Origin of the sequence: Gryllotalpicola protaetiae, assembly GCF_003627055.1 — a bacterium.
Classification (GTDB): Bacteria; Actinomycetota; Actinomycetes; order Actinomycetales; family Microbacteriaceae; genus Gryllotalpicola; species Gryllotalpicola protaetiae.
The window spans coordinates 1635089-1746289 of the sequence record NZ_CP032624.1 but is presented as its reverse complement, the minus strand read 5'-3'; the positions used below and the strand labels follow the sequence as shown (position 1 = coordinate 1746289).

Genomic DNA, 111201 nt, shown 5'->3' with positions numbered 1-111201 from the left:
TCGACCCAGGCGAACGGCCCGTCGCCGAGGTCGGGGTCGCTGCGACGCAGCGCGAGCGCCGCACGGTAGAGGTTGAGTGTCGAGTCCGGGTCCGCTTCCTGCGCCTCGACCGTCAACCCCGCCCAGGCGGCCGGCTGCGGCAGCCACGGCTCTGCGGCGCCCGCCGGACCGAAGCCGAACGGCGCGACCGCGCCCGCCCAGGGCAGCGGCACGCGGCATCCGTCGCGCCCGGGATCCACCCCGCCCGAGCGGAAGTGCATCGGGTCCTCGAGGCGGTCGAGGGGCAGGTCCTCGACCTCGGGCAGGCCGAGCTCGTCACCCTGGTAGACGTACAGCGATCCGGGCAGCGCGGCGGTCAAGAGAGCGGCGGCGCGAGCGCGGCGGCGTCCGAGCTCGACGTCGACGGGGGTGCCGAAGCGCTTCTTCGCGAACGCGAACGAGCTGTCCTCGCGGCCGTACCGCGTCACCGGGCGGGTCACGTCGTGATTCGAGAGCACCCAGGTCGACGGGGCGCCGACCGGCGCATGCGCAGTGAGGGTCTGCTCGATCGAGGCGCGTAGCTCGCCGGCATCCCACGGCCTCGCCATGAAATCGAAGTTGAACGCCGTGTGCAGCTCGTCGGGCCGCAGGTAGGCGGTGAACCGGTCGATGTCGGGCAGCCACAGCTCGCCGACGAGCACGCGCGTGCCGGGGTACGAGTCGGCGAGCGCGCGCCACGAGCGGTAGACGTCGTGCAGCTCGTCGCGGTCGGTGTTGGGGTGCTCGCCGGGGCCCGGGTTCTCCGGCACCTCGGGCAGCGCCGGGTCCTTGACGAGCAGCGCGGCCGAGTCGATGCGGATGCCCCCGACCCCGCGGTCGAACCAGAAGCTCAGCACGTCGAGGAACTCCTGCGGCACGTCGGGGTTCGACCAGTTCACGTCGGGCTGCTCGGGCGTGAACAGGTGCAGGTACCACTCTCCGGGCGTTCCGTCGGGGTTCGTCGTGCGGGTCCAGGTGTCGCCGGCGAAGTTGTTCGGCCAGTGCGTCGGCGGCTCGTCGCCGTTCTCGCCCTTGCCGGGGTGGAACCAGAACCTGGCGCGCTCCGGGCTGCCCGGCGCCGCAGCGAGCGCGGCCTGGAACCATGCGTGCTGGTCCGAGATGTGGTTGGGGACCACGTCGATGATGGTGCGGATGCCGTGTTCGAGCGCCTCTTCGATCAGCTTCTCGGCCTCCTCGAGCGTGCCGAAGGCGGGGTGGATGCGCCGGTAGTCGGCCACGTCGTAGCCGCCGTCGGCCAGCGGCGACGCGTACCAGGGTGTGAACCAGATCGCGTCGACCCCGAGCTGCTGCAGGTAGTCGAGGTGGGCGCGCACACCCGCGAGGTCGCCGATGCCGTCGCCGTTGCCGTCCGCGAAGCTGCGCGGATAGATCTGGTAGATGACTGCGCTGCGCCACCAGTCGGGGTCGTCCAGCAACAGGGGCGCCGGCGCAAGGGTCTGCGCGAGCGGGCTGCTCTGCTCGTTCACGGTCATCAACGTAGATAACTTGACAAGATGACGCAAGAACGTAACTTTTCAGCGCAGGCTTGCGCTGATATTGCGTGACTTACCGAGCGGCGGATGCCTGTCGCAAGGTCTTCGGCGCGGGTCCGGTCGACGACCGCACCACGAGCTCCGGCTCGAACAGGAACTCGTCGACATCGCCGGCGACACCTGTCATCTGCCCGAGCAGCAGCTCGAGCGCCATCCGCCCCATCAGGTCGATCGGCTGCCGCACGGTCGTGAGCGGCGGCTCGATGCTGCCCATCAGCGCGGAGTCGTCGTAGCCGATCACCGAAAGGTCGCCCGGCACCGAGAGCCCCGCCTTGCGGGCAGCGCGGATCACGCCGAGCGCGATGGGGTCGCTCGCGCACACGATCGCCGTCACGCCCGCCTTGATCAGGCGAGCGCCGGAGGCCTGCCCCGCCTCGACCGAGTACAGCGAGCGGATCATGTGCTCTGCGGGCAGCTCGAGCCCGGCATCCGCCATCGCCTTCTGCGCCGCCTCGGCCTTGCGCCGTGACGGCATGTGGTCGCTCGGGCCGAATGCGAAGCCGATGCGCGTGTGCCCCAGCTGCACCAGGTGGTTCACGGCCATGTCGGTCGCCGCCCAGTCGTCGCACGAGACGGTCGGGAACCCCATCCCTTCCACCGGCGCCGAGACGAGCACGGTCGGCAGCGCGACCTCGCGCAGCTTGTCGTAGTGCGCATGATTCGCGGCAGCCTGCGTGTACAGCCCGCCGGCGAACACCACGCCCGAGACCTGCTGCTGCAGCAGCAGGTCGACGTAGTCTGCCTCGCTCACGCCGCCCGCGGTCTGCGTGCAGAGCACCGGCGTGTACCCGTTCTGCGCCAGCGCGCCGCCCATGATGTCGGCGAAGGCGGGGAAGATCGGATTCTGCAGCTCGGGCAGCACGAGCCCGACGAGCCGGGCGCGCTGGCCGCGCAACTTGGTGGGCCGCTCGTAGCCGAGCACGTCGAGGGCGGTGAGCACCTGCTGGCGCGTCGCCTCGCCGACCCCGGGCTTCCCGTTCAGCACACGACTGACGGTCGCCTCGGACACGCCGACCTTCTTCGCGACCTCCGCGAGCCTCTTCGACATGCAAGAACTGTGCAAGTTCTTGCGCGTGTACGCAAGTCTGCGACCGTGACCCGTCACGACAACTCGATGACAGATGTCACAGGGGGCGCGTGACGGCCGCCAGAGGCATCCGGCCGCCCGCTGTCTCACCATCGACGCATGAGACCTTTTGCCCGCGCACTCACCCTCGCCGCTCTGTCCGGCGTCACGGCCGAGTTCCTGCTCGGCGACCAGTGGCTCTCTGGGGCCGCCCCGATCAGCACGCAGCTGCCGGAGCTCATCCTGTTCATCGTCTACTACGGCAGCGCCGCCGTGCTGATCCGTGAGTTCACGCGACGCACCGGTCGCGGCTGGCCCACGATCCTGCTGCTCGCGTTCGCGTTCGGACTGATCGAAGAGGGGCTGCTCGACCTCAGCCTCTTCAACCCCCACTTCGCTGAGCGCAGCCTGATCGCCTTCGGGTTCATCCCGGGCCTCGGCATCGGCGGTCCGTGGACGATCTTCGTCCTCACCCTGCACGTCGTCTGGAGCATCGGCGCCCCCGTCGCGATCGCCGAGGCGCTGTTCCCCAGCCCGGTGAGGCGGCGGATTCCGGTGGCGGCCGTCACCCCGCAGACGCAGGCCCCCTGGCTGCGGGTGCCCGGCCTGTGCGTCGCGGGCGGAGGTTATCTCGTCGGCGCCGCCGCGATCGGAGTGGTCAGTCAGGGCAGCTTCGTCGCTCAGTGGTGGCAGTACGCCTCGGCGGCGGTCGTCGCGGCCGCCGCGATCGTGATCGCCTTCCGCCTGCGGCCGACCACGCCACGCCCGGCCCGCAGCCCGCGTAACGGCATCCTCGTCGGCTTCGTCGGCGGCACCGTCTTCCAGCTTCTCGAGGGGTGGCCGCACTCGGTCTCGCCATGGCTCGCGTGCCTCGCGCTGCTCGTCGTGCTCGGGGCGGGGGCATGGGCGTCCGTCCGCTTCCGCCTCGACCCGCTGGGCCTCGCGACGGGTGCGCTGTTCACCTACTGCTGGGTCGGGCTCAGGGCCGCGTCGCAGACGGGCGGGTGGCCCGTCGTCGAACAGATCGTCATCGTCGTGCTCGTGGTCGCCGCGCTCGCCCTCGCGCTCAGGCGCGCTGCTCTGATCCGCGTGGCGCTGTCCGGATCCGAGCAGCGCTCGGCGGATCCGAGCAGCGCAACCGCCTGAGCGCGCGCCTCGCGAGCACAGCTCGCTCGGGGCTCTCGCGTGACGACCCACTGGGTCGTCACTCCACGCGAGAGCCCCAGTGGCGGTCGCGCGACGGGATCAGCGGGGCGGCCAGCAACGGCGCCACGGCCACGAGCGCGAACGCGATCGGGTAGCCCGCGGCCGCGATGAGCGCCCCGATTCCGGGGCCGACGGCCGAGGCTGCGAGGAACTGCCCCGTGTTCTGCAGGCCGAGCGCGCGGCCCGACCACTGCGGTCCGGCCGCCTCGGCGACCGAGGTGAAGGCCAGCCCGTTGTCGGCCACGCTCACGGTGGTCGCGATGATCAGCACCACGGCCGCCGCCGCCGACCACCTCACGGTCCCGGTCGCGGCGAGCGCCGCCATCACGACGACGCCCGAGACCGCGACCCACCGCAGCACCCGCACGCGCGAGCCGACCCGGTCCGACCAGGAGCCGATCACGATCCGCCCGATCGCCCCCACGAACTGCGCGACGCCGATGACGATGCCCGCCGCCGTGGCCGACCAGTGCAGCTCGGTGATGAGCCACACCAGCCCGAAGATCGACAGCGTGAACTGCGGCACGACGAGCAGGACCGAGACGAGGTGGATGCGCCACAGGAATCCGCTCGCCCGGTACGGATTGGCGGGGGCCGTGCTCGATGCCGCACGGGCTGCGGGGCGCGCCGGATTCCTGATGCCGAGCGTGCACAGCACGGCGAGCACCGCCAGCACGACCCCGGCGAGCAGCAGCGGCCCGCCGGGCCCGAAGCGGTCGGCGAGCGGCGGCACGCTGACGGCCGCAGCGGCCACCCCGAGCGGCTGCGACATCTGGCGGATGCCCATGGCGAGCCCGCGCCGCGAACGCGGGAACCATCCGACGACCACGCGGCCGCTGGCCGCGTTGGTGCTCGCCGAGGCCGCGCCGCCGAGCAGCAGCAGGAGCCCGAGAGCCACGAACCCACCGGCCGCCACCGCGGCGAGTGCGAACGCGGCGGTCAGCCCGAGGCCGCCGGCGATCACCCAGCGCTCCCCGTAACGGTCGGCGAGAGCGCCCCACGCGACGAGTGTCAGCACCATGCCGAAGGTCGGTGCGGAGGCGAGCAGGCCGGCCTGGGCCAGTGGCACGCCACGCTGGAGATGCAGCAGCGGGATGAGGTAGGCGGGCGTCGAGACGAGCAGGGTGCCGGCGGCCTGGGCGAGGACGCCGAGCGCGAGCATCCGCCAGGCCGCCGCCGGGATTCGTTCGGTGTCGCTCATTCCGCCTCCTCGAGATTCGGGATACCATTTCGGTATACCAACTCTTGCACGGCCGACACGGAAGCGCGAAATGGGCGATCAGACCGACCAGACCCGAGACGGCGGGGCGTATGCCGCGCTGCGCGCCGCGATCCTCGCGTTCGAGCTCGCCCCGGGCGAGCGCCTGAGCGAGCGCGGACTCGAGACCGTCGCGGGCGGCTCCCGCACTCCGGTGCGCGCAGCGCTCATGCGGCTCGCCGCCGACGGGCTCGTGCAGCGCGCGGGCCGCGGCTGGCAGGTCGCGCCGATCGATCTCGCCGAGGTGCGGGCCGTTATGGAGTACCGCGAGGCCCTCGAGACCGCCGCCGTGCGCCTCGCCGTCGAACGCGCGAGCATGGACGAGCTCGAGGCGCTGCGGCTGCTCGCCGACGCGCACGACGACGGGCGGGCGGATGCCGGGGGCGATTCATCTCTGCAAGAGGGGACCGACTTTCACGTCGCCCTCGCGGGTCTGTCGCGCAACCCGTTCCTCGCCGAGGGCATGAGTCAGGTGCTCACCCGGCTGCTGCGCGTGCGCTGGCTGTCGGCGAGCACGCCTCGCACCCGTGAGCTCGCCAGGTCCGAGCATCTCGAGATCGTGGCATCCGTCACCGCCCGCGATGCGGATCGCGCCGTCGCGCTCGTCACCGCGCACAGCCATGGCACACGCGACCGCCTGCTCGGCTTCCTCTCCGACGAGCGGCGCCGCCTGCGGGGCAGTGGAATCGCGGTGGTCGAGTCGGCTTAGCCGCGCCACCGTCGCCGCGAGGGCCTAGAGCGCAGCCCTGGCGTCGCGGCCGAAGGTGAAGGCGCGCACCAGCCCGAGGATGCCGAGCACGATCAGGATGATCCCAGCGACCATGAGCAGCCAGAACCCCGACCACGTCGGCACCGCGAGCACGGCGACGCCGCCGAGGATGCTGATGATGCCGTAGGCCACCGACCAGCCCTGCCGCATCGAGGCGCCCGACTCGGTGATGGCCATGATGCCCTCGACGATCCAGCCGACGCCGACCACGATCGCGATGACGAACAGTAGCGTCGCCGAGGCGATCGCGATGTCGCGCAGAGCGATGATGCCACCGACGACGAGCAGGATGCCGAGCAGCACGTTGAGCACGCGGTGGCCCGTGCCGAGCGAGTGCCCGAAGATGCCGAGCACCAGCCGCACCCCGCCCGTGATCACGAGGTAGATGCCGAACAGGAAGGCCAGCACGGGGATCGTGTGCTGCGGCCAGACCAGCAGCAGCACTCCGACGATCAGGGCGGCCGCCCCGGCGATTCCAAAGACGAGGCGCACCCCGTCGATGGCCTTCTTGGCGAGGCCACGGGCTTCGAGGCGCAACGCGTCGCGGAATTCGTCTGCAGAACCAGGGATGCTCATGAGCCACAAGCTAGCGTCACGCGAGCGCCAGCGATACCGCCGCGCGCAACTCGGGAACGAGTTCTTCGACGAACCACGGGTTGCGCGCCTGCCACCTGAAATTGAGCGGCGAGGGATGCACGAGCGGAAAGTACTCGGGCAGATACGAGCGCCACCCGTGCACGGTCTCGGTGAGGGTCTTCCCACGCCGGGCTCCGAGGTAGAACCTCTGCGCGTACGCGCCGATCAGGATCGTGAACCGCACGTCCGGCAGGTCGGCGAGCAGCCTCGGATGCCACTTCTCGGCGAATCCCGGCCGCGGCGGCAGATCGCCGGAGCCTTTCGCGCCCTTGCCCGGGTAGTAGAAGTCCATCGGCACGATCGCGAACCGGTCGGGGTCATGCAACTCGTCGTCGCTCACGCCGAGCCAGCCGCACAGCTTCGCGCCGCTCGCGTCGCGCCAGGGCACGCCCGCCTCCTGCGCCTTGCGGCCAGGCGCCTGGCCGACCACGACGATGCGGGCGTGTGGGCCTGCGGTGTAAAGCGGCTCCCACCCGGCATCCGTCATCGCTCGGTTCTCCGGGTCCGCCTTGATCGCCGCGCGCAGCTCGTCGAGCGTCATGCCTCAGCCTGGCACGCGCGGCCCGGCTCTATGGCGCCGCCGGCGAACCCGCCTTCGCCACGTATTCGGCCGCCTGATCCTCGTTCATCACGACCATGCCGCGGATGCCGTGCGCCGAGCGGGCGAGCGCGTCGAGCCAGCGCCGGTTCATCTCCGGCGGCTTCGACCCGCTGAATCGGAAGGAGAGCGGGATGTCCGGCGAGATCCACAGGCTGACGCGCCCCGACCCTTCGTCGACGGGGATCTGCCAGTTCAGCAGAAACGCCTCGCCGACCCGCAGCTTCGCCGCAATCGCGATCTTGAGGTGCGCCAGCAGGCGATCTTCGATCCGGTAGTCGAATCCCGCGTACGTCAGCGTTCCCATTTGATCCACCGTACGGATCACGGGGCTGCGCTACCTCACCCCCAGGGGTGTATCGTCACCCGCTTAGGATCGAAGATGTGGCCCTCATCCGCATCGCACTCATCAACGACTACGAGGTCGTGGTCAAGGGGCTGGCCGCGATGCTGAGCGGCTATCGGGACACGTTCGAGATCGTCGAGCTCGACGCGGGCACCGAGCCGCGGCGCCAGGCCGATATCGCCCTCTACGACACCTTCGCCGCGACGCCCGGCGACCGCGACGATGTGAAGGTGCTCGCAGGCAACCCCGGAGTGGGCAAGCTCGTCGTCTACGCCTGGGACCTCGGCGAGCGCCTCGTGGCCGACGCGCTCGCGAACGGGGCCGCGGGATACATCTCCAAAGGACTTCCAGCGCACGAGCTGGTGGCGGCGTTGCTCGCCATCCGCGACGGCGAGCGGCGCGTGCACCCGGTGCCGCCCGGCGCACCGACGGCGGTGATCGGCGACTGGCCGGGGCGGCACGAAGGCCTCACCCCGCGCGAAGCCGAGATGCTCGCGCTCATCACACAGGGGCTGAGCAACGCCGAGATCGCCGACCGGACCCGGCTGTCGATCAACTCGGTCAAGTCATACATCCGCAGCTGCTACCGCCGCATCGGCGTCACCAACCGCTCCCACGCGATCCTGTGGGGAATCGAGCACGGCTTCCGCCCCGACCACACGCGGATCCAGCGCTGACGTGGCCTACGCGATGCGCCGCCGATAGGCGAGCTGCGCGAACGCGTAGGCCACGACCAGGATCCCGACCATCCACCCGAGCGCGATCCACAGGTCGCCGCCGACCGATGAGCCCGCGAACAGCGCCCTGATCGAGTCGACGATCGACGTCACCGGCTGATACTCGGCGAACCACCGCACCGGCCCCGGCATCGACGCCGTCGGCACGAACGCCGAGCTGATGAAGGGCAGGAAGATCAGCGGATACGAGAAGGCGCTCGTGCCATCGGCCGACTTGGCGGTCAGGCCGGGGATGACGGCGACCCAGGTGAGAGCGAGCGTGAACAGCAGCAGGATGCCCGCGACCGCGAGCCACCCGCCGATGCCGGCCGCCGTCCGGAATCCGATCAGCACCCCGACCAGCACGACCACCGCGATCGACACGACGTTCGCGACAAGAGACGTGAGCACGTGCGCCCACAGCACCGACGAGCGCGTGATCGGCATCGACTGGAAGCGCTCGAAGGTACCGCCCTTGAGGTCGAGGAACAGCCGGAACGCGGTGTACGAGATGCCCGTTGCGACCGTGATGAGCAGGATGCCCGGCAGCAGGTAGTTCACGTACGAGGTGTGCGACCCGGTCTGGATCGCCCCGCCGAAGACGTAGACGAACAGCAGCAGGAACGCGATCGGCATGAGCGCCGTCGTGATGATCGTGTCGAGGCTGCGGGTGATGTGCTTGAGCGACCGGCCGGTGAGCGCGGCGGTGTCGGCGAAGAAGTGGCTCATGCTGCGTCCTTCGTTCCCACAGCGCCCGCCCCGACCAGCGCGAAGAACACGTCCTCGAGGGTCGGCTGCTTCTCGACATACTCGACCTTCGCCGACGGCAGCAGCTGCTTCAGCTCCGCGAGCGTGCCGTCGACGATGATGCGGCCCTCGTGCAGGATCGCGATCCGGTCGGCGAGCTGCTCGGCCTCGTCGAGGTACTGCGTCGTCAGCAGCACGGTCGTGCCGCCGGCCGCGAGCTGCGTGACCGCCCGCCACACCTCGACGCGCGCCTCGGGGTCGAGCCCGGTCGTCGGCTCGTCGAGGAAGATCACGGGCGGGTCGCCGATGAGGCTCATCGCGATGTCGAGGCGCCGCCGCATGCCACCGGAGTAGGTCGAGACACGCCGCGCCCCGGCATCCGCCAGCCCGAAACGGGACAGAAGGTCGTCGGCAACCGCACCCGGGTCGCCAAGGTGGCGCAGTCGCGCGATCAGCACCAGGTTCTCGCGCCCCGACAGGATCTCCTCGACCGCCGCGAACTGCCCCGTCAGGCTGACCGACTCGCGCACGCGCGCCGCCTGCGTGCGCACGTCCAAGCCGGCGACGGATGCCCGGCCGCCGTCCGCCCGCAGCAGGGTTGCCAGAATCCGCACGATCGTCGTCTTCCCCGCCCCGTTCGAACCGAGCAGCGCGAAGATGCTGCCGGTCTCGACCTCGAAGTCGACACCGCGCAGCACGTGCAGCGCGCCGAACGACTTCTCGAGCCCCGAGACCGAGATCGCGGCCGTCATGACCCCTTCTCCCCTGCGGCTCGCGCGATCGCGTCGGCGTAGCGTCGCCGCTCTTTCACGACCCACCCGTCCTTCATGTAGTTCTCTTTGAACTCCTCGATGAACGCGACGGGATCGTCGCCGACGATGTCGCGGATCGGCGTGCCGTCGACGGCGGCCCGCTCGAACAGGTCGATCAGGTCCTCGAAGATCGTCATGTCGCTCGAGATCGACCCGAAGTACATGAGGTACCGCTCGGTGGCCTCTGCCGCCTCGCGGTATCCGGACGGCAGCGCCTTCACCCGCGCCTTGTATTCGCGCCAGCGGCGCTTGCCGGCGAAGTCGCCGGTCACCTTCTCGATCAGATTGGCCATGTCACTTCCCTGCCTCGCGGAGCCCTGCCAAGCGCTCTGAGAGGAAGCCCCAGGTCCTCCAGAACTCGTCGAGGTACTCCCGACCCTGTTGATTGAGCGAATAGACCTTGCGCGGCGGCCCCTTCTCGGACGGCACCTTCTCGACGTCGACGAGCCCGCGCTGCTCGATGCGCACGAGCAGGGCGTAGATCGTGCCCTCTGCGATGTCGTCGAAGCCCTGCTCGCGCAGCCACGACGTGATCTCGTAGCCGTACGCCGGCCGGTCGGCGAGCACCGCCAGCACCATGCCCTCGAGGATCCCCTTGAGCATCTCGGTCTGCTGCTTGCCCATCGCGCCCTTCGTGCTACTCAGTGATGCTAGCTACCGGTAGATAGTAACACCAAGTACCGCTCGCGCAAGCCCGAAGTCGACGAGCGGATGCCTCGGCCGGCCCCGTCTGACGGGGAAAGGCCGCGCCATCAACGCCACGATCTCGACGGTTGTGACTCTCGATGCGCGCGTTCCGCGGGAAGGGCGCGACAGATTCCACGCCCGCGCTTCCCCGAGAAGTCCCGAAACGTCGCCAAGACATCAGCCAAAGCGCGTTTCGGCACTTCTCGACGGATGCTGGCAACGAAAAGAGCCCCTGGGAAACCCAGGGGCTCTTTCAAGCTGGTGCGCGAGGGGGGAGTTGAACCCCCACGCCCTCACGGGCACACGGACCTGAACCGTGCGCGTCTGCCTATTCCGCCACTCGCGCAATGTTGCCGCTCTTGTGGAACGCCAACCTTACGACGATAACACGAGGCCACTGGGAGTTCCTATTCGGGCGGGGCTTCGCGACCGTAGCGCCAACGCCGCCCGCTAGCATTCAACGCAAACAGGCTGATGACCGAAGAGAGACAACGTGGGCTTCCTGGACAGCATCGAGAAGGGGCTGGAGCGCGCCGTCAACGGCGCCTTCGCACGCACCTTCCGCTCTGGCCTTCAGCCCGTCGAGCTCACAAGCGCCCTTCGGCGTGAGATGGACACCAAGGCGGCGGTCGTCGCACGCGACCGCATCCTCACCCCCAACGCCTTCACCCTGCGCCTCTCGCCCGCCGACTACAAGCGCATGCGCGGCATGGGCGAGACGCTCACCGACGAGCTCACGAGCTTCGTCACGAAGCACGCCGGCTCACAGCGCTACCAGTTCGCCGGCGCCGTCTCGATCGAGCTCGAGAGCGACGACCAGCTGACCACCGGCGTGCTCGAGATCGAGTCGGGCAACGTGAAGCAGGACATCGCGTGGACCCCTGTCGTCGACGTCAACGGCGCCCGCCACCAGCTCACTCACGCCCGCACCGTGATCGGCCGCGGCAGTGAAGCCGACATCACGGTCGACGACACGGGCATCAGCCGCCGCCACCTCGAGATCGCGTGGGACGGCAACCGCGGCGAAGCCCGCGATCTCGGCTCGACCAACGGCAGCAAGCTCAACGGCGAGCCGCTCGGCCGCTCCGTGCTCGAGCCCGGCGACATCATCACCGTGGGCCGCACCCGCGTCGTCTTCAACGTGGTGCCGCGCGCCGAAGTGCACCGGCCCGGGGGCCGCGCATGAACCCCAGCTCGCTGACGCTGCTGCTGCTGCGCATCGCGTTCCTGATCATCCTGTGGGTGTTCGTCTTCGTGATCGTCTACGCGCTGCGGGGCGACCTCTTCGGCACCCGGGCGAAGAAGCTGCCGGAAGCAGCGGCCGGCGGTCAGGCATCCCGCGCGCCCTCGACCCCGCCGTCCTCAGCCGCTCTCGCACCGCCGCCTGCCGCATCGCCGGCCGCCGCCTTCCCGGCTGCACCGCAGCCACCGCCCCCGCTTGAGGACCCTGAGGAACTCGGCAGCGGCAGCGAGCATCCGCTCGCGGGCCTCGCGATCGACCGCACCGGTTCTGTCCCCGTGGTTCCGACCGCGAGCGGGAAGCGCACGCACGCGACCGTATTCAACGCGTCGAAGCTTGTGATCACGGGCGGCCCGCGCACCGGTGTCGAATACGAGCTCACCGCCGAGCCGCTCACGATCGGACGCAGCAGCGAATCGGGTCTCGTGATCCGCGACGACTACACGAGCACGCACCACGCGCGCCTGATGCTGTGGAACAACGAGTGGATGCTGCAGGATCTGGATTCCACGAACGGCACCTACCTCGACGGCGAGCGCGTGACCGCTCCGGCCCAGATACCGCTGGACACGCCGATCAAGGTCGGCATGACGACCTTCGAGCTGCGGCGGTGACCGTGGTGGCGTCCAACACGAGGGGCGCCGCGGTCAGCAATGTCGGCCGGGTGCGCAGCAACAATCAGGACTCGGGGTATGCCGGTCACGATCTGTTCCTCGTCGCCGACGGAATGGGCGGCCACGCCGGCGGCGACGTGGCGAGCGCCATCGCGACGAACCACATCAAGAAGGTCGACCACGAGTACGACGACCCCGAGGTGGCGCGGGAGGCGCTGAAGGCGGCGCTGCTCGAGGCGAACGCGGCCCTGGCGGACACGGTCTACGACCACCCCGAGCTCACCGGCATGGGCACGACCGTCAGCGCGTTCATCCGCGTCGGCGACTATGTCGCGCTCGCACACATCGGCGACAGCCGCATCTATCTGTGGCGCGAGGGCGAGCTCAGCCAGATCTCGACGGACCACACCTTCGTGCAGCGCCTCGTCGACACCGGTCGAATCACCGAGGAAGAGGCCGCGGTGCACCCCCGCCGCAGCGTGCTGATGCGCGTGCTCGGCGACGTCGACGCGAACCCCGACGTCGACTCGTGGATTCTCGAGACGCACCCGGGCGACCGGTGGATGCTGTGCAGCGACGGGCTCTCCGGCGTCGTCAAGCCCGATCTGATGGGCCGGATCCTCGCGAGCCCCGCCTCGCCGAAGACGGTGGCCGACCGACTGCTCAAGGCCGCTCTCGACGGCGGCGCCCCCGACAACGTGACAGTCATCGTCGTCGACATCGACCGCGGCGATCAGCCGCACGAGCCGATCACGGTGGGCTCGGCCGCTGCACCGATCTCGCATGTGACGGAGACGTCGCGCCCGCGCGCCGCACGCCTGCCGCTGCCCTCTCTGCTGCTGCACCCCAACCGACCCGCGCAGGTCCCTACCCATTTCGAGCCGCAGACCGAGGACTACCTCGGCGAGCTCATCGAGGAGGACGAGCGCCGCCATCGCCGCCGCCGCGCGTTCTGGATCAGCTTCGCCGTCATCGCCGCGATCGTGCTCGCCCTCATCGGCGTCGTCGGCTACCGCTGGACCCAGACGCACTACTTCGTTGGCATCGCGCCGGACGGCAACGTCGCGATCTTCCAGGGCGTTCAGCAGTCCATCGGGCCCTGGCACCTCTCGCACGTGTACCGCTCGACTGACATCTCCGCAGACGACCTCACCGATTTCGAGCAGCAGCAGCTGCGTCAGACCACCAGCCCCGCAGGCCTGCCCGTGGCCGAGCGCATCGTGAACCAGTTGAGACATGGCGGCTGAGTCGAGCGCGAGCGCGGGGGCCGCGCAGAGGACCGGCATCGTCACGGCGATGACGAGCGTGGTGCCGCGCATCCGGATGCCCAGGCGGCTGCGCAACCTCGAGTTGGGTCTTCTCGGGTTCGCCTTCGCGATCGTCGTCGCAGCCGAGGTGCTCGTGCAGCTGGGCGCCCTCGGCCACATCGACGGGTCGCTGGCGTTCTTCGGCATCGCGCTCGGCATCCTCGTCTTCGGCGTGCACCTCGCCGCGCGCCTCACCGCACCCGACGCAGACCCGTTCATCCTGCCCATCGCGACGCTGCTCAACGGCCTCGGCATCGCGATGATCTACCGCCTCGACATCCACGCGGGCACGAGCGGCTGGGCTGCGGCATCCGTCCGTCAGATCGTGTGGGCGGCCTTCGCGATCATCTGCGCGATCGCCGTGCTGGTCTTCGTGCGCAACCATCGCTCGCTGCAGCGCTACACGTACCTGAGCGGGCTGATCTCGATCGTGCTGGTGTTCGTGCCGCTGCTGCCGTTCATCGGCACGCGCAACGAGTCGGCCAAGGTGTGGATCCAGCTCGGGCCGCTCAACTTCCAGCCCGGCGAGATCGCGAAGATCACGCTGGCGGTCTTCTTCGCCGGCTATCTGGTGCAGCGGCGCGAATCGCTGGCCGCCGTCGGCACCCGGATTCTGGGTGTGACGTTCCCGCGGGTGCGCGACCTCGGCCCGATCGCCGTGCTGTGGGTGCTCACCCTGCTCGTCATCCTGTTCGAGCGCGACCTCGGCACCGGTCTGCTCTACTTCGGGCTGTTCGTCGCGATGATCTACGTCGCGACGGGGCGCACCAGCTGGGCGCTGCTCGGCATCGTCGCGCTCGTCGGCGGCGCGTGGGCCGTCGACGGGCTCTCGAGCGTCATCCCCAATCTCGGCTACGTGCACGGCCGTTTCGAGAACTGGCTGCACCCCTTCGCCAGTGCGCAGTTCGGGTCGTCCGGCGGCAGCTACCAGCTCGTGCAGGGGCTGTTCGGCCTCGCGCACGGCGGCCTCGTCGGCACAGGGCTCGGCCAGGGCCAGCCGTACATCACGCCCGTCGCCGACAGCGACTACATCTTCGCGAGCCTCGGCGAGGAGCTCGGGCTGATCGGCGTCTTCGCCCTGCTCTGCCTCTACATGCTGTTCGTCGCCCGGGCGTTCCGCATCGGCTTCGCCAGCGAGGACGACTTCGGCAAGCTGCTCGCCATCGGCCTCGGCTTCGTGGTCGCCCTGCAGACCTTCGTGGTCATCGGGGGCATCACCCGCGTCATCCCCGTCACCGGCCTCACCGCGCCGTTCCTCGCGGCCGGCGGCTCGTCGCTCGTCGCGAACTGGATCATCGTCGCACTGCTGCTGCGCCTCTCGGACACCGTCCGCAACCAGCCGAGGGTGGTGGCCTCATGAACCGCGAGCTGCGCCGCGTCAGCCTCTTCGTGCTGCTCATGTTCATCGCCCTTTTCGTCGCGTCGAGCGCGATCCAGGTCGGCTACGCCGACCAGCTCAACGCCGACAGCCGCAACACCCGCGCCGTCAACGACACCTACAACGTGCAGCGCGGCTCGATCATCGTGGGCGGCAAGCCGATCGTGCAGTCGACGCCGACTTCCGACCGCTTCAAGTGGCAGCGCACCTACAGCCAGGGTCCGCTCTACTCGGCCGTCACCGGCTACCTCGCCGTCAACGGATCCTCGACGGGCATCGAGGCCGCCATGAACCAGGAGCTCTCCGGCACCTCGAACGCCGACTTCTTCAGTCGGGTGAAGAACATCATCACGGGAAAGCACCCCCAGGGGAACTCCGTCGAGCTGACGATCGACCCCGTGGCCCAGAATGCGGCGTACGAGGCGCTCGGCAACAAGCAGGGCGCGGTCGTCGTGCAGGAGATCGACACGGGCAAGATCCTCGCGATGGTCTCGAAGCCCGACTTCGACCCGAACAAGCTCGCGGTGCACGACGACGCCACCTACCGTGCGAATTATCAGGCGCTCGAGGAGGCCCCGGGCGACCCCCTCGTCAACAAGGCGATCACCGATCTGAACCCCCCTGGGTCGACGTTCAAGCCGGTGGTCAGCTCTGCCGCCTTCGGCACAGGCGACTTCACGCCGGACACCGAGCTGCCGAACCCCTCGGCGCTGCAGCTGCCCGGCAGCTCCCTCGTGATCCACAACGACACGGGCGCGGCCTGCCAGGGCGACAACGGCGGCAACGTCTCGATCGAGAACGCCCAGGTGTGGAGCTGCAACATCCCCTTCGCCGAGCTCGGCGCGAAGCTCGGCAGCTCGACCATCAAGAGCCAGGCAGAGGCGTTCGGGTTCAACCACAAGTTCTCGATCCCGATGCCGGTTTCGGTGAGCAAATACCCGGGCTACGACGATCCGGCCGAGCTCATGCAGAGCGCATTCGGCCAGCAGAGCGATGTGGCGACGGCGCTGCAGATCTGCATGGATTCCTCAGCCATCGCCAATGGCGGGGTCGTCATGCAGCCGAACGTCGTCGAGTCCGTCATCACCCCGGATCTCGCGAGGCAGCAGGTGTTCCAGAAGGAGCAGTTCGGCCGAGCGATGAGCGCAGCGACCGCCCAGACCGTTACCCAGATGATGGTCAGGGGCGTCGACCAGGGCACGGGAACCAATGCGAAGATAAGTGGGGTCAGCGTGGCAGGAAAGACCGGAACGGCGCAGAACGGCGACAACAAGCCGTACACGCTCTGGTTCACCGGATTCGCCCCGGCTGACGATCCGAAGTTCGCTGTCTCAGTGGTCGTGGAAGACGGCGGCGGACTCGGTCAGAGCGGCAGCGGGAATTCGGTTGCGGCCCCGATCGCACGACAGGTACTTGAGGCGGTGCTGAACAAATGAGACCTTCGGCAGGGCTCACTTTCGGTGGGCGATACCAGCTGCAGTCGCGGATCGCCATCGGCGGCATGGGCGAGGTGTGGCAGGCGACCGACCAGGTCATCGGGCGCACCGTCGCGATCAAGATCCTGAAAGACGAGTACCTCGGCGACCCGGCGTTCCTCGAGCGCTTCCGCACGGAGGCGCGGCACGCGGCGCTCGTGAACCACGAGGGCATCGCGAACGTCTTCGACTACGGCGAGGAGGACGGCAGCGCCTTCCTCGTGATGGAGCTCGTGCCGGGCGAGGCGCTCTCGTCGATCCTCGAGCGCGAGGGCCACCTCTCCGCAGACCGCACGCTCGACATCGTCGCGCAGACGGCGTCTGCGCTGCAGGCCGCCCACGCGGCGGGCCTCGTGCACCGCGACATCAAGCCGGGCAACCTGCTCATCACACCGGAGGGACGGGTCAAGATCACCGACTTCGGCATCGCGCGCGTCGCCGACCAGGTGCCGCTGACCGCGACCGGCCAGGTGATGGGCACCGTGCAGTACCTGTCGCCCGAGCAGGCGAGCGGGCACCCGGCATCCCCCGCAACAGATATCTACTCGCTCGGCATCGTCGCCTACGAGTGCGTCGCGGGCCGTCGGCCGTTCACGGGCGAGTCGCAGGTCGCGATCGCGATGGCGCAGATCAACGAGGCCCCGCCCGAGCTGCCCGGTACCGTGCCCGAGCCGGTGCGGAACCTCATCATGGCGTCGATCGCCAAGAATCCGAGCGATCGCCCGGCGTCGGCCGCGCACCTCGCCCGCGCCGCGCAGTCGCTGCGCCGCGGAGACGTCGCGAGCGCGGCGGCCGCCGTGCCCGCCGTGCTGGGCGGGGCGACGTTGACGGCCGCCACGCAGCTCATGCCGTCCGGCGCCGCCGCCCCGACGTCGGCGACGACCCTCTATCCGACGGTCAGCGCGCTGGCGACGTCGGACAGCCCCGCTGCGCGCGCCGAGGCCGCGCGGCAGACCAAGAAGCGCAGTCCGTGGACGATCCCGCTCATCGTCCTCATCGTGCTGCTCGTCGGCGCGCTCGCCTGGGCGATCATCAGCCAGTTCGTCGGCGGCGGCACGCCCGAGCCGACGGCGACCGAGACCAGCCACTCGCCGGTCGCGACCCCGACCGACTCCCCGTCGCCGACAGCCGACAGCGGCCTCATCAACCCGAACGACTACGTCGGTCTGTCACAGGCCGACGCGACGGCGAAGCTGAACAGCAACGGCTGGCACAACGTCACCGCCGACACGTCGAAGCACGCGACGGATGCCGACAGCGTCGGCCAGGTCTATGACATCGACCCGACCCAGCAGGTGCCGTTCGACCTGCAGGTCACGCTCTATGTCTACGGTTCGCTGGTGCAGCCGAGCGCGCCGGCGGCGGCACCGACGGTGCAGAGCATGTCGCCGAACGGCCCGCCTGCAACGCCGGGAACTCAGATCACCTTCGCCTTCGGCAACGACTCGTGCCCCTCGAACCAGACGCTCACGGGTCGCCGCCTCTACGTGAACGGGACGCAGGTGCAGCAGGTCGACGGCTCCACGCCGACCGCGCAGTGGACCGCCTCGAGCAGCAACGCCGGCTCGACCGTCACCGTCACCTACTCGATCCAGTGTGCCAACGCCAATTGGTCGGCGCAGTCGCCTGCACTCTCCGTGCCGGTGCAGTCGGCCTCACAGCCCACTCAGACTCCGACCGCCCCGCCTGCGGGCGAGGGCGGCGGGACCGACGGCGGAACGAGCGGCACCGCCGCCACGAAGCCGTGAGGGTTCAGCCAGACCCCAACCAACGATTGCTACCCTGATCGCCAAATGAGCACTGAGGAACTTGCGGTGACGCCCGACACGAGGCGTGTGATCGCCGGGCGCTACCAGGTGGGTGAGCTGCTCGGCCGCGGCGGCATGTCCGACGTGCACAAGGGCATCGACAGCCGGCTGGGTCGCACGGTCGCGATCAAGCTCCTCAAGCCGCAGCTCGCGACGGACCCTGCGTTCCGCACCCGCTTCCGGCAGGAGGCTCAGGCCGCTGCCCGCATGGCGCACCCCACGATCGTGCGCGTGTTCGACGCGGGCGAAGACACGGTGCGCGACGCGAACGGCAACGAGGTGCAGGCGCCCTTCATCATCATGGAGTACGTCGACGGCGCCCCCCTCGACGAGCTCGTCTCGCGCGGGCAGATCGACCCCGTGCATGCGATCCGCATCACCGACGGCATTCTCACGGCCCTCGAGTATTCGCACCGCGCCGGAGTGGTGCACCGCGACATCAAGCCGGCCAACGTGATGATCACACGCCAGGGCCAGGTCAAGGTGATGGACTTCGGCATCGCCCGCGCGATCAGCGAGACCTCCGCGTCGCTGTCGCAGACGACCGCGATCCTCGGCACGGCCAACTATTTCTCCCCAGAGCAGGCCAAGGGCGAGCAGGTGGATGCCCGCACCGACCTCTACTCGACCGGCGTCGTGCTCTTCGAGATGCTCACGGGCCGTCCGCCCTTCCAGGGCGAGACGCCCGTCGCGGTCGCCTACCAGCACATCAGCGAGATCCCCGCGAAGCCGTCCAGCATCAACCACCGGGTCTCGCCGGCGCTCGACGTGGTCATGCGCAAGGCCCTGCAGAAGGACCGTTTCGAGCGATACCAGACGGCCGCCGAGTTCCGCGCAGACCTCGAGACCGCCGCGCAGGGCAAGGTGCCGCGTGCGCCCAAGCATCCTGATCACTCGGACGCCCTGTTCGGGCCGCCGCCCGCGCAGGTGTCGAAGGCCGAGTCGACGATCCGACAGCTCGCCGACGACACCCAGGTCGCACGCACGCAGAGCCGACCGCCGGCGGTGTGGCTGATCACCGGGGTCATCACGGTCATGGCCGTGCTGGCCGCCCTGCTCATCTGGGTGTTCGAGCACAACCCGAGCGAGGTCATCAGCGCCTCGTCGACCACGGTGCCCTCCGTCGAGAACGACAGCCTCGCGCAGGCGCAGAAGGCCATCACGGGCGCACACCTCAAGATCGTCGTCGAATACGAGGCCTCCGGCGCCGTTCCGAAGGGCGCCGTCACCCGCACCGACCCGGCCTCCGGCTTCGTGACGACGCGGAACACCCAGGTCACCGTGTGGGTGTCGTCCGGCGCGCCGACGGTGACCGTGCCGAACGTCGTCACCATGGCCGACAAGGATGCGCAGAAACGGCTCACCGACCTCGGCTTCAAGATCGGCTACGTCCATCAGCAGGACGACCAGTCCCAGCCCGCAGGCACGGTGCTCTCGACCGACCCGGCCGCGAACACGGCAGCGCACAAGGGCGACACCATCAACCTCACCGAGTCGAACGGTCTCGTACAGGTCCCCGACGTGACGAAGCAGCCGATGCAGCAGGCTCAGAGCACCCTCACGGGGCTGGGTCTCGAGGTGCAGCCGCCGCAGGGCGACCAGAGCTGCCCGGTGCAGCAGGGCACCCTGGTGTCGAAGCAGTCGATCGTCGGCGATCAGCCGCAGGGGGCGTCGATCACGCTGTTCTACTGCCTCGGCAACGCGAGCGGCTGAGCCCGGCGCAGCCGGCTACGACGCCTTGAGCAGCGGGTCCAGGTGGGCCGCGCGCTCGCGCGCGCCCGCCAGCCCCGCTGCCTCGAGCCAGTTCCCCAGCATGCGGTAGCCGTCTTCCGTGAGCACGGATTCCGGGTGGAACTGAACGCCCCAGATCGGCGCGCTCGCATGCTTGAGCCCCATGATCACTCCGCCTTCTGTCCGCGCGGTGACGACGAGCTCCGGCGGCACCGTGCCGTCGACGACCGCGAGCGAGTGATAGCGGGTCGCCGTGAACGGCTGCCGCACTCCGGCCCAGAACGCGTCGTCGTCATGGCTTACAAGCGACGTCTTGCCGTGCATCAGCTCTTCGGCGTTGGTGACCACCGCGCCAAAGGCCTCCGCGATCGCCTGGTGGCCGAGACACACGCCGAGCAGCGGAGTCCCCGATTCGAGCGCGGCGCGCACCATCGCGATCGACACCCCCGCGTCGGCCGGTGTTCCCGGTCCGGGCGAGACGAGGACCGCATCGAAGCCGGCCAGTTCGGCCAAGACGTCGGCTTCAGTGAGAACATCGTTGCGGAGCACCACCGTCTCGGCGCCGAGCTCCTGCAGGTACCCGTTCAACGTGTAGACGAAGCTGTCGTAGTTGTCGATCACGAGCACCCGGGTCACGTGCCCACCGTACCCTGGTCGTTCTTGTTCAGAATCCCGTCGATGAGCGGGAAGACCCACTCGAACAGCACGAAGAGCACGGCCGCGAGCAGCACCAGCAGGATGATCAGGCGGAGCCACCATGGGCCGGGCAGCACACGCCACAGTGCGGCGTACATCAGCCCACATCCGATGCGATCGCGGCGGGCGGCGTCGTCGAGAACGACTCGAGCACGGAATACGAGATCAACCGCTCGACGGTGTGGTACGGCGGGTTGCAGGTGGTCATGGTGAGAATCCGGTCGGATGCCTGCGCGCCGCCCTGGCTCGGCACCGGGTCGAGCACCGCCACGTCCGTCGGCTGCACGTACTGGTAGTTGCGGAACGCGTAGGTGTAGAAACCGTCCTTGGTCTGCACGTAGACCTTGTCGCCGAGGCGCAGGTTCTGCACGTGCAGGAAGGTGCTGCCGTAGCCGGTGTCGTGCGCCGCGACCGCGAAGTTCCCCACGGCTCCCGGCATGCCCGTCTTGGCGTAGTGCCCGACGCCTGCCCGCGGGCTGTTGAGCACATCGTCGCCGGTCCCTTCGCGGATCGTGCGCTTCCAGTCGGTGCCGAACCGCGGCACGTAGATCACGGCGATCGGCTGCGCGTTGGCCGGCTCGCTCGCCACAGGTATGGCCGCGTCAGGACCGACGGATGCCTGCCCCGAACCGCCGCTCGCACCGGGCGAGCTGCTCGGTGCGGGCGCCGAGTTCTCGAGCCACTGCTTGCCGAGCTGGCTGGCGGCGCCGTTCTGCTGGCCGTTGAGCACCCAGCTGTTGAAGACGTTCTGCCACGCGATGAACAGCAGCACCAGAACGCCTGCGGTGAGCAGCAGCTCGCCGGCGATGCCGAGGAAGGACACCCGCGCCCGCGGCTTCGCGGGCGCCGTCTCGTTCTCGGTGCGTGGTCGGCTCACGCGGGTGAGTCTAGCCAGGCATCCCGGGCAGTTGCCTTTATACGGGCCGGTCCCGGCCGGGCCCGGTACTCTGGGGCCATGGCTTCAAAGACCCGTAGCAAGCTCACGCCCGAAGAGCGCGCTGCCGCACGCGAACATGCGGGGAACCCCGTCTGGTACAAGCCGCTGATGATCGGATTCATGATCGTCGGCCTGCTGTGGATCATCGTGTTCTACCTGAGTGGTGCGAGCCTTCCGATCCCGGGCCTGAACTCGTGGAACATCCTGATCGGCTTCGCGATCGCCTTCGTCGGCTTCCTCATGACGACGAGGTGGAAGTAGCGGCTCCTTTCCACACACTCATCACACTGGGGATAATTACAGGCGTGTAATTATCCCCAGTGTTATTAAGACTGTGGATAACCCCATCGGTTCTCCACAGTTGTGGACAGTGTCTTAATAACGGAAGACCGGGTAGATGCCGGCCAGCACGGCGACGATGCCGAGCACGATGAGCAGCACGATCTGCAGCGGCAGCTGAGACCTCTTGCGCGTCTCCGTGAGGATGAGGCCGGCCAGCAGGCCGCCGACCAGGCCGCCGACGTGCGCCTGCCAGGCGATGTGCGCGCCGAAGATCGGGATGAAGCCGAACGCGAGGTTGATCACGATCAGCACGATCAACTGCCTGATCGGGCCGCCGAGCTTCCGCTGGATCACGACGAGCGCCCCGAACATGCCGAAGATCGCGCCTGAGGCGCCGACCGCGCCCTGGTTCGGCGCGAGCACCAGCATGCCGACCGACCCGAAGACGCCGCTGATCAGGAACAGCGCGAGATAGCGCCACTTCCCGATCATCGGCTCGAGGATCTGCCCGAAGATCCACAGCGTGTACATGTTCAGCGCGATGTGGATGAGGCTCGCGTGGGCGAACACGCTCGTCAGCAGACGCCACGGCTGGAAGCTGCCGCCGGCGCTGGCCGGGTACGAGAATCCGCCCGCATAGAGCAGCGCATTGGTCACGTGAGAGCCGACGCCCGGGATGTTCTGCGCGATGAACACCGCGACGCACACGGCCATGAGGGCGTAGGTCATCACGGGCTGGCCGCTGCGGCTCAGGAATCCGATTCTTCTGACGGTCTCAGGCCGGGTGCGAGGCGCGCTCGCGCGTGCCTCGCGCATGCACTCCGGGCAGATCACACCGACCGGCGCCGGCGTCTGGCATTCGCCGCAGATGGTGCGGCCGCAGCGCTGGCAGACGACGAAGCTCTGGCGGTTCGGATGCCGGTAGCAGACGTTCGAGTCCGTCTGGCCGCCGTAGCTCATGCGGACTCCTCAGCCGATCCGCGTCAGACGCCCGCGACGTCGACCGACTCGATGACGACGTCGTCGAGCGGGCGGTCGCGGCCGTCGGTCGGCACCGCGGCGATCTTCGCGACGACGGCCTGGGACGCCTCGTCGGCGACCTCGCCGAAGATGGTGTGGTTGCCCTGCAGCCACGGGGTCGGGTCGGTCGTGATGAAGAACTGGGACCCGTTGGTGCCCTTGCCGAGGCGCTTGCCCGCGTTGGCCATGGCGAGCAGGTAGGGCTTGGTGAAGGTGAGCTCCGGGTGGATCTCGTCGTCGAACTGGTAGCCGGGGCCGCCGGTGCCGGTACCGAGCGGGTCGCCGCCCTGGATCATGAAGCCGGGGATGATGCGGTGGAACACCACGCCCTTGTAGAGCGGCTCGTTCGAGCGCTCGCCGGTGGCCGGGTTCGCCCACTCCTGCTCGCCGGTGGAGAGGCCGATGAAGTTCTTCACGGTCTTCGGCGCATGGTTGCCGAACAGGTTGACGACGATGTCGCCGTAATTGGTGTGCAGGGTGGCCACGGCGGTGTGAATCGACATGTCTGCAATTCTTTCACAGGGCGTGTCAATGCCCTGGTGGTGTCCTGGGGGTCAGGTGGCAAGATGGGTTGAAGTTTCGCGCACCCCGTCACCAACCCCGTGGGAGGTAAGCCCGGTGAGTACGTCTCTTTCGAAGAAGCGCCTCAAGGAACTCGACAAGCTCAAGGCTGAGGCGCAGCTGTTGCTCGCGCACCAGCAGGAGGTGCTGGCGCACGCCGGCTCCGTCGCACAGGAGGCGGGCAAGCAGGCTCAGCACCTGACCCGCGAGCAGGTCTACCCGCGCGTGCGCGAAGGCTACGCGAGCTATGTCGCACCCGCGGCCGGCAAGGCCGGCGACCTTGTGAACCGCACCCTTGTTCCCGCGATCGGCACCGCCCTCGGCACGGCGCTCTCCGTCGCCGACATCGCGAACGACACCCGTGTCAAATCGGCTGTCAAGCGCCTGAAGGACGCCTCGGCGAAGGTCTCGGGCAAGGCGCCGGTCCCGGCCAAGAAGAAGACGGGCATCGGCACCTACATCGGCATCGCGATCGGCGTCGCCGCCCTCGCGGGCGTCGCGTACGCCGTGTGGCAGACCTTCCGCACCGACGACGAGCTCTGGGTCTCCGACGAGCCGGAGTCCTCCGCCGAGTCCTGACAGGACTACAGCGCGATACCAGCGAACTTCAGTCCGACTTCGACGAGTCCGACGCGCTTCAGCTTCGCGACCTCGGCGAGATCGAACCACGCCGCCTCGTCGGTCGAGCCGTCGAGTTCGTTGGTGAGCTCGCCGCCGACCACCCGAGCGCGGTAGACGATGCGCAGCGCCTGCAGCGGTTCGGTCGCGCCTTGGAAGCGGTGCTCGGCCGCGACGAGGTGCGAGTCGATTCCGAGGAGCTCGCCGAGCTCTGCCCGATAGCCGGTCTCTTCGAAGACCTCGCGCACCGCGGCATCCGCCGGGTCCTCGTAGGGATCGAGCCCGCCGCCCGGAAGCGTCCAGCCGTTGCTGCCGTTCTCGTTCCAATGCGACAGCAGCATCTTCCCGTCCTCGATGATGATGCAGTACGCAGCGACCCGCAGTGCCATGGCACCGAGCCTAACCGCGGCTAGGTTACGGGCATGACGGATGCTTCGACCGACCGCCCCTCGCCGGCGATGCGATTTGTCTCCGCGCTCCTTCCCGCACTGCGTTACAAGCCGATCATGTCCAGCGAGGCGCGGACGCTGCGGAACATCGCGGACAGCGAGGGCGGGCGGTTCGCGGCGCCGCCCGCCGCGTACCGGCGCGAGTTTCGGATGGGCTGGGAGAAGCTCGGCCCGCTGCACGCCCTCGTCGTCGAGCCCCGCTCAGCACCGGCATCCGCCCGCTCACTCGTGTGGCTGCATGGCGGCGGCTACATCCACCAGTTCGAGACGGCTCACTGGTGGCTCGTCGCGTCGCTCGTGCGCGAACTGGGCGTTCGGGTGATCGCACCCGACTACCTGCTGGCACCGAACGGCACCGGGACCCGGGCCGTCGCCGAGGTGGCCTCACTGCTCGAGGCGGTGGCTCAGCGCGATGGCGTCGCGCCCGTGCTCGCCGGGGATTCCGCCGGCGGCGGCCTCGCCGTCTCGACCGCGCTCGGACTGCGCGGAACCGCGGCCGCGCCCGCGCATCTGGTGCTGGCCGCACCCTGGCTCGATGTGACGCTGCGGCATCCGGAGGTGCCGGATCTGGACACCCGCGACCCCAGCCTCGCCGCACTCGGGCTGCGCATCGCCGGCCGCCTGTGGGCCGCTGAGCTCGACCCGGCGGACGCGCTCGTGAGCCCCGCCTTCGCCGCCGACTATGTCGGCTTGCCCGCGACGTCGCTCGTGCTCGGCACTCGGGACCTGCTCTATCCGGACGCGCGCGACTTCCAGGCATCCGCGCGCACTGACGGTGTCGATGTGGCGAGCTTCACCGCCATCGAGGGCTTCCATGTCTTCTTCGCCGCGAGCCGTCTGCCCGAGGCGCGCGCGGCCCGCGCATGGCTGGCGGCGCGCCTCGCCGACTACTGGGTCGTGTAGCGCTCGATCGACATGACGAGGATGACGCGATCAGGGCTGTCGGCAGGGGGCTGCTGCTCTGCATTGCCGTAGCGCTTGCCGAGGTGCACGTAGAACTCGCCGTCCGGGTCAGGCACTACCGCACTCAGCCGGCCGCGCACCTCGAGGTACTGGAACGGGTTCTCGGGGTTCAGCACCGCGAAGCTCATCGCCGCGTTGTGCTGCAGGTTCCGGTACTTCTGCCGCTTCGTCGTATGCGTGAACCGCAGCGTCTCACCGTCGAAGTCGAACCACATCGGGTTCACCTGCGGGGTGTCATCGGGGCGGATCGTTCCAAGGAAGCCGTAGTTCGGCGCCTCGAGCAGAGGGATCAGGTGGGCAGGGATGATGTCGGCTGCGCTCATGCCCTCATTCAATCAACGGATGCCTCGTAGTCGACGATCAGCACTCCGGCACTCGTCTGCGTGACGCCTGCCAGGCGCAGCGGCAGCGGCGCGTCGAGCGCAGGGAAGACCCGGCCGCCCGGGCCGAGCACGAGCGGGTGGATGAACAGCGAGTACCGGTCGATGAGGCGCGCCACGGTGAGTTGCCTGACGATCTCGCCACTGCCGAGGATGACCAGCGGGTCGTCGCCTGCGGCTTTGAGTTGCGCGACCGCGGCAATCAGCTCGCCGTCGAGTCGCGTCGCATTCCAGCTCAGCTCGGTGAGGGTGCGCGTCGCGACGAACTTCGTGGCCGCGTTGAGGCGCGCGGCCATGATGTTGGACTCGGGCTGATGAGGCCAGAAGGCGATCATCCGCTCGTAGGTCTTGCGGCCGAGCAGGTAGCTCGCTCCCGGCGCCATCGCGTCGGTTCCTGACTTCACGGAGTCGGGCGATTGGTAGGGGATGCCCCACCCGCCGTGCATGAACGAAGGGTCGTCGTCCGGCCCGTCGAACCCTTGCATGACCCCGTCGAGCGTGACGAACTCGACGGCAGTGACCGTGCGCATGCGCGTGACGTTACAACGCCCGGGGCGCGTCCGCGATCGTGATGATGAGGTTCAGCAATCGTGCCGCCGCGCTCGACTGAGGCCGGCTAGTTGTGATGCTCTCGCGCCCGATCGGTGAACGTTCCTGCGGTCAGCGCACGGAAGCTCGCGGTCACGATCTGCTCGAGCACTCCGAGGTCGTTGATCGTCAGGTCGCGCAGATAGAGGCAGCCGACCCCCGATGAGTACGGGCCGAGTCGCCCTAGCAGCTCGTGATGAGTGCCCACGCCGTCCATCAGGTAGATGCTCGTCGCGGCCTTGCGCGGCGCGAACGCCGCGGCCGGAGTGTCGCCCTCGCGACCCGTCGCGTAACGGTAGTGGTAGCCGCCATAGCCGACGATGGAACCCCACAGCTCCGGCTCGAGTCCGGTCACCCGCCCATACAGCTCGAGCAGAACCTCGGCGTCACGCTGCCGCTTCGCGGGAGTGACCCGGGCGATGAACGCGTCGACATCGTCGCTCACACGCTCGACACTAGAGGGGATCCGGAGCGGAGCCTAGGAGATTCGAACTCCTGACATCCTGCTTGCAAGGCTTCAATCGGGTTCATCCGCGAAGCCCGACAGCAGGCGGAAATCGCCGCAGCTCTCGCGATCATCGGCAACGTGCAAACCGCGCACGACATCGCGCCCTGCCTCACCTATTCAGAAGCCGAGGCGTTCGCAATCATGCTCCGAGCGCTCGGCTCTCCCGAGTCGGCCGAGCGCTGGCTCGATAAGCGTGCGATGGGCGACGAGGAAGACGAAATGCACTACGAGCGCAGCGAGCACCTGGCTGCACGGCTGTAGCCGGCGCGGCCGCCAGGCGGCGATCACCATCGGTCCTTATGTTCACCGGCGAATCACTCCCCGGCCTTATTTTTCCCGGCTCTGTTCCAGCTGAGCTGTGGTGGTCTGAAGGTCCGCGGGGACGGAGAGGAAAGCCGTTGGGTCATAACCGGGGCCGTAGGCCAGGTTGTACCCCGCCAGTCGCAATACGGTCTTCGTGAATGCGCGATCGGCGGCAGCGTCAGCGGATTCCGCAAAGACCTCGAAAAGACGGCCGTCGCTGCGCGCCCAGTCGAGGACTTCGATCACGTCGCGAGCGTTGGAGATGCGCCAGTGCTCGGCGTTGAAGGCGAGGGGAACCGTCGGATCGGATCCCCTCGCCCTTGGGGGCAGACTCCAGAACGTCACACGATACGCGGGGTGAGAAGTTACCCACGATTCGTCCTGCCGGTCGATGGGATCCGGGTGCAGCTCTGGAGTCATGGGTCGGCCCTTCCCTACTTTGTCAATGTCGCGGTGACCGTCTCGGTCGAGATGATGCCCTCGCTGTTGGCTACAATCTGCGCGGTGCTGCAGTTCACAGCCGTCGTGTTCCCATAGGCGCTCGGGGGCTGCGGGCCGGAGAATCCAGGAGGCCAGACGATGCTTGTGACTGCCGTACCGTAGAAGTTCCCCGGCGCCACCGTGCAGGACGCGGAGGCATTGCTCTGAGCCGAGGATGTTGCGGCCTTGGTCACCTTTGTTCCCCACCAAGAATTCCCGGTGGTCTTGTACAGGGCCGTCTGCTGGGTGATTGAAGCCACGGGGGCAGTGCACGAAACCGTCGATACGACGTTGACGGTACCGCTGACGTGAGTGGAACCGTGCGGGTTCTGCACGTTAATCGTGCAAGTGATCGAGGCGGCCGCGGCCGCTGGCACCGCCGTCGCTGCTTGGGCGGGCGCCGAGAATCCGACGCCCACAACAAGTGCGGCGATCAGAGCAATTCCAGGAGCGATACTACGGTGTTTCATGTGCCCTCCTAATCGAACGTATAGATATGCATCTGCTGACAGCAAACATCTCAACGGAAGGACGGAGCTATCCCCAACAAAGGGGGTGGCAGCCAAGGTGGGTATTAATCCGCGGCGGGCTCGAAGGTGGCCGTGACTGACCGGGGGAAACACCCAACGAGGCAGCGGCAGTGTCGCCCCCTCTCTAGTGCCGCCCTACTGGCAGCAGTCAGATGCCCCGCAGTCGACCAGCTCGGCCGGATCGACCCGCACCCAGAACTCCCCCAACTGCCGCACGTCATCCTGTGGGCCCAACATCGCTCGCACTCGCTTCGTTCGATGCCCCGATCGGGGCATCTGCCTTGATCGGACCCTACCCATGCGCGCAGCGAAAGGGCGGTCAAGGGCCGCCGCAGGCGGTCCCGAGGGATGCGCAGCGCCCTTGAAGCGAGGAAGAGAATCTTCGCCGTGGCGGGGTCCCCGATATACGGCTCGGGTATCACCTCGAAGTGCAACTGATCCTTGCGAAACCCTGGATCTGAAAGCGCCGGTCGATCAACGGGTGCGATGAAGGGCGGCTCGACCGGAATGCCGATCCAAGGGTTTTCCACGATGCCAGGCTTCCATAGGTGCGGCGCCTGGCCGGGAAGCGCGCATGTGGATCTCGCTAAAGTCTGTGTGAACGCCGCCACCATTGGCGGATCGCTCAGCCCTCCGCGAGCGCAAACTGAATGGCCCGTAAGGAATCGAAGGGGGTCAGGCGGACACGAAGATGTTGACACCTGGCTCGGACCGCACCCCGCGATCCCAATGTTTTCTAGTGGAGCCTAGGAGAATCGAACTCCTGACATCCTGCTTGCAAAGCAGGCGCTCTACCAACTGAGCTAAGGCCCCGTGAAGGAGAAATTTGGGTGGGGCTACCAGGACTTGAACCTGGGACCTCTTCATTATCAGTGAAGCGCTCTAACCGCCTGAGCTATAGCCCCGTGAAACGGACCTGTTAGAGATTACCGGACGATTGCGCGGCGGCGAAATCGGACCGGGAAAACCCTGGGACAGGCATCCGCTCGATGTGAAATCAGTTGTTGGTGAAGCCCACCAGCAGGCCGCCGGTGATCTTCACCGACAGGTTGTACAGCAGCGCGACGACCGCCCCGAGCGCGGTCACGACGATCAGATCGAGGATGCCGACGATGATCGCGAAGCTCATCACATTGCCGAGGCCGACGGCGTCGAGGAGGCCGCTCGAGCTCTGACCGCCGATCGACTGGAACAGGTCGGCGATCGACTTGAAGATGCCGGTCTGGGTCAGCACGGTCCACAGCAGGAACGTCGCGACGATGCCGATGATCGCGAGTGCGAGTCCCGCGAGGAACGAGACCTTCACCGCCGACCAGAAGTCGACGTAGACCAGCTTGAGGCGGACCTGCTTCGACGTGGGGCGCTTGGCCGTCTTGCGGGCGAGTCGCTCGGCGACGCTACTGCTCATCTGTCGGTTCACCCTCCGCCTGGCCCGTTTCCGCGGGCACTGTCTCTTCTGCAGGTTCAGCCGCTTCGGTACCCTCAGCAGCCTCGCCGTCAACGACCTGGCCTCCGAGCTTCCGCTCGACGTTGCGCGCCAGGGCGATGATGCGGTCGTCGTCCGCGAAGCGGGCGAAGACGACGCCCATAGTATCCCGGCCCTTTGCGGGAACCTCTGAGACGGCCGTGCGCACGACCTTGCCGCTCTGCAGCACGACGAGCACCTCGTCGTCCTCGTCGACGATGAGCGCACCGGCGAGATCGCCGCGGTCTTCGACCAGCTTGGCGACCTTGATGCCGAGGCCGCCGCGGCCCTGCAGCCGGTACTGGTCGACCGAGGTGCGCTTGGCGTAGCCGCCCTCTGTGACCACGAACACGAAGCCGGAGTCGGTGACGACGGATGCCTCGAGCAGACTGTCCCCGTCCCGGAAGCTCATGCCCTTGACGCCGCTCGTCGACCGGCCCATCGGCCGCAGCGCGTCATCGGTCGCAGTGAACCGCAGAGACATGCCCTTGCGCGACACCAGCAGCACGTCATCCGAGTTCTCGGCGAGCAGCGCGGAGATCAGCTCGTCGCCCTCGCGCAGCTTAATGGCGATGATGCCGCCGGTGCGGTTGGTGTCGTACTCCTCCAGCGCAGTCTTCTTCACGAGACCGTCGCGGGTCGCAAGAACGAGGTGCGTCGCGACTTCGTAGTCACGGATGTCGAGCACGGCCGCGATCCGCTCGTCCGGCTGCATCGCGAGCAGGTTCGCGACGTGCTGACCCTTGGCGTCACGGCCTCCCTCCGGCACCTCGTACGCCTTGGCGCGGTACACGCGGCCGAGGTTTGTGAAGAACAGCAGCCAGTGGTGCGTCGTCGTGACGAAGAAGTGGTCGACGATGTCCTCGCCGCGCAGCTGCGCGCCGCGCACACCCTTGCCGCCGCGGTGCTGCGAGCGGTAGTTGTCGCTGCGGGTGCGCTTGATGTAGCCGCCGCGCGTGACGGTGATGACCACCTCCTCTTCGGGGATCAGGTCTTCGATCGACATGTCGCCGTCGTAGCCGAACAGAATGTCGGTGCGGCGCTCGTCGCCGAACTTGTCGACGATGTCCGTGAGCTCATCGCTCACGATCGTGCGCTGGCGCTCGGGCGACGCGATGATCGCCTGGTATTCGGCGATCTCGCGCTCGAGCGCCTCGAGGTCGTCGATGATCTTCTGCCGCTCGAGGGCGGCGAGGCGGCGCAGCTGCATCGCGAGGATCGCGTTGGCCTGCAGCTCATCGATGTCGAGCAGCTCGATCAGACCGGTGCGCGCCTGGTCGACGTCCGGTGAACGGCGGATGAGCGCGATGACCTCGTCGAGCGCGTCGAGCGCCTTGACCAGACCGCGCTGGATGTGCGCCTTCTCCTCGGCCTGGCGCAGTCGGAACTGCGTGCGCCGGACGATCACCTCGATCTGGTGGTCGATCCACGCGGAGAGGAAGCCGTCGAGCGGCAGCGTGCGCGGCACGCCGTCGACGATGGCGAGCATGTTCGCGCCGAAGTTCTCCTGCAGCTGGGTGTGCTTGTAGAGGTTGTTCAGCACGACCTTCGCGACCGCGTCGCGCTTCAGCGTGATGACGAGCCGCTGGCCGGTGCGGCCCGAGGTCTCGTCGTTGATGTCGGCGATGCCGGCGAGCTTGCCGTCTTTGACGAGCTCCGCGATCTTGATGGCCAGGTTGTCGGGGTTGACCTGGTACGGCAGCTCGGTGACGACGAGCGCCGTGCGGCCGTTGATCTCCTCGACGTTGACGACGGCGCGCATCGTGATCGAGCCGCGGCCCGTGCGGTACGCGTCGTGGATGCCTTTGACGCCGAGGATCTGGGCGCCGGTCGGGAAGTCGGGCCCCTTGACCCGCTGCATCGCGGCCTCGAGGAGTTCGTCACGGGTGGCCTCGGGGTGCGCGAGGGCCCACAGCGCGGCATCCGCCACCTCACGCAGGTTGTGCGGCGGGATGTTGGTCGCCATGCCGACCGCGATGCCCACGGAGCCGTTGACCAGCAGGTTCGGGAAGCGGGCGGGGAGGACCAGCGGCTCCTGCGTGGAGCCGTCGTAGTTGGGCTGGAAGTCGACCGTGTCCTGGTCGATGTCGCGCACCATCTCGAGCGCGAGCGGCGCCATCTTGGTCTCGGTGTACCGCGGGGCCGCTGCGCCGTCGTTGCCGGGCGAGCCGAAGTTGCCCTGGCCGAGCGCGAGCGGGTAACGCAGCGCCCACGGCTGCACGAGGCGCACGAGGGTGTCGTAGATCGCCGAGTCGCCGTGCGGGTGGTACTGGCCCATCACGTCGCCGACGACGCGCGCGCACTTCGAGAACGGGCGGTCGGGGCGATAGCCGCCGTCGTACATCGCGTAGATCACGCGGCGGTGCACCGGCTTCAGGCCGTCGCGCACCTCGGGCAGCGCACGGCCGACGATGACGGCCATGGCGTAGTCGAGGTACGACCGCTGCATCTCCAGCTGCAGATCGACCTGGTCGATCTTGCCGTGGATGTTCGTTTCGTCGGTACCGGGGGTCTCGTCAGACATGTCTTCTTTTCTTTACGGATGCCGCGGGCCAGGAGTCATGAGGCACTAGACGTCGAGGAAGCGAACGTTCTTGGCGTTCTTCTGGATGAAGTGCCGCCGCGAGTCGACGTCGTCGCCCATCAGAGTCGCGAACACCTCGTCGGCCGCAGCCGCGTCCTCCATGGTGACCTGGCGCAGGGTGCGGGTCTCGGGGTTCATCGTCGTGTCCCAGAGCTCTTCGAAGTTCATCTCGCCGAGGCCCTTGTAGCGCTGGATGCCGTTCTCCTTCGGCAGGCGGTGGCCGGCCGCCTGGCCTGCGGCGAGCAGCGCGTCGCGCTCGGCGTCCGAGTACACGTAGTCATGCTCGGCGTTCGTCCACTTGAGGCGGAACAGCGGCGGCTGCGCGAGGTAGACGTAGCCGAGCTCGATGAGCGGCCGCATGTAGCGGAAGATCAGCGTCAGCAGCAGGGTCGTGATGTGCTGGCCGTCGACGTCGGCGTCGGCCATCAGAACGATCTTGTGGTACCTGACCTTCTCGGGCTTGAACTCCTCGCCGAGGCCGGCGCCGAATGCGGTGATCATCGCCTGGATCTCTGCATTGGCCAGCGCGCGGTCGAGGCGCGCCTTCTCGACGTTCAGGATCTTGCCGCGCAGCGGCAGGATCGCCTGGGTCAGCGGGTTGCGACCCTGCGTCGCCGAGCCGCCGGCCGAGTCGCCCTCGACGAGGAAGATCTCGCAGATCGTCGGGTCTTTGGACTGGCAGTCCTTGAGCTTGCCCGGCATGCCGCCGCCCTCGAGCAGTCCCTTGCGGCGTGCGGTCTCGCGGGCCTTGCGGGCCGCCATGCGGGCGGTCGCGGCTTGAAGACCCTTGCGGATGACGTCACGGGCCGCGTTCGGGTTCCGGTCGAACCAGTCGCCGAGCTGGTCGCCGACCACCTTCTGCACGTAGGCCTTCGCCTCGGTGTTGCCGAGCTTGGTCTTGGTCTGGCCCTCGAACTGCGGCTCGGCGAGCTTCACCGAGATCACCGCGGTGAGGCCCTCGCGTACGTCCTCGCCGGAGAGGTTGTCGTCCCTCTCCTTGAGGATGCCCTTCTCGCGCGCGTAGCGATTGACGAGCGTTGTGAGCGCAGCGCGGAAGCCTTCCTCGTGCGTGCCGCCCTCGTGCGTGTTGATCGTGTTCGCGTAGGTGTGCACACTCTCGCTGTACGCCGTCGTCCACTGCATCGCGACCTCGAGTGCGATCTTGCGCTCGGTGTCCTCCGATTCGAAGTGGATGATCTCGTCGTTGACGATCTCGTTCTTCTTGATCGAGTTGAGGTACTCGACATAGTCCTCGAGGCCGCGGTCGTATTTGAAGACGTCGAGGCGCGCCTCGATCGGCTCGCCCTCCTCGTCGGTCTTCGCCGAGACGCGCTCGTCGCGCAGCTCGATCGTGAGGCCTTTGTTGAGGAACGCGTACTGCTGGAAGCGCGAGCGCAGCGTCTCATAGTCGAACTCGACGGTCTCGAAGATCTTGTCGCTCGGCCAGAAGGTGATCGTGGTGCCGGTCTCGTCGGTCTCGGCGCCCTCGGCGAGGGGTGCCTCCGGCGTTCCGTCGTGGTACCTCTGGGTCCAGACGTGGCCCTGTCGCTTGACTTCGACATCGAGCCTGCTCGAGAGCGCGTTCACCACCGAGGAGCCCACGCCGTGCAATCCGCCAGAGACTGCGTAGCCACCGCCGCCGAACTTGCCGCCGGCGTGCAGGACCGTGAGCACCAGCTCGACGGTGGAGATGCCCTCCGGCTGGTGGATGTCGACGGGGATGCCGCGCGCGTTGTCGATGACCTGCACGCCCCCGTCCGCGAGGAGCGTGACGACGACCCGGTCGCCCGAGCCCGCAAGGTACTCGTCCACCGCGTTGTCGACGATCTCCCACACGAGGTGGTGCAGACCACGAGGGCCCGTCGAGCCGATGTACATGCCAGGACGCTTGCGAACCGCCTCGAGGCCTTCGAGCACCTGGATCTGGTTCGCGCCGTAGCTCTCGTCATCTGAGCCCGTGGCGCCGGCCCCTGTCGTCGGTTCGGTCGTCATGTGAAATTGCGCTCCTGACCCCAGCAAACTAGACGTTTCATCCTATCAGGAGGGGGTCTTGTTCCCGGGGCTAGACGCCGATCTGACGCGTTTTTTACGCGCCCGACATGAGATTTGCTTTCTCAACCGTAGGTATCGCGAGGGCCACGCCATTGCGCCGACCTGCGGCCATATTTCCAGCTCGGTACGTCCGGCCCGTTGAAGCGGATTGACTGGATGCCTGCGCGCGGGTACCGCTGCGCGATTGCAGTCAGCAACTCGACGCGCATGATGCGCAGCTGCGTCGCCCAGGCGGTGGAGTCGCACTGCACGGTGAGCACGCCGTCTTCGATGCCGAGCGGCTGCGACTTCGCCGCGGTGCTCTCGCCGACCAGCTCCGACCATGCGCCGATGAGCTCCGCCTTGTCCAACTCGGAGTCCCAGCCGAGATCTGTGGTGAGCGCGTCCATCACCGATCCGAGGCCGCGTGGATCTCGCCCAGCACCGAACGGCTCAGACCCGGGTTCTCCACCCCGTCTTCCACGCTGAGCCTTCGCGGTGCGCGCGGACGACCCGCCGAACAGCTTCTTGAGGCGCAGATAGACGGCGGATGCTTCGCTCGGATGCTCACTCATCCGCGACCACCTCCCCCGCCTTGATCTTCACGATGGCAGCCTCGAGCACGTCTGGCACGTCCTCGAGCACGGCCGCGGTGATCAGCACCTGCTCGAAGTCGCGGACGGCACTCGCCAGGGCCCGCCGGCGCGCCGAGTCGAGCTCGGCGAACACATCGTCGAGGACGAGGACCGGGTCACCGATGACAGATTCCACACGAAGCAGTTGCGCAGAGGCGAGGCGCAGCCCCAGGGCGAACGACCAGGACTCCCCATGGCTCGCGTACCCCTTCGCCGGCAGTTCGTTCAACTCGAAGAGCAGATCGTCGCGGTGCGGCCCGACGAGGGTGAGCCCTCGCTCGAGTTCCTTCCGTCGCACGCCCGCGAGCGCCGCGCGGAACGCGTCAGCCGTCTCGATCCGCCCGATCGTCGAGGAGGCACCGGAGCCGCCGTCTCGAAACGATCCCGATGAAGCATCCCCGTCATCATCGTCACTCGCGGCCCCATAGATACTGAGCCGCTGCAACACACGGGGCTGCTGGTCGACGCCGGCCACGGCCTGGTACGCCGCACGAAGCGGCTCGGCCAACTCGCCGACGAGCGCCTCGCGCCGGTCGATGAGCTCGCTGCCGAGTTCGACCAGTCGCTCGTCCCAGATGTCGAGCGTTGAAAGCTGCGACTCCTTCATGCGCTGCGCACGCGCCGATTTGAGCAGGGAGTTCCGCTGCGTGACGATCCGCGCGTAGTCCGCCTGCACGCCGGCCAGGCGCGGCGATCGCTGCACGAGCAGCTCGTCGATGAAACGGCGCCGGGTGGACGGCTCGCCGCGCACCAGTGCGAGATCCTCAGGAGCGAACAGCACGCTCGAGAAATACCGCGGCAGTTCTCGGGTGCGCACGGCGGCGCGGTTCACCTGGGCGCGATTCGCCGCACCGCGATTCAGCTGCACTTCGACGAGGAGCTCGCGGTCGATATGGCGGAGCAGGGCACGGATGACTGCGGCATCCGTGCCCGCTCTGATCATCGCGCTGTCGACCGAGGTCCGATGCGACCCGAGCGTCGCGAGGTAGCCGAGCGATTCGACGAGATTGGTCTTGCCCTGCCCGTTCGGGCCGACGAAGACCGTCACCCCGGGTTCGAGATCGAGCTCGGCCTCTCGGTAGTTGCGGAAGTCGGCAAGAGAGAGATGTTTCACGTGCAACGCACGGAACCTCTTCCTCTTAGTCGACGGCCTTGACTGCGTGGCCGCCGAACTGGTTGCGCAACGCGGCGACGGCCTTCATCGCCGGCGAGTCCTCCTGGCGGGAGACGAAGCGAGCGAAGATCGACGCCGAGATCGTCGGAAGCGGCACCGCATTGTTGATGCCCTCTTCGACGGTCCAGCGACCCTCGCCGGAATCCTGCACGTAGCCCTCGATGTTCTGGAACTCAGGGTCCGCCTCGAGAGCGCGCACCAGCAGATCGAGCAGCCATGAGCGCACGACGGTGCCGCGCTGCCAGGCCTTGAAGGTGCCGGTGACGTCCTTGATGATGTCCTTGCGGGTGTCGAGCAGCTCGTAGCCCTCTGCATAGGCCTGCATGAGCGCGTACTCGATGCCGTTGTGCACCATCTTGGCGTAGTGGCCGGCGCCGACCTCGCCCACGTGCACGAAGCCCTCGTCGCGAGGCCCCTCCGGGCGCAGCGCGTCGAAGACCGGCATAACGCGCTCGACCTGTGCCTGCGAGCCCCCGACCATCAGACCGTAGCCGTTCTCCAATCCCCAGACGCCGCCGGAGACTCCGGCGTCCATGTAGTCGATGCCCTTACCGGCCAGCTGCTCGGAGTGACGGAAGTCATCCGTGAACTTCGAGTTGCCGCCGTCGATGATCAGGTCGCCTTTTTCGAGCAGACCCTCGAGATCATTCACGACCGAGTCGGTGATCTTCCCAGCGGGGACCATGATCCAGACGGTGCGCGGAGCAGGCAGCGCGTTGACGAGGTCGGCGAGAGTCGCGACGTCGGAGACGGCAGGGTTGGTGTCGTAGCCGGTGACCTCGACTCCGTTCTTCTCGAGTCGGGCACGCATGTTGTTGCCCATCTTGCCGAGGCCGACGAGACCGATGTGCATTGGTGGTCCTTCTTTAGTTCGACTAGCGCAGCAGAAGATTCGGCTGCAGCAGGTACTTGTACGTGTCGCTTCCGGCCTGTTCCCTGCTGGTCTGGCTCGTGATGAGCACCGGGCCGGGCTTGTTGGGGTTCTCGGTCTTGGTGAACGAGATGCGCACGAACTCCGAGTGCACCGAGCTCAGACCGTCCAGCAGGAACTGGGGCTTGAGCGAGACGACGGTGTCCTGCCCAGTCAGGAGGGCGTCGATGCTCTCCGAGGCCTGCGCCTGCTCGGAGCCGATGGCTTCGAGCGTCAGGCCCTCTGACGTGAAGGTGAAGCGCAACGCGGCTTCGCGCTCGAGGACGATCTGCACGCGGCGGGTCGCCTCGATCAGCTCTGCCGTGTTGAGCACTGCGTAGTTGTCGACGGATTCCGGGAAGAGGCGCTTCACAGGGGGGAAGTTGCCCTTGATGAGCAGCGACGTCACCGTCTTCTTCTCGGCGGTGAACGCGATCAGCTCGCGCTCGTCGTTGTTCTGGATCGCGACCGAGATGTTGCCGGCGTGGCCGAGCGTCTTGCCGATCTCCTGCAGGGTGCGCGCGGGTACGAGGGCGCTCGCCTGCTCGACACCGCCCGACGAGCCATCCCAATCGATCTCGCGCACTGCGACGCGGTAGCGGTCGGTCGCCACAAGGCTGAGTGCGTTCTCGGCGATCTCGAGCTGCACACCGGTGATGACAGGGGTCACGTCGTCGCGCGACGCGGCGACGCCGACCTGGGCGACGGCCTCTGCGAAGGCGTCAGCAGGAACGACGCCGCTGAACTTCTCGATCTGCGGCAGGGTCGGATACTCCTCGACCGGCATCGAGAGCAGCGTGAAGTGCGAGGAGCCGCAGCTGACCGCGATCTTCCCCTCGTCCGTGGAGAACTGGACCGGAGCGTTGGGCAGGCGCGACACGATGTCGGCGAGCAGCCGGCCGGAGACCAGGATCGTGCCCGCTTCGGTGACCTCCGCGTCGATCTCGGTCTGCGACGAGACCTCGTAGTCGAACGACGACAGTGAGATGCCCGCATCGGTGGTCCTGATCAGGATGCCGGAGAGGATCGGCAGGGTCGTGCGCTGGGGCAGGAGCTTGACAGCGAAAGAGACGGCATCGCTCAGAACGTCGCGATTGGCCTGAAATCGCAAAACACACCCCTGGTAAGTCGACGGACGGAAGTCGTCACCATGCTAGCGCCGCAAGGGAACGGCGCCGAAAAGGTGTGATTCGTCGGCAACGGCCGCACAAGGTTGTGGAACGAGTGCCTTACAAGGATTTCCGTTAAAGGTCTTAACGGATGTGGAGAGTGTGGATAACTCGCGCGATCCCTGTCGAGGCGCGGGAACTACATTCCTGTCAGTTGTGAATGCGATGTGGTGAGTCGCTGCGCCGCAGAATGACTGGCATCGCCGGCGGAGCGTGTGATTCACAAGAATCCGCCCGTCCCCCACATCGTCCGGCCTGTTATGCCTTAACACTCCACAAGTTATCCACAGTGTGAAAAGGCGCGGTCGGAAGGCAGGTCGCGCAAGTCCTCACTGCGGGGGGCGCGGAATGGCCCTAACGCGACGAACGCTGCTTGATGCGGCTGGTCAGCTCGGTGACCTGGTTGTAGATCGAGCGGCGCTCCTTCATGAGCTCGCTGATCTTCTTGTTCGCGTACATCACGGTGGTGTGGTCGCGGTTGCCGAAGAGCTGCCCGATCTTCGGCAGCGAAAGGTTGGTGAGCTCGCGGCACAGGTACATCGCGATCTGCCTGGCAGTTGCGATCGCCTGGGAGCGGGACGAGCCGTAGAGGTCGTCGACCGACAGCTTGAAGTAGTCCGCGGTCGACGTGATGATGTCGACGGGCGCGATGATGTTGTCGTCGTCGAGGGTGATGAGGTCCTTCAGCACCGTCTGCACGAGCGACATGTCGACGGGAGTGCGGTTGAGGCTCGCGAACGCGGTGACGCGAATCAGCGTCCCCTCGAGCTCGCGGATGTTGCTCGACACCTTCGTCGCCATGAACTCGAGGATGTCATCGGGCACCATGACCTTCTCGCTCTGCGCCTTCTTGCGCAGGATCGCGATGCGGGTCTCGAGGTCTGGGGCCTGCACATCGGTGATGAGACCCCACTCGAAGCGCGAGCGCATGCGATCCTCGAAGCCGGTCAGGTGCTTCGGAGGCAGGTCCGAGGTGATGACGACCTGCTTGTTGTGGTCGTGCAGCGTGTTGAAGGTGTGGAAGAACGCCTCCTGCGTCTCCACCGCGCGCTGCAGGAACTGGATGTCGTCGATCAGCAGGATGTCGATGTTGCGGTAGCGCGCCTGGAAGCTCGCGCCCCGGTTGTTCTGGATCGAGTTGATGAAGTCGTTCGTGAACTCCTCTGAACTCACGTAGCGCACGCGGATGCCTGGGTAGAGGCTCATCGCGTAGTGGCCGATCGAGTGCAGCAGGTGCGTCTTGCCGAGACCCGAGTCGCCGTAGATGAACAGCGGGTTGTAGGCCTTCGCCGGCGCCTCGGCCACGGCGACCGCGGCCGCATGGGCGAAGCGGTTCGACTGCCCGATGACGAAGTTGTCGAAGCTGTACTTGGGGTTGAGCCGGGTGTCCGTCGCACGCGGAGCGACGGTGACCTCGACGGATGCCTGCGCAGGCGGCGCGGCGGCGGCCGACACGTCCGCGTAGACGTTCGCCGTGGCGGCTTCGGGCTGATGAACAGCCTGTGCGGCGGTCTGCAGGATCTCCTGCTCGATCTCGGGGTTCACGACGATGGCGAAGGTGGAGACCTGGAGGGAGGAGTCGAGCCCGCCGATCGCGGACAGCAGCGGCATCCGGCTGCGCTGCTCGATCATGCCGCGCGTGAACTCGTTCGGCACCTCCAGATAGAAGGTGCCGGCCATGATGCCCTTCGGCTCGACCAGGCTGAGGAAACCGTACAGCTGCGGCGTGACGCGCTCGTCGTTCTCAAGGGTGGCGAGGATGGAGCCCCACGCCTCACCGAGCGCAGCATCACCGTCAGTCATGAGTGTCCCCACGTTCCCCTGTAGTTATTCACACCGTTATCCACCTCAGCGTCGCAATAAAACACACGGCCCGTCGGACTGACCGGACGGGCCTGGGGATAACTGTGAGTGCCACGGTAGTGAACGAGAGGCCTGTGGACAAATCCCTAACGGGGCATAGAACGATGTGGTGTCGGCGTGTCTTGTGTGGCAGTTCGGGAATGTGTCGGCAGGATGGTTCGTTCGAGTCGGCTGTGACCATGGCCGCTCAGTTTGAACTACACGTCTGTGGCCCGTACAGTTAATTGGTTGACTGCAGCCGGTCGTTTCGGCTGCTCCCCTTTCCTGAGGCCTTCGTCGAGTTCGACGTCGTGGCCGCTGTATCGATCGAGAGACGAACCATGACGAAGCGTACCTTCCAGCCGAACAACCGCCGCCGCGCCAAGGTGCACGGCTTCCGCCTCCGTATGCGCACTCGCGCTGGCCGCGCCATCCTCGCCGCTCGCCGCCGCAAGGGCCGCAGCGAGCTCTCCGCGTAGCACCTCACTCGCGGTGCTCGCCAAGGCCAACCGCATCGTCGGGGCGAACGACTACAGGGCAGTGGTGCGGCGCGGGACCAGGTTCCCCGCACCTCACACCCTGGCGTACGTGCGCATCACCCCCGGCGGTGAGGGCAAGCGCTTCGGTTTCATCGTGGGCAAGTCTGTCGGCTCGGCGCCGGTCAGGAACACTGTGCGACGCAGGTTGAAGGCAGCAGCCTTCGAGCTGCTCCCCGAGGTTCCGGCCGGCGCCGACGTCGTGATCAGGGCCCTGCCAGCCGCCGCGCAGGCACCCTGGTCTACTCTCCATCTCGAGATCTCCCAAGCCATCCACAGGGCAGGAACCCGATGACCACCGCGCACGCATCAGGCATCGCGCACCCCTCCGCCGCGACCGCGCTGCAGGTCGCCCGAACGGCTCTTCTGATCCCCCGCAACATCGTCGTTGCGCTACTGCGCGGCTACCGCGCGCTGATCTCCCCTCTGTACGGCGACGTCTGCCGCTACTACCCGTCGTGCTCGGCTTACGCGCTGGGCGCCGTGCAGGGACACGGTGTGGTCAAGGGCGGATTCCTCGCCGCGCGTCGAGTCGCACGCTGCCACCCCTGGGCCGCGGGCGGCGTCGATGACGTGCCCGAGTCGCACTCCGATCACTTCCACGTTGGGCGCTTCGGCTTCGTCGTCGCATCCGATGTGCACTCCGGCCAAGGAAAGGGCTGACCCCACCGAGATGAACCTCGAATCTCTTTATCTGACCGTCCTCTGGCCGATTCGCTGGCTGGTCGAGCTCGTCATGGTCGCCTGGCACTGGATCTTCTCCAACATCGGAATGGATCCGAATAGTGGCCTGACCTGGGTTCTTTCCATTGTCGGCCTCGTCGTCGTCGTTCGTGCGGCCCTCATCCCGGTCTTCGTGCGGCAGATCAAGAATCAGCGCAAGATGCTCGAGGTCGCGCCCCAGATCAAGAAGATCCAGGACAAGTACAAAGGCAAGCGCGACCAGCTCTCTCGCGAGGCGATGAGCCGCGAGATGATGGCGTTCTACAAGGAGAGCGGCACCAATCCGCTGTCATCCTGTATCCCCCTGCTGATCCAGATCCCGATCTTCGGTGGTCTGTTCGCGGTGCTTAACAACGCCTCGCAGGGTCACAACGGCATCGGCGCGATGAACGAGACGTTGTCGCGATCGTTCGGCCAGGCGTCGCTCTTCGGCTTCGCACCGCTGCACGACAGCTTCCAGAGCGCCATGAACCACGCCGGTGGCCCGGTCGTCCCGGTGATGATCGTCGCGGCGATCATGGTCGCGCTGATGGTGGCTTCGCAGTTCTACACGCAGCTGCAGATCATGTCGAAGAACATCTCGGACGAGACGAAGAACAGCCCGCAGTTCCGTCAGCAGCGCACGCTGATGTACTTCCTGCCGTTCATCTTCCTGTTCTCCGGCTTCGCATTCCCGCTGGGCGTCATGTTCTACTGGCTGACCACCAACATCTGGACGATGGTGCAGCAGTTCCTCGTCATCCGCTCGATGCCCACGCCGGGCAGCGAAGCGGCCCGCGCCCGTGAGGAGCGGCTGGCGAAGCGTCGCGACGCGATGATCGCGGCGGGGAAGCTGCAGGTGGCAGAGCCGGCCGTCGAAGGCGGCGAGGCTGTGGTGACCCGCGTCAACACCCAACGCCAGCAGCCGGTGAGCAACAGGCGGAAGAAGAAGCGCCGCTAGGCGTACGAATACGAAGATGGATGCCATGAGCGAGACCACCTCCCCCGAGACCGAGCACCAGGAAGTCCTTGTCACCGTCGATGAGGGCGACCTTGCGGCCGACTACATCGAGGAACTGCTCGACATCGCTGACCTGGACGGCGATCTCGAGATCGACGTGCGCAATGGGCGCACGTATCTGACCGTCACCGCCGGCGAGGGCGGCAACCTCGGGCGGCTTTCCCAGCAGGACGTCGTGCGCTCGCTGCAGGAGCTGACGCGGCTCGCGGTTCAGAATCAGACCGGCGAGTTCTCACGCCTCATCCTCGATATCGGCGGCTCGCGCGACGCGCGTCAGCAGGAGCTCACCGCACTCGTCGACGGGGCTGTCGCCCGTATCGAGGGTGGCGCGTCGAAAGCCGCTCTTCCCCCGATGTCGTCGTACGAGCGCAAGCTCGTCCATGACCTCGTGGCTGAGCGCGGCTTCGTGTCGGAGTCGCACGGCGAGGGTGCCGATCGCCATACGGTGATAGCCCGCGCATAGCGTTTCACGTGAAACAGTTCCGGTCATCGAGGAGTGCGAAGCGCATCTCGAAGCGGCCGCAGCGAGGTGCTGAGATCGTTTCGAGACACGCGCTTCGCGAACTCCTCAACGATCGGAAGCCCCTTGTCCACTGAAGTCGAGCCCGAGCCGGCCGCGGCCGCCGAGATCTTCGGCGACCGCATCGCATTGGCACGGCAGTTCACGGACGCCCTTGCCGAGCATGGTGAGGAGCGCGGACTGATCGGGCCCCTCGAACTGCCGCGGCTGTGGACGCGACACATCCTGAACTGCGCGGTCGTCGCGCCCTTGCTGCGCCCAGGCAAGGTCGGCGATGTCGGGAGCGGCGCGGGTCTGCCGGGCCTCGTGCTCGCGATCGCACGCCCGGATGTCGCATTCACGCTCATCGAGCCGATGGAGCGCCGTGTCACCTGGTTGAACGAGCAGGTTGCCGAGTTGGGTCTCGACAATGTCGAGATTCTGCGTGCGCGAGCAGAGGAGGCGCCGCGCTACGGGTTCGACCAGGTGACCGCCCGCGCCGTGAGCGCATTCCGCAAGCTGGTGCCCATCACGGCCCCCCTCCTCCGGCTCGGCGGCGAGCTGGTGTTCCTCAAGGGGGCGGGGGCCCAGGCCGAGATCGACGCGGCGAGCAAGGAGCTTCGCAAGCATCGCGTCCATGACGTCGAGGTGATCGTGCTCGGTGAGGGCGTGCTCGCAGAGGTGACCCGGGTGATCCGGGCTACAGTGAACTAGACCTCCTCCACGCCGACCGCCGATCCGAGAAGGACCCCCGTTTCACGTGAAACACCCCGAGCAGGACCAGCCCGACGTCGCCGCTCCCCCGCTGTTGCGAGAGCTGACTGACATGACGCGGCGGCGCATGGTGGCCGAGCAGCAGGTCCTCCCCCTTCCCTCGCGCACGCGCATTTTCACGATCTCCAACCAGAAGGGCGGGGTGGGCAAGACCACGACCGTCGTCAATCTGGCGTCGGCGCTCGCGAAGTACGGCGCCCGGGTGCTGGTGATCGATCTGGACCCGCAGGGCAACGCCTCGACTGCCGTCGGCGTCGAGCACCGTGAGGGCACGCCGAGCGTTTACGACGTGGTCGTCGGCGAGACGCCGATGGAAGACGTCATCCAGCAGAGCCCTGAGTCCGACGGGCTGTTCTGCATCCCCGCCACGATCGACCTCGCCGGCGCGGAGATCGAGCTCGTGTCGATGGTGGCGCGCGAGCAGCGGCTGGGTCGCGCTCTGCAGGAGTTCCTCGAGACGGCGGACTTCGACTACGTCTTCATCGACTGCCCGCCGTCGCTCGGGCTGCTCACGATCAATGCGTTCGTGGCCGCCAATGAAGTCCTGATCCCGATCCAATGCGAGTACTACGCGCTCGAGGGCCTCAGTCAGCTGCTCAAGAACATCAAGCTCATCGAGAAGCACCTCAACCCGAAGCTGAAGCTCTCGACGATCCTGCTCACCATGTACGACTCCCGGACGAACCTGGCGCATCAGGTCGCCGAAGACGTCCGGGAGCATTTCCCGAAGGAGACGCTGGCGACGGTCATCCCCCGCTCCGTCCGCATCTCAGAGGCCCCCAGCTACGGCCAGAGTGTGATCGCCTACGACTACGGCTCGTCCGGGTCGCTCGCGTACCTCGAGGCCGCCGTCGAAATCGCACGTAGAGGAGTACCCCGGTAATGGCGAAGCGCACAGGACTCGGCCGAGGAATCGGCGCCCTGATCCCGACTGCGCCCGCTGACTCAGGCGCGCGCCCCGCCGATGTCTTCTTCTCATCGACGGATGCCGCACCCACCGCGACGATCGACGCCGATGCTTCTGAGCTGGTCGCGGTTCCCGGGGCCCACCTGGCCAGCCTCTCCCCTGCGGACATCGTCCCGAACGCCAATCAGCCGCGCACCGAGTTCGACCAGGAGCTTCTGGACGAGCTGATCGCCTCGATCCGCGAGGTCGGCGTGCTGCAGCCGATCGTGGTGCGCCCGCTCAAGACGGAGGACGGGCGGCGTCCTTCAGGGCAGTACGAGCTGATCATGGGCGAGCGCCGCCTGCGTGCGACGAAGGCGCTCGGGCTCGACACCATCCCGGCGGTCGTCAAGGACACGCAGGACGAGCACATGCTGCGCGACGCCCTGCTCGAAAACCTGCACCGCGCTCAGCTCAACCCGCTGGAAGAGGCCTCCGCGTATCAGCAGCTGTTGTCGGACTTCGGCATCACGCAGGAAGAGCTCGCAGGCCGGATCGGCCGCTCACGACCCCAGATCTCCAATACCCTGCGCCTGCTGAAACTGCCGGCGCCGGTGCAGTCCAAGGTCGCCGCCGGGGTACTGTCGGCCGGGCATGCCCGCGCGATCCTCGCGGCGGGCGAGGTCGAGGCGATGGTCCGGCTCGCGGACAAGATCGTCAATGAGGACCTGTCTGTTCGCCAGGCCGAGGCGGTCGTCAGCAAGACGCCGAAGCTTGAGCGGACCAAGCCCACGGCGGGGCGGCACAAGGGCCACCTCGACGACGTCGCCGATCGGCTCGGCGACCGTCTCAACACCCGGGTGAAGATCGCGCTGTCGGCGCGCAAGGGTCAGATCACGATCGACTTCGCGACGATTCAGGACCTCAACCGCATCCTCACAGAGCTCGGCGAGACCGGCTACGCGTCCTGACCGCCGGAACGAGCGAAGCGAGTATCGGCCTCAAGCCGTTTCACGTGAAACTACACGTTCGTAACTAGCGCGAAAGCAGCTGCGCGTCGAAGTCCCTGATCGCCTGCTCGGCGAGGCCGACGTACACAGCGCCCAGGTCGAAGCCGGCCGCCTGGATCGCGAGCGGCACGAGGGACGTCTCCGTGAGGCCGGGGAGCACGTTGGCCTCGAGGAACCATGGCGTTCCCTCGGCGTCGACGATGAGGTCGACGCGGGAGATGTGGCGCAAGCCGAGAGCGTTGTGGGCGTCCACGGCGACCCGGGCGGCGCGCTCGGCGACCTCCGGGCTCAACCGCGCCGGCGTGAAGAAGTGGGTCTCCCCCGCGTTGTATCGGGCCTCGAACGAGTAGACGCCATGGTTGGGGGCGATCTCGACCGCGGGCAGCGCCTGCGGACCGTCGCCGAGGTCGAGCACGGTGACCGCGATCTCGGTGCCGACGATCTTGCGTTCGAGCAGTGCGACGTCGGCGTAGGTGTAGGCCGTGACCATCGCGCGCGGCAACTCGGCTTCGTCGTCGACGATCGTCACTCCCTGGGCGCTGCCGCCCTGCGACGGCTTCACGACGAGCGGGGCGCCGAGATAGTCGCGCAGCGTGCTCAGTACGGCGTTCGCGCCGAGCTCACGGAAGGTCTCGCGCGGCAGCGTCACAGACTGCGGGGTGCGCACGCCGCCGCGGGCGACGACCGTCTTGGCGATCGGCTTGAGCCATGCGACGCGGGCCGCCTCGGGCTCGGCGCCGACGTACGGCACCCCAGATGCTGCCAGCAGCGCGCGCAGCGCGCCGTTCTCGCCGCTGGCCCCATGCAGAGCCGGCCACACCACATCGGGCCGCTCGGTGCGCAGATAGGCGAGCAACTCGGCGTCCGGCTCGCGCATGGTGACGCGGTGACCGTGCGCCTGCAGCCCGTCGGCGACGCGACGTCCGCTGCGCAGCGACACGTCGCGCTCGTGCGAGATTCCGCCGGCGAGGACCAGCACATTGAGGCGTTCAAAACCGGGCATGATCAGGGCCTTTTCTTGAAATCGGCGCGCCGGGGGTCAGCGCAGGTCGCTGGGCGGGAACGCACCGCGAGACATCCGCAACTGACTCAGATCGCCGGTTCCGGCGAAGGTCTCGAGAAGGTCGAGCTCACCGCTGACGACGTTGGCGAGCCGACGGATGCCGACGCGGATCTGCTCGGGCGTCGGGTAGCAGAAGGACAGGCGGATGTTCTGACGCCCGTTGCCGTCGGCGTAGAAGGCGGTGCCCGGGGTGTAGGCGACGAGTTCCTTCACGGCACGCGGCAGCATGGCTTTCGAGTCGAGCGACTCGGGCAGCGTCAGCCAGACGTAGAAGCCGCCGTTCGGGTTCGTCCACGACAGCTCGGGCAGATGCTCCTGCAGAGCGGAGAGCATCGCCTCCTTCCGTTCGCGGTAGACGCCGCGGAAGGTGTCGATCTGGCCGCGCCAGTCGGCCTGCGACAGGTACTCGGAGACGACCAGCTGGGTGAACGACGACGGCGAGAGCACGGCGGCCTCGTTGGCGAGGATCAGCTTCTCGCGGATGGCGTGCGGCGCAAGCGCCCAGCCGAGGCGGAAGCCCGGCGCGAGCGTCTTCGAGAAGGTGCCGAGGTAGACGACGCCGTCTTCTTCGATCGATCGCATCGCTGCAGGCGGGCGATCGCCGAAGTACAGCAGCCCGTAGGGGTTGTCCTCGAGCACAAGAACCCCCTCGCTCTTGCAGATCTCGAGGATCTCGAGGCGCCGCTCCCATGTGAGCGTCACGCCGGCCGGGTTGTGGAAGGTGGGGATCGTGTAGAGGAACTTGATGCGCCGACCGGCCGCCTTGAGGCGGGCGATGTGCTCGCGCAGCGCGCCGGGGATGAGCCCGTGCTCGTCCATCGGGACGTGGTCCACATCGGCCTGGTACGAGTTGAAGATCACCATCGCGGTGACGTAGCTGGGGCCTTCGGCGATCACGACGTCGCCCGGATCGATGAAGAGCTTGCTGAACAGCTCGAGGGCGTGCTGGGAGCCGGTCGTGACGACCACGTCGTCGGCTGAGCCGCTGATGCCCTCGAGAGCCATCACCTCGAGGATCTGCTCGCGCAGCGCCGGAACGCCCTGGCCGGAGCCGTACTGCAGGGCGACGGGGCCGCGCTCGGCCATCACCTTGTCCATCGCCCCGGTGACGAGCTCCTGGGGAAGCGCCGAGACGTACGGCATGCCGCCGGCGAGCGAGACCACCTCGGGCCTCGACGCGACGGCGAAGAGAGCTCGGACCTCACTGGCTGCCAGGCCGGCCGTGCGGGCGGCGTAGGAGTCGTACCAGGGGTCCAGGTTGTTGCCCTGTGCGGGCGAGCTCTCGATCACGTGTGTGCGTCCAATCTCGACGATTGCACAATCGTAACCAGCGCCCACATGTGGAATGGCCCCGTTCCGATGGGAACGGGGCCATTCATGCCTGATTGGCTATGCGAATCCGGCGAGCTACGCGAGGAACTCGGCGAGGTCGTGCTCGAGAGCCGGCTTCGGCTTGGCGCCGATGACGGTCTTCTTGACCTCACCCGCCTGGTAGACCTTCATCGCCGGGATCGACGTGATCTGGTACTTGGCCGCCGTGGCGGGGTTCTCGTCCACGTTGAGCTTCACGATCTCGATCTTGTCGGCGTGCTCAGAGGCGATCTGGTCGAGGATCGGCGAGACCGCGCGACACGGCCCGCACCACTCTGCCCAGAAGTCGACCAGCACGGTCTTCTCGGAGTTCAGGACGTCGGCCTCGAACGAGGCGTCGGTCACAGCCTTTGCAGCGGACATTTGGTATCTCTCCTTTTAGGGGTGGTCTAGTTGGCGGGCGCGAAGACGGCGTCGACGGATGCCTCGGCCTGATCGAGCTCTGCAAGATAGTGCTCCGCGTCGAGCGCGGCGACGGTGCCCGATGCGGCGGCGGTGACAGCCTGACGATACGTCGGGTCGATCACGTCGCCCGCGGCGAACACGCCGGGAAGGTTGGTCCTGGACGAGCGGCCGTCGACGGCGATCGTTCCTGCGGGGGTCAGCTTGAGCTGGCCGTGGAACAGGTGCACGCGCGGGTCGTTGCCGATCGCGATGAACAGGCCGTCGAGCGCGAGCTCACTCTCGGTGCCGTCGACGGTGTCACGCAGCGTGACGCCGGTCACGGCCTCGCTGCCGCTGATCGCGACGACCTCCTTGTTCCACGCGAACTCGATCTTCTCGTTCGCGAACGCGCGCTCCTGCATGATCTTCGAGGCCCGCAGCGTGTCCTTGCGGTGGATGACCGTCACCTTGTCGGCGAAGCGGGTGAGGAACGTCGCCTCTTCCATCGCGGAGTCGCCGCCGCCGACCACGGCGATGTTCTTCTGGCGGAAGAAGAAGCCGTCGCAGGTCGCGCACCACGAGACCCCGTGGCCCGAGAGACGCTCTTCGTCGTCGAGGCCCAGGCGGCGGTACGCAGACCCGGTCGCGACGATCACGGTGCGAGCCTCGTGGGTCTCGCCCGAGCCGAGCACGACGCGCTTGGTCTCGCCGGCCAGCTCGACGGCGACCACGTCGTCATAGACGACCTCGGCGCCGAAGCGCTCTGCCTGCTCCTGCATCTTGATCATGAGGTCGGGCCCCATGACGCCCTCGGGGAACCCGGGGAAGTTCTCGACCTCTGTGGTCTTGGTGAGCTCGCCGCCCGCCTCGACGCTGGAGGCGATGACGAGCGGCTTCAGCTCGGCACGCGCCGCATAGATCGCGGAGGTGTAGCCGGCGGGGCCGGACCCGATGATGATGACGTCGCGGACGCCGTTCTCAGTCAAGTCGTTCATAAATACCGCGTAACTCCCTGAACTTGCGCACCCGCGATGAAGGCAGGCGCTTGAAGGTAGAACACATAGTAGGTCGAGTTATTCCGCTCGCTGAGAACGCGCCAGGCGTCGGCGCAGGCCGGCGAGGGCATCCATCAATTCGGGCGTGCGCAGGCCGCGCAGGACGAGAATGTATGCCGCAAGCATGACGGCGCCGACGATGACCATCGACACGATCGCGCTGAGCGCCGTCGCGACGGAGAATCCGCCGTGTCCGCCGAGCTGATTGACGCCGTAGAGGGCGATCAGGCCCAGCACGGTCGCCACGAGCGACCCCAGGAAGCCCTGCACGATCGACCGGAACACGCCGCCGAGATGCAGGCCGTGCAGGCGGCGGCGCAGGAACACCATCGAAAGAGCGGTCTGCACGGTTCCTGCGAACGACACGGTGATCGCGATGCCCGGGGCGCGGAAGTCGGGCTCGAGGTGGAGGCAGGCCACGAGGCCGAGCACCACGATCGCCGACTGGATCAGTGTGTAGATGAACGGCGACCGCGTGTCGCCGAGGGAGTACAGCGCGCGGAGGGTGACGAAGCCGACGACGGAGGGGACCAGGCCGATGACGAAGCCGATCAGCACGACGCCGAACGGCTGATAGTCGGTCGTGAAGACGCGCGAGAACGAGAACGACGTCACGATCAGCACCGCGGCGCAGATGGAGATGAGGAGCACGATCTGGCGCACTGCGGACGAGTAGTCGGTGCGGAACGACTCGAAGTCCCCGTCGCGGGCGTGCTCGGACATGCGCGTGAAGTACGCGGTGACCACCGAGACGGCGATGATCGAGAACGGCAGCATGAAGATCAACCAGGTCGTCGCGATGCCCTGCGGGCCGGCGCGGTGCGGGCCCGAGGCCGTGTTGGCGACGAAGGTCTGGAAGATGCCGGCGAGCTGGGTGCACACGAGCATCGCGAAGGTCCAGCCGGCCGCCTTGCCGACCGTGCGCAGCTCCATTCCGCGCCAGCCGAAGTCGAAGCGGAACCGCAGGCCGATGCGGCGCCAGAACGCGAACAGCACGAGCGCCTGAGCCACGATGCCGAGCGTCGAGCCGCCCGCGAGGATGAAGATCTTGAGGGCCGGCCAGTCGCCGACGGTGTGCACCGGCTGCACGCCGAACATCACGAGGAACAGCACGAGCGAGATGATCGAGATGATGTTGTTGAGCACGGGCGCCCACGTGAACGGGCCGAAGGAGTTGCGGGCGTTGAGCACCTCGCCGAGCAGCGAGTAGAGGCCGTAGAAGAACACCTGGGGCATCGACCAGAGCGCGAAGGCGATCGCCAGATCCATCACGCCCGGCCGCACGCCGAAGAGCGTCATGAGCTGCGGCGACAGCGCCGTCGCGATCGCGGTCAGCACACCGAACACGACCATGCCCAGCGTGATGAGCTTGTTGATGTAGGCCTGCCCGCCGTCGCGGTGCTTCGCGGCGCGCACGAGTTGCGGGATCAGCACGGCGTTCAGCACGCCCTGGCTGATGATCGCGTAGATCGTGTTCGGCGCGCTGTTCGCGGTCTGGAAGGCGTCGGTGATGAGGCCGGTGCCGCCGATCGCCTGCAGCAGCAGCCACTGCCTGCCGAAGCCGAGCAGACGGGAAACCAGCGTGCCGCTCGCGAGCAGCGTGGTGGCGCGGCCGATGCTAGCCACGCGGAGCCTCGTGGGCGGATCCGTCGGCCGCGGCATCCGTCGTCGCCTCGCCGGCATCGCCGTCGGGCTCGGTCTTGGCCTCACCCTTCTCGCGCCGCCGGCGCTGGATCGTGCGGAACAGGCCGAAGCCGAAGAACCCGACCACGATGACGCCGAAGACGATCGCGCCGATGCCCTCCCAGTCGGCGTGCACGTCGAGCTCTGCGTTGTGCGAGTCGCCGATGGGCACGTCTGTCTTGCTGTAGAGCTGCAGGTGGAGCCGGACCGTGCCATTGCTCAGTTGTGCCCTGACGGGGACCAGCACCTTCGCGCTGGAGCCGGCGGCGATCGTCTTGACGGTGTCCGACTCGACCTCGAGGCGCGCCGACGACGGCGTCGCCCGCAGCACGACGTCGACCGGGTGGGTGAGCTTGTTGGTGACCGTGATCGGAATGAGTGCCTGGCGGGATGCCTGGCGGATCGACTCCGGGGCCATGATCTGCACCCCGGTGACGTTCGCGTGCATGGCGGACAGCTGCTTGCTGACGGCGGTGTTCCACGCGTTGGAGCCGACCCAGCCGACGGAGAACAGCTGCAGCAGTCGCGCGCGCACGTCACCGGTGAGCAGCACCGGGTTCGACAGGACCGAGGAGAACGAGGCGATGTTGACGGCGTCGGCCGTGCCGCCCGTGCGCGGCTCGCCGGCAAGGTCGAGCAGGGCCTGCACCCGCTGAATGCGGTCCTCGGCGTTGCGCTGGTCGACCAGGGCGAGTCCCGCCGTCGGCGCCGACGCCTGCGCGTCCTGCAGGGATGCCGGGCGGGTGAACGCCGACCCCAGCACGGTCGCGACGGCAGCGGACGCGTATGTGACGTCGGTCGGCAGGCTGCGGTCGAGTGAGGCCAGCACGACGCCGCCCTGAGGTGCGTTCTGAGCAGCGAGGGCGAGCTGCGCGTACAGGGCGGCGGTCGTGAGCGTCGCCGTCGTGGGATCGCTCGCGGTGGCGGCCGCCTGCAGCGCCTGACTGACCGCATCGTCGGTGACGAGCGCCGATCCGCCGCTCGTCGTGAGCGCCGCGTCGGGTGTCACGCCCAGCTTCGTCGCGTTGGTGTTCGCCGAGCTCACGATCGTCGTCGTGAGCCCTGCCGCGGCAAGCGCCGCGGTGTCGGAACCGGAGACGGTGCCGGGCGCGGGCCACGCGACGCCGTCGATCTTGTACGGGAATCCGATCAGCTCGGAGAGCGGCGGCAGCTGGGGGCCCGCGGTTGGCGAAGGGGTCGGTGTCGGTGCCGCGGTCTGTGCCGTCGCGGTGGGCTCGCCGACCGTCAGGGGGGCGTTGTTGAAGTCGCCGGCCGACATCGCGTAGGTGAAGTCGCTCGGCTGGAGCGGGGCCGCGAGCCCGGCCTGAGTCTGCACGGCGGGGTCGGCGTCGCCGTACTGCAGGGCGAAGGTCGGGTTCGCTAGGTGGGTGAGGGCGACGAACCACGCCTGCGCCGACGCGGGTGCGCTCTGTCCGAGCACGCGGATCGAGACGAGCAGCATCGGATCGATGCCGACCGTCAGCGCGGGATTGTGCTGAGCGACGCCCAGCTCGCGCGTGAGCACGCCGTCGGCAGCCGTGTACGTGGCAAGGTCCTGCGCAGACACCAGGCCCGTCGCGCCGACCGGTGCGGTGAGCGACATCACGGCCGCGACGCCGACGGTCGCGGGTGCGGCGCCGGGAACGATGAGCGTGCCTGCGCCCGTGCCGACCTCGCCCTCGGGCGTCGCGACGGTGGCGGCCAGGCCGAACACGCCGGGAGCAGAACTCGGCAGATCGACTGATGCCGCGGGAATCGTCAGCTGTGCGACGACGAGCGTTCCGCCTGCTGGGACGGCAGTCGTGACGCCCGTGCCGAGCGCGCGCAACGGGGCCTTCTGCGGATCCTGTTGGAAGTCGGCAAGGGCTGCGGGGGTGGCGATCGCGTTCGCGCCGACCGAGACGCTGACCTGCCCGGGGTCGACGGGCTCTGTGCTCGGGTTGGCGATCACGACGGACACCTGCAGGTCGCCGCCGTCGGGAACGATGCCGCCGCCGGCTGCGTAGACCTCGACCACAGGTGCGCCGGCGGCCGTGTCGCGGTGCGCGGCATTCGCCGGCGCCAGGGGAACGGCCACGGCGGCTGAGGTGAGCAGAAGGGCTGCGGCGATCAGGAGGCTCAATGGCGCGCGTCGACCCACAGCACCTCCTTGCTCGGCATGCACGCCAGTTTATGGGGGCGCCTCATGGCGACCCTGTGACCCAGGCGGGGCGGCGGCGTGTACGGCGCCCCGCCGTGCGTGCCGGGCGGGGACCGGTGCGCGAGCGGGCAGAGCCGGGGCGGCGGCGTGTACGGCGCCCCGCCGTGCGTGCCGGGCGCGGACCGGTGCGCGAGCGGGCAGAGCCGGGGCGGCGGCGTGTACGGCGCCCCGCCGGTAGAATCCGAGGCATGCAGAGCGTGGCCGATTCTCTTTCGCGCCTGCGTTCCCTCGCCGAGTCGCCCGTCGTCGCGAAGCTGGCTGTGGCGTTCCAGCAGGCGGGTTCCGAGCTGAGCCTGGTCGGCGGCCCGGTGCGCGACGCGTTGCTCGGCCGGCCTGTGCACGATCTCGACTTCGCCTCGAACGCCCGGCCCGACGACATCCTCGCGGTCGTGAAGCCACTCGCCGAGGCGACCTGGGATGTGGGGCGCGCCTTCGGTACGATCGCCGCACGCGTCGACGGCGAGACCGTCGAGATCACCACTTATCGGGCCGACAGCTACGACGGCGAGACGCGGAAGCCGACCGTCGAGTTCGGCGACGAGCTCGAGGGCGACCTCGTGCGGCGCGACTTCACCGTGAACGCTCTTGCGCTCCGCGTGCCCGAGATCGCGCTCGTCGACCCATCCGGAGGCGTCGAGGACCTGATCGCCGGCGTGCTGCGGACGCCGGCCCCTGCGTCTGTCTCGTTCGGCGACGACCCGTTGCGTATGCTGCGTGCGGCACGCTTCGCCGCTCAGCTCGGCTTCGAGGTCGCCCCCGACACGATCGATGCCATGAGCGGCATGCGCCGCTCGCTCGACATCGTGAGCGCCGAGCGGATTCGGGACGAACTCGTCAAACTGCTGGCATCCGACACCCCGCGCCCTGGTCTCGAACTGCTCGTGCACACCGGGCTCGCCGAGCTGGTGCTGCCCGAGCTGCCCGCCCTGCAGCTCGAGATCGACGCGGAGCACCGTCACAAAGACGTCTACGAGCACTCGCTCACCGTGCTCGACCAGGCGATCGGCTACGAGCATTCGCGACACCCCGGCGCCGACCCCGACGTGACGCTGCGCCTCGCCGCCCTGATGCACGACATCGGCAAGCCCGCGACGCGCAGGCTCGAGCCGGGTGGCGCCGTCAGTTTCTACAACCACGACCTCGTCGGCGCGCGGCTCGCACGCAAGCGGCTGCGCGCCCTGCGCTTCGACAACGAGACGATCGACGCCGTCGCGCGGCTCATCGAGCTGCACCTGCGGTTCTTCGGCTACACGGACGGCGAGTGGACGGATTCCGCCGTGCGACGCTACGTGCGCGACGCGGGCGACCAGCTCGAGCGGTTGCACATCCTGACGCGCAGCGACGTGACCACCCGCAACAGGCGCAAGGCGGACCGCCTCGGCTTCGCCTACGACGACCTCGAGGCCCGCATCGCCCAACTCACCGAGCAGGAGGAGATCGATGCGATCCGGCCGGACCTCAACGGCGACGAGGTCATGACGCTGCTCGGCCTGCGGCCGGGGCCTGAGGTCGGTCGGGCGATGAGGTTCCTGATGGAGCTGCGGCTCGACGAGGGGCCGCTCGGCAGCGAAGAGGCGACGCGCAGGCTCACCGCCTGGTGGCAGGGCCAGCAGGACTGACGCGATAGCGCTCGACGGCCTCGAGCACATGATGCTGGCCGCCGGAGAGCACGTAGCCGTCATCCGTCAGCGTCAGCTGGGTTGCGTGAGCGGCGAGTGCGCGCCGCTTGACCGTGAGATCGATCGCGATCGCGACGGCGTCGGATGCCTCAGCTGGCGCCACCTCGACGAACGGCACCCCGTGGCGGGCTGCTGCGAGCTTCGCCACGACATGCGCCCACACGTGGTCGGGGTGCCCGTAGCCCCCGCCCACGTCGTAGCCGACGACGACGTCCGGCTTGAAGCGCCTCACCGCCGCGCGTCCGTCGCCCACCGCGAACCCGTTCGACGAGAACTTCTGGACGCCGACGCGGTCGGGCGCGTCGGCCGCCGCCGTCGCGCGTCCATCGGCACCCCAGGCCATTCCCGAATCAACGTAGCGGAAGCCCGGCCCGAGATAGAAAGCGCGGGCTCGCGGGCTGCCGAGGAGCACCGGTGGGTCCGCGCCGAGCTCCCGCAGAGCGCGTGCCAACTCGCCGGCGCGGTGATCCGCGAGCTCCGGGGTGCCCTCGAGCCACTTCAGCGGCCCCGGAACCACTTCGCCGCGCTCGCCACGGGTGCAGGTGACGACGCGCACCTTCACCCCGGCATCCGCGAGCAACGCGATCAGGCCGCCCGTCGTGAGCGACTCATCGTCGGGGTGCGCGTGGAAGAAGAGCGCGCGCCGCACCCCGGCGAACAACGGCGGCAGCGCCACTAGAGCACGTTCGGGTCGCCGCCGCGGCGCCCGGACGCACCCTGGTCGACCGCCCCCAGCGCGTCGAGCTCGCCCGCACTCAGCTCGAAGCCGAACACGTCGAGGTTCTCAGCCATGCGCTCGCGTCGGTTCGACTTCGGGATCACGATGTTGCCGGTCTGCAGCTGCCACCGCAGGATCGCCTGCGCAGGCGTCACCCCGTGCGCCTGCGCGACCTCGAGCAACGCGGGTGCCGACGAGATCTCGCCGCCGCCGAGGGGGTACCACGACTCGGTGGCGATGCCATGGGCGGCGTGGTACTCCTTGAGAGGCCGCTGCTGGAACTCGATGTGGAGCTCGATCTGGTTCACCGCGGGCGTCATGCCCGTCTCGCCGATGATCAGCTCGAGGTCCTCAAGGCGGTAGTTCGAGACGCCGATCGACGCGGCGAGGCCCTCGCGCTGGAGTTCGATGAGGTCCTGCCAGGCGGTGAGGGCGGTGCCGAGCTTCGGCCGCGGCCAGTGGATGAGGTAGAGGTCGACGCGGTCGAGCCCGAGCTGGTCGAGGCTGTGGCGCAGCGCGTCGGCCGCACTGCCCGAGCCGTTGTTGGGGAACTTCGTCGTCACGAACAGCTCGTCGCGCGGAATCCCGCTGCTCGCGATCGCGCGGCCGACGCCGTCTTCGTTGCGGTACATCGCCGCGGTGTCGATGTGCCGGTAGCCGACCTCGAGGGCGTCGGCGACGATGCGCGCCGTCTCGACGGGATCGACGCGGAACACGCCGAAGCCGAGCTGAGGGATGGAGGCGCCGTCGTTGAGAGCGAGCGTGGGCACGGGTGATTCGGGAGAGGCCATACGTCTAGCTAAATCGATTCGATCGTTTGCCGGTAGAGGTTGCCAAGGCGCCGCGCGGCCGACTTCCAGGAGTGGGCACGGGCGTGTGCGACGGATGCCTGTGCCATCACCGCGCGCCACGCCGGATCGCGCAGCAGCCGCTCGATCGCCGCAGCCCAGGTGCGCTCGTCGCGGCCGGGCACAAGGACGCCCGTCGCGCCTGCGCGCACCGCGTCGATCAGTCCCGGGGCGGCGGCCGCCACGACGGGAACCCCGCACGCAGCCGCCTCGAGGGTGACAAGTCCATAGGTCTCCGACCGGCTCGGCACGAGCACCAGAGCGCACCGAGCGATGCGGGCCGCGAGCTCGTCGCGCGGCAGGGCGCCCACGAAGCTCACGTCGGCGCGCAGACCACGCGCCTCGACAAGGCGCTCGAGCTCCGCGCGATACCGCTCGCTCCCCGCACCGCTCACCTCGCCCGCGATGGAGAGGTGAGGGCGGATGCCGGGCGCGAGTCTGCTGACCGCGCGGATCGCGAGGTCCTGGCCCTTGAGCGGCTGAATCCTCCCGATCACGATGACGCCGGATCGCGGTCCGGCCGCCGGCCGGAACAGCTCGGTGTCCACGCCCGGCGGAATGACCTCCACGTCGCGCGGCGACGCACCGTACGCGGCGACGACGGCGTCGCGCTCACTGCGGGTCGACGTCACGACCGCGTCGGAGCGGCGGGCAAGCATCCGCTCTGCATCGATCCTGAGCTGCGGCTCTGCCGCGTCGCCGGCCGCGAGCCGGGCGTTCTTGACGACCGCGACGGTATGCAGGCTGAGCACATGCGCCGCGCCGGTGTCGCGCGCGACCGGCAGCGCGGCACGGCCGGAGAGCCAGTAGTGCGAGTGCAGCACGTCGAAGGGCGGCAGCTCGCGCAGCGCCCGCCCGAACTCCCCCGTCACACCGGGCAGCGCCGCCTTGTCGAGAGCGGCGGGCTCGCCGGCTGTGAGGTAGCGCACGCACGCGCCGGAATCCAGCGTGTCGAGCCTTCCGACATCGGCGACGGATGCCGCACGCGTCAGCACCTCGACCCGATGGCCCGCCCGCGCGAGCTCGTCAGCCAGCGCCCGCACGACGACATTCATGCCGCCCGCATCGCCGCGCCCGGGGGTGTCGAGCGGTGAGGTGTGCAACGACACCAGCCCGATTCGCACCCGTCACCCTCCGTCCGGTATCCTATTCAGGTTGTGGTGTGCGCCATCCGGTGCCGCCCACGATGCACATACCCTCCTGCTGCAGAAAGACTGCAGCCGTTCGAGTCCAGAGGAGGTGGGTTAGTCATGCATCAGTACGAGTTGATGGTCATCCTCGATCCCGAGATCGATGAGCGCACCGTTGCTCCCAGCCTTGACAAGTTCCTCAACGTCGTTCGTAACGACAACGGGACGATCGACAAGGTCGACGTCTGGGGCCGTCGCCGTCTCGCCTACGAGATCAAGAAGCGCGCAGAGGGCATCTATGCCGTCGTCGACTTCCACGCGACCCCCGAGGCCACGGCAGAGCTGGATCGCCAGCTGAAGCTGTCGGAGGCCGTCCTGCGCACCAAGGTCCTTCGCGCTGAAGAGGCCGTGGCGCGCGTTGCCAAGGTCGAGGCCGCGAAGGCCGCCAAGGCCGCTGCCAAGACCCCGGCCGCCGAGAAGGTCGGCGCCTAGTCCCATGGCCGGCGAGACCATCATCACCGTGGTCGGCAACCTGACCAGCGACCCCGAGCTGCGTTACACGCAGAACGGGCTGGCGGTCGCCAACTTCACCATCGCTTCCACGCCGCGCAGCTTCGACCGCGCGAGCAACGAGTGGAAGGACGGTGAGGCGCTGTTCCTGCGCGCGAGCGTCTGGCGCGAGTTCGCCGAGCACGTCGCGGGTTCACTGACCAAGGGTTCCCGGGTCATCGCTACCGGGCGTCTCAAGCAGCGCAACTATCAGGACCGTGACGGCAACAACCGAGTCTCGATCGAGCTCGAGGTTGACGAGATCGGCCCATCGCTGCGCTACGCGACCGCGTCGGTGACGCGGGCGCAGTCGTCGGGCGGCCCCCGCGGCGGTTCGAACTACGGCGGCAACGGCGGCGGTGCGGAGGAGCCGTGGGCACCTGCGGCCCCGGTCGACGCGCCGGCGAACGACCCGTGGTCGACCCCGGGCGGCTACAGCGACGACACGCCCTTCTAAACACTCTTCATAAATAAGGAAATCAATCATGGCTGGAAAGTCGAGCGGCGACCGCCGCAAGCCGATCCGCAAGGGCAAGGACGGCAAGAACGCCGCCCCCGCGAAGTCCGTGACCGTCGGTGTCATCGACTACAAGGACGTCGCAACCCTGCGCAAGTTCATCTCTGAGCGCGGCAAGATCCGCGCCCGCCGCATCACCGGCGTGTCTGTTCAGGAGCAGCGTCTGATCGCCAAGGCGATCAAGAACGCCCGTGAGATGGCACTGCTCCCCTACGCCGGCGCTGGCCGCTAAGGAGGAAACCCATGTCTAAGGTCATCCTCACCCACGAAGTGTCCGGTCTCGGCTCTGCAGGTGACGTCGTCGAGGTCAAGAACGGGTACGCCCGCAACTACCTCGTTCCGCAGGGCTTCGCGACCCCGTGGACCCGCGGTGGCGAGAAGCAGGTCGAGGCCATCAAGGCCGCCCGCGCCGCCCGCGAGCACGCGAGCATCGAAGAAGCACAGGACCTGGCCGCCAAGCTCAAGGCCAACGTCGTGACGCTCACCGTCAAGGCCGGCGCTGAGGGCCGTCTGTTCGGCTCGGTGAAGCCGGCCGACGTCGCCGCCGCCGTCGAGGCCGCCGGCCTCGGTGCGGTCGACAAGCGCCGTGTCGAGCTCGTCGCCCCGATCAAGAGCACGGGCACGCACGAGGCCATTGTGAAGCTGCGTGACGACATCGTCGCCACCATCACGCTGAAGGTGGTTGCGGCCAAGTAACCGCAAGGTGCACACTGGCCGATAGCGGCGGGATCGCTCCCGTCGCTATCGCCATTTAAGGGGACGTTTTCAACAGTCTTGTGCACAGGGAAGCGCCATCGGTGGCAAACCCTCGACCCGCACTCTAAACAACTTTCTACACACAGGGTGGGGAATCGGTAATTGCTGGTCAGAGCAGATTTCTGACCCGCATATTTTTCTCCGTCCACAGTTTTCCACAGCAACCGTCCACATCCCGCGCGGCGTTTCTCACGTCTCGTCCCCAGTGTTATCAACAGGCCGTGTTGTCGCAGCGGCACCCGCTTCCCTAGGGTGGCGTGAGCCGCGCAGAGGCGGGGGCGAGAACGGATGCCATCGGGCGCCGTGGCACCACCGTCAGCCCCGATGTCGGTGGTCCCCGGCAGGGTGGGGCCGTGCGGTAGCGCGCGCACAGTGACCAAGAGGGAGACGGCTTGTCGATCGCACATCTTGACGACCACCGCGACGACCGTCGCGACGACCGCGGCGGTCGGGGTGGCGAGCCAGGCGCGTACCCGGGCGCCCGCATGCCGCCGTACGACGAGCTGGCCGAGCAGAGCACGCTCGGCGGCATGCTGCTCAGCAAAGACGCCGTGGCCGATGTCGTCGAGGTCGTGCGGGGGAAGGACTTCTACCTCCCGAAGCACGAGGTGGTCTACGACGCGGTCCTGCGGCTGTACTCGCATGGCGAGCCGACCGACGTCGTCGCTGTCACCGACGAACTGATCAAGACGGGCGAGCTGCAGCGCGCCGGCGGCGTCGAGTACCTGCACACGCTCACCAGCGTGGTGCCCACCGCGGCGAACGCGGGCTTCTACGCCCAGATCGTCTCGGAGAAGGCGGTGCTGCGCGGGCTCGTGACGGCGGGCGAGCGCATCGCCCAGTTCGGCTATGCCGCCGAGGGCGAGGTCACCGACCTCGTCAACCGCGCGCAGGCCGAGGTCTACGACCTCACGAACACCAACGACAGCGAAGACTACGTCCCGCTCAACATCGCAATCGATGCGGCCAGCGACGAGATCGACGCGGCCAGCCACAAAGACGGCACCATGACCGGCGTGCCGACGGGATTCGCCGACCTCGACGAGCTGACGAACGGGCTGCACCCCGGTCAGATGATCGTGGTCGCCGCCCGCCCCGCCATGGGCAAGTCAACGCTCGCTCTCGACTTCGCGCGCAGCGCAGCCGTGAAGAACGACCTGCCCACCGTGTTCTTCAGCCTCGAGATGGGGCGCGCCGAGATCGCCATGCGCCTGCTCTCCGCCGAAGGCTCGCTGCCCCTTCACGTCCTGCGCAAGGGGCGCCTCGAGCAGTCGGACTGGACGAAGCTCGCGTCGACCCGTGGCCGCATCAACGACGCGCCGCTGTACATCGACGACAGCCCCAACATGACTCTGGTCGAGATCCGTGCGAAGTGCCGCAGGCTCAAGCAGCGCGTCGGGCTGAAGATGGTCGTCATCGACTATCTTCAGCTCATGACGAGCGGCAAGCGCGTGGAATCCCGCCAGCAGGAGGTCTCGGAGTTCTCGCGTGCACTCAAGCTGCTCGCGAAAGAGCTGCAGGTGCCCGTCATCGCGTTGTCGCAGCTGAACCGCGGCCCCGAGCAGCGCACCGACAAGCGCCCCGCGCTCTCCGACCTGCGCGAGTCCGGCTCGATCGAGCAGGACGCAGACATGGTGATCCTGCTGCACCGCGAAGACGCCTATGACAAAGAGAGCCCGCGGGCGGGCGAGGCCGACCTGATCGTGGCCAAGCACCGCAACGGCCCCACGCGTGACGTCGCGGTCGCATTCCAGGGGGCGTACTCGCGCTTCGCCGACATGGCGGCGATGTAACCAATCCGCGCGGCAGGCTCAGTCGGCGACGCGCACCGCGGTCGGCCACGGGCGCGCGGTCACACCGATCGTGTTCCAGGCGTTGATCGCCGTGATGAGGGCGAGCAGCGCGGCCACACCGTCGTCACCGAAGCGGGCCTGAGCCTCGGCCACGGGCTCGTCGGGCACGTGGGTCTGCGCCTTCAGAGTGACCGACTCGGCGAGGCCGAGCGCCGCGCGCTCCGCGGCGGTGAACAGCCCGGAATCCTGCCAGATCGCGACGGCGTCGATGCGCTGCACGGCCACGCCCGCGCGGCGGGCGTCGCGGCTGTGCGGATCGACGCAGTAGGCGCAGCCGTTGAGCTGCGAAGCCCGCAGCCTGACGAGCTCGCGCAGGCCGCGGTCGATTCCGACCCGGTCGGCTTCGCGCTCCGCGGCCTCGTGAAGAGCGGTCACCGCGCGGCTGAAGCCGGGGACGATGGCGTCGAAGTCGAAGCGGACAGGGATGGCGACGTACTCGCTGTCGGTGATGGTCATGTCGCCAGGCTAAGAAGCGGCGCGGCTCGGATTCGAGGACATTGCGCGGCCGGAATCCCGGGTCAATCGAGAACGGCGCGAACGGAGGCCGCGAGCTGCACAAGCGCACGATCGAACTGTGCGGGCGAGGGCGCGGCAAAGCCGACGACCAGTCCGGGCGCCACAGGCGGCGAGCCGGGCGCTCGATACGAGTCGAGGCCGTCGACGAGCACGCCGCGCTCGAGCGCGACGGCCGCGATCTCCTGCTCGTCGGTTCCCGCCGGCAGACGCACGAGGACCTGCAAACCCGCGAGGAGACCCTCGATGCTGCATCCGCTCAATTGGGCTTCGACCAGGTTCTCGAGGCGGATGCGGCGCGCGCGATACTCCGCACGCAGCCGGCGCACGCTGTGGTCGTAGTCATGGGCGGCGATGAACTCGGCGAGGGCGTGCTGCTGGAGCGCGGCGGGGCGCCCGCCGGAGAGCTCGCGCTGCTCCCGCATCTCCACGTGCAGCCAGTGCGGCACGACCGCCCACGCGAGCCCGACAGAGGGAGAGACCGCCTTGCTCGCTGTGCCGAGGTAGGCGACCCTGTCGGGCGCGAGCGCCTGCAGGGCGCCGATGCTGCGCCGGTCGTAGCGGAACTCGCCGTCGTAGTCGTCCTCGATCACGAGCGCGTCGGCGCGGTGCGCCCATTCGACGACGGCGCGGCGCCGCTCGGGCGATAGCGGAACGCCGGTCGGGAACTGGTGCGCGGGAGTGAGCAGGACGGCGGCGCAGTCGGCGAGCTCGTCGAGGACCGCCCCCTGGTCGTCGACGGGAAGCGGCACCGGGCGCAGACCTGCGGCGGCGATGATCGCGCGGTGCCGCTCGTGACCGAACTGCTCGACGGCAACGCGGGTCGCGCCGCGGCCGCGCAGTGCGGAGCAGATGAATCGCAGCAGCTCGCCGAAGCCCGTGCCCACGGCGATCGTCTCGGCCGATGCCACGACGCCGCGCGTGCGGGCGGTGTAGCCGGCGAGCGCCGCCCGCAGCTCGCGGACGCCGGACGGGTCCGGGTAGCCGAGGAGCGCCGGGCCCGCGGTGACGCGGCGAAGTGCGGCGAGCCATTCCCGGCGCGGGAAGGCGGAGCCGTCTGGAATGCCGCCGCGCAGCTCGATCGGGGCGCGGCTCGGAGGCACGAGGGGCGCCTGCCTCGCGACGCCTGCCCCCGCCGTGCGCTCCGCGACCCATGTGCCGGCGCCGACGCGCGAGGCGAGCCACCCCTCGGCTGCGAGCCGCGCGTAGACCTCTGCGACGGTGTTCCGGCTGATCGCGAGGTCGCGCGCGAGCGAACGCGCGGCGGGCAGGCGGGTTCCGGGCGCGAGGCGGCCGTCGGTGACGGCGCCGCGCAGCGCGGCTTCGAGTGACTGAGCCGGTCGGGTGCGCGAGAGCTCGAGATGCACGTCGAGGCCGGCGAGTGCGGGCGCGGTCATGGCCAGAGCATGACACGGCGGATGCCGAAATGGCCCACTTTTCTGACCGGGATGTGTCATTCACGCTCGGGTCGATCTTTCCTAGCGTCATCTGCATGAGCAGCAGCACAGCGAGTGCCACCCGCACGGTCGGGCGGATTCAAGCGATCAGCTCGACCGTCGAGGGCGCGGCGATCGCGACCGTCGTCCTCTACTTCACGCGCGTCATCGGCTTCGGCGACGGCAGCGTCGGCCTCGTGCTGGCGCTCGCCGGGGCGACGGCGCTCGCGTCTGCGATGCCACTCGGCAGACTCGCCGATCGTGTCGGGCTGCGGCCGATGGCGGCGGTGTTCAGCTTCGCGACGGCTGCGGCGCTGCTGCTCTACGCCGTCGCCGACGAGCTCTGGCTCTATGCGGCCGCGGCGGTGCTGTTCGCGGTCGCGCAGGCGGGTGGCTCAGGCATCCGCCAGGCCCTCGTCGCCGCGCACACGCCGGCTCCGCTGCGGGTGGCGGCCCGTGCGCGGCTTCAGACCCTGGTCAACCTGGGCATCGGCGCGGGGTCGGCGATCGGCGCGCTGGCCCTCGCGGCTGACGGCCGCCTCGCATTCACGGTGCTGTTCGGGGCGAGTGCGGCCGGGGCATCCGTCTGCGGGCTGCTCGTCTTGTGGCTGCCCGCTGGCGCGGCGCCCTCACCCGTCGCAGCACGCTGCCGCAGCGCGCTGCGCGACCGCCGTCTGCTCGGCGTGACCGGCCTCACGGCGGTGCTGCTGCTCACGATGCCTGTGCTCTCGGTGTTGCTGCCCATCTCGCTCGTGGCGCACGCGGACGCGCCGGCCTGGCTGCCCGCTGTCGCCCTTGGACTCAACACGGTGCTCGTGATCGCGCTGCAGACGCGAGCGTCGGCATGGGTGCGAACGGATGCCGGAGCAGCACGCGCCGCGCTGGTGGCAGGAGCCGCGCTGGCCCTCGCGACGGTCGCGTTCGCCGCCGGAACGCGTGCGGGAGCGCTCGCGTCCGTCCTGGCGCTGGCGGGCGTCGCGGTGCTCACGATCGGCGAGGTCGCCGCTGGGCCGGCCGCGTGGCACTTCGCGCTGCGCGATGTGCCCGCTGGGCGGCAGGGGGAGTACCAATCGGTGTTCGGAATGGCCGGATCGCTCGCGCGGGTCATCGGCCCGCTCGCGCTCCTGCCGCTGCTCGGCTGGCTCGGGCCCGTGGCGTGGCTGCTCATCGGCGCCCTGCTCGCCGGGGCCGCGCTGGCCCTCGCGGCCATGGGCCGGCCGCGCCGGGCCGCCATGCGCTCCCCCGATGTCCAGGCGGTGACGATCTGATTCCGGGGTGCGTGGGCGAGGCATCTCTCGCTACGCTCGAATCGTGGCTGGGGCAGAACTGTTCGCCGACGTGCACGCCGTCCTCTTCGACCTGGACGGTGTGCTGACGCCGACCGCCGTGGTGCACCGCCGCGCGTGGGCGCTGCTCTTCGAGGAATACTTCGCCCGCGTGGGCGCCGGGCCCTATGAGGAGTCCGACTACTTCGCCCACATCGACGGGAAGCCCCGCTATGACGGGGTGCGCGACGAGCTCGCTGCGCACGGCATCACGCTGCCGGAGGGCGACCACGACGACGGGCCCGACGCCGAGACGGTGTGCGGGCTCGGCAACCGGAAGAACCTCGAGTTCAACCGCGTGCTCGCCGAAGAAGGGGTGACCCCGTACCCCGGCTCGCTCGAGTTCCTCGACGCGGTCGATGCCGCAGGCATCCGCTCTGCCGTCGTCTCGTCGTCGGCGAACGCCGTCGACGTCCTGAATGCCGCGGGAATCGCCGATCGCTTCGTCACCGTCGTCGACGGGAAAGTGGCGCGCGACCAGCGGCTGGCCGGCAAGCCGTCGCCGGAGACCTACGAGTACGGCGCGCGCCTGCTGGGTACGGACGCTGCGCACTCCGTCGTCGTGGAAGACGCGACCTCGGGTGTGGCCGCCGGCCGCGCGGGCGGCTTCATCGTCATCGGTGTCGACCGCGGCACCGGGCGCGACGCGCTGCTGCGCGAGGGCGCAGACGTCGTCGTCGAAGACTTGGCCGAGCTGGTCGAGACCTGGAAGACCGCGACCGGCGGTTAGCCCCGCCCCCGCCGAGAGAGCAAGGGAGAGCAATGAGACGACCTATCGCCGACCCCCTGGATCGCGACCGCTTCCCCATCGACGAATGGGCGCTGGTCGAGAGCGAGCTCTCGGTGCCCGACCTCGGCCGCACCGAGACGCTGTTCTCGGTCGGCAACGGCTACATCGGCCTGCGCGGGAATTTCGAGGAGGCCCGCGAGGGTGTCATGCAGGGCACCTTCGTGAACGGCTTCCACGAGACCTGGCCCATTCGCCATGCGGAGGACGCGTTCGGCTTCGCGCACGTGGGGCAGACGATCGTGAACGCGCCGGATGCCAAGGTGATCCGCGTCTACGTCGACGACGTGCCGTTCAAGATCTCGGAGGCGGAGCTCTTGTCGTACGAGCGACGGCTCGACTTCGTGAGCGGCGTGCTGACCCGCGACCTCGAATGGCGCACGCCGTCCGGGCGGCGGGTGCAGATCACGTCGCGACGGTTCGCGTCGTTCACCGACCGGCATCTGGCGGTCGTCGACTACGAGGTCACCGTGCTCGACGCCGACGCCTCCGTGGTGCTGTCGAGTCAGGTGATCAATCGGCAGGACCGGAAGGACGAGTACGGCATCGGTGGCGAGACGCTCGGCGACGACGGCTTCGACCCGCGCAAGGCCGAGTCGTTCACCGACCGGGTGCTGCAGCCGCGCCTGAAGCGCAACTCGGGTGGTCGCAGCCTGCTCGGCTATCGCTGCACCAACTCGCGCATGACCATCGCGGTCGCCGCCGACCACGTCGTCGAGACCGACAACGAGATCACGCAGTCGTACATTCTCGAAGACGACCTGGCCAAGCAGGAGTACCGCGTGCAGGCGAAAGCCGGCGTGCCGATCCGCCTGACGAAGCTGCTCAGCTATCACACCTCGTATGCGGTGCCCGTGCGCGAACTCGCGGACCGGTGCGACCGCACCCTCGACCGGGTGCGCGAGCGCGGGGTCGCGCAGCTGTTCGATGACCAGCGTCTATGGCTCGACGACTTCTGGTCGCGCGCAGACGTCGAGGTGTTCGGTCGGGCGTCAGAGCAGCAGGCGGTGCGGTGGAACCTGTTCCAGCTCGCGCAGGCGACGGCGCGTGCCGACGGACTGGGGATTCCGGCCAAGGGCGTCACGGGCTCCGGCTATGGCGGGCACTACTTCTGGGACATGGAGATCTACGTCCTGCCGTTCCTCACCTACACGAACCCGACCGCTGCGCGGAACGCGCTGAGGTTTCGGCACAGCATCCTCGATGACGCGCGCGCCCGCGCAGGCGAACTGAGCCAGCGTGGGGCCCTGTTCCCGTGGAGGACCATCAACGGGCAGGAGTCCTCCGCCTACTACGCCGCGGGCACCGCGCAGTACCACATCGACGCCGACATCTCCTTCGCGCTCGTGCAGTACGTGAACGCGTCGGGCGACGAGGCGTTCCTCGACTCAGAGGGCATCGACATCCTGATCGAGACGGCGCGCATGTGGGCGGACCTGGGGTTCTGGCGCTACAACGGCGGCGAGATCTTCCACATCCACGGCGTGACGGGGCCGGACGAGTACACGACGGTGGTGAACGACAACCTGTACACGAACGTGATGGCGCGGTGCAATCTGCGCGCGGCCGTGAGGTCGGTGAAGGCGATGAAGGAGCGCGACCCGAGCGCGTACCGCAGCGCGGTCAACCGGCTCGGCCTCACCGACGACGAGGTCGCCGAGTGGGCCCGCGCCGCCGAGGCGATGCACGTGCCGTACGACGACAGCCTCGGCATCAATCCGCAGGACGCCCAGTTCCTCGAGAAGGAGCTCTGGGACCTGCCGAACACCCCGCTCGACAAGCTGCCGTTGCTGCTGCACTACCACCCGCTCGTGATCTACCGCTTCCAGGTGCTCAAGCAGGCCGACGTGGTGCTCGCGCTCGTGCTGCAGGGCGACGAGTTCTCGCCGGAGCAGAAGCTCGCCGACTTCGAGTACTACGACCCGCTGACCACGGGCGACTCGACCCTGTCGGCGGTGGCGCAGTCGATCATCGCGGCCGAGGTGGGCTACAGCCAGTTGGCCGTCGACTACTTCCTCGACGCGGCGTTCGTCGATCTCGCCGACCTGCACAACAACGCGGTCGACGGTGTGCACGTCGCATCGACCGGCGGCCTCTGGGCTGCGCTCGTGTGGGGCTTCGGTGGGGTGCGCGACTACCTCGGTGTGGTGTCGATGGACCCGCGGCTGCCGAGCGGCTGGGAAGGCCTTCGGTACCGCCTCACCGTCAAGGGCAGTCGGCTGCGTGTCGAGCTGCGCCGTGAGAGCGTGCAGCTGCGCGTCGAAGAGGGCGACGGCGTCGAGGTGACCGTGCGCGGCGACAAGGTCTTCGTCCGGCCTGGCGAACCGCGGCTCATCCCGCTCGATGGGCAGGGGCCGATCCGCCACGGCACGCCGAGCACGAGCGCGCTCAAGGGCGAACTGCGACCGGACGGCTCTGTCATGACCGCGTCGATCCCGACGCTCGCAGCCGACGACCCGACCCCGACGACCGGGACCTCGCCCATTCCGGTCATTCAGCTCCCGCCGGGGAACTGAGCGCACAGAAAAGCCACAAGAGCCCCGCAACTAGACTGAGGAGTCGATTCCCCAGCAGTGAAAGAGGTACGTGTGGCCGCCCGGTACTGGCTTGTTCAGCTTGTGCGCGCCATCATCGCCTTCGCTGCAGGGTTCCTCATCACCCTCGACCAGGACCACACCGCGTCCTACGGCATCGCCATGTTCGCCGCGTTCGCGATCATCGGCGGGCTCGCGGTCGCCGCGTTCTTCTGGGTGACGGATGCCGGGGATCGGACGATCTGGCTGGTGCAGGGTCTCATCGGGGTGGCGGCGGGCGTGGTCTCCCTGATCGTGCACGCAGGCGGTCTCGGCGATCTGCTGTACAGCGTGAGCGTCTGGGCGCTCCTGACCGGGGTCGCGGAGCTGTACGGCGGGTGGCGCGCGAGACGCGCCCCTGCACAGGCATCCGCCGCCCGTGATCGGCTTCTGGTCGGCGGGCTGACCGTCGTCCTCGCCATCGTCTATCTCGTCATTCCCGCCGAGCACCGGCTTGCCGTCGGCCTGCTCGGCGCCTACGCCATCGTCATCGGCGTCTACCTCGCGATCGGCGCGCTCTCGCTCAAGTGGGCGCGCTCAGAGGCTGCCGACGAACCCACGGAGTCCCACGCATGAGTGCCCGCAAGACCCGTCCAGCCGACCGTCAGCCCTCGCGCCACGAGGTGCTGCGACCCGCGGAACTCGTGGGCGGCTCTGCGCTGCTCGCGCTGTTCGCCGGGCTCATCATGCTCATCGGCTCGCGCAGCTGGCTCGTCGCCGTGATCGGCTTCGGTGTCGTGTTCATCGTCGCGCTGGTCGTGATCGCGCTGTTCGTGCAGTCGATCAAGCCGAGCGCCGAGGAGCGGGCCGACATCGCGGAGCAGGATGCCGCGCACGGCGGCTCGCGCCCGGTGCTGCTCGACAAGCCCGCGCCGAAGCCGGGTGACGAGCCCCGCGGGCCTCAGGGGCACTGACTGCGGCTCGCGCGCATGCGCAGCTGACGCGCCTCGAGACGCGCAGAAGCGGGGCTTCGCCAGGGGATTGCCCCACATGCGCACGTCTCGGCATGGCATCCCCGGGCCGCTAGGCGTCAGCCGAGGTAGCGCAACAGGGCCGGGGCGACACCGATGTAGCGGGCGGGGGTCAGCGCGATGAGCCGCGCCTTCGCCTCATCGCCGATCTCGAGCCCTTGCACGAACTCGGCGAGCTCGGCCGGGCCGACGCGGTGACCGCGCGTCAGGTCCTTGAGCACGGCGTACGGGTCGGCGATCGTCGAGCGGCCGGCGACGACCTCGGCGCGGATGACGGTCTGGATCGCCTCGGCCAGCACCTCCCAGTTCCCGTCGAGGTCGGCTGCGAGCGCGCCCTCGTCCAGCGCGATCTCGCCCAGTCCGCGCTCGAGGTTGTCGAGGGCGAGCAGCGAGTGGCCGAAGGCGACGCCGATGTTGCGCTGGGTCGTGGAATCCGTCAGGTCGCGCTGCAGCCGAGAGGTTACGAGCGTGGCGGACAACGCGTCGAGCAGCGCCGACGAGAGCTCGAGGTTCGCCTCGGCGTTCTCGAAGCGGATCGGGTTGATCTTGTGCGGCATCGTCGATGAGCCGGTCGCGCCCGGGACGGGGATCTGCCGGAAGTAGCCGAGCGAGATGTAGGTCCAGATGTCGGTCGCGAGGTTGTGCAGGATGCGGTTGGCGTGCGCCGCCCTGCCGTAGAGCTCGGCCTGCCAGTCGTGCGACTCGATCTGAGTCGTAAGCGGGTTCCACGTGAGCCCGAGGCCCTCGACGAACTCGCGGCTGATCAGGGGCCAGTCGGCACCCGGGTCTGCGGCGAGGTGCGCGGCGAAGGTGCCGGTCGCGCCGCTGAACTTGCCGAGGTACTCGGAGGCCTCGAGCTGGGCGATCACCCGCTGCAGGCGGTAGACGAACACCGCGAGCTCCTTGCCCATGGTGGTCGGCGTCGCCGGCTGGCCGTGGGTGCGCGACAGCATCGCGGCGTCCTTGTGGTGCTCGGCGAGGGCGGCGAGCTTCTCGACCACGTGGCGCAGCTTCGGCAGCCAGATCTGCGTGACCGCCGCCTTGACCGTGATCGCGTACGAGAGGTTGTTGATGTCTTCGCTGGTGCACGCGAAGTGCGTCAACTCGGCGATCGCGCCGAGGCCGAGCCTGTCGAGCTCGCCGCGGATCAGGTATTCGACGGCCTTGACGTCGTGGCGCGTCTTCGCCTCGATCTCGGCGAGTGCGTTGATCTCGAGGTCGCCGAAGTTCGCGGCGAATGCGCGCAGCTGTTGCACGTGCTCCGACTCGAGCGGCGACGAGCCGAACATCGAGTGCGAGGTCAGATAGATGAGCCACTCGACCTCGACGTGCACGCGCGCGCGGTTGAGACCCGCCTCGGAGAGATGGTCGCCGAGGGCCGAGACGGCGGCGCGGTATCGGCCGTCGAGCGGGCTGATCGGCTGGGGGGGAAGGGCGGGCAGCTGGTCGTTCATTCTCTGGTGCAGATCCTTGTTCAGCGTTTGTGTTCGTGCTTGAGTGCCGGCTCGAGCTGTCGCACGAGCCCGGCGCAGGCGCGCTCGACGAGGTCGAGCACGGTGTCGAACATGGCGTCGTCCGAGTAGTACGGGTCCGGCACGTCGGCGGGGCCGCCGTGAGGGGCGAAGTCCATGAGCAGGGCCACCTTCGCCTCGTTCTCGGGCGTCAGTGCCCAGTGGTCGAGGATGCGCTTGTGGCTGTGGTCGAGCGCGACCACGAGGTCGAGCGCGTCGAACCAGTCGGGGTCGAACTGGCGTGCGCGGTGCGTCTTGCCGTCATAGCCGCGCCGGTGCAGCGCCTCGACCGTGCGGTGGTCGGCCGGCTCGCCGACGTGCCAGTCCCCCGTGCCCGCCGAGCTCGATGCGACGCGCGCCCCGACGCCCGCCTTCGCAGCGAGATCGCGGAACACGACCTCGGCCATCGGCGAGCGGCAGATGTTCCCACTGCAGACGAAGCACACCCGGAATCGGCCCTCGGCGGCCTCGTCATCTGCGGGCGAGGCGAACGTCACCCCCACATTCTGCCGCACTGCACCGGGGATCTCGCCCTCCACAATGGCTGGGCTGCGGCGATTGTGCACGGATGCCGGAGTCGGCCACGTCGGTGCCGGCGGTCGATGCCAGGCTGGTCGTCCACCCCGCGCCGGAGTGGATGAACGATGACTGACGTAGCCGCCGATGCGCAGCAGCGGGGTGAGGTTCGCGCGCGCGTGCGCGCCGCAGGGGCCGACTGCCTGCTGCTGCGCAGGCTGCTGCCGGAGCTGAACACGTGGAGCGGCCCGGCCGGGTGGGCGTTCGGCCTGCGGGTCGAGGGGCTGCGAGAGCGCATCGAGTCGGCGCACGCCGCACTCGTCGCTGCGGAGGCGGGGCTGTGAGCATCGCGGTGTCGGGCGGCGGCAGCGTCGCCGTCGAGACCGAGGCGATGCTGCTCGCCCGGCGCGACCTCCTCGAGCTCGATGCGCGGATCGACACCGTCCGTGAGCAGCTCCGCGACGCCGCGAGCACGGCGGCGGCGATCTCCGCCGGCGCCGTGCGGCTCATTCGTCACGCGGAAGACGAGCTCGCCGCGGCACGGCGCGACGCGCAGGCGCTCGTCAAGGAACTGGAGCTCGCGGCGGAGGGATACGGCTGGGCCGAGCGGGTCGTGCTCGCGCAGGAGTCGCTGCTCGCCCGCCTGGCCGGGCCGCTGCCGGCCCTCGCCGAGCTGATGCTCGCGTTCGGCATCGACTCGGCTCAGCACGACGCGATCTCGTTCAGCGACCCCTGGCTCGTGCGAGCCCTGCGTGAGCTCGCGGATTCGGTGAGCCTGCCCGGCCTGCTGATGCTCGTCCGTGCGCTTCCCGGCGACGCACTCGACGAGACGCCCGTGACGGTCGCGCGCGCATCCGCGCCGCACAGTGCGCCGCCGCCGTGCGGCTTCGCCGACCTCGCCAAGCGGATCCCTGCGGCGGGCGCCGGATCCCCTCAGGTGCGCGTCGAGAGATACCGGCTGCCGGACGGCGAGAATCGCTGGGTCGTGTATTCCGCGGGAACGATCGACTGGTCGCTCGAAGCGCGCGGCGAGCCGTGGGACGACACGTCGAATGTCGTCGGCGTCGCAGGCGGTTCGGCCGGCTCCACCCGAGCGGCGATCCTGGCGCTCAAGCGGGCCGGCTGGAAGCCGGGCGAGCCGGTCGTGCCGGTCGGTCACTCTCAGGGCGGCATCGTCGCCACCGCGATCGCAACGAGCGGCATCGCACCGACGCCGATGCTCGTGACCTTCGGCTCGCCGACCGCCGGCGTGGCCGCGCCGGGAACCGTGGACGTCGCCGTCGAGCACACCGACGACCCTGTGCCCCCTCTTGGCGGGAGCCCGCGCCCGATCGTCGACGAGCGGCTGCTCGTGCGCGAGCCTGCGCCGAATGCCCGCGCAGGTGCGGCGGGCCTGCCGTCGCACGCGATGACCGGCTACGTGAGCACGGCGGCCGAGATGGACGACTCGACCGATCCCCGGCTTGTCGCTGCCCGCGAGACCCTCGCCGAGTTCACGGGTGGGCGGCGCCCCGAAGTGACGCTGTGGCGCGGTGAGCGGGTCAGTGAGGCATCCGTCAGCGGCGCTGCGCCTGACTCGTCAGCGGGCGGAAGATGAGGCCGACGATCCAGCTGATGACGCCGAGGACCAGGGCGCCGAGCACACCCCACCAGAAGCCGTCGACGGTGAGGCCGAAGCGCAGCCAGTGGTCGCTGATCCACTCGACGACGAGCAGCAGCAGGCCGTTCACGATCAGAGAGAAGAGGCCCAGCGTCAGGATGTAGAGCGGGAACGCGACGATGCGCAGCACCGTGCCGACGATGCCGTTCACAATGCCGAAGACCAGGGCGAGCACGATGTAGGTCCAGAAGAGTGCCCAGCCCGACCCCGTGTCCCAGGCGGTGACGTGCACGCCGGCCACGATGAGGGTGGTGAGCCACAGTGCAAAGGCGTTGATCAGCAGTTTCACGACGAATCGCATGGCGAAAGTCTGGCAGGTGCGCCGCTACCTTTGAAGAGTGTCAGAGAACGTGCGCCTGCGCCCCGAGATCGCCGCGCTGACGGCCTATTCGCAGGGGCGCTCGCCGTCGCCGGACGGGTTCAAGCTGTCCAGCAACGAGAACCCCTACCCCGCGCTGCCCGGCGTGCTCGAGGCGGCGGCCGCACACGTCGAGATCAACCGCTACCCAGACGGCGCCGCGGTGGCGTTGCGCACCCGGCTGGCCGACCGCTACGGCGTCGAATTCAGCGAGGTCATCGTCGGCGCGGGGTCGTCGTCGCTGCTGCAGCAGCTGTTCCTGGCGGCGGCCGGGCGCGGTGACGAGATCGTCTACGCCTGGCGCTCGTTCGAGGCCTACCCCGGATTCGTCACGATCACCGGCGCGACGAGCGCGCACGTGCCGCTCACCGACGCGCTCGAGCACGATCTCCCCGCGCTGGCCGCGGCCGTCACCGAGCGCACCCGCGTCGTGGTCGTGTGCTCCCCCAACAACCCCACCGGACCGGCGGTGTCGGCCGACGCGTTCGAAGCGTTCATGCGGGCCGTGCCGGCCGAGGTGCTCGTCGTGCTCGACGAGGCGTACCAGGAGTTCGTCACCGACCCGCTCGCCGTCGACGGCGAGAAGCTGATCGGCGAGTACCCCAACCTCGTGATCACACGGACCTTCTCGAAGGCGTACGGCCTGGCCGGCCTGCGCGTCGGTTACGCGATCGGCCCGGCGCGGCTGCTCGCGGCTGCGCGCGCGACCGCGATCCCATTCGCGGTCACCGAGCTCGGATTCGCGGCGGCGCTCGCGAGCCTCGACCGCAAGCCGCTGCTCGACGAGCGCGTCGCCGAGATCGTCGTGCGCCGTGACCGCCTGCGCGGCGAGCTGATCGAACAGGGTTGGGCCGTCCCGTCCGCGCAGGGCAACTTCGTCTGGCTGCCGACGGGCGAACACACGACCGCTGCCGCCGACGCGTTCTTCGACGCGGACATCGCGGTGCGGCCGTTCGCCGATGAGGGCATCCGCATCTCGATCGGCGAAGAAGAGTCGATCGAGCGGATTCTTGAGGTGAGCGCCACGCTTCATCGGCAGCGTTAGCCGGCGCGCGGGTGCGCTCGTGGTTTTGACAATCATTATCAATAAGGCGTAGCGTCGAAGACGTGAACCGATCGCGCCTCCTTGCCCCCATCGCCCTCACCGCTGCCGTGCTCGCCCTCGCCGGGTGCTCGGCCGAAGCATCCGGCGCCACCGACCCGGCGAAGACGGGGTCGATCAACGTCGTCGCGTCGACCGACGTGTGGGGCTCGGTCGCGAGCGCCATCGGCGGCGACCACGTGAAGGTGACGTCGATCATCGACGACCCCGACAAGGATCCCCACGAGTACCAGGCCGACGCTCGCAACCAGCTGGCGATCTCGAAGGCGAACGTGGTCGTCTCGAACGGCGCCGGCTATGACGACTTCGTCGGAAAGATGGTGAAGGCCTCGAAGCAGAACCCGACCACCCTGGTCGCTGCGGACATCTCGGGTTACGACCAGCACCCGAGCGACGGTGACTTCAACGAGCACCTCTGGTACGACTTCCCGACCGTGCAGAAGGTCGCTGGAAAGCTCGAGGCGGCGTTCGCCAAGGCCGACGCGAAAGACGCCGCCGACTTCGCGGCCAACGCGAAGAGCTTCGACCAGCAGCTCGCGAGCCTCGAGGCCACCGAGGCGCAGCTCAAGACCGCGCATGCGGGCACCGCTGTGACGATCACCGAGCCGGTTCCCCTTTACATGCTGAACGCCATCGGGCTCACGAACGTCACGCCCGAGAAGTTCAGCGAGGCGATCGAGAACGACACGGACGTCGCACCGACGGTCCTGAAGCAGACCCTCGACCTGTACAGCAGCGGCCAGGTGAAGCTGCTCGCCTATAACGAGCAGACCACGGGTGCGCAGACGCAGGCCGTGCTGGATGCCGCGAAGCAGAACCACGTCGCTGTCGTGCCGGTGACCGAGACGCTGCCTGCAGGCAAGAACTACATTGAGTGGATGACCTCGAACCTCCAGGCGATCGGCAGCGCGCTTGGCGAGTGATATCACTGCACGTGAGCACCCCGCCGGCTCAGTCCTGAGCCTGCGGGGCGCCACATTGCGCTTCGATCGCCGCACGCTCTGGCAGGGGCTCGACCTCGACGTCGCGCCCGGCGAGTTCATCGCGGTGCTCGGCGCGAACGGCTCGGGGAAGACCAGCCTCTTGCGCGCGATCCTCGGTCGCCAGCCGCTGAGCGCGGGCGAGGCACTGGTCGCCGGTGAGCCCGTCACGGCCGGGAACCCGCGCATCGGATACGTGCCGCAGCAGAAGCTCGCCGACGAGGGCACGCCGTTGCGCGCGCGCGACCTCGTCGGCCTCGGCATCGACGGCGGCAAGTGGGGTTTCTGGCCGAGCCGCTCGAAGCGCGCCAGGGTCGACCGGCTGCTCGCCGACGTCGGCGCGACGGCCTACGCGAACGTCCCGGTCTCGACGCTGTCCGGCGGGGAGCAGCAGCGGCTGCGGATCGGCCAGGCGCTGGCATCCGACCCTCGCCTGCTGCTCGCCGACGAGCCGCTCGCCTCGCTCGACCTCAGCAACCAGAGCGCCGTCAGCGAGCTGATCGACCGGCACCGGCACGAGCGCGGTTTCGGCGTGTTGTTCGTGACGCACGACGTGAACCCGGTGTTGTCGATCGTCGACCGCGTGCTCTACCTGGCCGGCGGCCGGTTCCGCATCGGCACGCCGGACGAGGTGCTGCGCAGCGACGTGCTGAGCGCGCTCTACGGGTCGCCGGTCGACGTCGTCCACGCCCGCGGCCGCATCATCGTGGTCGGCACACCGGACAGCGGGCACGCACCGCACGACGAGCACCACGACGCCGGCCACGAAGAGGTCTGCGACCACAACCCCGAAGACGCAGAGGCGGTCGCGCTGTGACGCACTCGGCGGATTTCTGGGGGCAGGTCTTCAACTTCAGCGACTACGGCCAGCTGCTCGTGCTGCTGCGCAACTCGATCATCGCGGGCGCGGTGCTCGGCCTGATCGGCGGCCTGATCGGCGTGTTCGTGATGAGCCGCGACATGGCGTTCGCGGTGCACGGCATCAGCGAGCTGTCGTTCGCCGGCGCGTCGGCCGGACTGCTGCTCGGCATCGGCGTCGTGCAGGGGTCGATCATCGGCTCGCTCGTCGCCGCCCTGTTGATCGGCCTGCTCGGGGCGCGGGCTCGCGAGCGCAACAGCATCACCGCGGTGCTGATGCCGTTCGGCCTCGGCCTCGGCATCCTGTGCCTCGCGCTGTACCCGGGCCGCAGCGCGAACAAGTTCGGCCTGCTGACGGGCCAGATCGTCGCGATCGACGACCCGCAGGTCGGCTGGCTGATCGCGATCGCGGTCATCGTGCTCATCGGGCTCGCGATCGTGTGGCGGCCGCTCAGCTTCGCGTCGATCGACGCCGACGTGGCCGCGGCACGCGGTGTGCCGGTGCGCGGCCTGTCGATCGTGTTCATGCTGCTGCTCGGGCTCACGGTCGCGGTCTCGGTGCAGATCGTCGGTGCGCTGCTGGTGCTGTCGATCCTCGTGACGCCGGCCGCCGCCGCGTTGCGGGTGTCGGCGTCGCCGCTCGTCGTTCCGCTGCTCAGCGTGATCTTCGGCGTCGTGTCTGTGGTCGGCGGCATCCTGCTGGCGCTCGGCGGCTCGGTGCCGATCAGCCCGTATGTCACCACCATCTCGTTCGCGATCTACGTGGTCTGCCGCGTGATCGCAGGCGTACGTGCGCGTCGCGGCATCTCGGGCAGGCGGATGCCTGACGCCGGCGTCTCTGCGGAGGTGATGGCGTGACCGCACCGAAGCGCAACACCTGGCAGCGCGAGGCCGTGCGCGAGGCGCTGTCGACCCGCGAGGACTTCGTGAGCGCGCAGGGCCTGTACAGCGCCCTGCGCGACGGCGGGTCGCCGATCGGCCTCGCGACGGTCTACCGCGCGCTCGCCTCGCTCGCCGTCGAGGGCGAGGCCGACTCACTGCAGTCGCCGGAGGGCGAGGCGCTCTATCGCGCCTGCGTCTCGACCGGGCACCATCACCACCTGATCTGCCGCAACTGCGGGCTGACCGTCGAGATCTCGGCGGACCCCGTCGAGGAGTGGGCGCAGAAGGTGGCGGCCGCCAACGGCTTCACCGAGCCGCAGCACGTGGTCGACGTGTTCGGGCTCTGCGCGTCGTGCTCGCGCTGACGCCGGACGCGTGGTAAAGGCATCCGTCGGTCTCTGCTAAACTTGAGGTTTGTCTGGCTCGGACTCCTCGAGCCGGTTCGCTCACACCAAGCCCTTTCACCAGAAGCGGGTACTGGCGTGTGCCGACAAGAGATCTTGGGATGCCCCGTCTGGGGCATCGGTAGTGATGGAGGAATCACATGGCAGCAGTGTGCCAGGTGACCGGTGCCGTTCCCGGCTTCGGTCACACCATTTCGCACTCGCACCGACGCAACAAGCGTCGTTTCGACCCGAACATCCAGAAGAAGACGTACTTCGTCCCTTCGCTTCGCCGTAACGTCACCCTGAACGTGTCCGCCAAGGGCATCAAGGTGATCGACGCCCGCGGCATCGAGGCGGTCGTCAAGGACATCCTGGCCCGTGGGGAGAAGATCTAATGGCCAAGCAGCAGGACATCCGCCCGATCATCAAGCTCCGCTCGACGGCCGGCACCGGTTACACCTACGTGACCAAGAAGAACCGCCGCAACGACCCGGATCGTCTCGTGCTCAAGAAGTACGACCCGATCATCCGCAAGCACGTTGACTTCCGAGAGGAGCGCTAAGTCTTATGGCTAAGAAGAGCAAGATCGCCCGCAACAAGCAGCGCGAGGTCGTCGTCGCCCGCTACGCCGCCAAGCGCGCCGAGCTGAAGAAGCAGCTCGTCAGCCCGAACTCCACGGACGACGAGCGCGAGGCCGCTCGCGTCGGCCTGCAGAAGCTGCCGCGCAACGCGTCGCCGGTTCGCCTCCGCAGCCGCGACCAGATTGACGGCCGCCCCCGCGGCGTCCTGTCGAAGTTCGGCATCTCGCGTGTTCGTTTCCGCGACATGGCGCACAACGGCGAGCTGCCCGGTATCACCAAGTCGAGCTGGTAAGCAGTTCTCATCCGAAGGCCCCCTGGTTTCCAGGGGGCCTTCGTCGTACCGGTCTATATGCCGAATCCGGCATGCGCGTGATCGAACCGTTGCAGAACGCGCCGATTCGTTACCGAGAACGGCCAATCCTCGATGCGCGCGATCGCTAGCGTCGAGCCATGAACACGGTGCGCACGCGGCAACTCGGAATGGCTCTCGCGCTGATCGCGCTGGTCGCACTGACGGGGTGCACGACACAGAAGCCCGTTGCGCAGCCGGCGCACACCCACCCGCCGCGCCCGGTCGCGACCGCGAGCGCCACGCCTGAGGCGGTTCAGCCCGGTTCGCGGATCGCACTGGCGTGTGATCAGCTGCTGTCGCCCTCGGCGCTCGGCTACGCCGGGACGACTGCGCCGAGCTCCGGATACTCACTTGACAGCGTGCGCCTAGGTCTCGGAGACACGATCACCGCGAGCGCGATGCAGGAGGGCGTCCGGCACTGCGTGTGGGGAAACGGCACCGACGAGGCGCAGTACGGACCGACGGCCATGGTGACGGTGCTCGTCGATCACTCGGAGGATGCGGCATCCACGATCGCCGGCCTGCTTTCGAGTGGAAGCACGACTCTGGGAATCGGTGACGCTTCCGCGGGCAGGTGCGACGACGACCCGCTGTTCTGCAGTGCGCAGGCGGAGGTCGGGCCGGTCTGGTTCTTCGTCGGATTCAGCGGCCAGCCGAGCGGGACACCGCTCTCCCATGACCAGGCGACAGCACTGCTCAGCGCCGCAGCGCACTCTGTCGCGACAGCGCTTGCCGCCACTTCGCCCGCCGCCGCCTGGAAGCCGTCGCCGACGGCCTGGTCGATCACGGACTGCTCGTCGCTCGGAGGTGCCGCGGCGCTGACCCAGCAGTTCGGCGCGGGCAGCTGGATCAGCGGAAACGGAACGGGCGACGAGGACACGCCACTGACGCTCGCGTTCAACGCCGACCGGCTGAACTGCTCGTGGGACTCGACAGCCACTGCGGCCGACGGCACCTCGCCGACGTTCTCGTTCGAGGTCGTCCGGGGCGCCGACTGGGTGTGGCCGTACCTCGGCAAGACCCCGGACACCACCAGCACGGCGGTCGTCGTGCCCGGCGCGACGCAGGCGGCCTACAGGTGCCAGCAGGTCGATTCCAGCAAGTACTGCTGGGCAGACGCGATCGTCGACGGCTCGTGGGTCCAGCTGATGTTCAACTACGGCGGCTCCTACGCCACGCAGGACCACACGACCGCGGCACTCGCCGCGATCGTCGCGGCGCACCAGCCAGCGGCTTAGGCGAAGCGGGCTGAGCGCTCCACGACGGCAGCGCCCGCCGCGGCATCCCACGAATACACGCGCGTTCCCGTGATGAAGACCTGCTCGGCGCGCGAGTTCACGTCGAGCGGGTCGCCCGACCAGATCACGAGGTCGCCGTCGAGGCCCGGCTCGAGCGCGCCGACGCGACCGCGCAGGCCGAGGAACGACGCCGGGTTGACCGTGAGCGCCTCGATCGCGGTGACCGGGTCGAGACCCTCCTTCACAGCGAGCGACGCCTGGTGGATCAGGAAGTTGATCGGCACGACCGGGTGGTCGGTGGTGATGGCGACGCGCACGCCGGCGGCCGCGAGCCGACCGAGGTTCGCGATCGCGCGCTTGCGCAACTCGACCTTCGAGCGCGTTGTGAACAACGGCCCGAAGATGACGGGAACGTCGCGCTCGGCGAGCACGTCGGCGAGCTCGGCGCCCTCGGTGCCGTGGTTGATCACGAGGCGATAGCCGAACTCGTCGGCGAGGCGCAGAGCGGTCGCGATGTCGTCGGCGCGGTGCGTGTGCTGGTCCCACGCGAGCTCGCCGTCGAGAACCCGCACGAGCGTCTCCTTGGCGAGGTCGCGGTCGAAGGGCTCGCCTTTGGCCGCCGCTGCGTCGCGCTTGGCGCGATAGTTCTGCGCCTCGACGAACGCGTTACGGATGACGGCTGCCACGCCGAGGCGCGTCGAGGGCAGCTGCTTCCTGTCGCCGTACACGCGCTTGGGGTTCTCGCCGAGGGCCGACTTCACGGACACGGCATCTGCGATCACCTGCTCGTCGACCGTGCGACCGCCCCACGTCTTGATGGCGACGGTCTGGCCGCCGATGGGGTTCCCCGAGCCCGGCTTGATGACGGCGCTGGTCACTCCGCCGGCGAGCGCGTCGCGGAACCCCTCGTCCTCGATGTTGATGCCGTCGATCGCGCGCAGCCCTGCGCCGTTCGGGTCGGTCATCTCGTTGGTGTCGTTGCCCGCCCAGCCCTCGGCCTCCTCATGCACGCCGAGGTGGCCGTGCGCCTCGATGAAGCCGGGGTAGACGGGCCTGCCGCCTGCGTCCACGACCGCGATGCCGTCGGGTACCTCGATCCCGGCTCCGAGGGCCTGGATCACCCCGTCGACGACCACGATCGTGCCGTTCTCGATGGGGGCGGATGCCACGGGCACGAGCCGCGCGTTGACGATCGCGACGCTTCCGCGGGTGGTCCGAATGGGGTTCTGCTCGTCAAAAGGCGCCATGAACCCATCCTTTCACCGCCGCAACACGCCGAAATTCCGCGAGATTCCGCGGATGTGATGCTACTTTGGCCGTGGCTGGAGGGGGTCGGAAGACGGGCCTCTCTATGAGCCAACCGTTTCATCACTGAACACACGCTGCTGACGCAGCAGTAGTCCGAGGAGGACACCCCATGGCTGACAAGTCGCTGAACAAGACCGAGCTGGTCGCCGCGGTCGCCGGTGAGACCGGCCAGAGCCAGACCGTCGTCGGCGGCGTCATCGACGCCTTCTTCGCCACGATCGCCAAGACCGTTGCCGATGGCGGCAAGGTGACGATCCCCGGCTGGCTCGCCGCTGAGAGCACCGCAACCGCCGCCCGCACGGGCCGCAACCCGCAGACCGGCGCCGAGATCAAGATCCCGGCCGGCAAGCGCGTCAAGCTGACCGCTGGCTCGAAGCTCAAGGCCGCCGTCAAGTAAGACCGCTTCACCGAAAGGGCGCTCACCTGAGGGTGGGCGCCCTTTTCGTGTGGACCGAAGCACCCCGAGGGCGCAGCTCGGGTTGTCGCGCGCGCCTGAAGAGGACCCGAAATGACCCCTCGGGCGGGTTCGGGAGACAGGGCGCGGGAAGCTCAAAGGTGCGCGGAACTACGCTGGTGCGGTGAACAGAGCGCAGCGCGTCGCGGGGCCCATCGTCCTCGTGGCCACGGCGCTCGTCGCGATTCTGGCGGCGCTCGCGTTCGGCGGCGGCAGCGCCCCACTGGCGCTCAGTGACCCCGGCCCGCTCGTGCGGTGGGGCCTGCCCGTTTCGAAGCTCGTCGTCGACCTCTCGTCGGCCGGTGTGATCGGCGCGCTGCTGCTCTCGCTCTTCGCGCTCAGCCCCACGAAGCCGGAATACGACAGGGCGGTCGATGTGGCTGCGGCATCCGCCGCGATCATGACCATCGCATCGGGCATCGTGACTGTGCTGTCGTTCAGCGACGCGACGGGAACCCCGCTCGCGGGAACCCAGGACTTCAGCAACCAGTTCCTGCAGTTCGTCACCCAGATCGCGCTGGGCCAGGCCTGGGGCATCACCACGCTCGCGGCCGCCGCCGCGACCGTGCTGTGCTTCGCGGTGCGCAACCAGGTCGGCCTCGTGTTCGTGACGGTGCTCGCGATCGGCGCGCTCATTCCGATCGCTCTACAGGGTCACGCCGCCGGCACCAGCGGTCACAACCTCGCGATCACCTCGCTGGCCCTGCACATCATCGGCGCCGCGGTCTGGATCGGCGGCCTGCTCACCCTCGTGCTCATCCGCAATGCGCTTGGCGGCGAACGGCTGCCGACCGTGCTGTCGCGCTATTCGAGCCTTGCGCTGATCTGCTTCATCGTCGTCGCGTTCAGCGGGTTCCTGAACGCTCAGTTGCGGGTCGGCACCTGGGCGAACCTGCTCACCCCGTACGGCGTGCTCATCATCGGCAAGGCGACGGTGCTGATCCTGCTCGGCATGTTCGGCGTGCTGCAGCGCCGCTGGCTGATCGCTCGGCTGCGCACGAGCGCCGGCCGCGGGCCGTTCTGGATCATGGTCACGACCGAGCTGGCGTTCATGGGGTTCGCCTCGGGCATCGCGGCCGCGCTCGCCCGCACCGCGACCCCCGTGAAGCAGGTCGCGACCGGCACGACGCCGGCCGAGATCCTGACGGGCCAGCCGCTGCCGCCCGCCGAGACTCTGCACAATCTGATCGTCGGCGCGAACGTCGACCCGATCTGGCTGCTGGTTTCCGTTTTCGGCATCTACTTCTACGTCGCCGGAGTGCTGCGCCTGCGCCGTCGTGGCGACAAGTGGCCGCTCGGTCGCACGGTGAGCTGGGTCGCGGGCATGCTCGTGCTGGCATACATCACCAACGGCGGTGTCGCGGTCTACGTCGACTACCTGTTCTCCGCGCACATGGCGATGCATATGGCGCTGATGATGGTCGTGCCGCTGCTGCTCGTGCCGGGCGCGCCCGTCACCCTGGCCGCGCGCGCGATCATCAAGCGAACGGATGCCTCCCGCGGGGGTCGCGAGTGGATACTGCTCGCGGTGCACAGCCGCATCGCAGGTGTCCTCGCCAATCCCTTCATCGCCGCGCTGCTGTTCGTCGGAAGCCTCTGGGTCTTCTACTACTCGCCCCTCTTCCGCTGGGCGACCGAGAACCACCTCGGGCACGAGTGGATGACGGTGCACTTCCTCATCACCGGCTACCTCTTCGTGCAGTCGCTCATCGGCATCGACCCGGTGCCGTTCCGGCTCGCCTACCCGTTCCGGCTCGTGCTGCTGCTCGGGACGATGGTGGTGCACGCGTTCTTCGGCCTCACCATCATGACGGCATCCGGGCTGTTCCTCGCCGACTGGTTCGGCGCGATGGGGCGCACCTGGGGCGCGAGCCCGATGCAGGACCAGTATCTGGCGGGCGGCATCGCATGGAGCATCGGCGAGCTTCCGACCCTCGTGCTCGCGATCGTCGTCGCCGTGCAGTGGAGCCGCAGCGACGCCAGGGAGACGAAGCGGAAGGACCGGGCATCCGACCGATCGGGGAACGCGGACGTCGACGAGTACAACGCGATGCTGCAGCGGATGGCTGAGCGCGACTCGTCCCGCGGCTGAGAAGCGGGCGACGTGGCCTGTGGATGAGCGGGGCGTGAGGCATCCGTCGAACTAATCTGTATCGGTGTCCCCCACCCTGTCTCGTGAGCAGCAGGCCGTCTTCGACCTGATCGAGAAGACGCGCGAGCACGTGTTCGTGACCGGCCGCGCCGGCACGGGCAAATCGACGCTGCTGAACCACCTCGCGTGGAACACCGAGAAGCAGCTCGTCATCAGCGCGCCCACCGGCGTGGCGGCGCTGAATGTCGGCGGGCAGACGATCCACTCGCTGTTCCGGCTGCCGATCGGGGTGATCGCCGACCACGCGATCGACCAGTCCGACGAGCTGAAGAAGCTGCTCAACACGATCGACACGCTCGTGATCGACGAGGTGTCGATGGTCAACGCCGACCTGATGGACGCCATCGATCGCAGCCTGCGCCAGGCGCGCAAGCGGCAGTCGCCTTTCGGCGGCGTGCAGGTCGTGCTGTTCGGCGACCCGTACCAGCTCGCGCCGGTGCCCGGCAGCCAGGAGGAGCGCGAGTACTTCGCCGACACCTACCGCTCGATGTGGTTCTTCGACGCGAAGGTCTGGCGGGACGCCGAGCTGCGCATCGTCGAACTGTCCGAGGTGCACCGGCAGCACGAGGCCGAGTTCAAATACATGCTCAACGCGGTGCGCCATGGCATGGTCACGAAGGAGATCGCCGACCGCCTGAACGCCACTGGCGCACGGCCGGCGCCGCCCGACGGGGTGATCACCCTCGCGAGCCGCAACGATGCCGTGAACCGCATCAACCAGGTGCAGCTCGGGCGCCTGCCCGGGCGGCTGCAGACCGCGAAGGCCGAGATCTCCGGCGACTTCGGGGGCCGCAACTATCCCGCCGACGAGGCGCTCGAGCTGAAGGTCGGCGCGCAGGTGATGTTCCTGCGCAATGACACGCAAGGCCAGGGCGAGGTGCGCTGGGTGAACGGGTCGATCGGCACCGTGACGCGCATCAAGGAGGACGTGCAGGTCGAGATCGAGGGCGTGCGCTACGACGTCGAGCCCGCGACCTGGGAGCGGCACAAGTACAGCTACGACCCGACGACCAAGAAGCTCGAGAAAGAGGTCGTCGCCGAGTTCTCGCAGTTCCCGCTGCGGCTCGCGTGGGCCGTGACGATCCACAAGTCGCAGGGGAAGACCTATGACCAGGCGATCGTCGACCTCGGCTCGCGCGCGTTCAGCCCCGGGCAGACCTATGTCGCGCTGAGCCGCATCACGGCGCTCGAGGGGCTCTATCTGACGAGGCCGCTCCGGCCTGCGGACATCTGGGTCGACAAGGATGTCGAGCGATTTATGGCCGATGCGGGGAGGGCCCCGCGGATGGCTGTCACGGCTTCGTAACGGCGCCGGCCCAGGCATCCGTTCGCCTGTCTATTGTCGTAGACGCGCGCATAGACTCGGCAGACAGGTTGATGCTGCACGAGGGGTGGTGCATGGCGCCTCGAGGTGTCAGGGGGCGGCGCGCGAAACGCGCGCTCGCCGCGATCGCGCTCGGGCTGAGCGCGCTGCTGCTCGCGGGTTGCGGCAGCGGAGCGGGCGGCGCGCGTGTCGCGGCGATCGGGGCAGAGGCAGGCGATCGGATGCCTGACGCGACCGCCAAGCAGCTGCAGGACGCCCTCGACAACGCCGTCAAGCTCTCGGGCGGCAGCGGCGGAATCGCCGGGGTGTGGGCGCCGTGGGCGGGCACGTGGACGGCCGCCTCCGGCACCGAGTCGCGCGACAAGGGCGCCGCCCCGATGAACCTGGACTCGTCGTTCCGCATCGGCTCGATCACGAAGACCGCCACCTGCACCGTGCTGCTCAAGCTGGCGGAGGCGGGAAAGGTGCGGCTCGACGACGAGGTGTCGACGTATCTGCCCCGCATGGTCGGCCTCAACGGGCTCACCCTCGGCGCGCTGTGCCAGAACACGTCGGGCTTCGCGGACTACTGGAACGGCCTGGCGCCGCAGATGGTGACCAACCCGGGCCGCAGCTGGGACGCGGTCGAGCTGATCAACAGCGGGCTCGGGCAGGCGCGGGTCGGCGCGCCGGGCCAGACCTGGTCGTATTCGAACGCGGGATTCGTGCTGCTCGGGCTCGCACTGCAGACCGCCACTCACACGAGTTGGCAGTCGCTCTACACGAGCTATGTCACGGGCCCGCTCGGCATCGACGAGACGACCACGCTTCCGACGGGCACGAAGCTGCCGTCGCCGGCGCCGATCGGGTACGCGGCCGACCGCGACCCCGTCACCGGCGCGACGAACTGCTCGGTGCTCGACAACGACACCGCGCTCTCGCCGTCGGCGCTGCAGCAGGCAGGCGGACTCGTGAGCGACCTCGACGACACGGCGTCGCTGGTGCACGCGGTGGCGGCCGGCTCTCTGCTCGCGAAGGGCGGATCGGCGCAGCAGCAGAAGGTCGTGAACATGTCCGATGCGATGCCCTCATGGGCGCAGTACGGCCTCGGCGTCGAGAAGATGGGGCCGCTGATCGGGCACGCGAGCGCCGTCCCCGGATTCGCGACCGCCGCCTACAGCGACCCGAAGTCGGGGCTCACGGTCGTCGTGATGGTGAACAACTCGACCCCAGGAGCGAACTTCGCCCGGCTGGTCGCGCTGCAGCTCGCCTCGATCGGGTCGAAGGCGCCGGCGGGCGCCGGGCACACGCAGCCGGCGATCGGCCTGCCGTGGACCGCCGATCAGCTCGCCGCGGTGCTGCCGTCCGAGACCGGGTGCAATGCGGCGGCGGCCCCCGCAGATCCCGCGCTCGCCGCGATCGCGTCGATCGGGCCGGATTACTGACACTGGACTGATCAGCGACGGATGCCTGTCGCGGAGGTCCCCGGTCTGGCGCGACTTGCCATACTGGCCGAATGCCGATCACTCCCGACGACAAGGACTGGACCTGGGTGCTCGAGCGCCCCTGCCCCGAGTGCGGGTTCGACCCGGCCGCTTTCGGCTACCGGGACGTACCGGGGCTGACACGCGAGAACGTCGGCGCGTGGCAGCGCGCGATCTCCGGCGTCGTCGACGTCGACGTGCGGCCGGATGACTCGACCTGGTCGCCGCTCGAATACGCGGCGCATGTGCGCGACGTGTTCCGCATCATGCATGCACGGCTGAACCTCATGCTCGTCCTCCGCGACCCCGAGTTCGCAAGCTGGGACCAGGACGAGACCGCGGTCGAGCAGGACTACAACAGCCAGGACCCTTCACGGGTGGTGATCGACCTCACCACGGCCGGGCTCGCCCTCGCCGACGCGTTCGAGGCCGTGCCTGACTCGTCGCTGGGGCGCAGCGGCCGTCGCAGCAACGGCTCGGTGTTCACGGTCGAGACCCTCGCGAGCTACTTCCTGCACGACGCGGTGCACCACCGCTGGGACGTCACCGGCGAGGGGTTCTCCGCGGGCGGGGCGGCCGGCTCCTGATCAAGGCGAGTGCCAGCGCGACGACGATCAGCCCAAGCCCGAGCGACCAGGTGAGCTCCGGGTCGACCAGGGTCGTGGCCGGGGTCGGCAGGCTGACCGGTGCGCCCGTGGCGCGCTGAGCTGCGGCCTTCGGCGTCGCGTCGGCCTGCTTCGAAGCGGTGCTGGCTCCCATGCTGTTCACGGCATATACGCGGTATGAGCGGGCCTTGCCGTTGCTGAGGCCGCCGTCCGTCCAGGACACGGTCTGCTGGCCGGTCACGAGGGGCGTGAACGCGGTGAGCAGCTTGCCCTTGGCATCCGTCACCGTATAGAACTCAGCGCTCGTGACGGCCGGCCAACTCAGGGTGACCGACGCGTCGCCACCCGTTGCGGTGATCTTGGCGGGGGCACGTGGGGCGGCGGTCGCCGCGGCGACGACCATGGGGTGCGTCGACGTGACGGCGTGCGCTCCGCTTTCCGTGGTCAGGCGCAACGAGACGGTGTGCGCGCCCGGGGTGAGGAAGGTGGCGGACATCACAGGGTCGGTCGTGGTGAACTGCCGTTGCGCGGCGGTGCCGCCGTCGATCGTCCACCGGTAGTCGACGATCGGGTCGGCGGGGTCGCTCAGGCTGCCGCCGGCGTTGAAGCGGGTCAGGGTGCCGACCTCGGCGGTCTGCGGGCCCGTCAACTGGGCGTTCAGCTTGGCCGCCGCGAGCAGCGGCAGGCCCAGCGTGACACGCAGCTGCTGCGCGGCGTTGGCGGTGTCGCCGCGCTGATATGTCGTGTGATGGGTGAGGACGCTCGGGCTGCCGCTCGCGTCGCCGGTGCTCGCGACGATGTGCGCGAAGTCCCGCACCGGGTAGGCGACGCCGTCGATCGTGCGCTCGTCGACGAGGCCGCAGATGGGATCGCCATCGTGGCAGTAGTCGAAGATCGGGGCGCCCTCGAACTTCGCAGCCCAATCGGTGCTTCCGGTGCCGTATGAGGGCGACGACGAGGCGGCTGTGCCATCACCGTCGGCCGGGGAGCCTGCAGCGGCCGACCCGCCCGCCGAGCTGGTGCGCACCAGATAGCCATCGAGACCCGGTGCGAAGCTGCCGTAGTCGTCGGCCGTGTCCGACGAGGCGAAGTAGGTGTTCCCGAAGAACACCGCGGCGACGATGCTCTTGCGTGCGTTCGGCGTCGCCGACAGCACCGCCTCGACGATCGTCTGCGCGCCCTGCGAGTAACCCGACACGATGGCGCCAGTCTCGGGGCAGCTGCGACTGAGCCGGTCGAGCTCGGCGGCCGCGGCGTGCGCGCCGAGTTCGACGGACTTCGAGTACGCGCTGAGGTCGCCACTGACGAGCGCGTCGGTGCTGACGGCGTCGATGCCGACGGCCGGATACGGCACGGGATAGGGCGTGATCGTGGTGTCGTTCGCGGCGGCCGTGGCCTGGATGCGCTTGAACACGTCGGAGACGGGGCCGCCCATGCCCAGCGTGGGATTCGCTGAGGTGTAGCGCTTCTTCGCCGGCACCCCGTTGTCTTCGCCAGATCCGCGCGCGCCGATGAACTCGTAGTCGGGGCAGGTCGGCGCCTTTGCCGCGGCGGATTTCGTCGGCGCCGGGGTGGGGGTGGCAGAGCGGCCGGGGGCGGCGGCGGCCGGGGCGGCCAGGGTCAGCGCGAGGGCGAGCGACACCAGCGCGGCGGCGGCCGCGCCGGGCATCCGTCGAAGCGCTCGGGTCACTCCCCGAGGTTACCGGCGAGAGTTGAGCCTTTGCTCAGGGCAGATAGGCCGACGCGGTCCACAGGTGCATGGCCGCGTAGCTGCGCCACGGCGACCAGGCAGCGGCGATGACGGATGCTTGGCGCGCGGTCTTCGCGCCGAGCGACTTCTTCAGCACGAGGTCGTCTGGAGCGAACGAGTCGGGGTCGCCGAGGGCGCGCAGGGCGATGTAGTCGGCGGTCCACGGGCCGATGCCCGGCAGCGCCAGCAGCTCGCGGCGCGCCTCGGCTCGGTCGGCCGCAGGGCTCAGCTCGAGGCCGCCGGCGAGCGCGCCCGCGAGACGATGCAGTGCGGCGGCTCGAGAGCCGGTGAGGCCGATCTCGCGCAGCGCCTCTGCGCCGGCGTCCGCGACGGTCTGAGCGGTGGGGAACGCGCGCAGGCCGGACTCCCCGACCGGTGCGCCGAACGTGCCGACCAGGCGGCTCGCGAACACGCCGGCGGCCTTGAGCGACACGGCCTGGCCGACGACCGTCAGCATCGCGGTCGTCGGGCCGTCGAGCGAGCCGGGGGTGCGCAGGCCGGGCCGCGCGGCGATGAGCGGCCCGATGACCGGGTCATGCCCGAGCGCGTCGGCGATGAGCTGCGGATCGGCGTCGAGGTCGAGCCAGCGCCGCAGCTTCGCCACGATGCCGGTAAGGTCTGCGATGTCGGCCGGGCGGATGCGCACCGTGAGGTGCTCATCGCCCGAGGCCGCCCAGTCGACGGTCGCGAGCGCCGGGCCGTGCGTTGCAGGAACGGGAGTCGTGAAGGCGCCGTCGGCGCCGATGAGGTCCATGCCGGGAATGGCATGTGCGCGCTGGAACGCCCGCATCGCCCCGTCGTCGTACGGCGCCCGGTGGCGCAGCCGCAGCACGATGGTCGGGGCGGCGTCCGAGGCGGGCGCGTCATCGGGGGTTGCGGCCCGGGTTGCCGGGCGCCGCAACGCCGACGGGGCCACCCCGTATTCGCCGAGCATGACGTCGTTGAACTGGCGCACGCTTCCGAACCCGGCGGCGAACGCGATGTCGGCGAGGCCGAGGCTCGTCTGCTCGATGAGGGTGCGGGCGGTCTGCGCGCGGCGGGTGCGGTTGAGCTGCACGGGCGAGGCGCCGACCTCGCTGATCAGGATCCGGTGCAGGTGCCGCTCGCTGACCGACAGCCGCCGGGCGAGCCCGGCCACGCCGAGCTCGTCGATCGCGCCGTCGCGGATCGCCCGCACGGCGCGCGCCGCCAGGTCGCCGCTCGCGTCCCAGTGCCGCGACCCGGGCAGCGAGTCGGGGCGGCATCGCTTGCACGCGCGGAAACCGGCGGCCACGGCCGCCGCGGCGCTCGGGAAGAACACCGCATTGCGGCGCAGCGGCTTGCGCGCGGGGCACGACGGCCGGCAGTAGATGCCCGTGGTCGTCACGCCGAGGAAGAAGCGCCCGTCGAAGCGCGGGTCGCGGCCCGAGGCCGCACGGTACGCCACCTCCGGGTCGATGACGGCTGAGCCGTCTGCTGCGCTGCTCATCTATCCATCATGGAGGCAGGGCAACGCCCCCGATGGCGGAAATCGGACCTGGGCCTACGCGGTACCCTGGCGACGATGAAGAAGCGGCTGCCGGGTCTCGCGCTCTGCGTTGCGATCGCGCTGGTCGCCACCGGACTCGGCACGCTCGCCCCGGTCGTCGGCGCCCCGGTGTTCGGCATCGTGATCGGCGCGGTCATCGCCGCGTTCCTGAAGCCGGGCACGGTGGCGGAAGCCGGTGCCGCCTGGTCGGGCAAGTACGTGCTGCAGGCATCCGTCGTCGTCTTCGGCACGGGCCTGTCGATCGTCGAAGTCCTGCAGACCGGCTGGCATTCGCTGCCGGTGATGCTCGGCACGCTCGCGATCGCGCTGCTCGGCGCGTGGCTGATCGGCCGCGCTCTTCGCCTTGACGGCGACCTGCGCACCCTCATCGGCGTCGGCACCGGCATCTGCGGCGCCTCGGCGATCGCGGCGGCCCAGTCGGTGATCCGTGCGAAGTCGGCCGATGTCGCCTACGCGATCGGCACCATCTTCACCTTCAACGTGATCGCGGTGGTCACCTTCCCGTTCATCGGGCGGGCGCTGCACATGAGCGACCACTCCTTCGGGCTGTGGGCGGGCACCGCCATCAACGACACCTCGTCGGTGGTCGCGGCGTCGTTCAGCTTCAGCGCGGCGGCCGGCGCCTACGGCATCGTGGTGAAGCTCACGCGCACGCTCATGATCATCCCGATCACGATCGCGCTGGCGCTCTACAAACGGCGGCAGGCGGTGAAGGCGGTGCGGGCGGATGCGGCGGCCGGCACGTCCGCGGAACAGCCCGGTCGTCTCGCCTGGAACAAGGTCGTGCCGATGTTCCTGATCTGGTTCCTCGTGGCCGTGCTGGTCGACTCTCTCGGGGTGATCCCCGCGTCCTGGCATCCGTATCTCAGCCAACTGGGCAGCTTCATGATCACCGTCGCGCTCGCGGGAATCGGCCTCGGAACGCGCATCGGCGTGCTGAAGCAGGCGGGGCTGCGGCCGCTCGTGCTGGGCGCGAGCCTGTGGGTGCTGGTCGCCCTGTCGTCACTCGGCCTGCAGGCCGTCACCCACACGCTCTGAATCGGCGGACTTGCGCGACCTGAGCGCGGGGTCGATCAGCGCGAGCACCGCTGCGGCGCCGACCACGACGGCGATCGTGATGCCGAGGCCGTGCAGGCCGGCATCCGTCGGCGCATGCGGGAAGGCGAGGCCGATCGCCGCGGACGACAGGATCGACCCGAGGTAGACCGCCGTGCGCGACAGGCCGGACGCGGTGCCGAGCTGGTCGCCCGGCGCCTGGCGGAAGAGCGCCTGCTGGTTGCTCACCGAGGCGAGTCCCTGCGGAACGCCGAAGAACGCGGCGACGAGCAGCAGCATCCACAGTGGGCTGGCGTGGGTGAGGAAGACGATGAGCAGCCCGCCGAGGAAGGGGATCGCGCCGGACAGCACGAGCGGCAGCCGTAGCCGGCGGTTCCTGGCGACCGCGACGCTGGTGAGCGCGGCGAGCACCGCCGTCGGCAGCTGGATGAACCCCGCCTGGTCGGCCGAGTAGCCGGCCGAGCCCTGCACCCACTGGCTGAAGCCGTACATCATCGTGTACGCGCCGAAGTAGATGAGCAGCATGCGCAGATAGGTGCGGCTGAGCGCGCCGTTGCGGCGCAGCATGCGGATGTCGACGAACGGATGCGTGCTGCGCAGCGACCACCACACGAGGGCCGCGACGAGCACCACGGTGACGCCGACGAGCCACAGCGTGTCGATCCTGAGGTCGAGCAGGAAGACGAGCAGCGACGCGAGCGCGCCCCCGAACAGCACGATGCCGATCGGGTCGATGTCGCGCAGCGTCGGCTTCGGCCCGGTGCGCAGCGGGCGCGTCGTGTCGCTCGGCACCCAGATGATCGTGGTGACGAGTGCGACGGCTGCGAGCGGGATGTTGACGAGGAAGATCGACTGCCAGCCGAATCCCGTGATCAGCAAACCGCCGAGCACCGGGCCGATGGCGGCGACGGTCTGGCTGGCGATCGACAGGCCCGAGAGCAGGGCGGGCGGGGTCTGGCGGTCCAGGCGCGCGCTCTGGTCGCGGATGAGCGACATGGCCGACGGGTAGGCGGCCGAGGTGCCGATGCCGATCAGGATGCGCGAGATGAGGACGGCGGAGAAGTCGTGCCAGATGTTCGGCAGGATGCCGGCGACGAGCACGACCACGAGGCCGACGAGGTAGACGCGCTTCGGGCCGAAGACGTCGGCGAGCTTGCCCATCGTGGGCTGGGCGATCGCGCTGGCGAGGTAGAGTCCCGCGACGAGCCACACGACGACCGCGGTCGTGACGTGCAGATCGTGGCTGATCGGCACGAGCGCGACGGCGATCATGCTCGTGTTGATCGGGTTGAGAACCGGGCCGATCAGCAGAGGAGTGACGAAGCGCCAGGTGAACTTCCCGGTGCCGGTCTGGGCGGGGGTCGCCGTCACTTGCTCTCCTCTTCGATCTTCATGAGTACGTCGAGTCCGCGCGCGACGAGCTCGCGCTCGTCGTCGCTGAGCTTGGTCGCGAGCAGCCTGACGAGGTCGGCGTGCCGGCTCTCGTCGGTCTGTGCGACCGCCTCGATGCCGGCCTCGGTCACGACGAGAAGCTCGCGCCTGCCGTCGTTCGGGTCCTTCGCCTTCACCACCAGGCCCTTCTCGACGAGCTCGGCGACGACCACGCCCATCGATTGCGGGGTGATCTGCTCGTAGCGCGCGAGCTGCGCCGTGGTCAGCCGCCCCTTGCGGCGCAGCCATGCGAGAGCGGCCTCGTGTCGCGGCGGCAGGTCGCCGAGCTGACGGCCGCTGCGCATCGCGCGGCGCACCGCCGCGAGCATGTCGCCGATGCGCCCGGCGAGGTCCTCGGGTTCGATGGGCTGGCTCATGCTTATATAGTAAGCCTAACTTGCAAGTTTACCTGACAATAGGAGATTGACGGATGCCTGGACTCTCGACTCGCCTCGGGCGCGCGCTGCGAAACCGCCGTGCCGGCGAGCGCCGCCTCGCCTGGTTCCGCCCCGAATTCGCCGGGCCCGAGACGATCGTGCTGACGAGTCCTGCGTTCGGGCACCTCGAGCACATGCCCGAGTCGACCGCGGGTCGCGGGGTCGGTGGCGATGTCTCGCCCGCGTTGGCGTGGACCGGCGTGCCGGCAGGTGCTGCGTCGCTCACGTTGATCGTGCAGGACCACGACGTGCCGCTGCCCGTGGCGATCACGCACGCGCGCGTCGCCGAGATCGCGCCGGAGACGACGGCGATTGCGCAGGGCGGCATCCGCGGCTGGCACGGCCCGCGGCCGATCCCCGGACACGGACCGCACCACTACGTGTTCCAGCTGTTCGCGCTCGACGGGTCAGGCCGCGTCGTCGCGCGCGGCCGCCTCGACGGCGTCTACGAGCGGGACTGAGGCCGGGCCTTTCAGTCTCTTTCTGGCACTTGATGCCATAATTAATGTGGAACCGAGAGGAAGAGGTAGAGGCGTGGCGGAAGAGCGTTTCGCAGGCAAGACGGTCATCGTGACGGGGGCCGGTTCGGGCATCGGGAAGGCGACCGCTGTGCGGATCGCGGAAGAGGGCGGGAAGGTCGTCGCGGCCGACGTCGTCGTCGCGCGGCTCGATGAGCTTGCGGCCGAGCACCCCGACCTCGATATCGTGACCGTCGCCGGCGACATCACGAAGGACGAGGACATCGCGCGCATCGTCGACGCCGCGGGCGGCCCGGTCTGGGGCCTCGCCAATGTGGCCGGCGTTATGGACTCGTTCCAGCCCGCGCACGAGATCGACTGGAAGCAGTGGGACTTCGTGCTGGCGGTGAACCTGACGGCGACGGCGAAGCTGATGGCGGCGGTGATCCCTGGCATGCTGGAGGCCGGCGCCGGCTCGATCGTGAACGTGAGCTCCGAGGCGGGCTTGCGCGGCTCGGCGGCGGGCGCCGCGTACACCGCGTCGAAGCATGCCGTCATCGGTCTGACCAAGAACTCGGCGGTCATGTACGGCAAGAAGGGCATCCGGGTCAACACGGTCGCGCCGGGCGCCGTGCAGACGAACATCCAGGCGGAGTTCAAGTCGGCACTGGCCGGCGAAGCGATCGGTCCGTTCATGCAGGTGGTCGTGCCGGGCCTCGCCCAGCCCGAGCAGCTCGCGTCTTCGATCGTGTGGCTGCTTTCCGATGACGCGTCGAACGTCAACGGCGCCGTGCTCGCGAACGACACGGGGTGGTCGGCGATCTAGGCGCTGCCGAATTCGGCAGCTAGTCGACGTCGGAAAGCCGGGCGAGCAGGGCGAGCGCGCGCTCGAGGGTGCGCCGAGGCGAAGCATCCGTCGTCTCGGTCGCCCAGTACAGGTAGGCGTCGAACACCGCGGCAGTGAAGCCGTCGGCAAGCACCCGCGCGGCGAACGGCTCCAGCCCGCGCGTCAGCAGGTAGTCGATCAGGGTGAGTGAACCGGTGTGCATGCGGCCCGAGCCGAAGGCGATCAGCTCGGGGTGGGTCGCGATGATCCGCAGGCGGGTGCGGGTGGCGTTGAGGTCGGGCAGCGCGTCGGCGCCCGCGAGCGTCGCGCGTTCGAGCGCGGCGAAGGGCGAGAGGGATGCCGCGCCCGCCAGCGTCTCGCTGCGCGCCCGCACGACGGGGGCGAAGCCGTCCCAGATCAGCTCGGCCTTCGACGCGAAATGGCGGAACAGGCTGCGGCGGCTGACACCGGCGCTCTGAGCGATGTCGTCCATGCTGACCGCGTCATAGCCGCGCTCGCCGAAGAGCCCGATCGCCGTCGCCGCGACGGCGTCGCGGTCGAACGCGAGGGGCCGGCCGCGCGGCGGCGTCGACTCGGTCATGCCCTGATTATCGGGCCGCGGCTGCGCACAACTCCTGACGAAACGGGCATGGCGCGGGGCGAGCCGCGAAGTTCCGCGGATCGCCCCGCGCCATGCGGAATCGATCAGGAGTTGTGCGCGCGGGCCTACGCCTGCAGCGCGGCCTCGATCTCGATCGTGATCGTGACCTCTGAGCCGATCAGCACGCCGCCGCCCTCGAGCGCCGCGTTGTAGGTCAGGCCCCAGTCCTCGCGCTTGATCTTGGCCGTCGCGGTCGCGCCGGCCTTGTAGTTGCCGTAGGGGTCCGTCTGGAACCCGGAGAACTCGAAGTCGAAGGTCACCGGCTTGGTCGTGCCCTTGATGGTCAGGTCGCCGTCGATCTTGAAGTCGTCGCCGTCGGCGCGCACGCCGGTCGAGACGAACTCGATGAAGGGGAACTGCGCGGCCTCGAAGAAGTCGCCGGTGCGCAGGTGGTTGTCGCGGTTCGGCTCGTTCGTGTTGACCGAGGCCACCTCGGCCTTGGCGGTGACGGACGACTCGAGAGGGTTCTCGGCGGTGACGAAGGTCGCCTCGAACTTCTCGAACTTGCCGCGCACCTTCGCGATCATGAGGTGGCGGACGCTGAAGCCCACCTCGGTGTGGGTCGGGTCGACGACCCAGGTGCCGGCGCGGTAGCCGGGGATGGTGATCGTGTCGGTCATGGCTCGTACTCCTAGAAATCTGGTGGGCGGGGCTGCTGCCCCGTCGAAACATGCAATTGCATTCAACTGCTCTGTATTCCAGATGATCTAGAAATATTACGAAAACGGATGCCGAACACCTCCACCCCCCGCGAAGATCACCGAATCGGGTGATTGGCCTGGAAGACCCCGCGCGGGTCGACCTGCAGCGATTCGTAGGCGAGCCGCTCGCGCGCCGAGCCGAACAGAACGCTGCCGTCACCGAGCGTCTCGCTGAAGGTCAGCAGTTGCGCGGGGAGGGCCCACGGCTCGAGCGCCGCGCACAGCCGACGGGCGGCGAGCAGCCCGGGCGCGACGGCCTCGGGCACGGGGGTCATCGCCAGGGCGAGCAGGGCGAACTCGCCCTCGATCGAGGCGACCGCTCCCCCGTCTGCCGGTCGGCGGCCGAGCGCGCCGCCGAGCTGACGCAACTCGGCCATGAACAGCCCGGACCTCGTGCCGGGCCCGACGAGGTCCAGCAGGGCGGCGACTGCGTCGTCCGAGAGGGTCGACAGCACGCGGTGGTCGCTGACGGCGCCCGCGGGCTCTGGCGGGTCCATGTGAACGGCGGTCAGGGCGGGGGCGGGAATCCGCGCGAAGGTGTCGAGCTCAGGCTCGAGCGCGCGCAGCGGCGCGAGGATGCGCTCGGCATCCGTGTTGTCCGTGTGCACCGCGCCGTCGATGATGACGAGGTCGCGGCCGGCCAGGAACGGCGGCAGCTGGGGAAGCGGTGGGAACGAGATGACGCGGAAGGACGTCGTGACCTGCTCCGGGGCATCCGCCGCCCAATCGCGCCACGCGCGCAAAACGTCAGACGCGTGCGAGCGGTCCCACAGCAGCATGCCGGCGTAGATGTCGGCGATCGGCAGCAGCTCGATCTCGACCGCCGTGACGACGCCGAGGTTGCCGCCGCCGCCGCGCACCGCCCAGAACAGGCCGGCGTTCTCATCGGCGCTCGCCCGCAGCAGCTCGCCCGATGCGGTGACGAGCTCGACGGCGCGCACTGAGTTCGCGGCGAGCCCGTGCTCGCGTCCGTAGAACGAGACGCCGCCGCTCAGCGCGAAGCCTGCGACCGCGACGTCGCCCGCGCTGCCGTGCAGGGCGGTGAAGCCGAACGGGGCGGCGGCCTCGATCACGTCCTGCCAGAGGGTGCCGCCGACGACGCGCGCCGTGGCGGCCGCCGCGTCGATCGTGACTCCTGTGAACTCGGAAAGGCGCACGATGACCGTGCTCGAGAGATCCTGTTCGGCGAGGGACGCGGCGCCGTGGCCGGTGCTCTGCGGTGCGATGCGCAGCCCGGCCGCGACGGCGGCGCGCACGACGGCGATGACCTCGTCGACGGTGTGCGGGAAGACGATCGCGGCGGGCCGCAGCTCGGCGGCGAGCTGCCAGCCGAGGCGGCGCTCGTCATATCCGGGGTCTCCGGGCAACCAGATGCGGCCGTCGCAGAGGCTGCGGTCGAGCGCCGCGGGGCGCACGGAGGTGAGGTGGTCAGACATGGGTGGGTTCCTTGACGGGGTTCGGGTGAGACGGAAGGGGAGGCGCAGCGAGGCGCCGCGGTCAAGGATCGTCAGGGCGAGGCATCCGTCACCATCCCGCGCGGCGGGGCAGTTCGCCCTCCCAGACATCTGGGATGGGCATTCCTCAGTTTCAGGCGCACACTGGCATTCATGCAACAGTCACTTGTCGCCGAGCGCACACGCGGCGACATCGAGGTCCTCGCGCGCGCGGGCCTCGAGCTCGAGGTGTTCCTCAGCGAGGCCGTCGATTCGCTGGCGCGGGCGGTGCCGCACGTCGCCGCGTGCGTCGGCACGCACGACCCTGCCACCCATCTGCTCACGAGCGCGCGCAAGTTCGGCGACCTCGCCGACAACAACGACCACGACGGCGTGTTCGGGCAGATCGAGTACGACTCCGACGAGACGACGACGTTCCGCGCGCTGTTCGAGGCGGGCCGCACCGGCGTCGCCATGGACCTCGCGACGCAGGGCGAGGTCGAGCGCTCGGTGCGCATGGGCAGGCTGATGAAGCCGATCTACGGCTACTACGACGAATTGCGGATGCTGTACCGCGAAGGCCGCACCTTCTGGGGTTCGATCTCGATCTTCCGCGGACCGGACGACCCGACGTTCAGTGCTGACGACCTGGAGTTCATCGAGTCGCTGTCGGGATTCTTCGCGCGGGGCGTCCGCGGCGGCATCCTGACCCGCATCGCGGACTCGACGCCGCCCGCTGACGCCGGCCCCGCGGTCATCGTCATCGACGCGTCCGACGAGATCGCCCAACTGAGCCCCGGCGCTGCGGCGCGGCTCGAGCAGCTGCGCTCGGTCGACCACTTCGCCGACCCGATGGGCGTGCTGCTCGCGCTCGTCGGCACGGCCCGCCGCCAGCTGCGGGGCGAGGTGACGCCTGCGCCCCGCATCCGGGTGCGCGCCGCCGACGGCATGTGGCTGCTGCTGCACGCCTCGCCGCTGCCGGGCTTCGGCGACCGCGCCGGCGATGTCGTGATCACGATCGAGGAGGCGCGGCCGCCCGAGATCGTCGAGCTCGTCGTCAGCGCGTTCGACCTGACGCCGCGCGAGCGCGACGTGACGCAGCTCGTGCTGCGCGGGGTCGACACGAAGGAGATCGCGCAGGCCCTGCACGTGTCGGCGTACACCGTGCAGGACCATCTGAAGGCGATCTTCGAGAAGCTCGACGTGCGCAGCCGGCGGGAGCTGATCGCGCGCGTGTACTTCGACCAGTACGAGCCGCGGATCGGCCAACCGCTCGCCGCGACCGGCAACTTCGCCTAGCGGGTCGCTGCCGCGCGCTCCCGCAGCTCGCTGCGACGCTCGAAAAACGTCTCAGCCGGCGTGCCGGGGCGGGGCGCCGAATACACCTCGTCGGGCGGCACGACGTGGCCCTCGGCGTCGACGAATGCGACATGCACCTCCGCGTCGTCCGAGATGCGGCGGCGCGTGGTGGTGACCCCGAACTCGGACGGAACGTGGACGTCGCCCCAGTCGTGCAGGGCGGCCATCACGAGCTTCAGGTCGCGGCCGCGCTGGGTGAGAACGTACTCGTCGCGGGGGCGCTCGCCGGGCGCCTGGTAGCGCTGCTTCTCGAGCAGTCCGGCCTCGACGAGCGAGGCGAGCCGGTCGCTGAGCACGTCGGGGGCGACTCCGAGCAGCTCGCGGAAGTCCGCGAACCGGGTGATGCCGTTCACGGCCTCGCGCAGGATCAGCAGGCTCCAGCGCGCTCCGATGACATCGAGGCTGCGCGCGATCGTGCAGGTCGAGTTGTAGACGCGTTCGGCGTGCGCGGTCTCTTGGCTGGGCATCGTCACTCCTCGAGGGCGGACACCGGTACTGCGGCATCCGTCACCCGCTGTTCTACTCGATCGCGCACGCGCAGCACCTGGGTCGCCACCAGCGCGGCGATCGCGAAGACGCTGACCACGACGGCGCCGAGCTCGAGCGCGGTGCGCAGCCCGGACGCCGTGGCGACCAGGCCGAGTGCGATCGCGGCCGCACCCTGCAGGATGTAGGCGACCAGGTAGACGGCGGAGATGGTGCCCGCGCGGTGGTGCGCCGGGGCGTTCTGGCCGATCAGTCCGAGGCCGCCGGCAAACATCAGCGCGTAGGCGGCGCCCGAGACCAGCGTGGTCACCATGAACACCTGCAGCGAGCCGCTGAAGGCCGAGTCGAGCAGGAAGCCGAACGCGACGAGCGTGACGACGCTGCCGATCGCGATCAAGAGCTGCGGGCGCACCGAGCGGGTCGCGATCGCCGTGACGCCGATGATGGCAGACATGATCGCGAGGATCGCGCCGACCACGAACACGTTGCGCGTCGCCGTGATCTCCTCGGCGATCTGCGCGCCGAGTGCCAGGAACACGGACCCGAACATGTACGCGACGCTCACGGCCAGCGCGGCGACGACATAGAGCAGACGGATGCTGGGGGCGACGGCCACCCCGCGGGGGCGCCACGGTCCCCGCGACTCGTCAGGCGTGTGCCGGGGCAGGAACCAGACGCCGACGCCGACGGCCGCGATCGCGATGACGAGCACCCAGAAGTCGAGGTGCAGCGGGAACGGCGCGTACTGGATCAGCGCGCCGCCGATGAGTGTGGCGAACACGAGGCCGAGGGCGGTCGAGGCGGTGGTCACCGAGCCTGCCGAGCGCTCGCGGCCGGGCCTGCTGAACTCGACCACGGCGGCCGAGGCCGGGCTGAGCGCGAGGCCCACGCCGACGCCCATGAAGGCCCGTCCGACGAACACCAGCGCGATATTCGGCGCGACGGCGAAGAGCAGCGTTCCGATGAGCATCGCGGCGAGGCCCAGCAGGATCGCGGCGCGGCGCCCGATGTGGTCGGCCAGATCGCCGAAGACGAGCAGCACGATCACGAGGGTGAGGGGGTAGACCGCGAAGATCGTGGTCGTGATCGCCGCGGTCACGTGCCACTGCGCCTCGTAGAGCGGGTAGGTGGTGCTGGGGGCGCCGCTCGTCCACAGTGCGATGGCTGCGACGGCTGCTGCTGTCCAGTACGAGGCTGCGCGGGGCAGCGTGCGTGCGATGCGGTTCATCGGTCGTCCCGTCAGAAGGTGGGTGAGCCCTATCGGCCTAGATAGTTCCTTCCAACTCAGGAGGCTAAGTAGCTATTCCGTATTTAGGCCACCTTTTCCTCGGGCTCGGCAGGGGCGATGAAGAAGTTGTCGCGGAACAGGCCCGTGGGGTCGTAGCGCAGCTTCAGTTCGTGCAGCCTCTCGAGGTGCGCAGGCGGAAAGGCGCGCGCGAGGGCGGCGGGACCGGTGTCGGTCTCGAAGCTCAGGTACATGCCCTCGAAGTGCGGCTCGAGGCGGCGCCACCACTCGTCGAGCCCTGACGAGCGGGTGCCGAACGCGGCGACCGAGAAGTTCGCGTCGCGCCAGCCGTACGCGGTCGCATCGGCGGGCACGTCGGCCACGGCCCCGCCGACCGCGCGCAGTTGGAAGAAGTAGCTGGCGCCCGCGTCGAGCAGCGCCTCCGTCGCGGCCGCGAATTCGGGGGTCAGGTGCTCGATGAGTCCCGAGTGGCTGAGCGGCTCGCCCTGCGCCTGCTGCGGGGAACTCTCGTCGACGAACGCGCCCATGATCTGGTCGTAGCTCGTGAGGGCCACCGACTGGTCCACGAGCGGCGCGATCTCGGCGATCGGCTGCAGCAGCTCGACGATGGTGTCGGGGTCGTCGCTGTCGACGGCGATCATGGCCTGCGCGTAGCGAGCGCCGCCCTGGCGGCCTCCCAGGATCACCGACCCGGTGAGCCGGCGATCGGATGCCTCGATGGCCTCGCCCCATCGCGTCAGGAATCCCGCGGTATCGCTCGCGTCGAACGCGAGCTGCGCGAAGCCGAGCCGGCCCACGCGCTGCGCCTCGAACTCGAATGAGACGGCGATGCCGAAGTTGGCGCCGGCTCCCCGCATCGCCCAGAACAGCTCGGGGTGCTGCGTCGCGCTCGCCGAGACGAGCTCGCCGCTCGCGAGCACCACGTCGACCGAGCGCAGATGGTCGATCGTCAGCCCGTGCTCGCGGGCGAACCAGCCGACGCCGCCTGCGGTGGCGAGGCCGCCGACCCCGACCCCGCCGTAGTCGCCGCTCGTGATCGCGAGCCCGTGGGGGGCGAGCGACCTGGCGACGTCGAGCCAGCGGGCGCCCGGCCCGATCCGCACGCGGCCGGCCGCCTCGTCGATCACCTCGACGTGGTTGAAGGCGCCGAGGTCGATGACGAGGCCGCCGCGGTTGAGCGAGCGGCCCGACAGGCCGTGGCCGGCGCTGAAGATTCCGAGGGGAAGGTCGCGATGGCGGGCGGCGAAGGTCACGGCATCCGCGACCGCGTTCGTCGTCTCCGGCCGCAGCACCAGGCCGGGCGCACCGCCGCGCAGATAGCCCGAGGTGTAGCGGCCGTACCCGGTGTCGCCCGGCTCGATGGCGCGCGCCACGAGCGAGGCGGGCAGGCCGTCGTAGTCGATGCCCGGCATCCGCTTCGCCCGATTCTGAGCAGAGCGGATGCGTGCCGCGGTCGCCGTTCCTGCCGCCGTGCGCCCCGCCGAGACACCGTCGCGCACCGCCGGCACGACCTCGCTCGCGAGGTAGCGCAGCGTGTCGGGGTCGTCGCCCATGAAGATGAAGGTGCTCACGCCGTCGTCGAGCGCGAGTCTGACGAGTTCTTCCGGGGTGCTCTGCGGGCCGACGTTGAGCAGACGCACGATCTCGCGCGGGTCACGGCCCGCCTTCTGTGCGGCCTCGTCGATCGTCGCGTTGCCCCGCTGCAGGTCGCCCGGCTGCAGGTAGGGCAGGCTCGGAAGCCAGCCATCGCCCGTGCGGCCGATGAGGCGCAGCATGCGCGGCTTGAGCGCGCCGAGCCAGATCGGGATCTCATGGGCCGGCGCGGGGCCGCGCTTCGCGCCGTCGACGCGCCAGCGCTCCCCTGCGACGCGCAGCGGGCGCCGCTCGGCCGCGTCCCACACGCCGCGGATGATCTCGATCGCCTCGCCGAGCGCGTCGACGCTCTCACCGGGGGTCCAGTCGGGGCCGCCCATCGCGGCGACGGCCTCGCGGAAACCGCCCGCGCCGAGGCCGAGCTCGAAGCGGCCGCCCGAGAGCAGGTCGAGGCTCGCCGCGCTGCGCGCCAGCACCGCGGGCGGGCGCAGCGACGAGTTGATCACGTTGCCGCTCAGGTGGATGCTCTGCGTGCGCGCGGCGACCCAGGTGAGCAGCGTCCACGTGTCGTGGAAGCTCGGCTGGTACGGGTGGTCCTGAAAGGTGACGAGGTCGAAGCCGAGCTCTTCCGAGAGCACGGCGAGCTCGACCGCGCGCGTCGCCGGCGAGTTGACGGGGGTGATGAAGGTTCCGAAGCGAAGCGGGTGACCGTAATCGGGCATGGGCCAAGCATCCGTTCTCTCATCGCGTGCCGCAATGAACGCATAAGTGACTTACGATTGGTAAGTGACCATCAATCAAGAGCTCCGCACCGGGTGGGAGCAGATCGACGACGACGAATGCCGGCGGGCCGCGGGAACGGTCGAACTGATCGGCCGCCGCTGGAGCAGCGCGATCATGCTCGGCATCGCGCGCGGGGCGGCGCGGTTCAGCGAGATCCTCGGGTCGGTTTCCGGGCTTTCCGATCGGATGCTTGCGCTGAGGCTCAGGGAGCTCGAGCACGCCGGCCTGATCGACCGGGTCGTCGAGCCGACGACGCCGGTGACCGTGCGCTACGTGCTGACCGCGCAGGGGCGCGACCTGTTGACCGCGCTGCAACCGCTGGTCCGTTACGGCCAGGTGTGGGAGAGGGCAGAATCGGAACATGACTGACTCAGGTCTCACCGCGGCGGAGGTCGCGCGCTACATCGACTTCACCCTGCTCAAGCCCGAGGCGACGCACGCCGACGTCGCCGCGCTGATCGCAGAGGCGATCGAGCTCGGCACCTATTCGGTCTGCGTCTCGCCGTCGATGCTGCCCGTGTCGGTGCCGCTCGAGGCCGACCTCAAGGTTGCGGTCGTCTGCGGCTTCCCGAGCGGAAAGCACAGCTCGACCGTCAAGGCGGTCGAGGCGGCGGAGGCCGTCAGGAACGGTGCGGACGAGATCGACATGGTCATCGATATCGGCGCCGCGAAGGAGGGCGACTTCGCCTATGTCGAGTCCGACATCGCCGCCGTTCGTGCCGCTGCGCCGTCGCCCACGGTGCTCAAGGTCATCATCGAGTCGTCGGCGCTCACTGACGACGAGATCGTGGCGGCCTGCACGGCCGCGGTCTCGGCCGGCGCCGACTTCGTGAAGACCTCGACCGGGTTCCACCCGACCGGCGGCGCCACCGAGCACGCGGTCGCACTGATGCGCGAGACCGTCGGGCCGTCGATCGGGGTGAAGGCCTCTGGCGGGGTGCGCACGATCGAGCAGGCGCGCGCGATGATCGCCGCCGGGGCCACGCGGCTCGGGGTCTCGGGCGCGCGGGCGCTGCTCGCCGGCGCGGCGGCGACGGGCGAGTCGGGCTACTAGGCCGAGGCCCGTGCACCCGGCCGGTCCGGCGCACTGCCGTTGTCGGGGTGAGCCCGCGCGACGTATCTTGATCGCATGAGCGACCTCGTCCTGGTGACGGGCGGCACGGGGTACCTCGGCGCGCACGTCGTCAAGGCCGCCCTCGATGCGGGCTACCGCGTGCGAACCACTGTGCGCTCCCTCGCTCGGGCGGACGGCCTGCGCGCCGCTGTCGGTGCCCGGTCGGATACACCGCTCGAGTTCGCCCTCGCCGACCTGCAGTCCGACGACGGCTGGGGCGAGGCGGTCGCGGGCGTCGACTACGTGCTTCATGTGGCGAGCCCGTACCCCGCCGGGCAGCCGCGGGACGAGAACGAGCTCATCGCGCCGGCCCGCGAAGGCACCCTCCGCGTGCTGCGCGCCGCGCTCGCCGCGGGTGTCAAGCGGGTCGTCATCACGTCGTCGTTCGCGGCCATCGGGTACGGCCACGGCGACCACCCCGAGCCGTACACCGAGGAGGACTGGACCGACGTCGCCGCCCCCGGCGTGACCGCGTACCAGAAGTCCAAGACGCTCGCCGAGCGAGCAGCCTGGGAGTTCGCGGCCGAGCACCCGGAGCTCGAGGTGGTCTCCGTCAACCCGGTCGGAATCTTCGGACCGCCCCTTGGGGCGGCTGATGGCACCTCCGTCTTCATCCTGCGCACCGTGCAGCGCTCGCCGATCGTGCCCGACATGAAGTTCGGCGTCGTCGATGTGCGCGACGTGGCGGCTCTCGAGCTGGCGGCGATGACGAGTGCGGATGCCGCGGGCGAGCGCTTCCTCGCCGTGTCGGGCTTCACGGGCATGAAGCATGTCGCGGGCGTTCTCGGCAAGCGGCCCCTGCTGCTGCCCGACTGGGTCGTGCGCGCGGCCGCGCCGTTCGCCCCCATGGCGCGCTCGCTCGCGAACGAGATCGGCGTCGAGAAGCGCGGGAGTTCCGCGCACGCCGGCGAACTGCTCGGCTGGCGCCCGCGCCCGCTCGACGAGACCATCAGGGACATGGGCGCCGCACTCGTCGCGGCGCGCGAGGGCCAGCCATGAGCGAAGCGGCGACTTGTTCGCCGTTTCGCGGCACGACTCGCGCCGGGCGGGGACCGGCGCGACAATAGGTACTGCCGTGTCCGAAGAATTCCGCCTCCGCTCCGTCGCGGTCGCGGCGTACGGTCCGGCGACACTGTTCGGCCTCGCCGAGGGCGCGATCTTCCCCGTCATCGCGCTGAGTGCGATCGACCGCGGGGCGACCACCTCGATCGCGGCACTGGTCGCTGCTCTGATCGGAATCGGCTCGATCGCGACGAACATCCCGTCGGGCATCCTCGCCACTCGCATCGGCGAACGCCGCGCGATGCTCGTCGCCTCGGGCATCACGATCATCGGGCTCGCGTTCTGTCTCGTCGATCTCAGCGACCATGAGCTCTCGCTGCTCGCGTACTCGTTCGGCGTGCTGCTGATCGGAGCGGCGAGCTCGGTCTACAACCTCGCGCGGCAGTCGTACCTGACCGAGATGGTGCCGCCGCACATGCGCGCCCGCGCCCTCTCGACGCTCGGCGGCACGATGCGCATCGGCGTCTTCGTCGGGCCGTTCATCGGCGCGGCTGCCATGCACTTCTGGGGTCTCGACGGCGCGTACTTCGTCGCCCTGGTCGCGATCGTGGCAGCGGCCGTGATCGTCTATCGCGTTCCCGAGCTGGAGCTCAGCGAGTCGCGGCGAGCGGCCGCGGCATCCGTCACCACCGTCGGCATCGTGAAGCAGTACCGACGCCTGTTCCTGACGCTCGGCATGGGGGTGCTGCTCTTGTCGGCGATCAGGCAGACCAGGCAGATCGTCATCCCGCTGTGGGCCGCGCATCTCGGGCTCGCCCCTTCGACGTCGTCGATCATCTACGGCGTGGCCGGCGCGATCGACGCGCTGACCTTCTACCCGGCCGGCAAGGTGATGGACCGCTACGGCCGCCGCTGGGTCGCCGTGCCGTCGACCATCGTGCTCGGCATCTCGTTCGCACTCATGCCGCTCACCCATGGCGCCACCACCCTCGCGCTGGTGGCCATGATCATGGGCTTCGGGAACGGGATCGGCTCGGGCATCGTGATGACGCTCGGCGCCGACACGTCCCCCGCGATCGGCCGGCCGACGTTCCTCGGCGTCTGGCGCGAGCTGGCAGACGCCGGCGGCGGCCTGGGCCCCGTCATCCTGTCGGCGATCACGGCGCTGGCGGGTCTTGCCATCGGCATCGAGGTGAGCGCGGTCGTCGGCTTCGCCGCAGCGGCGGCGCTCTGGGCCTGGATCCCGAAGACCGCCGGCCGGCTGCGCTCGGGTGTGGTCACGGCCGCGACAGAATCGCCACCCGCGCGAGCGACCGAGTCGAGCAAGGATGCGGCCGCCATCATCGCGCCCTCGCATGATGCCGCCGTCGGCGCGCCGACGAATCGAGCGATCGGGGCGGCGCCGGTCGAGACTGAGGCCGGAGTCGAGGCCGGCGAGGATTCCAGTGCGCGGATGTCCCGAGCGACGCCGCCGCACGGCGATGCGTAGAGCGGTCGCTGGCTCAAGGGTCGACTGGCGGCGCTTGATCATGTGCGTGCTCTTTCGGCACGTATGAGGGCTTGTACCCCGGATTTGGTGTGGAGTTGTTGGGGTGGTTTGCCTGGCCAGTGGAGCCAGTAGTCGCCGCGTTGTCTTTCGACGTGAGCGACGAAGTCGTGGATGAGTTTGTGGTGGCGTCTGCACAGCAGGATGCCGTCGCGGACTTCTGATTTCCGATGGGAGGGGTGCAGGGCCCAGGGGTTGATGTGGTGGTATTCGCTGTCTTCTGGGGGCCGGTCGCAGCCGGGGTACATGCATCCGCCGTCGCGTTTGGTGATGGCGCGGCGTTGGGTGCGGGTGAAGTAGCGCTGGTCTTTGCCGAGGTCGATGGTCTGCCCGGTTTCGTCGAAGAAGAGGGGTGTGTAGCCGCGGTCGCAGATCATGCGGAGCGCGTCGGTGGCGGTGATGGCTTCGTCGCGTCCGTCGAGGAAGGCGATGCCCTGGTCGGGTCCGTCGCAGGTGAGGCCGAAGGCGGGGCCAGGGCAGCTGGTGTGGTCGCCGGCGTGGTGTTTGGACAGCACGTCCTGTGCGGCGCGGGCTTTGCGCAGCTCGGTGGTGGTGACGGCGATGGTGACGTGGGGCTCATGCGTCTTGAACAGGTCGCCGGTGTCGGTCGTGACGGCTCTCTGAATGAGGTCGATGACGGTGTCGGCGGCGAGCTGCTCGTTCGACCGGGGATCGTCTTCCAGCGTCTTGGCGGCGGCGATGTCGTCTTCGGCGGTGAACCGGGGTCCGCCGAAGCGTGGGGAGAGGAGCTGTTTGACCGGGCCGTAGAAGCGGGCGTCGGATTCCGGGTCGAGGTCGATGTCGTAGTGGACCATCCCGGAGTGGCGGATGAAGCGCCGGAAGGAACGCTGCGCGTAGCGCTGTTGGGCTTCCTGCGCAGCCGTGTGCGTGTCCAGGGATGCCCTCATGCGTTTGGCGGCGCGGGCGAGGCCTTCTGGCGACCATCTGCCGGTCCAGCAGTCCCGGATGAGGTCGAGGGTCGCGCCGCGCCAGGCGGGCTCGAACCCGGGCCGTGGGACGCGGAGTCCCTGCCGCAGGCCGTCGGCCTGGGATGCGGTCAGCCACCCATGTTTGAGCGCGACCGCGATCGGCGCGTCCCATGCCCCTGCCACAGCCGCGAGGTATTCGATTGTCTGAGGCGGCTCGGGCGGCGCATCGGGAGCATCATCGGCGCCGAGCGAGGCGTCGGGTTCGGCCTCTGCCGCGGTCTCGAGCATGCCGCCGACGCGGATCAGCCGGGCGGCTTCGCCCCGCTCGATGCCCACGAGGTCTTGCAGGAACCCGGCGCCGTCTGTGAACCCGTTCTTCTGCGCGAGTCCGTCGGTGCCGAGCTCGCGGGCGGATTTGCGGTCGATGTCGGCGGCCAGCAGTGCAATGGAGGAGCCCACCGCGGAGCGGATGCCGCCGAGCACCCGTGCCGCCTCCGCTTCCTCAGGTGCAGACAGGGAGCCGAGGTCGGCGGCGCACGGCAGCGCCGAGGTCACTACCGTGGCCAGGGAACGCAGCGAGTCGAGCACCGAAGACATGCCGCCAGGCTAGAACCCACCACCGACATTCAACGCTGAATATCCGAATCTGTGTACAACTCCCCGAAGATCCCCTTGCGCTGGGGAAGATCCGCCCCATGATCATCACGTGACCACCAGTGACGAGCAGATGCTCGACAACCTGAAGCTCGCGCGTGCCTATGCGGTCGTGATCCTGCGCAAGAACCCCGAGTCGACGACCACCGACCCTCGGCCCATCGTCTGGGAGCACGGCCGCCGCAACTTCGACCTCCGCGAGCAGGGGCTGCTCAACGTCGTCCTTCCCGTGAGGGACGACAGCGACCTCGCCGGTATCGGCATCTTCAACACCACACCCGATGAGGCGAGGGACATCATGAACGAAGACCCCGGCGTGCAGGCCGGTCTCTTCACCTTCGAGGTGCACGAGGCGCGCGGATTCCCCGGCGACGGGCTGAAGCCCAACAGCCGCATAGGCGCCCCGCCGGCACCGCCCAGCGTACCCTAGGACCGATCGACCCCGTCGCGGTCGAGCTCGAACACGAGATCGGAGTGCAGCCGCCAGTGCCGCACAACGCGATAGCCGGATGACTCGAGCGAAGGCACCCCGCCGACATCCAGAACCCCCTCGTGCGGGAAGTCCGCCTCGACGGCGAAGACCGTTCCGGCCGTGAAGCGGTGCTGCGCCGCGGCATCCTCGATCGTCATCAGCTTGTCGGCCCACCCGTCGCGCTGCGTATACGGCGTGACCAGCTGCGGCACAGACACGTTCCGGAAGTCCGCGGGGTACAGCCGCCACGCATTCTCCGGACGCCGGCTCGACCGTACGACGTCGTCGAACGCCGCCTGGTCGCCCGGCCGAGCGTTCGCGGCGATGACCGCGCCCACCTGCGCCCAGTCGCTGCCGTTCTGGGCGAACGGCCCGCGCTGCGCGACGAACACGGGCACAGAAGCGCCGAGCACGAGCACGAGGGCGGCGACTCCGGCGGGTTTCCACGACCGGAACACGGCGTCGACGACCAGCGCGAACAGCACAGCTACGGCAGGCCCGGTGAACGTCAGATACCGCGGTGTGTAGTTGTGGAGCGTCGAGATCGTCCCGATCAGGAATGCGCTCGGCAGGCCCGCCCACAGCACCGCCAGCAGCCCGAGTCCGCGGTCGAGCGCGCGGTCGCGGCGTACCGCGCAAAGCAGCACAGCCACGAGCAACATCGCCCAGCCGAGCACGGCGAACCATCCGCTGCCGCCGAACCACTGGTTCGCCAGCCACGCGCTCGGCGGCACCGCACGGTGCGCGAGGAAGGCGACCTGATGGCGCTCAAGAGCGCCGAAGAGAATGACGGGGGATGCCAGCACCAGCGCCACCGCCGAAGACAGACCCCAGCGCCGCAGCTGCGACGACCGGTGCCGCCCGGAGATCGCCGCAAGGCATCCGACCACCACGATCAGACTGCCGACGAACAGGTTCAGCGCCGTGCCCGTCCCGCAAAGCACCGCGAACCACGCCCACCCGACCCGCGCCGGTACTCGTTCCCGCAGCGCAAGAACGGCGACGATGACGATCCAGGTGGCGAAGGCGGCCGTCCACGCGTAGCCGCGCGCCTCGACGCCTGCGAAGTTCAGCCGCGGCAGCGCGACCGCGAACGCCCCAGCGAGCAGGGGCAGCCGCCACGAGCGCGAGAACAGACGCACGAGCACGATGACCCCGGCGACCGTGACTCCAGTGGCAAGAGCGGAAGGGAACCTCAGCGAGAACGCGCTCGCCCCGAACAGCGCGACCCACACGTGCAGCCCCGCGTAGTACATCGCGTGCACGGCATCGACATGGGTCACCTCGTGAAGGAACGACGGCAGCGGCCGCTGCGCCGACAGCGCAGACGCGGCCTCGTCGCCCCACAGCGACGGAATCCACGACCCCACGGCAGTGACCAGCACCGCGACCAGCCCGGAGACGCCGGGCACCGCGACCGCCGGCGTGCGCAACCACGCGCGCAGCCGGAATTCCTGCGCGCGTGTGACGCGTCCCGACCCCAGCGCGATGCTCATGCCGTAACGAAACCAGGGCTGGTCGAAGAATCCGTTAAGGAAATCAAGGAGCGGGCAGTGAAGACGGATGCCTCACGAGACGTGCACAGCCGGCTTTCCGGCGTTCCACAGCGAGTCCGCGTTCCAGCATCCGACGATGACGTCGTCGGGATTCTGCCCGCGGCGCTCGGCGAAGTGCGCTGCGAGCTGCTGCAGCCGCACGGTGAGCGAGAACTGCGCGTAGAACGGGTCGGCGAGCGGTCGCTCATCCTCGATCGTGACGACGTGCACGCCCTCGGCGTGCGCCGCCGCGGCAAGCCCGTCGATGAGCCCGTCGGGGTCGGCGGCCGGCTGCAGGGCGATGAGCGTGTCGGCCTCCGTCAGCGGCGCCGCGCTGCCGTGCAGCAGGGTCTCGGCGTCGTACGCCTCGGCCAGCACCCGCGCTGCCTCGCGCAGCTTCAACGCTCCCTCGGCCGCGGTGATCGACCACGGCCCGGAGCCGACGAGGGCAGCCGCGCGCGTGGGCACGCCGATGTGCGCGACGTCGGGCGCATCGATCGCGGACTGCACGCGGTCCGCGGCGTCGAGCAGGGTGAGGGACGCCGGCCTGATGCTCGCTCCCCCGCGCACCGCCTCGATCCCGTCGCGCAGCCGCGCGACCACGGCGAGCGACGCGAGGTAGCTCACGGTGTAGGTCTCGCTCGCCTCGGCCGGCCCGGCGATGATCGCCTCGGGCCAGTCGGCGCCCGCACCCGTGATCGAGACGAGCGGGGTGCCTGCGGTCAGCGCGTCGGCTCGCGCGCGCACGCTGTAAGCCGTCTGCCCCGTGTGGCTGATGACGACGATCGCGTCGCCCGGTCTGGTCGGCGGCTCCCAGCGGGCGAGGCACGCCGACGACATCGCGACGGCGTCGATGCCGCGGCGGCGCAGGTGCCATGCGCCCAGCTGGGCGGCGTGCAGGCTCGAGCCCGTGCCGATCATCACGAGACGCTGCGCATCTGCGAGAACGGATGCCTGCTCAGCGAACGACGAAGCGGCGAGCTCGCGCAGCACGCGGGCTTGAAGCCCGATGGATCGGGCGAGCTTCGTCTCCATGCCTTCGAGATAAGCGGAAGCGCCCACGCGTTCCAACCGACTCCGAAAACCAGGTCGATGAAAGCGACGAAAACGGTTGCTGAATACTTGTCAGAACTCGGTGAGGTTCGCGCGCAGGTTGCCGTCGCCGTACTCCGTGCGCAGCAGGCCGCGGTGCCTCAGCTCTGGCACGAGCTGGTCGAGGAAGCGGTGCACGGTCGTCGGGTGCAGGTCGCCCGAGAAGATGAAGCCGTCGTTGTCGGCGACCTCGCCGAACTCCTCGATGTAGTCGGCGATGTCGCCTGCGGTGCCGACCCAGCCGGTGCGGTCCGCGGCGCGCCCCTTGCGGGCGTGCCGGTGCAGCAGCTCGCGCAGGGTGTGGTTCTCGAACGCGTCGGCGCCCGCGAGCAACCCCTTGATCGACCCGCGCGACACGTGATCGCCGAACACCTCGTCCGGGTTGACCGGCTGGTCCCAGTCGAGGCCGGTCAGATCCGTCTCGAGATCCGAAGACTGGCCGAGCAGGAT

Annotated in this window: 116 protein-coding genes and 3 tRNA genes (2 of these 119 only partly in view); 58 read left to right on the top strand and 61 right to left on the bottom strand. The window is 68.9% G+C overall.

The genetic code is table 11. The features are described from left to right. Positions 1–1511, bottom strand: the 5' portion of a protein-coding gene (locus D7I44_RS08585; protein WP_120789115.1) for a glycoside hydrolase family 13 protein. Its footprint begins 187 nt before the window's first position; the window shows 1511 of its 1698 coding nt (coding positions 1–1511); its start codon is at positions 1509–1511; its stop codon lies off the left edge, out of view. A gap of 73 nt (positions 1512–1584) precedes the next feature. Next, positions 1585–2619, bottom strand: a complete 1035-nt coding sequence (locus D7I44_RS08580) for a LacI family DNA-binding transcriptional regulator (RefSeq protein WP_120789114.1) — start codon at positions 2617–2619, stop codon at positions 1585–1587. 138 nt (positions 2620–2757) lie between these two features. On the opposite strand from D7I44_RS08580, the gene D7I44_RS08575 reads away from it, so the two are divergent. Then, positions 2758–3783, top strand: a complete 1026-nt coding sequence (locus tag D7I44_RS08575; protein WP_120789113.1) for a hypothetical protein — start codon at positions 2758–2760, stop codon at positions 3781–3783. Between the two features lie 58 nt (positions 3784–3841). On the opposite strand, the gene D7I44_RS08570 is transcribed toward D7I44_RS08575, so the two are convergent. Then, positions 3842–5044 carry an MFS transporter gene (locus D7I44_RS08570; RefSeq protein WP_120789112.1) on the bottom strand — a complete coding sequence of 401 codons (1203 nt, stop codon included), beginning with the start codon at positions 5042–5044 and terminating at the stop codon, positions 3842–3844. Between the two features lie 70 nt (positions 5045–5114). On the opposite strand from D7I44_RS08570, the gene D7I44_RS08565 reads away from it, so the two are divergent. Then, complete coding sequence (locus tag D7I44_RS08565) at positions 5115–5810, top strand: GntR family transcriptional regulator (RefSeq protein WP_120789111.1); 696 nt, start codon at positions 5115–5117, stop codon at positions 5808–5810. 24 nt (positions 5811–5834) lie between these two features. Here D7I44_RS08565 and D7I44_RS08560 read toward each other — a convergent pair whose 3' ends face one another. The 3 genes from D7I44_RS08560 to D7I44_RS08550 are packed head-to-tail and all read right to left on the bottom strand — an operon-like array spanning position 5835 to position 7432. Next, the gene (locus D7I44_RS08560; RefSeq protein WP_120789110.1) at positions 5835–6446 is read right to left on the bottom strand and encodes an HdeD family acid-resistance protein; all 612 of its coding nucleotides are present in this window, start codon (positions 6444–6446) and stop codon (positions 5835–5837) included. Positions 6447–6462: 16 nt separating this feature from the next. Beyond that, the gene (locus tag D7I44_RS08555; protein ID WP_120789109.1) at positions 6463–7047 is read right to left on the bottom strand and encodes a uracil-DNA glycosylase family protein; all 585 of its coding nucleotides are present in this window, start codon (positions 7045–7047) and stop codon (positions 6463–6465) included. A gap of 28 nt (positions 7048–7075) precedes the next feature. Continuing rightward, the gene (locus D7I44_RS08550) at positions 7076–7432 is read right to left on the bottom strand and encodes a DUF7882 family protein (protein WP_245980147.1); all 357 of its coding nucleotides are present in this window, start codon (positions 7430–7432) and stop codon (positions 7076–7078) included. A 56-nt stretch (positions 7433–7488) separates the two neighbouring features. On the opposite strand from D7I44_RS08550, the gene D7I44_RS08545 reads away from it, so the two are divergent. Continuing rightward, positions 7489–8127, top strand: a complete 639-nt coding sequence (locus D7I44_RS08545) for a response regulator transcription factor (RefSeq protein ID WP_120789107.1) — start codon at positions 7489–7491, stop codon at positions 8125–8127. 6 nt (positions 8128–8133) lie between these two features. Here D7I44_RS08545 and D7I44_RS08540 read toward each other — a convergent pair whose 3' ends face one another. The 5 genes from D7I44_RS08540 to D7I44_RS08520 form a co-directional block, all read right to left on the bottom strand. Next, positions 8134–8895, bottom strand: a complete 762-nt coding sequence (locus D7I44_RS08540) for an ABC transporter permease (RefSeq protein WP_120789106.1) — start codon at positions 8893–8895, stop codon at positions 8134–8136. Further along, positions 8892–9665, bottom strand: a complete 774-nt coding sequence (locus D7I44_RS08535) for an ABC transporter ATP-binding protein (RefSeq protein WP_120789105.1) — start codon at positions 9663–9665, stop codon at positions 8892–8894. The genes D7I44_RS08540 and D7I44_RS08535 overlap by 4 nt, the downstream gene beginning before the upstream one ends. After that, on the bottom strand, positions 9662–10018 hold the full coding sequence (locus D7I44_RS08530; protein ID WP_120789104.1) for a DUF1048 domain-containing protein: 357 nt from the start codon (positions 10016–10018) through the stop codon (positions 9662–9664). The genes D7I44_RS08535 and D7I44_RS08530 overlap by 4 nt, the downstream gene beginning before the upstream one ends. A gap of 1 nt (position 10019) precedes the next feature. Then, positions 10020–10349: a PadR family transcriptional regulator gene (locus D7I44_RS08525; protein WP_120789103.1), complete on the bottom strand. Its 330-nt coding sequence runs from the start codon at positions 10347–10349 to the stop codon at positions 10020–10022. A 322-nt stretch (positions 10350–10671) separates the two neighbouring features. Continuing rightward, a tRNA-Leu gene (locus D7I44_RS08520) sits at positions 10672–10758 on the bottom strand. A gap of 147 nt (positions 10759–10905) precedes the next feature. On the opposite strand from D7I44_RS08520, the gene D7I44_RS08515 reads away from it, so the two are divergent. The 7 genes from D7I44_RS08515 to pknB are packed head-to-tail and all read left to right on the top strand — an operon-like array spanning position 10906 to position 19947. Further along, entirely contained in the window at positions 10906–11598 is a 693-nt protein-coding gene (locus D7I44_RS08515) for an FHA domain-containing protein (RefSeq protein ID WP_120789102.1), read from the top strand. Next, positions 11595–12266: an FHA domain-containing protein FhaB/FipA gene (locus D7I44_RS08510; RefSeq protein WP_120789101.1), complete on the top strand. Its 672-nt coding sequence runs from the start codon at positions 11595–11597 to the stop codon at positions 12264–12266. The genes D7I44_RS08515 and D7I44_RS08510 overlap by 4 nt, the downstream gene beginning before the upstream one ends. A 5-nt stretch (positions 12267–12271) precedes the next feature. Continuing rightward, complete coding sequence (locus D7I44_RS08505; protein WP_120790863.1) at positions 12272–13513, top strand: PP2C family protein-serine/threonine phosphatase; 1242 nt, start codon at positions 12272–12274, stop codon at positions 13511–13513. Then, positions 13503–14933, top strand: coding sequence for an FtsW/RodA/SpoVE family cell cycle protein (locus D7I44_RS08500; RefSeq protein WP_425459327.1), 1431 nt, complete (start codon positions 13503–13505; stop codon positions 14931–14933). The genes D7I44_RS08505 and D7I44_RS08500 overlap by 11 nt, the downstream gene beginning before the upstream one ends. Beyond that, positions 14930–16387, top strand: coding sequence for a peptidoglycan D,D-transpeptidase FtsI family protein (locus tag D7I44_RS08495; RefSeq protein ID WP_120789100.1), 1458 nt, complete (start codon positions 14930–14932; stop codon positions 16385–16387). Before D7I44_RS08500 ends, D7I44_RS08495 begins: the two co-directional genes overlap by 4 nt. Beyond that, positions 16384–18174: a protein kinase domain-containing protein gene (locus tag D7I44_RS08490; RefSeq protein ID WP_120789099.1), complete on the top strand. Its 1791-nt coding sequence runs from the start codon at positions 16384–16386 to the stop codon at positions 18172–18174. Before D7I44_RS08495 ends, D7I44_RS08490 begins: the two co-directional genes overlap by 4 nt. Positions 18175–18219: 45 nt before the next feature. Then, positions 18220–19947 (top strand): Stk1 family PASTA domain-containing Ser/Thr kinase, encoded by a 1728-nt coding sequence (gene pknB / locus D7I44_RS08485; protein WP_120789098.1) that lies wholly within the window; start codon positions 18220–18222, stop codon positions 19945–19947. 15 nt (positions 19948–19962) lie between these two features. Here pknB and D7I44_RS08480 read toward each other — a convergent pair whose 3' ends face one another. Genes D7I44_RS08480 through D7I44_RS08475 form a run of 3 tightly spaced genes read right to left on the bottom strand, consistent with a single transcriptional unit; the run spans position 19963 to position 21538 of the window. Beyond that, the gene (locus D7I44_RS08480; protein WP_120789097.1) at positions 19963–20601 is read right to left on the bottom strand and encodes an anthranilate synthase component II; all 639 of its coding nucleotides are present in this window, start codon (positions 20599–20601) and stop codon (positions 19963–19965) included. Beyond that, the gene (locus D7I44_RS18145; protein WP_162940152.1) at positions 20598–20759 is read right to left on the bottom strand and encodes a hypothetical protein; all 162 of its coding nucleotides are present in this window, start codon (positions 20757–20759) and stop codon (positions 20598–20600) included. Before D7I44_RS18145 ends, D7I44_RS08480 begins: the two co-directional genes overlap by 4 nt. After that, a complete protein-coding gene (locus D7I44_RS08475) occupies positions 20759–21538 on the bottom strand; it encodes a class E sortase (RefSeq protein ID WP_245980144.1) in 780 nt (259 codons plus the stop codon). Before D7I44_RS08475 ends, D7I44_RS18145 begins: the two co-directional genes overlap by 1 nt. 78 nt (positions 21539–21616) lie before the next feature. Here D7I44_RS08475 and D7I44_RS08470 point away from each other — a divergent pair, with 78 nt between their 5' ends. Then, positions 21617–21859, top strand: coding sequence for a cell division protein CrgA (locus D7I44_RS08470; RefSeq protein WP_120789096.1), 243 nt, complete (start codon positions 21617–21619; stop codon positions 21857–21859). A gap of 114 nt (positions 21860–21973) precedes the next feature. On the opposite strand, the gene D7I44_RS08465 is transcribed toward D7I44_RS08470, so the two are convergent. Both D7I44_RS08465 and D7I44_RS08460 read right to left on the bottom strand, forming a co-directional pair. Continuing rightward, complete coding sequence (locus D7I44_RS08465; protein ID WP_120789095.1) at positions 21974–22840, bottom strand: rhomboid family intramembrane serine protease; 867 nt, start codon at positions 22838–22840, stop codon at positions 21974–21976. 23 nt (positions 22841–22863) lie between these two features. Next, positions 22864–23403 (bottom strand): peptidylprolyl isomerase, encoded by a 540-nt coding sequence (locus D7I44_RS08460; RefSeq protein WP_120789094.1) that lies wholly within the window; start codon positions 23401–23403, stop codon positions 22864–22866. Positions 23404–23518: 115 nt separating this feature from the next. Here D7I44_RS08460 and D7I44_RS08455 point away from each other — a divergent pair, with 115 nt between their 5' ends. Beyond that, entirely contained in the window at positions 23519–24040 is a 522-nt protein-coding gene (locus D7I44_RS08455) for a DNA helicase (RefSeq protein WP_120789093.1), read from the top strand. A 5-nt stretch (positions 24041–24045) separates the two neighbouring features. On the opposite strand, the gene D7I44_RS08450 is transcribed toward D7I44_RS08455, so the two are convergent. Next, complete coding sequence (locus D7I44_RS08450; protein WP_120789092.1) at positions 24046–24468, bottom strand: NUDIX hydrolase; 423 nt, start codon at positions 24466–24468, stop codon at positions 24046–24048. 33 nt (positions 24469–24501) lie between these two features. Between D7I44_RS08450 and D7I44_RS08445 the strand changes: the two genes are divergently transcribed. Next, on the top strand, positions 24502–25431 hold the full coding sequence (locus tag D7I44_RS08445; RefSeq protein WP_120789091.1) for an alpha/beta hydrolase fold domain-containing protein: 930 nt from the start codon (positions 24502–24504) through the stop codon (positions 25429–25431). Here the strand turns inward: D7I44_RS08445 and D7I44_RS08440 are convergent. The 3 genes from D7I44_RS08440 to D7I44_RS08430 all read right to left on the bottom strand — a co-directional run bounded on the left by D7I44_RS08440 (position 25416) and on the right by D7I44_RS08430 (position 26904). Continuing rightward, on the bottom strand, positions 25416–25814 hold the full coding sequence (locus D7I44_RS08440; protein ID WP_120789090.1) for a PPOX class F420-dependent oxidoreductase: 399 nt from the start codon (positions 25812–25814) through the stop codon (positions 25416–25418). The two genes, D7I44_RS08445 and D7I44_RS08440, sit on opposite strands and share 16 nt — an antisense overlap. An 8-nt stretch (positions 25815–25822) precedes the next feature. Beyond that, positions 25823–26401: a dihydrofolate reductase family protein gene (locus D7I44_RS08435; protein WP_120789089.1), complete on the bottom strand. Its 579-nt coding sequence runs from the start codon at positions 26399–26401 to the stop codon at positions 25823–25825. Between the two features lie 86 nt (positions 26402–26487). Then, positions 26488–26904: a DUF1801 domain-containing protein gene (locus tag D7I44_RS08430; protein ID WP_181445610.1), complete on the bottom strand. Its 417-nt coding sequence runs from the start codon at positions 26902–26904 to the stop codon at positions 26488–26490. Between the two features lie 141 nt (positions 26905–27045). Between D7I44_RS08430 and D7I44_RS08425 the strand changes: the two genes are divergently transcribed. Beyond that, positions 27046–27228: a hypothetical protein gene (locus D7I44_RS08425; RefSeq protein WP_120789087.1), complete on the top strand. Its 183-nt coding sequence runs from the start codon at positions 27046–27048 to the stop codon at positions 27226–27228. Between the two features lie 66 nt (positions 27229–27294). On the opposite strand, the gene D7I44_RS08420 is transcribed toward D7I44_RS08425, so the two are convergent. The 12 genes from D7I44_RS08420 to dnaA all read right to left on the bottom strand — a co-directional run bounded on the left by D7I44_RS08420 (position 27295) and on the right by dnaA (position 40051). Continuing rightward, positions 27295–27690, bottom strand: a complete 396-nt coding sequence (locus D7I44_RS08420) for a hypothetical protein (protein WP_162940151.1) — start codon at positions 27688–27690, stop codon at positions 27295–27297. Positions 27691–27704: 14 nt separating this feature from the next. Next, complete coding sequence (locus tag D7I44_RS18140) at positions 27705–28220, bottom strand: hypothetical protein (protein WP_162940150.1); 516 nt, start codon at positions 28218–28220, stop codon at positions 27705–27707. An 800-nt stretch (positions 28221–29020) separates the two neighbouring features. Further along, a tRNA-Ala gene (locus tag D7I44_RS08415) sits at positions 29021–29093 on the bottom strand. An 18-nt stretch (positions 29094–29111) separates the two neighbouring features. Then, positions 29112–29185: transfer RNA gene (locus tag D7I44_RS08410), tRNA-Ile, on the bottom strand. 92 nt (positions 29186–29277) lie between these two features. Further along, positions 29278–29688, bottom strand: a complete 411-nt coding sequence (locus D7I44_RS08405) for a DUF3566 domain-containing protein (RefSeq protein ID WP_120789085.1) — start codon at positions 29686–29688, stop codon at positions 29278–29280. Further along, the gene (gene gyrA / locus D7I44_RS08400) at positions 29678–32269 is read right to left on the bottom strand and encodes a DNA gyrase subunit A (protein WP_120789084.1); all 2592 of its coding nucleotides are present in this window, start codon (positions 32267–32269) and stop codon (positions 29678–29680) included. The genes D7I44_RS08405 and gyrA overlap by 11 nt, the downstream gene beginning before the upstream one ends. A 45-nt stretch (positions 32270–32314) precedes the next feature. Further along, entirely contained in the window at positions 32315–34321 is a 2007-nt protein-coding gene (gene gyrB, locus D7I44_RS08395; protein WP_120789083.1) for a DNA topoisomerase (ATP-hydrolyzing) subunit B, read from the bottom strand. A gap of 122 nt (positions 34322–34443) precedes the next feature. After that, positions 34444–34935, bottom strand: a complete 492-nt coding sequence (locus tag D7I44_RS08390) for a DciA family protein (protein ID WP_120789082.1) — start codon at positions 34933–34935, stop codon at positions 34444–34446. Further along, positions 34928–36115: a DNA replication/repair protein RecF gene (gene recF / locus D7I44_RS08385; RefSeq protein WP_120789081.1), complete on the bottom strand. Its 1188-nt coding sequence runs from the start codon at positions 36113–36115 to the stop codon at positions 34928–34930. The genes D7I44_RS08390 and recF overlap by 8 nt, the downstream gene beginning before the upstream one ends. 19 nt (positions 36116–36134) lie before the next feature. Next, positions 36135–37022, bottom strand: a complete 888-nt coding sequence (gnd, locus tag D7I44_RS08380; protein ID WP_120789080.1) for a phosphogluconate dehydrogenase (NAD(+)-dependent, decarboxylating) — start codon at positions 37020–37022, stop codon at positions 36135–36137. Positions 37023–37044: 22 nt separating this feature from the next. Next, the gene (dnaN, locus tag D7I44_RS08375) at positions 37045–38190 is read right to left on the bottom strand and encodes a DNA polymerase III subunit beta (RefSeq protein ID WP_120789079.1); all 1146 of its coding nucleotides are present in this window, start codon (positions 38188–38190) and stop codon (positions 37045–37047) included. A 412-nt stretch (positions 38191–38602) separates the two neighbouring features. Then, positions 38603–40051, bottom strand: coding sequence for a chromosomal replication initiator protein DnaA (dnaA, locus tag D7I44_RS08370; RefSeq protein ID WP_120789078.1), 1449 nt, complete (start codon positions 40049–40051; stop codon positions 38603–38605). A 380-nt stretch (positions 40052–40431) separates the two neighbouring features. Here dnaA and rpmH point away from each other — a divergent pair, with 380 nt between their 5' ends. From rpmH to D7I44_RS08330, 8 genes are all read left to right on the top strand, one after another. Then, complete coding sequence (gene rpmH, locus D7I44_RS08365) at positions 40432–40569, top strand: 50S ribosomal protein L34 (RefSeq protein ID WP_120789077.1); 138 nt, start codon at positions 40432–40434, stop codon at positions 40567–40569. A gap of 13 nt (positions 40570–40582) precedes the next feature. Beyond that, entirely contained in the window at positions 40583–40921 is a 339-nt protein-coding gene (rnpA, locus tag D7I44_RS08360) for a ribonuclease P protein component (protein ID WP_120789076.1), read from the top strand. Then, positions 40918–41289, top strand: coding sequence for a membrane protein insertion efficiency factor YidD (yidD, locus tag D7I44_RS08355; protein WP_120789075.1), 372 nt, complete (start codon positions 40918–40920; stop codon positions 41287–41289). Before rnpA ends, yidD begins: the two co-directional genes overlap by 4 nt. Before the next feature lie 10 nt (positions 41290–41299). Beyond that, a complete protein-coding gene (gene yidC, locus D7I44_RS08350) occupies positions 41300–42289 on the top strand; it encodes a membrane protein insertase YidC (protein WP_120789074.1) in 990 nt (329 codons plus the stop codon). Positions 42290–42314: 25 nt separating this feature from the next. Then, positions 42315–42812: a Jag family protein gene (locus D7I44_RS08345; RefSeq protein WP_245980141.1), complete on the top strand. Its 498-nt coding sequence runs from the start codon at positions 42315–42317 to the stop codon at positions 42810–42812. A 111-nt stretch (positions 42813–42923) separates the two neighbouring features. Beyond that, positions 42924–43562, top strand: a complete 639-nt coding sequence (gene rsmG, locus D7I44_RS08340; protein WP_425459331.1) for a 16S rRNA (guanine(527)-N(7))-methyltransferase RsmG — start codon at positions 42924–42926, stop codon at positions 43560–43562. 46 nt (positions 43563–43608) lie between these two features. After that, entirely contained in the window at positions 43609–44505 is an 897-nt protein-coding gene (locus D7I44_RS08335) for a ParA family protein (RefSeq protein WP_425459326.1), read from the top strand. Continuing rightward, complete coding sequence (locus D7I44_RS08330) at positions 44505–45479, top strand: ParB/RepB/Spo0J family partition protein (protein WP_120789071.1); 975 nt, start codon at positions 44505–44507, stop codon at positions 45477–45479. The genes D7I44_RS08335 and D7I44_RS08330 overlap by 1 nt, the downstream gene beginning before the upstream one ends. 64 nt (positions 45480–45543) lie before the next feature. On the opposite strand, the gene D7I44_RS08325 is transcribed toward D7I44_RS08330, so the two are convergent. The 6 genes from D7I44_RS08325 to D7I44_RS08300 form a co-directional block, all read right to left on the bottom strand. Beyond that, the gene (locus D7I44_RS08325; RefSeq protein ID WP_120789070.1) at positions 45544–46521 is read right to left on the bottom strand and encodes a D-alanine--D-alanine ligase family protein; all 978 of its coding nucleotides are present in this window, start codon (positions 46519–46521) and stop codon (positions 45544–45546) included. Positions 46522–46557: 36 nt separating this feature from the next. Further along, positions 46558–47871, bottom strand: coding sequence for an aminotransferase-like domain-containing protein (locus D7I44_RS08320; protein ID WP_120789069.1), 1314 nt, complete (start codon positions 47869–47871; stop codon positions 46558–46560). A gap of 117 nt (positions 47872–47988) precedes the next feature. Next, positions 47989–48315 (bottom strand): thioredoxin, encoded by a 327-nt coding sequence (trxA, locus tag D7I44_RS08315; RefSeq protein ID WP_120789068.1) that lies wholly within the window; start codon positions 48313–48315, stop codon positions 47989–47991. A 26-nt stretch (positions 48316–48341) separates the two neighbouring features. Beyond that, a complete protein-coding gene (gene trxB / locus D7I44_RS08310) occupies positions 48342–49331 on the bottom strand; it encodes a thioredoxin-disulfide reductase (RefSeq protein ID WP_120789067.1) in 990 nt (329 codons plus the stop codon). 78 nt (positions 49332–49409) lie between these two features. Continuing rightward, a complete protein-coding gene (gene murJ, locus D7I44_RS08305) occupies positions 49410–51017 on the bottom strand; it encodes a murein biosynthesis integral membrane protein MurJ (RefSeq protein ID WP_120790859.1) in 1608 nt (535 codons plus the stop codon). After that, positions 51010–53214 (bottom strand): DUF6049 family protein, encoded by a 2205-nt coding sequence (locus D7I44_RS08300; RefSeq protein WP_162940149.1) that lies wholly within the window; start codon positions 53212–53214, stop codon positions 51010–51012. Before D7I44_RS08300 ends, murJ begins: the two co-directional genes overlap by 8 nt. Before the next feature lie 248 nt (positions 53215–53462). Between D7I44_RS08300 and D7I44_RS08295 the strand changes: the two genes are divergently transcribed. Next, positions 53463–54893 (top strand): CCA tRNA nucleotidyltransferase, encoded by a 1431-nt coding sequence (locus tag D7I44_RS08295; RefSeq protein WP_120789065.1) that lies wholly within the window; start codon positions 53463–53465, stop codon positions 54891–54893. On the opposite strand, the gene D7I44_RS08290 is transcribed toward D7I44_RS08295, so the two are convergent. The 3 genes from D7I44_RS08290 to D7I44_RS08280 are packed head-to-tail and all read right to left on the bottom strand — an operon-like array spanning position 54862 to position 57643. Next, positions 54862–55629 (bottom strand): PIG-L family deacetylase, encoded by a 768-nt coding sequence (locus D7I44_RS08290; protein WP_120789064.1) that lies wholly within the window; start codon positions 55627–55629, stop codon positions 54862–54864. The two genes, D7I44_RS08295 and D7I44_RS08290, sit on opposite strands and share 32 nt — an antisense overlap. Next, positions 55629–56462 carry an aldo/keto reductase gene (locus D7I44_RS08285; RefSeq protein WP_120789063.1) on the bottom strand — a complete coding sequence of 278 codons (834 nt, stop codon included), beginning with the start codon at positions 56460–56462 and terminating at the stop codon, positions 55629–55631. The genes D7I44_RS08290 and D7I44_RS08285 overlap by 1 nt, the downstream gene beginning before the upstream one ends. Positions 56463–56470: 8 nt before the next feature. Next, complete coding sequence (locus D7I44_RS08280; protein ID WP_120789062.1) at positions 56471–57643, bottom strand: glycosyltransferase; 1173 nt, start codon at positions 57641–57643, stop codon at positions 56471–56473. Between the two features lie 126 nt (positions 57644–57769). On the opposite strand from D7I44_RS08280, the gene rpsF reads away from it, so the two are divergent. The 5 genes from rpsF (at position 57770) to dnaB (ending at position 61264) form a co-directional block, all read left to right on the top strand. Beyond that, the gene (gene rpsF / locus D7I44_RS08275; RefSeq protein ID WP_120789061.1) at positions 57770–58141 is read left to right on the top strand and encodes a 30S ribosomal protein S6; all 372 of its coding nucleotides are present in this window, start codon (positions 57770–57772) and stop codon (positions 58139–58141) included. A 4-nt stretch (positions 58142–58145) separates the two neighbouring features. Beyond that, complete coding sequence (locus D7I44_RS08270) at positions 58146–58655, top strand: single-stranded DNA-binding protein (protein WP_120789060.1); 510 nt, start codon at positions 58146–58148, stop codon at positions 58653–58655. Between the two features lie 28 nt (positions 58656–58683). Continuing rightward, on the top strand, positions 58684–58947 hold the full coding sequence (gene rpsR / locus D7I44_RS08265; protein WP_120789059.1) for a 30S ribosomal protein S18: 264 nt from the start codon (positions 58684–58686) through the stop codon (positions 58945–58947). An 11-nt stretch (positions 58948–58958) separates the two neighbouring features. After that, complete coding sequence (rplI, locus tag D7I44_RS08260; RefSeq protein ID WP_120789058.1) at positions 58959–59411, top strand: 50S ribosomal protein L9; 453 nt, start codon at positions 58959–58961, stop codon at positions 59409–59411. 452 nt (positions 59412–59863) lie between these two features. Then, the gene (gene dnaB / locus D7I44_RS08255; protein WP_425459325.1) at positions 59864–61264 is read left to right on the top strand and encodes a replicative DNA helicase; all 1401 of its coding nucleotides are present in this window, start codon (positions 59864–59866) and stop codon (positions 61262–61264) included. Positions 61265–61282: 18 nt separating this feature from the next. On the opposite strand, the gene D7I44_RS08250 is transcribed toward dnaB, so the two are convergent. Both D7I44_RS08250 and pdxR read right to left on the bottom strand, forming a co-directional pair. Further along, entirely contained in the window at positions 61283–61780 is a 498-nt protein-coding gene (locus D7I44_RS08250; protein WP_120789057.1) for a carboxymuconolactone decarboxylase family protein, read from the bottom strand. 62 nt (positions 61781–61842) lie between these two features. Further along, a complete protein-coding gene (pdxR, locus tag D7I44_RS08245; protein WP_120789056.1) occupies positions 61843–63234 on the bottom strand; it encodes a MocR-like pyridoxine biosynthesis transcription factor PdxR in 1392 nt (463 codons plus the stop codon). A gap of 95 nt (positions 63235–63329) precedes the next feature. Here pdxR and D7I44_RS08240 point away from each other — a divergent pair, with 95 nt between their 5' ends. The 5 genes from D7I44_RS08240 (at position 63330) to D7I44_RS08220 (ending at position 68872) form a co-directional block, all read left to right on the top strand. Continuing rightward, positions 63330–64541: an MFS transporter gene (locus D7I44_RS08240; RefSeq protein ID WP_120790857.1), complete on the top strand. Its 1212-nt coding sequence runs from the start codon at positions 63330–63332 to the stop codon at positions 64539–64541. A 43-nt stretch (positions 64542–64584) separates the two neighbouring features. Beyond that, positions 64585–65328, top strand: a complete 744-nt coding sequence (locus tag D7I44_RS08235) for an HAD family hydrolase (RefSeq protein WP_245980138.1) — start codon at positions 64585–64587, stop codon at positions 65326–65328. A gap of 32 nt (positions 65329–65360) precedes the next feature. Continuing rightward, positions 65361–67901 carry a glycoside hydrolase family 65 protein gene (locus D7I44_RS08230; RefSeq protein ID WP_120789055.1) on the top strand — a complete coding sequence of 847 codons (2541 nt, stop codon included), beginning with the start codon at positions 65361–65363 and terminating at the stop codon, positions 67899–67901. 72 nt (positions 67902–67973) lie between these two features. After that, positions 67974–68534 carry an HdeD family acid-resistance protein gene (locus D7I44_RS18135; RefSeq protein ID WP_162940148.1) on the top strand — a complete coding sequence of 187 codons (561 nt, stop codon included), beginning with the start codon at positions 67974–67976 and terminating at the stop codon, positions 68532–68534. Next, positions 68531–68872: an ABC transporter ATP-binding protein gene (locus D7I44_RS08220; RefSeq protein WP_120789053.1), complete on the top strand. Its 342-nt coding sequence runs from the start codon at positions 68531–68533 to the stop codon at positions 68870–68872. Before D7I44_RS18135 ends, D7I44_RS08220 begins: the two co-directional genes overlap by 4 nt. A 116-nt stretch (positions 68873–68988) precedes the next feature. Here D7I44_RS08220 and purB read toward each other — a convergent pair whose 3' ends face one another. Then, complete coding sequence (gene purB, locus D7I44_RS08215) at positions 68989–70371, bottom strand: adenylosuccinate lyase (RefSeq protein ID WP_120790855.1); 1383 nt, start codon at positions 70369–70371, stop codon at positions 68989–68991. Positions 70372–70403: 32 nt separating this feature from the next. Beyond that, positions 70404–70847, bottom strand: coding sequence for an arsenate reductase/protein-tyrosine-phosphatase family protein (locus tag D7I44_RS08210; RefSeq protein WP_181445625.1), 444 nt, complete (start codon positions 70845–70847; stop codon positions 70404–70406). A gap of 237 nt (positions 70848–71084) precedes the next feature. Here D7I44_RS08210 and D7I44_RS08205 point away from each other — a divergent pair, with 237 nt between their 5' ends. Beyond that, on the top strand, positions 71085–71300 hold the full coding sequence (locus D7I44_RS08205; RefSeq protein WP_120789052.1) for a hypothetical protein: 216 nt from the start codon (positions 71085–71087) through the stop codon (positions 71298–71300). Then, positions 71297–72553 carry an alpha/beta hydrolase family protein gene (locus D7I44_RS08200; RefSeq protein ID WP_120789051.1) on the top strand — a complete coding sequence of 419 codons (1257 nt, stop codon included), beginning with the start codon at positions 71297–71299 and terminating at the stop codon, positions 72551–72553. The genes D7I44_RS08205 and D7I44_RS08200 overlap by 4 nt, the downstream gene beginning before the upstream one ends. On the opposite strand, the gene D7I44_RS08195 is transcribed toward D7I44_RS08200, so the two are convergent. Continuing rightward, positions 72513–72917 (bottom strand): phage holin family protein, encoded by a 405-nt coding sequence (locus D7I44_RS08195; RefSeq protein WP_120789050.1) that lies wholly within the window; start codon positions 72915–72917, stop codon positions 72513–72515. The genes D7I44_RS08200 and D7I44_RS08195 overlap by 41 nt on opposite strands. Before the next feature lie 37 nt (positions 72918–72954). On the opposite strand from D7I44_RS08195, the gene D7I44_RS08190 reads away from it, so the two are divergent. From D7I44_RS08190 to D7I44_RS08150, 9 genes are all read left to right on the top strand, one after another. Continuing rightward, complete coding sequence (locus D7I44_RS08190; RefSeq protein WP_245980134.1) at positions 72955–74019, top strand: histidinol-phosphate transaminase; 1065 nt, start codon at positions 72955–72957, stop codon at positions 74017–74019. Positions 74020–74081: 62 nt separating this feature from the next. After that, positions 74082–74999, top strand: a complete 918-nt coding sequence (locus D7I44_RS08185; RefSeq protein ID WP_120789049.1) for a metal ABC transporter solute-binding protein, Zn/Mn family — start codon at positions 74082–74084, stop codon at positions 74997–74999. A 55-nt stretch (positions 75000–75054) separates the two neighbouring features. Next, a complete protein-coding gene (locus tag D7I44_RS08180) occupies positions 75055–75873 on the top strand; it encodes a metal ABC transporter ATP-binding protein (RefSeq protein ID WP_342768611.1) in 819 nt (272 codons plus the stop codon). Further along, positions 75870–76772, top strand: a complete 903-nt coding sequence (locus D7I44_RS08175; protein ID WP_120789047.1) for a metal ABC transporter permease — start codon at positions 75870–75872, stop codon at positions 76770–76772. Before D7I44_RS08180 ends, D7I44_RS08175 begins: the two co-directional genes overlap by 4 nt. Beyond that, positions 76769–77161: a Fur family transcriptional regulator gene (locus D7I44_RS08170; RefSeq protein WP_120789046.1), complete on the top strand. Its 393-nt coding sequence runs from the start codon at positions 76769–76771 to the stop codon at positions 77159–77161. Before D7I44_RS08175 ends, D7I44_RS08170 begins: the two co-directional genes overlap by 4 nt. A 179-nt stretch (positions 77162–77340) precedes the next feature. Further along, positions 77341–77577, top strand: a complete 237-nt coding sequence (gene rpmB / locus D7I44_RS08165) for a 50S ribosomal protein L28 (protein WP_120789045.1) — start codon at positions 77341–77343, stop codon at positions 77575–77577. Then, complete coding sequence (gene rpmG, locus D7I44_RS08160; protein ID WP_120789044.1) at positions 77577–77744, top strand: 50S ribosomal protein L33; 168 nt, start codon at positions 77577–77579, stop codon at positions 77742–77744. The genes rpmB and rpmG overlap by 1 nt, the downstream gene beginning before the upstream one ends. 5 nt (positions 77745–77749) lie before the next feature. Beyond that, positions 77750–78055, top strand: coding sequence for a 30S ribosomal protein S14 (rpsN, locus tag D7I44_RS08155; RefSeq protein WP_120789043.1), 306 nt, complete (start codon positions 77750–77752; stop codon positions 78053–78055). A 158-nt stretch (positions 78056–78213) separates the two neighbouring features. Then, positions 78214–79353 carry a hypothetical protein gene (locus D7I44_RS08150; protein ID WP_120789042.1) on the top strand — a complete coding sequence of 380 codons (1140 nt, stop codon included), beginning with the start codon at positions 78214–78216 and terminating at the stop codon, positions 79351–79353. Here D7I44_RS08150 and D7I44_RS08145 read toward each other — a convergent pair. Then, a complete protein-coding gene (locus D7I44_RS08145; protein WP_120789041.1) occupies positions 79350–80600 on the bottom strand; it encodes an amidohydrolase in 1251 nt (416 codons plus the stop codon). The genes D7I44_RS08150 and D7I44_RS08145 overlap by 4 nt on opposite strands. 170 nt (positions 80601–80770) lie before the next feature. Here D7I44_RS08145 and D7I44_RS08140 point away from each other — a divergent pair, with 170 nt between their 5' ends. The 5 genes from D7I44_RS08140 to D7I44_RS08120 all read left to right on the top strand — a co-directional run bounded on the left by D7I44_RS08140 (position 80771) and on the right by D7I44_RS08120 (position 86641). Continuing rightward, complete coding sequence (locus D7I44_RS08140) at positions 80771–81058, top strand: HU family DNA-binding protein (protein WP_120789040.1); 288 nt, start codon at positions 80771–80773, stop codon at positions 81056–81058. A 181-nt stretch (positions 81059–81239) separates the two neighbouring features. Then, positions 81240–83207 carry a bifunctional copper resistance protein CopD/cytochrome c oxidase assembly protein gene (locus tag D7I44_RS08135; RefSeq protein WP_120789039.1) on the top strand — a complete coding sequence of 656 codons (1968 nt, stop codon included), beginning with the start codon at positions 81240–81242 and terminating at the stop codon, positions 83205–83207. A 64-nt stretch (positions 83208–83271) separates the two neighbouring features. After that, positions 83272–84573 carry an ATP-dependent DNA helicase gene (locus D7I44_RS08130; protein ID WP_120789038.1) on the top strand — a complete coding sequence of 434 codons (1302 nt, stop codon included), beginning with the start codon at positions 83272–83274 and terminating at the stop codon, positions 84571–84573. 92 nt (positions 84574–84665) lie between these two features. Next, positions 84666–86015 carry a serine hydrolase domain-containing protein gene (locus D7I44_RS08125; protein ID WP_162940147.1) on the top strand — a complete coding sequence of 450 codons (1350 nt, stop codon included), beginning with the start codon at positions 84666–84668 and terminating at the stop codon, positions 86013–86015. Positions 86016–86086: 71 nt separating this feature from the next. Further along, a complete protein-coding gene (locus D7I44_RS08120; protein WP_120789036.1) occupies positions 86087–86641 on the top strand; it encodes a DinB family protein in 555 nt (184 codons plus the stop codon). Here the strand turns inward: D7I44_RS08120 and D7I44_RS08115 are convergent. Next, on the bottom strand, positions 86598–88349 hold the full coding sequence (locus tag D7I44_RS08115; protein WP_162940146.1) for a cutinase family protein: 1752 nt from the start codon (positions 88347–88349) through the stop codon (positions 86598–86600). The two genes, D7I44_RS08120 and D7I44_RS08115, sit on opposite strands and share 44 nt — an antisense overlap. A gap of 34 nt (positions 88350–88383) precedes the next feature. Beyond that, positions 88384–89877 (bottom strand): Ada metal-binding domain-containing protein, encoded by a 1494-nt coding sequence (locus D7I44_RS08110; RefSeq protein ID WP_120789034.1) that lies wholly within the window; start codon positions 89875–89877, stop codon positions 88384–88386. Between the two features lie 75 nt (positions 89878–89952). Here D7I44_RS08110 and D7I44_RS08105 point away from each other — a divergent pair, with 75 nt between their 5' ends. Next, a complete protein-coding gene (locus D7I44_RS08105) occupies positions 89953–90975 on the top strand; it encodes a YeiH family protein (protein ID WP_162940145.1) in 1023 nt (340 codons plus the stop codon). On the opposite strand, the gene D7I44_RS08100 is transcribed toward D7I44_RS08105, so the two are convergent. Then, positions 90940–92364: an MFS transporter gene (locus tag D7I44_RS08100; protein WP_120789032.1), complete on the bottom strand. Its 1425-nt coding sequence runs from the start codon at positions 92362–92364 to the stop codon at positions 90940–90942. The two genes, D7I44_RS08105 and D7I44_RS08100, sit on opposite strands and share 36 nt — an antisense overlap. Next, positions 92361–92801 carry a MarR family winged helix-turn-helix transcriptional regulator gene (locus tag D7I44_RS08095; protein ID WP_120789031.1) on the bottom strand — a complete coding sequence of 147 codons (441 nt, stop codon included), beginning with the start codon at positions 92799–92801 and terminating at the stop codon, positions 92361–92363. The genes D7I44_RS08100 and D7I44_RS08095 overlap by 4 nt, the downstream gene beginning before the upstream one ends. Before the next feature lie 53 nt (positions 92802–92854). Between D7I44_RS08095 and D7I44_RS08090 the strand changes: the two genes are divergently transcribed. Next, a complete protein-coding gene (locus D7I44_RS08090) occupies positions 92855–93322 on the top strand; it encodes a YbhB/YbcL family Raf kinase inhibitor-like protein (RefSeq protein WP_120789030.1) in 468 nt (155 codons plus the stop codon). 73 nt (positions 93323–93395) lie between these two features. Next, complete coding sequence (locus tag D7I44_RS08085; protein WP_120789029.1) at positions 93396–94145, top strand: SDR family NAD(P)-dependent oxidoreductase; 750 nt, start codon at positions 93396–93398, stop codon at positions 94143–94145. Positions 94146–94164: 19 nt separating this feature from the next. Here D7I44_RS08085 and D7I44_RS08080 read toward each other — a convergent pair whose 3' ends face one another. From D7I44_RS08080 to D7I44_RS08070, 3 genes are all read right to left on the bottom strand, one after another. Continuing rightward, entirely contained in the window at positions 94165–94746 is a 582-nt protein-coding gene (locus D7I44_RS08080) for a TetR/AcrR family transcriptional regulator (protein WP_120789028.1), read from the bottom strand. Between the two features lie 125 nt (positions 94747–94871). After that, complete coding sequence (locus D7I44_RS08075) at positions 94872–95426, bottom strand: YceI family protein (protein ID WP_120789027.1); 555 nt, start codon at positions 95424–95426, stop codon at positions 94872–94874. Between the two features lie 137 nt (positions 95427–95563). Next, positions 95564–96943, bottom strand: a complete 1380-nt coding sequence (locus tag D7I44_RS08070) for an FAD-binding oxidoreductase (protein ID WP_120789026.1) — start codon at positions 96941–96943, stop codon at positions 95564–95566. Positions 96944–97114: 171 nt separating this feature from the next. Between D7I44_RS08070 and D7I44_RS08065 the strand changes: the two genes are divergently transcribed. Beyond that, positions 97115–98239: a helix-turn-helix transcriptional regulator gene (locus D7I44_RS08065; protein WP_120789025.1), complete on the top strand. Its 1125-nt coding sequence runs from the start codon at positions 97115–97117 to the stop codon at positions 98237–98239. Here the strand turns inward: D7I44_RS08065 and D7I44_RS08060 are convergent. The 3 genes from D7I44_RS08060 to D7I44_RS08050 form a co-directional block, all read right to left on the bottom strand. Next, positions 98236–98766 carry a winged helix-turn-helix transcriptional regulator gene (locus tag D7I44_RS08060; RefSeq protein WP_120789024.1) on the bottom strand — a complete coding sequence of 177 codons (531 nt, stop codon included), beginning with the start codon at positions 98764–98766 and terminating at the stop codon, positions 98236–98238. The genes D7I44_RS08065 and D7I44_RS08060 overlap by 4 nt on opposite strands. Positions 98767–98768: 2 nt before the next feature. Continuing rightward, the gene (locus tag D7I44_RS08055) at positions 98769–100013 is read right to left on the bottom strand and encodes an MFS transporter (protein WP_120789023.1); all 1245 of its coding nucleotides are present in this window, start codon (positions 100011–100013) and stop codon (positions 98769–98771) included. A gap of 83 nt (positions 100014–100096) precedes the next feature. After that, positions 100097–102346: an LLM class flavin-dependent oxidoreductase gene (locus D7I44_RS08050; protein ID WP_120789022.1), complete on the bottom strand. Its 2250-nt coding sequence runs from the start codon at positions 102344–102346 to the stop codon at positions 100097–100099. 64 nt (positions 102347–102410) lie between these two features. Between D7I44_RS08050 and D7I44_RS08045 the strand changes: the two genes are divergently transcribed. The 4 genes from D7I44_RS08045 (at position 102411) to D7I44_RS08030 (ending at position 106012) form a co-directional block, all read left to right on the top strand. Then, positions 102411–102776: a winged helix-turn-helix transcriptional regulator gene (locus D7I44_RS08045; RefSeq protein WP_245980131.1), complete on the top strand. Its 366-nt coding sequence runs from the start codon at positions 102411–102413 to the stop codon at positions 102774–102776. After that, positions 102769–103461, top strand: coding sequence for a deoxyribose-phosphate aldolase (gene deoC / locus D7I44_RS08040; protein ID WP_120789021.1), 693 nt, complete (start codon positions 102769–102771; stop codon positions 103459–103461). The genes D7I44_RS08045 and deoC overlap by 8 nt, the downstream gene beginning before the upstream one ends. A gap of 75 nt (positions 103462–103536) precedes the next feature. Next, positions 103537–104520 carry an SDR family oxidoreductase gene (locus D7I44_RS08035; protein WP_120789020.1) on the top strand — a complete coding sequence of 328 codons (984 nt, stop codon included), beginning with the start codon at positions 103537–103539 and terminating at the stop codon, positions 104518–104520. 76 nt (positions 104521–104596) lie between these two features. Beyond that, positions 104597–106012 carry an MFS transporter gene (locus tag D7I44_RS08030; protein WP_120789019.1) on the top strand — a complete coding sequence of 472 codons (1416 nt, stop codon included), beginning with the start codon at positions 104597–104599 and terminating at the stop codon, positions 106010–106012. Between the two features lie 38 nt (positions 106013–106050). Here D7I44_RS08030 and D7I44_RS08025 read toward each other — a convergent pair whose 3' ends face one another. Then, positions 106051–107586, bottom strand: a complete 1536-nt coding sequence (locus tag D7I44_RS08025; protein WP_162940144.1) for an HNH endonuclease signature motif containing protein — start codon at positions 107584–107586, stop codon at positions 106051–106053. A gap of 118 nt (positions 107587–107704) precedes the next feature. On the opposite strand from D7I44_RS08025, the gene D7I44_RS08020 reads away from it, so the two are divergent. Beyond that, the gene (locus D7I44_RS08020) at positions 107705–108082 is read left to right on the top strand and encodes a YciI family protein (protein WP_220093848.1); all 378 of its coding nucleotides are present in this window, start codon (positions 107705–107707) and stop codon (positions 108080–108082) included. On the opposite strand, the gene D7I44_RS08015 is transcribed toward D7I44_RS08020, so the two are convergent. The 3 genes from D7I44_RS08015 to D7I44_RS08005 all read right to left on the bottom strand — a co-directional run. Next, a complete protein-coding gene (locus D7I44_RS08015; RefSeq protein WP_120789016.1) occupies positions 108079–109620 on the bottom strand; it encodes a glycosyltransferase family 39 protein in 1542 nt (513 codons plus the stop codon). The two genes, D7I44_RS08020 and D7I44_RS08015, sit on opposite strands and share 4 nt — an antisense overlap. Before the next feature lie 72 nt (positions 109621–109692). Then, positions 109693–110694, bottom strand: coding sequence for an SIS domain-containing protein (locus tag D7I44_RS08010; protein ID WP_120789015.1), 1002 nt, complete (start codon positions 110692–110694; stop codon positions 109693–109695). Between the two features lie 90 nt (positions 110695–110784). Continuing rightward, positions 110785–111201, bottom strand: the 3' portion of a protein-coding gene (locus D7I44_RS08005; RefSeq protein ID WP_120789014.1) for an LLM class flavin-dependent oxidoreductase. 906 nt of this gene lie beyond the right edge of the window; only the last 417 of its 1323 coding nucleotides appear in the window; its start codon lies beyond the right edge, outside the window — the gene reads right to left on this strand; its stop codon occupies positions 110785–110787.

Excerpts from the sequence above, each read along its gene's own strand:
- D7I44_RS08580 (WP_120789114.1), bottom strand. The coding sequence starts at position 2,619 with ATGTCGAAGAGGCTCGCGGAGGTCGCGAAGAAGGTCGGCGTGTCCGAG.
- D7I44_RS08575 (WP_120789113.1), top strand. The coding sequence starts at position 2,758 with ATGAGACCTTTTGCCCGCGCACTCACCCTCGCCGCTCTGTCCGGCGTC.
- D7I44_RS08570 (WP_120789112.1), bottom strand. The coding sequence starts at position 5,044 with ATGAGCGACACCGAACGAATCCCGGCGGCGGCCTGGCGGATGCTCGCG.
- D7I44_RS08565 (WP_120789111.1), top strand. The coding sequence starts at position 5,115 with ATGGGCGATCAGACCGACCAGACCCGAGACGGCGGGGCGTATGCCGCG.
- D7I44_RS08560 (WP_120789110.1), bottom strand. The coding sequence starts at position 6,446 with ATGAGCATCCCTGGTTCTGCAGACGAATTCCGCGACGCGTTGCGCCTC.
- D7I44_RS08555 (WP_120789109.1), bottom strand. The coding sequence starts at position 7,047 with ATGACGCTCGACGAGCTGCGCGCGGCGATCAAGGCGGACCCGGAGAAC.
- D7I44_RS08540 (WP_120789106.1), bottom strand. The coding sequence starts at position 8,895 with ATGAGCCACTTCTTCGCCGACACCGCCGCGCTCACCGGCCGGTCGCTC.
- D7I44_RS08535 (WP_120789105.1), bottom strand. The coding sequence starts at position 9,665 with ATGACGGCCGCGATCTCGGTCTCGGGGCTCGAGAAGTCGTTCGGCGCG.
- D7I44_RS08530 (WP_120789104.1), bottom strand. The coding sequence starts at position 10,018 with ATGGCCAATCTGATCGAGAAGGTGACCGGCGACTTCGCCGGCAAGCGC.
- D7I44_RS08525 (WP_120789103.1), bottom strand. The coding sequence starts at position 10,349 with ATGGGCAAGCAGCAGACCGAGATGCTCAAGGGGATCCTCGAGGGCATG.
- D7I44_RS08510 (WP_120789101.1), top strand. The coding sequence starts at position 11,595 with ATGAACCCCAGCTCGCTGACGCTGCTGCTGCTGCGCATCGCGTTCCTG.
- D7I44_RS08500 (WP_425459327.1), top strand. The coding sequence starts at position 13,503 with ATGGCGGCTGAGTCGAGCGCGAGCGCGGGGGCCGCGCAGAGGACCGGC.
- D7I44_RS08495 (WP_120789100.1), top strand. The coding sequence starts at position 14,930 with ATGAACCGCGAGCTGCGCCGCGTCAGCCTCTTCGTGCTGCTCATGTTC.
- D7I44_RS08490 (WP_120789099.1), top strand. The coding sequence starts at position 16,384 with ATGAGACCTTCGGCAGGGCTCACTTTCGGTGGGCGATACCAGCTGCAG.
- pknB (WP_120789098.1), top strand. The coding sequence starts at position 18,220 with ATGAGCACTGAGGAACTTGCGGTGACGCCCGACACGAGGCGTGTGATC.
- D7I44_RS18145 (WP_162940152.1), bottom strand. The coding sequence starts at position 20,759 with ATGTACGCCGCACTGTGGCGTGTGCTGCCCGGCCCATGGTGGCTCCGC.
- D7I44_RS08470 (WP_120789096.1), top strand. The coding sequence starts at position 21,617 with ATGGCTTCAAAGACCCGTAGCAAGCTCACGCCCGAAGAGCGCGCTGCC.
- D7I44_RS08465 (WP_120789095.1), bottom strand. The coding sequence starts at position 22,840 with ATGAGCTACGGCGGCCAGACGGACTCGAACGTCTGCTACCGGCATCCG.
- D7I44_RS08460 (WP_120789094.1), bottom strand. The coding sequence starts at position 23,403 with ATGTCGATTCACACCGCCGTGGCCACCCTGCACACCAATTACGGCGAC.
- D7I44_RS08450 (WP_120789092.1), bottom strand. The coding sequence starts at position 24,468 with ATGGCACTGCGGGTCGCTGCGTACTGCATCATCATCGAGGACGGGAAG.
- D7I44_RS08445 (WP_120789091.1), top strand. The coding sequence starts at position 24,502 with ATGACGGATGCTTCGACCGACCGCCCCTCGCCGGCGATGCGATTTGTC.
- D7I44_RS08440 (WP_120789090.1), bottom strand. The coding sequence starts at position 25,814 with ATGAGCGCAGCCGACATCATCCCTGCCCACCTGATCCCTCTGCTCGAG.
- D7I44_RS08435 (WP_120789089.1), bottom strand. The coding sequence starts at position 26,401 with ATGCGCACGGTCACTGCCGTCGAGTTCGTCACGCTCGACGGGGTCATG.
- D7I44_RS08420 (WP_162940151.1), bottom strand. The coding sequence starts at position 27,690 with ATGACTCCAGAGCTGCACCCGGATCCCATCGACCGGCAGGACGAATCG.
- D7I44_RS18140 (WP_162940150.1), bottom strand. The coding sequence starts at position 28,220 with ATGAAACACCGTAGTATCGCTCCTGGAATTGCTCTGATCGCCGCACTT.
- D7I44_RS08405 (WP_120789085.1), bottom strand. The coding sequence starts at position 29,688 with ATGAGCAGTAGCGTCGCCGAGCGACTCGCCCGCAAGACGGCCAAGCGC.
- gyrA (WP_120789084.1), bottom strand. The coding sequence starts at position 32,269 with ATGTCTGACGAGACCCCCGGTACCGACGAAACGAACATCCACGGCAAG.
- gyrB (WP_120789083.1), bottom strand. The coding sequence starts at position 34,321 with ATGACGACCGAACCGACGACAGGGGCCGGCGCCACGGGCTCAGATGAC.
- D7I44_RS08390 (WP_120789082.1), bottom strand. The coding sequence starts at position 34,935 with ATGAGTGAGCATCCGAGCGAAGCATCCGCCGTCTATCTGCGCCTCAAG.
- gnd (WP_120789080.1), bottom strand. The coding sequence starts at position 37,022 with ATGCACATCGGTCTCGTCGGCCTCGGCAAGATGGGCAACAACATGCGT.
- dnaA (WP_120789078.1), bottom strand. The coding sequence starts at position 40,051 with ATGACTGACGGTGATGCTGCGCTCGGTGAGGCGTGGGGCTCCATCCTC.
- rpmH (WP_120789077.1), top strand. The coding sequence starts at position 40,432 with ATGACGAAGCGTACCTTCCAGCCGAACAACCGCCGCCGCGCCAAGGTG.
- yidD (WP_120789075.1), top strand. The coding sequence starts at position 40,918 with ATGACCACCGCGCACGCATCAGGCATCGCGCACCCCTCCGCCGCGACC.
- yidC (WP_120789074.1), top strand. The coding sequence starts at position 41,300 with ATGAACCTCGAATCTCTTTATCTGACCGTCCTCTGGCCGATTCGCTGG.
- D7I44_RS08345 (WP_245980141.1), top strand. The coding sequence starts at position 42,315 with ATGAGCGAGACCACCTCCCCCGAGACCGAGCACCAGGAAGTCCTTGTC.
- D7I44_RS08330 (WP_120789071.1), top strand. The coding sequence starts at position 44,505 with ATGGCGAAGCGCACAGGACTCGGCCGAGGAATCGGCGCCCTGATCCCG.
- D7I44_RS08325 (WP_120789070.1), bottom strand. The coding sequence starts at position 46,521 with ATGCCCGGTTTTGAACGCCTCAATGTGCTGGTCCTCGCCGGCGGAATC.
- trxA (WP_120789068.1), bottom strand. The coding sequence starts at position 48,315 with ATGTCCGCTGCAAAGGCTGTGACCGACGCCTCGTTCGAGGCCGACGTC.
- trxB (WP_120789067.1), bottom strand. The coding sequence starts at position 49,331 with ATGAACGACTTGACTGAGAACGGCGTCCGCGACGTCATCATCATCGGG.
- D7I44_RS08295 (WP_120789065.1), top strand. The coding sequence starts at position 53,463 with ATGCAGAGCGTGGCCGATTCTCTTTCGCGCCTGCGTTCCCTCGCCGAG.
- D7I44_RS08285 (WP_120789063.1), bottom strand. The coding sequence starts at position 56,462 with ATGGCCTCTCCCGAATCACCCGTGCCCACGCTCGCTCTCAACGACGGC.
- rpsF (WP_120789061.1), top strand. The coding sequence starts at position 57,770 with ATGCATCAGTACGAGTTGATGGTCATCCTCGATCCCGAGATCGATGAG.
- D7I44_RS08270 (WP_120789060.1), top strand. The coding sequence starts at position 58,146 with ATGGCCGGCGAGACCATCATCACCGTGGTCGGCAACCTGACCAGCGAC.
- rpsR (WP_120789059.1), top strand. The coding sequence starts at position 58,684 with ATGGCTGGAAAGTCGAGCGGCGACCGCCGCAAGCCGATCCGCAAGGGC.
- rplI (WP_120789058.1), top strand. The coding sequence starts at position 58,959 with ATGTCTAAGGTCATCCTCACCCACGAAGTGTCCGGTCTCGGCTCTGCA.
- D7I44_RS08250 (WP_120789057.1), bottom strand. The coding sequence starts at position 61,780 with ATGACCATCACCGACAGCGAGTACGTCGCCATCCCTGTCCGCTTCGAC.
- pdxR (WP_120789056.1), bottom strand. The coding sequence starts at position 63,234 with ATGACCGCGCCCGCACTCGCCGGCCTCGACGTGCATCTCGAGCTCTCG.
- D7I44_RS08240 (WP_120790857.1), top strand. The coding sequence starts at position 63,330 with ATGAGCAGCAGCACAGCGAGTGCCACCCGCACGGTCGGGCGGATTCAA.
- D7I44_RS08230 (WP_120789055.1), top strand. The coding sequence starts at position 65,361 with ATGAGACGACCTATCGCCGACCCCCTGGATCGCGACCGCTTCCCCATC.
- D7I44_RS08220 (WP_120789053.1), top strand. The coding sequence starts at position 68,531 with ATGAGTGCCCGCAAGACCCGTCCAGCCGACCGTCAGCCCTCGCGCCAC.
- D7I44_RS08210 (WP_181445625.1), bottom strand. The coding sequence starts at position 70,847 with ATGGCCGAGGTCGTGTTCCGCGATCTCGCTGCGAAGGCGGGCGTCGGG.
- D7I44_RS08205 (WP_120789052.1), top strand. The coding sequence starts at position 71,085 with ATGACTGACGTAGCCGCCGATGCGCAGCAGCGGGGTGAGGTTCGCGCG.
- D7I44_RS08195 (WP_120789050.1), bottom strand. The coding sequence starts at position 72,917 with ATGCGATTCGTCGTGAAACTGCTGATCAACGCCTTTGCACTGTGGCTC.
- rpmB (WP_120789045.1), top strand. The coding sequence starts at position 77,341 with ATGGCAGCAGTGTGCCAGGTGACCGGTGCCGTTCCCGGCTTCGGTCAC.
- rpmG (WP_120789044.1), top strand. The coding sequence starts at position 77,577 with ATGGCCAAGCAGCAGGACATCCGCCCGATCATCAAGCTCCGCTCGACG.
- rpsN (WP_120789043.1), top strand. The coding sequence starts at position 77,750 with ATGGCTAAGAAGAGCAAGATCGCCCGCAACAAGCAGCGCGAGGTCGTC.
- D7I44_RS08150 (WP_120789042.1), top strand. The coding sequence starts at position 78,214 with ATGAACACGGTGCGCACGCGGCAACTCGGAATGGCTCTCGCGCTGATC.
- D7I44_RS08145 (WP_120789041.1), bottom strand. The coding sequence starts at position 80,600 with ATGGCGCCTTTTGACGAGCAGAACCCCATTCGGACCACCCGCGGAAGC.
- D7I44_RS08140 (WP_120789040.1), top strand. The coding sequence starts at position 80,771 with ATGGCTGACAAGTCGCTGAACAAGACCGAGCTGGTCGCCGCGGTCGCC.
- D7I44_RS08125 (WP_162940147.1), top strand. The coding sequence starts at position 84,666 with ATGGCGCCTCGAGGTGTCAGGGGGCGGCGCGCGAAACGCGCGCTCGCC.
- D7I44_RS08120 (WP_120789036.1), top strand. The coding sequence starts at position 86,087 with ATGCCGATCACTCCCGACGACAAGGACTGGACCTGGGTGCTCGAGCGC.
- D7I44_RS08110 (WP_120789034.1), bottom strand. The coding sequence starts at position 89,877 with ATGAGCAGCGCAGCAGACGGCTCAGCCGTCATCGACCCGGAGGTGGCG.
- D7I44_RS08105 (WP_162940145.1), top strand. The coding sequence starts at position 89,953 with ATGAAGAAGCGGCTGCCGGGTCTCGCGCTCTGCGTTGCGATCGCGCTG.
- D7I44_RS08095 (WP_120789031.1), bottom strand. The coding sequence starts at position 92,801 with ATGAGCCAGCCCATCGAACCCGAGGACCTCGCCGGGCGCATCGGCGAC.
- D7I44_RS08090 (WP_120789030.1), top strand. The coding sequence starts at position 92,855 with ATGCCTGGACTCTCGACTCGCCTCGGGCGCGCGCTGCGAAACCGCCGT.
- D7I44_RS08080 (WP_120789028.1), bottom strand. The coding sequence starts at position 94,746 with ATGACCGAGTCGACGCCGCCGCGCGGCCGGCCCCTCGCGTTCGACCGC.
- D7I44_RS08075 (WP_120789027.1), bottom strand. The coding sequence starts at position 95,426 with ATGACCGACACGATCACCATCCCCGGCTACCGCGCCGGCACCTGGGTC.
- D7I44_RS08070 (WP_120789026.1), bottom strand. The coding sequence starts at position 96,943 with ATGTCTGACCACCTCACCTCCGTGCGCCCCGCGGCGCTCGACCGCAGC.
- D7I44_RS08065 (WP_120789025.1), top strand. The coding sequence starts at position 97,115 with ATGCAACAGTCACTTGTCGCCGAGCGCACACGCGGCGACATCGAGGTC.
- D7I44_RS08060 (WP_120789024.1), bottom strand. The coding sequence starts at position 98,766 with ATGCCCAGCCAAGAGACCGCGCACGCCGAACGCGTCTACAACTCGACC.
- D7I44_RS08055 (WP_120789023.1), bottom strand. The coding sequence starts at position 100,013 with ATGAACCGCATCGCACGCACGCTGCCCCGCGCAGCCTCGTACTGGACA.
- D7I44_RS08050 (WP_120789022.1), bottom strand. The coding sequence starts at position 102,346 with ATGCCCGATTACGGTCACCCGCTTCGCTTCGGAACCTTCATCACCCCC.
- deoC (WP_120789021.1), top strand. The coding sequence starts at position 102,769 with ATGACTGACTCAGGTCTCACCGCGGCGGAGGTCGCGCGCTACATCGAC.
- D7I44_RS08035 (WP_120789020.1), top strand. The coding sequence starts at position 103,537 with ATGAGCGACCTCGTCCTGGTGACGGGCGGCACGGGGTACCTCGGCGCG.
- D7I44_RS08015 (WP_120789016.1), bottom strand. The coding sequence starts at position 109,620 with ATGAGCATCGCGCTGGGGTCGGGACGCGTCACACGCGCGCAGGAATTC.
- D7I44_RS08010 (WP_120789015.1), bottom strand. The coding sequence starts at position 110,694 with ATGGAGACGAAGCTCGCCCGATCCATCGGGCTTCAAGCCCGCGTGCTG.